The 111,048-nt window shown below is 70.6% G+C and carries 109 protein-coding genes and 1 pseudogene (2 of these 110 only partly in view); 48 read left to right on the top strand and 62 right to left on the bottom strand.

Annotated features, from left to right (window positions below; all coding sequences use genetic code 11):
• From KIK09_RS29260 to KIK09_RS29240, 5 genes are all read right to left on the bottom strand, one after another.
• Window positions 1-157, bottom strand: partial view of an ABC transporter ATP-binding protein gene (locus tag KIK09_RS29260; RefSeq protein WP_214322610.1) — the start only. The gene continues 803 nt to the left of window position 1, outside the view; only the first 157 of its 960 coding nucleotides appear in the window; it begins with the start codon at window positions 155-157; its stop codon lies beyond the left edge, outside the window.
• Window positions 154-1,137 carry an ABC transporter permease gene (locus tag KIK09_RS29255; protein ID WP_308164348.1) on the bottom strand — a complete coding sequence of 328 codons (984 nt, stop codon included), beginning with the start codon at window positions 1,135-1,137 and terminating at the stop codon, window positions 154-156. The genes KIK09_RS29260 and KIK09_RS29255 overlap by 4 nt, the downstream gene beginning before the upstream one ends.
• Window positions 1,134-2,060 carry an ABC transporter permease gene (locus tag KIK09_RS29250; protein WP_308164347.1) on the bottom strand — a complete coding sequence of 309 codons (927 nt, stop codon included), beginning with the start codon at window positions 2,058-2,060 and terminating at the stop codon, window positions 1,134-1,136. The genes KIK09_RS29255 and KIK09_RS29250 overlap by 4 nt, the downstream gene beginning before the upstream one ends.
• The gene (locus KIK09_RS29245; protein ID WP_308164346.1) at window positions 2,057-3,688 is read right to left on the bottom strand and encodes an ABC transporter substrate-binding protein; all 1,632 of its coding nucleotides are present in this window, start codon (window positions 3,686-3,688) and stop codon (window positions 2,057-2,059) included. The genes KIK09_RS29250 and KIK09_RS29245 overlap by 4 nt, the downstream gene beginning before the upstream one ends.
• Before the next feature lie 64 nt (window positions 3,689-3,752).
• Window positions 3,753-5,354 carry an alpha/beta hydrolase gene (locus tag KIK09_RS29240; protein ID WP_214322608.1) on the bottom strand — a complete coding sequence of 534 codons (1,602 nt, stop codon included), beginning with the start codon at window positions 5,352-5,354 and terminating at the stop codon, window positions 3,753-3,755.
• 236 nt (window positions 5,355-5,590) lie between these two features.
• On the opposite strand from KIK09_RS29240, the gene KIK09_RS29235 reads away from it, so the two are divergent.
• Window positions 5,591-8,050: a collagenase gene (locus KIK09_RS29235; protein ID WP_214322607.1), complete on the top strand. Its 2,460-nt coding sequence runs from the start codon at window positions 5,591-5,593 to the stop codon at window positions 8,048-8,050.
• Here KIK09_RS29235 and KIK09_RS29230 read toward each other — a convergent pair.
• A complete protein-coding gene (locus tag KIK09_RS29230) occupies window positions 8,044-8,982 on the bottom strand; it encodes a MerR family transcriptional regulator (RefSeq protein WP_214322606.1) in 939 nt (312 codons plus the stop codon). The two genes, KIK09_RS29235 and KIK09_RS29230, sit on opposite strands and share 7 nt — an antisense overlap.
• Before the next feature lie 45 nt (window positions 8,983-9,027).
• On the opposite strand from KIK09_RS29230, the gene rplK reads away from it, so the two are divergent.
• Window positions 9,028-9,453, top strand: coding sequence for a 50S ribosomal protein L11 (rplK, locus tag KIK09_RS29225; protein WP_214322605.1), 426 nt, complete (start codon window positions 9,028-9,030; stop codon window positions 9,451-9,453).
• 69 nt (window positions 9,454-9,522) lie between these two features.
• Here rplK and KIK09_RS29220 read toward each other — a convergent pair whose 3' ends face one another.
• A complete protein-coding gene (locus tag KIK09_RS29220) occupies window positions 9,523-10,092 on the bottom strand; it encodes a TetR/AcrR family transcriptional regulator (RefSeq protein WP_214322604.1) in 570 nt (189 codons plus the stop codon).
• Window positions 10,093-10,151: 59 nt separating this feature from the next.
• Between KIK09_RS29220 and KIK09_RS29215 the strand changes: the two genes are divergently transcribed.
• Window positions 10,152-11,297 carry an FAD-dependent monooxygenase gene (locus tag KIK09_RS29215; protein ID WP_214322603.1) on the top strand — a complete coding sequence of 382 codons (1,146 nt, stop codon included), beginning with the start codon at window positions 10,152-10,154 and terminating at the stop codon, window positions 11,295-11,297.
• A 51-nt stretch (window positions 11,298-11,348) separates the two neighbouring features.
• Here the strand turns inward: KIK09_RS29215 and KIK09_RS29210 are convergent, their stop codons facing one another.
• Window positions 11,349-12,320 carry a GlxA family transcriptional regulator gene (locus KIK09_RS29210; RefSeq protein WP_214322602.1) on the bottom strand — a complete coding sequence of 324 codons (972 nt, stop codon included), beginning with the start codon at window positions 12,318-12,320 and terminating at the stop codon, window positions 11,349-11,351.
• A 94-nt stretch (window positions 12,321-12,414) separates the two neighbouring features.
• Between KIK09_RS29210 and KIK09_RS29205 the strand changes: the two genes are divergently transcribed.
• Window positions 12,415-13,350 (top strand): NADP-dependent oxidoreductase, encoded by a 936-nt coding sequence (locus KIK09_RS29205; RefSeq protein ID WP_214322601.1) that lies wholly within the window; start codon window positions 12,415-12,417, stop codon window positions 13,348-13,350.
• 58 nt (window positions 13,351-13,408) lie between these two features.
• Window positions 13,409-14,071, top strand: a complete 663-nt coding sequence (locus KIK09_RS29200) for a DUF6461 domain-containing protein (protein ID WP_214322600.1) — start codon at window positions 13,409-13,411, stop codon at window positions 14,069-14,071.
• 120 nt (window positions 14,072-14,191) lie between these two features.
• On the opposite strand, the gene KIK09_RS60655 is transcribed toward KIK09_RS29200, so the two are convergent.
• The gene (locus KIK09_RS60655) at window positions 14,192-14,299 is read right to left on the bottom strand and encodes a CPCC family cysteine-rich protein (RefSeq protein WP_372455686.1); all 108 of its coding nucleotides are present in this window, start codon (window positions 14,297-14,299) and stop codon (window positions 14,192-14,194) included.
• A gap of 21 nt (window positions 14,300-14,320) precedes the next feature.
• Window positions 14,321-15,298 (bottom strand): ArsR/SmtB family transcription factor, encoded by a 978-nt coding sequence (locus KIK09_RS29190; RefSeq protein WP_214322598.1) that lies wholly within the window; start codon window positions 15,296-15,298, stop codon window positions 14,321-14,323.
• 70 nt (window positions 15,299-15,368) lie between these two features.
• Here KIK09_RS29190 and KIK09_RS29185 point away from each other — a divergent pair, with 70 nt between their 5' ends.
• Both KIK09_RS29185 and KIK09_RS29180 read left to right on the top strand, forming a co-directional pair.
• On the top strand, window positions 15,369-16,595 hold the full coding sequence (locus tag KIK09_RS29185) for an MFS transporter (protein WP_214322597.1): 1,227 nt from the start codon (window positions 15,369-15,371) through the stop codon (window positions 16,593-16,595).
• A gap of 23 nt (window positions 16,596-16,618) precedes the next feature.
• Window positions 16,619-17,278, top strand: a complete 660-nt coding sequence (locus KIK09_RS29180; RefSeq protein ID WP_214322596.1) for a maleylpyruvate isomerase family mycothiol-dependent enzyme — start codon at window positions 16,619-16,621, stop codon at window positions 17,276-17,278.
• A gap of 44 nt (window positions 17,279-17,322) precedes the next feature.
• Here the strand turns inward: KIK09_RS29180 and KIK09_RS29175 are convergent, their stop codons facing one another.
• Window positions 17,323-17,829: a MarR family winged helix-turn-helix transcriptional regulator gene (locus KIK09_RS29175; RefSeq protein WP_214322595.1), complete on the bottom strand. Its 507-nt coding sequence runs from the start codon at window positions 17,827-17,829 to the stop codon at window positions 17,323-17,325.
• A 183-nt stretch (window positions 17,830-18,012) separates the two neighbouring features.
• On the opposite strand from KIK09_RS29175, the gene KIK09_RS29170 reads away from it, so the two are divergent.
• Together KIK09_RS29170 and KIK09_RS29165 are read left to right on the top strand one after the other, a co-directional pair.
• On the top strand, window positions 18,013-18,915 hold the full coding sequence (locus tag KIK09_RS29170) for an EamA family transporter (protein WP_214322594.1): 903 nt from the start codon (window positions 18,013-18,015) through the stop codon (window positions 18,913-18,915).
• Entirely contained in the window at window positions 18,912-20,129 is a 1,218-nt protein-coding gene (locus KIK09_RS29165; protein ID WP_214322593.1) for an MFS transporter, read from the top strand. The genes KIK09_RS29170 and KIK09_RS29165 overlap by 4 nt, the downstream gene beginning before the upstream one ends.
• On the opposite strand, the gene KIK09_RS29160 is transcribed toward KIK09_RS29165, so the two are convergent.
• Window positions 20,120-20,455: a hypothetical protein gene (locus KIK09_RS29160; protein ID WP_214322592.1), complete on the bottom strand. Its 336-nt coding sequence runs from the start codon at window positions 20,453-20,455 to the stop codon at window positions 20,120-20,122. The two genes, KIK09_RS29165 and KIK09_RS29160, sit on opposite strands and share 10 nt — an antisense overlap.
• Before the next feature lie 327 nt (window positions 20,456-20,782).
• Here KIK09_RS29160 and KIK09_RS29155 point away from each other — a divergent pair, with 327 nt between their 5' ends.
• Together KIK09_RS29155 and sigJ are read left to right on the top strand one after the other, a co-directional pair.
• On the top strand, window positions 20,783-21,418 hold the full coding sequence (locus KIK09_RS29155; protein WP_214322591.1) for a DUF1345 domain-containing protein: 636 nt from the start codon (window positions 20,783-20,785) through the stop codon (window positions 21,416-21,418).
• A gap of 75 nt (window positions 21,419-21,493) precedes the next feature.
• Window positions 21,494-22,408: an RNA polymerase sigma factor SigJ gene (sigJ, locus tag KIK09_RS29150; protein ID WP_214322590.1), complete on the top strand. Its 915-nt coding sequence runs from the start codon at window positions 21,494-21,496 to the stop codon at window positions 22,406-22,408.
• An 8-nt stretch (window positions 22,409-22,416) separates the two neighbouring features.
• On the opposite strand, the gene KIK09_RS29145 is transcribed toward sigJ, so the two are convergent.
• The 4 genes from KIK09_RS29145 to KIK09_RS29130 form a co-directional block, all read right to left on the bottom strand.
• Window positions 22,417-24,735, bottom strand: a complete 2,319-nt coding sequence (locus KIK09_RS29145) for an FdhF/YdeP family oxidoreductase (RefSeq protein WP_214322589.1) — start codon at window positions 24,733-24,735, stop codon at window positions 22,417-22,419.
• Window positions 24,736-24,944: 209 nt separating this feature from the next.
• Window positions 24,945-25,751: a family 1 encapsulin nanocompartment shell protein gene (locus KIK09_RS29140; protein WP_214322588.1), complete on the bottom strand. Its 807-nt coding sequence runs from the start codon at window positions 25,749-25,751 to the stop codon at window positions 24,945-24,947.
• On the bottom strand, window positions 25,748-26,737 hold the full coding sequence (locus KIK09_RS29135; protein WP_214322587.1) for a Dyp-type peroxidase: 990 nt from the start codon (window positions 26,735-26,737) through the stop codon (window positions 25,748-25,750). Before KIK09_RS29135 ends, KIK09_RS29140 begins: the two co-directional genes overlap by 4 nt.
• Window positions 26,738-26,835: 98 nt before the next feature.
• Window positions 26,836-28,158, bottom strand: a complete 1,323-nt coding sequence (locus KIK09_RS29130; RefSeq protein ID WP_214322586.1) for an NAD(P)/FAD-dependent oxidoreductase — start codon at window positions 28,156-28,158, stop codon at window positions 26,836-26,838.
• A 128-nt stretch (window positions 28,159-28,286) separates the two neighbouring features.
• On the opposite strand from KIK09_RS29130, the gene KIK09_RS29125 reads away from it, so the two are divergent.
• Both KIK09_RS29125 and KIK09_RS29120 read left to right on the top strand, forming a co-directional pair.
• On the top strand, window positions 28,287-28,514 hold the full coding sequence (locus KIK09_RS29125) for a hypothetical protein (RefSeq protein ID WP_214322585.1): 228 nt from the start codon (window positions 28,287-28,289) through the stop codon (window positions 28,512-28,514).
• Window positions 28,515-28,536: 22 nt separating this feature from the next.
• The gene (locus KIK09_RS29120) at window positions 28,537-29,061 is read left to right on the top strand and encodes a hypothetical protein (protein ID WP_214322584.1); all 525 of its coding nucleotides are present in this window, start codon (window positions 28,537-28,539) and stop codon (window positions 29,059-29,061) included.
• 6 nt (window positions 29,062-29,067) lie between these two features.
• On the opposite strand, the gene KIK09_RS29115 is transcribed toward KIK09_RS29120, so the two are convergent.
• The 7 genes from KIK09_RS29115 to KIK09_RS29085 all read right to left on the bottom strand — a co-directional run bounded on the left by KIK09_RS29115 (window position 29,068) and on the right by KIK09_RS29085 (window position 34,470).
• On the bottom strand, window positions 29,068-29,643 hold the full coding sequence (locus KIK09_RS29115) for a dihydrofolate reductase family protein (RefSeq protein ID WP_214322583.1): 576 nt from the start codon (window positions 29,641-29,643) through the stop codon (window positions 29,068-29,070).
• An 80-nt stretch (window positions 29,644-29,723) separates the two neighbouring features.
• Window positions 29,724-30,977 carry an RNA polymerase sigma factor gene (locus KIK09_RS29110; RefSeq protein ID WP_214322582.1) on the bottom strand — a complete coding sequence of 418 codons (1,254 nt, stop codon included), beginning with the start codon at window positions 30,975-30,977 and terminating at the stop codon, window positions 29,724-29,726.
• A complete protein-coding gene (locus tag KIK09_RS29105) occupies window positions 30,974-31,306 on the bottom strand; it encodes a YciI family protein (RefSeq protein WP_250573957.1) in 333 nt (110 codons plus the stop codon). Before KIK09_RS29105 ends, KIK09_RS29110 begins: the two co-directional genes overlap by 4 nt.
• Before the next feature lie 49 nt (window positions 31,307-31,355).
• On the bottom strand, window positions 31,356-31,796 hold the full coding sequence (gene lepB / locus KIK09_RS29100) for a signal peptidase I (protein WP_214322580.1): 441 nt from the start codon (window positions 31,794-31,796) through the stop codon (window positions 31,356-31,358).
• Window positions 31,793-33,619 (bottom strand): ABC transporter ATP-binding protein, encoded by a 1,827-nt coding sequence (locus tag KIK09_RS29095; protein ID WP_308164345.1) that lies wholly within the window; start codon window positions 33,617-33,619, stop codon window positions 31,793-31,795. Before KIK09_RS29095 ends, lepB begins: the two co-directional genes overlap by 4 nt.
• Window positions 33,594-34,163 (bottom strand): TlpA family protein disulfide reductase, encoded by a 570-nt coding sequence (locus KIK09_RS29090; protein ID WP_214322579.1) that lies wholly within the window; start codon window positions 34,161-34,163, stop codon window positions 33,594-33,596. Before KIK09_RS29090 ends, KIK09_RS29095 begins: the two co-directional genes overlap by 26 nt.
• Window positions 34,164-34,272: 109 nt before the next feature.
• The gene (locus tag KIK09_RS29085; RefSeq protein ID WP_214322578.1) at window positions 34,273-34,470 is read right to left on the bottom strand and encodes a hypothetical protein; all 198 of its coding nucleotides are present in this window, start codon (window positions 34,468-34,470) and stop codon (window positions 34,273-34,275) included.
• 124 nt (window positions 34,471-34,594) lie between these two features.
• On the opposite strand from KIK09_RS29085, the gene KIK09_RS29080 reads away from it, so the two are divergent.
• Window positions 34,595-37,150, top strand: a complete 2,556-nt coding sequence (locus KIK09_RS29080) for an ATP-binding protein (RefSeq protein ID WP_214322577.1) — start codon at window positions 34,595-34,597, stop codon at window positions 37,148-37,150.
• A 224-nt stretch (window positions 37,151-37,374) separates the two neighbouring features.
• Here KIK09_RS29080 and KIK09_RS29075 read toward each other — a convergent pair whose 3' ends face one another.
• Window positions 37,375-38,424, bottom strand: coding sequence for a TIGR03118 family protein (locus KIK09_RS29075; RefSeq protein ID WP_214322576.1), 1,050 nt, complete (start codon window positions 38,422-38,424; stop codon window positions 37,375-37,377).
• Window positions 38,425-38,795: 371 nt separating this feature from the next.
• Here KIK09_RS29075 and KIK09_RS29070 point away from each other — a divergent pair, with 371 nt between their 5' ends.
• From KIK09_RS29070 to KIK09_RS29060, 3 genes are all read left to right on the top strand, one after another.
• Window positions 38,796-39,452, top strand: a complete 657-nt coding sequence (locus tag KIK09_RS29070) for a DUF2182 domain-containing protein (RefSeq protein WP_214322575.1) — start codon at window positions 38,796-38,798, stop codon at window positions 39,450-39,452.
• A gap of 90 nt (window positions 39,453-39,542) precedes the next feature.
• The gene (locus tag KIK09_RS29065; RefSeq protein ID WP_214322574.1) at window positions 39,543-39,860 is read left to right on the top strand and encodes a hypothetical protein; all 318 of its coding nucleotides are present in this window, start codon (window positions 39,543-39,545) and stop codon (window positions 39,858-39,860) included.
• A 42-nt stretch (window positions 39,861-39,902) separates the two neighbouring features.
• Window positions 39,903-41,285: an AAA family ATPase gene (locus KIK09_RS29060; protein ID WP_214322573.1), complete on the top strand. Its 1,383-nt coding sequence runs from the start codon at window positions 39,903-39,905 to the stop codon at window positions 41,283-41,285.
• Here KIK09_RS29060 and KIK09_RS29055 read toward each other — a convergent pair.
• The 4 genes from KIK09_RS29055 to KIK09_RS29040 form a co-directional block, all read right to left on the bottom strand.
• Window positions 41,278-42,483 carry an amidohydrolase family protein gene (locus tag KIK09_RS29055; RefSeq protein WP_214322572.1) on the bottom strand — a complete coding sequence of 402 codons (1,206 nt, stop codon included), beginning with the start codon at window positions 42,481-42,483 and terminating at the stop codon, window positions 41,278-41,280. The two genes, KIK09_RS29060 and KIK09_RS29055, sit on opposite strands and share 8 nt — an antisense overlap.
• A gap of 10 nt (window positions 42,484-42,493) precedes the next feature.
• Entirely contained in the window at window positions 42,494-43,336 is an 843-nt protein-coding gene (locus KIK09_RS29050) for a hypothetical protein (protein WP_214322571.1), read from the bottom strand.
• Window positions 43,333-43,899, bottom strand: a complete 567-nt coding sequence (locus tag KIK09_RS29045; RefSeq protein WP_214322570.1) for an RNA polymerase sigma factor — start codon at window positions 43,897-43,899, stop codon at window positions 43,333-43,335. The genes KIK09_RS29050 and KIK09_RS29045 overlap by 4 nt, the downstream gene beginning before the upstream one ends.
• Window positions 43,900-43,982: 83 nt before the next feature.
• Window positions 43,983-45,083, bottom strand: coding sequence for an ROK family protein (locus KIK09_RS29040; protein WP_214322569.1), 1,101 nt, complete (start codon window positions 45,081-45,083; stop codon window positions 43,983-43,985).
• A gap of 79 nt (window positions 45,084-45,162) precedes the next feature.
• Between KIK09_RS29040 and KIK09_RS29035 the strand changes: the two genes are divergently transcribed.
• From KIK09_RS29035 to KIK09_RS28995, 9 genes are all read left to right on the top strand, one after another.
• On the top strand, window positions 45,163-46,422 hold the full coding sequence (locus KIK09_RS29035; RefSeq protein WP_214322568.1) for an ABC transporter substrate-binding protein: 1,260 nt from the start codon (window positions 45,163-45,165) through the stop codon (window positions 46,420-46,422).
• Window positions 46,419-47,273, top strand: coding sequence for a carbohydrate ABC transporter permease (locus tag KIK09_RS29030; RefSeq protein WP_214322567.1), 855 nt, complete (start codon window positions 46,419-46,421; stop codon window positions 47,271-47,273). Before KIK09_RS29035 ends, KIK09_RS29030 begins: the two co-directional genes overlap by 4 nt.
• On the top strand, window positions 47,270-48,076 hold the full coding sequence (locus KIK09_RS29025) for a carbohydrate ABC transporter permease (RefSeq protein ID WP_214322566.1): 807 nt from the start codon (window positions 47,270-47,272) through the stop codon (window positions 48,074-48,076). The genes KIK09_RS29030 and KIK09_RS29025 overlap by 4 nt, the downstream gene beginning before the upstream one ends.
• Window positions 48,073-49,353, top strand: a complete 1,281-nt coding sequence (locus tag KIK09_RS29020) for a Gfo/Idh/MocA family protein (RefSeq protein ID WP_214322565.1) — start codon at window positions 48,073-48,075, stop codon at window positions 49,351-49,353. Before KIK09_RS29025 ends, KIK09_RS29020 begins: the two co-directional genes overlap by 4 nt.
• A 42-nt stretch (window positions 49,354-49,395) precedes the next feature.
• Window positions 49,396-50,364 (top strand): CapA family protein, encoded by a 969-nt coding sequence (locus KIK09_RS29015; RefSeq protein ID WP_214322564.1) that lies wholly within the window; start codon window positions 49,396-49,398, stop codon window positions 50,362-50,364.
• A 233-nt stretch (window positions 50,365-50,597) separates the two neighbouring features.
• Window positions 50,598-54,968 carry a caspase, EACC1-associated type gene (locus KIK09_RS29010; RefSeq protein WP_214322563.1) on the top strand — a complete coding sequence of 1,457 codons (4,371 nt, stop codon included), beginning with the start codon at window positions 50,598-50,600 and terminating at the stop codon, window positions 54,966-54,968.
• A gap of 17 nt (window positions 54,969-54,985) precedes the next feature.
• The gene (locus tag KIK09_RS29005; protein ID WP_214322562.1) at window positions 54,986-55,363 is read left to right on the top strand and encodes an effector-associated constant component EACC1; all 378 of its coding nucleotides are present in this window, start codon (window positions 54,986-54,988) and stop codon (window positions 55,361-55,363) included.
• 217 nt (window positions 55,364-55,580) lie between these two features.
• Window positions 55,581-55,913, top strand: a complete 333-nt coding sequence (locus KIK09_RS29000) for an STAS domain-containing protein (RefSeq protein WP_214322561.1) — start codon at window positions 55,581-55,583, stop codon at window positions 55,911-55,913.
• A gap of 14 nt (window positions 55,914-55,927) precedes the next feature.
• Window positions 55,928-56,467, top strand: coding sequence for a flavodoxin family protein (locus KIK09_RS28995; RefSeq protein WP_214322560.1), 540 nt, complete (start codon window positions 55,928-55,930; stop codon window positions 56,465-56,467).
• Window positions 56,468-56,475: 8 nt separating this feature from the next.
• On the opposite strand, the gene KIK09_RS28990 is transcribed toward KIK09_RS28995, so the two are convergent.
• From KIK09_RS28990 to KIK09_RS28970, 5 genes are all read right to left on the bottom strand, one after another.
• Window positions 56,476-57,117: a helix-turn-helix domain-containing protein gene (locus KIK09_RS28990; protein ID WP_214322559.1), complete on the bottom strand. Its 642-nt coding sequence runs from the start codon at window positions 57,115-57,117 to the stop codon at window positions 56,476-56,478.
• A gap of 113 nt (window positions 57,118-57,230) precedes the next feature.
• Window positions 57,231-57,377, bottom strand: coding sequence for a hypothetical protein (locus tag KIK09_RS28985; protein WP_214322558.1), 147 nt, complete (start codon window positions 57,375-57,377; stop codon window positions 57,231-57,233).
• Window positions 57,374-57,556, bottom strand: a complete 183-nt coding sequence (locus tag KIK09_RS28980; protein ID WP_214322557.1) for a hypothetical protein — start codon at window positions 57,554-57,556, stop codon at window positions 57,374-57,376. The genes KIK09_RS28985 and KIK09_RS28980 overlap by 4 nt, the downstream gene beginning before the upstream one ends.
• A gap of 113 nt (window positions 57,557-57,669) precedes the next feature.
• Window positions 57,670-58,434 (bottom strand): SDR family NAD(P)-dependent oxidoreductase, encoded by a 765-nt coding sequence (locus KIK09_RS28975; RefSeq protein WP_214322556.1) that lies wholly within the window; start codon window positions 58,432-58,434, stop codon window positions 57,670-57,672.
• Window positions 58,435-58,765: 331 nt separating this feature from the next.
• Window positions 58,766-59,524 (bottom strand): alpha/beta fold hydrolase, encoded by a 759-nt coding sequence (locus KIK09_RS28970; RefSeq protein WP_214322555.1) that lies wholly within the window; start codon window positions 59,522-59,524, stop codon window positions 58,766-58,768.
• Window positions 59,525-59,601: 77 nt separating this feature from the next.
• Here KIK09_RS28970 and KIK09_RS28965 point away from each other — a divergent pair, with 77 nt between their 5' ends.
• Window positions 59,602-60,051, top strand: a complete 450-nt coding sequence (locus tag KIK09_RS28965) for a MarR family winged helix-turn-helix transcriptional regulator (protein ID WP_250573955.1) — start codon at window positions 59,602-59,604, stop codon at window positions 60,049-60,051.
• 81 nt (window positions 60,052-60,132) lie between these two features.
• Complete coding sequence (locus KIK09_RS28960) at window positions 60,133-63,477, top strand: NACHT N-terminal Helical domain 1-containing protein (protein ID WP_214322553.1); 3,345 nt, start codon at window positions 60,133-60,135, stop codon at window positions 63,475-63,477.
• Between the two features lie 55 nt (window positions 63,478-63,532).
• On the opposite strand, the gene KIK09_RS28955 is transcribed toward KIK09_RS28960, so the two are convergent.
• From KIK09_RS28955 to KIK09_RS28935, 5 genes are all read right to left on the bottom strand, one after another.
• Window positions 63,533-64,105 carry a hypothetical protein gene (locus KIK09_RS28955; protein WP_214322552.1) on the bottom strand — a complete coding sequence of 191 codons (573 nt, stop codon included), beginning with the start codon at window positions 64,103-64,105 and terminating at the stop codon, window positions 63,533-63,535.
• Window positions 64,106-64,208: 103 nt separating this feature from the next.
• Window positions 64,209-65,891 carry a S8 family serine peptidase gene (locus tag KIK09_RS60155; protein WP_214322551.1) on the bottom strand — a complete coding sequence of 561 codons (1,683 nt, stop codon included), beginning with the start codon at window positions 65,889-65,891 and terminating at the stop codon, window positions 64,209-64,211.
• A 141-nt stretch (window positions 65,892-66,032) separates the two neighbouring features.
• A complete protein-coding gene (locus KIK09_RS28945; protein ID WP_214322550.1) occupies window positions 66,033-66,302 on the bottom strand; it encodes a hypothetical protein in 270 nt (89 codons plus the stop codon).
• Entirely contained in the window at window positions 66,299-66,568 is a 270-nt protein-coding gene (locus KIK09_RS28940) for a hypothetical protein (protein WP_214322549.1), read from the bottom strand. Before KIK09_RS28940 ends, KIK09_RS28945 begins: the two co-directional genes overlap by 4 nt.
• A 42-nt stretch (window positions 66,569-66,610) precedes the next feature.
• Window positions 66,611-67,846, bottom strand: a complete 1,236-nt coding sequence (locus tag KIK09_RS28935; RefSeq protein WP_214322548.1) for a hypothetical protein — start codon at window positions 67,844-67,846, stop codon at window positions 66,611-66,613.
• Between the two features lie 300 nt (window positions 67,847-68,146).
• Here KIK09_RS28935 and KIK09_RS28930 point away from each other — a divergent pair, with 300 nt between their 5' ends.
• Entirely contained in the window at window positions 68,147-68,941 is a 795-nt protein-coding gene (locus KIK09_RS28930) for an SAM-dependent methyltransferase (RefSeq protein WP_214322547.1), read from the top strand.
• A gap of 7 nt (window positions 68,942-68,948) precedes the next feature.
• Here the strand turns inward: KIK09_RS28930 and KIK09_RS28925 are convergent, their stop codons facing one another.
• From KIK09_RS28925 to KIK09_RS28895, 7 genes are read right to left on the bottom strand one after another with little or no spacing between them, the layout of a single operon-like run.
• Window positions 68,949-70,559, bottom strand: coding sequence for an amidohydrolase (locus tag KIK09_RS28925; RefSeq protein WP_214322546.1), 1,611 nt, complete (start codon window positions 70,557-70,559; stop codon window positions 68,949-68,951).
• A complete protein-coding gene (locus KIK09_RS28920) occupies window positions 70,556-71,974 on the bottom strand; it encodes an amidase (RefSeq protein ID WP_214322545.1) in 1,419 nt (472 codons plus the stop codon). The genes KIK09_RS28925 and KIK09_RS28920 overlap by 4 nt, the downstream gene beginning before the upstream one ends.
• Complete coding sequence (locus tag KIK09_RS28915) at window positions 71,971-72,786, bottom strand: ABC transporter ATP-binding protein (RefSeq protein WP_214322544.1); 816 nt, start codon at window positions 72,784-72,786, stop codon at window positions 71,971-71,973. Before KIK09_RS28915 ends, KIK09_RS28920 begins: the two co-directional genes overlap by 4 nt.
• Window positions 72,779-73,747 (bottom strand): ABC transporter ATP-binding protein, encoded by a 969-nt coding sequence (locus KIK09_RS28910; RefSeq protein WP_214322543.1) that lies wholly within the window; start codon window positions 73,745-73,747, stop codon window positions 72,779-72,781. Before KIK09_RS28910 ends, KIK09_RS28915 begins: the two co-directional genes overlap by 8 nt.
• The gene (locus KIK09_RS28905) at window positions 73,747-74,598 is read right to left on the bottom strand and encodes an ABC transporter permease (RefSeq protein ID WP_214322542.1); all 852 of its coding nucleotides are present in this window, start codon (window positions 74,596-74,598) and stop codon (window positions 73,747-73,749) included. Before KIK09_RS28905 ends, KIK09_RS28910 begins: the two co-directional genes overlap by 1 nt.
• Complete coding sequence (locus KIK09_RS28900) at window positions 74,595-75,545, bottom strand: ABC transporter permease (RefSeq protein WP_214322541.1); 951 nt, start codon at window positions 75,543-75,545, stop codon at window positions 74,595-74,597. The genes KIK09_RS28905 and KIK09_RS28900 overlap by 4 nt, the downstream gene beginning before the upstream one ends.
• Entirely contained in the window at window positions 75,542-77,170 is a 1,629-nt protein-coding gene (locus tag KIK09_RS28895; RefSeq protein ID WP_214322540.1) for an ABC transporter substrate-binding protein, read from the bottom strand. The genes KIK09_RS28900 and KIK09_RS28895 overlap by 4 nt, the downstream gene beginning before the upstream one ends.
• A gap of 160 nt (window positions 77,171-77,330) precedes the next feature.
• Here KIK09_RS28895 and KIK09_RS28890 point away from each other — a divergent pair, with 160 nt between their 5' ends.
• Entirely contained in the window at window positions 77,331-78,362 is a 1,032-nt protein-coding gene (locus KIK09_RS28890) for a LacI family DNA-binding transcriptional regulator (RefSeq protein WP_214322539.1), read from the top strand.
• A gap of 71 nt (window positions 78,363-78,433) precedes the next feature.
• Window positions 78,434-78,589 carry a hypothetical protein gene (locus tag KIK09_RS28885; RefSeq protein WP_214322538.1) on the top strand — a complete coding sequence of 52 codons (156 nt, stop codon included), beginning with the start codon at window positions 78,434-78,436 and terminating at the stop codon, window positions 78,587-78,589.
• Between the two features lie 43 nt (window positions 78,590-78,632).
• Here the strand turns inward: KIK09_RS28885 and KIK09_RS28880 are convergent, their stop codons facing one another.
• From KIK09_RS28880 to KIK09_RS28845, 8 genes are all read right to left on the bottom strand, one after another.
• Window positions 78,633-80,564, bottom strand: a complete 1,932-nt coding sequence (locus KIK09_RS28880; RefSeq protein ID WP_214322537.1) for a carbohydrate-binding protein — start codon at window positions 80,562-80,564, stop codon at window positions 78,633-78,635.
• A 69-nt stretch (window positions 80,565-80,633) separates the two neighbouring features.
• Window positions 80,634-81,617, bottom strand: a complete 984-nt coding sequence (locus tag KIK09_RS28875) for a LacI family DNA-binding transcriptional regulator (RefSeq protein WP_308164343.1) — start codon at window positions 81,615-81,617, stop codon at window positions 80,634-80,636.
• Complete coding sequence (locus tag KIK09_RS28870) at window positions 81,614-83,278, bottom strand: glycoside hydrolase family 36 protein (protein ID WP_214322536.1); 1,665 nt, start codon at window positions 83,276-83,278, stop codon at window positions 81,614-81,616. Before KIK09_RS28870 ends, KIK09_RS28875 begins: the two co-directional genes overlap by 4 nt.
• Window positions 83,279-83,280: 2 nt before the next feature.
• On the bottom strand, window positions 83,281-84,093 hold the full coding sequence (locus tag KIK09_RS28865; RefSeq protein ID WP_308164342.1) for a carbohydrate ABC transporter permease: 813 nt from the start codon (window positions 84,091-84,093) through the stop codon (window positions 83,281-83,283).
• Window positions 84,090-85,016, bottom strand: a complete 927-nt coding sequence (locus KIK09_RS28860) for a carbohydrate ABC transporter permease (RefSeq protein WP_250573954.1) — start codon at window positions 85,014-85,016, stop codon at window positions 84,090-84,092. Before KIK09_RS28860 ends, KIK09_RS28865 begins: the two co-directional genes overlap by 4 nt.
• The gene (locus KIK09_RS28855; RefSeq protein ID WP_214322535.1) at window positions 85,013-86,359 is read right to left on the bottom strand and encodes an ABC transporter substrate-binding protein; all 1,347 of its coding nucleotides are present in this window, start codon (window positions 86,357-86,359) and stop codon (window positions 85,013-85,015) included. The genes KIK09_RS28860 and KIK09_RS28855 overlap by 4 nt, the downstream gene beginning before the upstream one ends.
• Before the next feature lie 245 nt (window positions 86,360-86,604).
• The gene (locus KIK09_RS28850) at window positions 86,605-87,855 is read right to left on the bottom strand and encodes an ABC transporter substrate-binding protein (RefSeq protein WP_214322534.1); all 1,251 of its coding nucleotides are present in this window, start codon (window positions 87,853-87,855) and stop codon (window positions 86,605-86,607) included.
• A gap of 45 nt (window positions 87,856-87,900) precedes the next feature.
• Window positions 87,901-88,755, bottom strand: coding sequence for a helix-turn-helix transcriptional regulator (locus KIK09_RS28845; RefSeq protein ID WP_214322533.1), 855 nt, complete (start codon window positions 88,753-88,755; stop codon window positions 87,901-87,903).
• Window positions 88,756-88,851: 96 nt separating this feature from the next.
• Here KIK09_RS28845 and KIK09_RS28840 point away from each other — a divergent pair, with 96 nt between their 5' ends.
• The 4 genes from KIK09_RS28840 to KIK09_RS28825 are packed head-to-tail and all read left to right on the top strand — an operon-like array spanning window position 88,852 to window position 90,576.
• Window positions 88,852-89,604, top strand: coding sequence for a phytanoyl-CoA dioxygenase family protein (locus KIK09_RS28840; protein ID WP_308164341.1), 753 nt, complete (start codon window positions 88,852-88,854; stop codon window positions 89,602-89,604).
• A gap of 21 nt (window positions 89,605-89,625) precedes the next feature.
• A complete protein-coding gene (locus tag KIK09_RS28835) occupies window positions 89,626-89,766 on the top strand; it encodes a hypothetical protein (protein ID WP_214322531.1) in 141 nt (46 codons plus the stop codon).
• A complete protein-coding gene (locus tag KIK09_RS28830; RefSeq protein WP_214322530.1) occupies window positions 89,766-90,107 on the top strand; it encodes a hypothetical protein in 342 nt (113 codons plus the stop codon). Before KIK09_RS28835 ends, KIK09_RS28830 begins: the two co-directional genes overlap by 1 nt.
• Window positions 90,108-90,123: 16 nt before the next feature.
• Complete coding sequence (locus KIK09_RS28825) at window positions 90,124-90,576, top strand: MarR family winged helix-turn-helix transcriptional regulator (RefSeq protein ID WP_214322529.1); 453 nt, start codon at window positions 90,124-90,126, stop codon at window positions 90,574-90,576.
• Between the two features lie 9 nt (window positions 90,577-90,585).
• Here KIK09_RS28825 and KIK09_RS28820 read toward each other — a convergent pair whose 3' ends face one another.
• Window positions 90,586-91,749: an MFS transporter gene (locus tag KIK09_RS28820; RefSeq protein WP_214322528.1), complete on the bottom strand. Its 1,164-nt coding sequence runs from the start codon at window positions 91,747-91,749 to the stop codon at window positions 90,586-90,588.
• 115 nt (window positions 91,750-91,864) lie between these two features.
• Between KIK09_RS28820 and KIK09_RS28815 the strand changes: the two genes are divergently transcribed.
• Complete coding sequence (locus tag KIK09_RS28815) at window positions 91,865-92,470, top strand: DUF4291 domain-containing protein (RefSeq protein ID WP_214322527.1); 606 nt, start codon at window positions 91,865-91,867, stop codon at window positions 92,468-92,470.
• 7 nt (window positions 92,471-92,477) lie between these two features.
• Here KIK09_RS28815 and KIK09_RS28810 read toward each other — a convergent pair whose 3' ends face one another.
• Complete coding sequence (locus KIK09_RS28810) at window positions 92,478-93,404, bottom strand: LysR family transcriptional regulator (protein ID WP_214322526.1); 927 nt, start codon at window positions 93,402-93,404, stop codon at window positions 92,478-92,480.
• Between the two features lie 230 nt (window positions 93,405-93,634).
• Between KIK09_RS28810 and KIK09_RS28805 the strand changes: the two genes are divergently transcribed.
• From KIK09_RS28805 to KIK09_RS28785, 5 genes are read left to right on the top strand one after another with little or no spacing between them, the layout of a single operon-like run.
• Entirely contained in the window at window positions 93,635-94,522 is an 888-nt protein-coding gene (locus tag KIK09_RS28805; protein WP_214322525.1) for an ABC transporter substrate-binding protein, read from the top strand.
• 2 nt (window positions 94,523-94,524) lie between these two features.
• The gene (locus KIK09_RS28800; RefSeq protein WP_214322524.1) at window positions 94,525-95,370 is read left to right on the top strand and encodes an amino acid ABC transporter permease; all 846 of its coding nucleotides are present in this window, start codon (window positions 94,525-94,527) and stop codon (window positions 95,368-95,370) included.
• Window positions 95,367-96,131, top strand: a complete 765-nt coding sequence (locus KIK09_RS28795) for an amino acid ABC transporter ATP-binding protein (RefSeq protein ID WP_214322523.1) — start codon at window positions 95,367-95,369, stop codon at window positions 96,129-96,131. Before KIK09_RS28800 ends, KIK09_RS28795 begins: the two co-directional genes overlap by 4 nt.
• Window positions 96,132-96,154: 23 nt before the next feature.
• The gene (locus tag KIK09_RS28790) at window positions 96,155-97,288 is read left to right on the top strand and encodes an NAD(P)/FAD-dependent oxidoreductase (RefSeq protein ID WP_214322522.1); all 1,134 of its coding nucleotides are present in this window, start codon (window positions 96,155-96,157) and stop codon (window positions 97,286-97,288) included.
• A gap of 47 nt (window positions 97,289-97,335) precedes the next feature.
• Window positions 97,336-97,746, top strand: coding sequence for a hypothetical protein (locus KIK09_RS28785; protein WP_214322521.1), 411 nt, complete (start codon window positions 97,336-97,338; stop codon window positions 97,744-97,746).
• Here the strand turns inward: KIK09_RS28785 and KIK09_RS28780 are convergent.
• Both KIK09_RS28780 and KIK09_RS28775 read right to left on the bottom strand, forming a co-directional pair.
• On the bottom strand, window positions 97,700-98,935 hold the full coding sequence (locus KIK09_RS28780; RefSeq protein WP_214322520.1) for a serine hydrolase domain-containing protein: 1,236 nt from the start codon (window positions 98,933-98,935) through the stop codon (window positions 97,700-97,702). The two genes, KIK09_RS28785 and KIK09_RS28780, sit on opposite strands and share 47 nt — an antisense overlap.
• Window positions 98,936-98,943: 8 nt before the next feature.
• The gene (locus KIK09_RS28775; protein ID WP_214322519.1) at window positions 98,944-101,124 is read right to left on the bottom strand and encodes a S9 family peptidase; all 2,181 of its coding nucleotides are present in this window, start codon (window positions 101,122-101,124) and stop codon (window positions 98,944-98,946) included.
• 80 nt (window positions 101,125-101,204) lie between these two features.
• Here KIK09_RS28775 and KIK09_RS28770 point away from each other — a divergent pair, with 80 nt between their 5' ends.
• Window positions 101,205-101,831 carry a TetR/AcrR family transcriptional regulator gene (locus KIK09_RS28770; protein WP_214322518.1) on the top strand — a complete coding sequence of 209 codons (627 nt, stop codon included), beginning with the start codon at window positions 101,205-101,207 and terminating at the stop codon, window positions 101,829-101,831.
• Here the strand turns inward: KIK09_RS28770 and KIK09_RS28765 are convergent.
• Window positions 101,828-102,904, bottom strand: coding sequence for a serine hydrolase domain-containing protein (locus KIK09_RS28765; protein ID WP_214322517.1), 1,077 nt, complete (start codon window positions 102,902-102,904; stop codon window positions 101,828-101,830). The two genes, KIK09_RS28770 and KIK09_RS28765, sit on opposite strands and share 4 nt — an antisense overlap.
• Window positions 102,901-104,358, bottom strand: coding sequence for an alpha/beta hydrolase (locus KIK09_RS28760; RefSeq protein ID WP_214322516.1), 1,458 nt, complete (start codon window positions 104,356-104,358; stop codon window positions 102,901-102,903). Before KIK09_RS28760 ends, KIK09_RS28765 begins: the two co-directional genes overlap by 4 nt.
• A 94-nt stretch (window positions 104,359-104,452) precedes the next feature.
• On the opposite strand from KIK09_RS28760, the gene KIK09_RS28755 reads away from it, so the two are divergent.
• Together KIK09_RS28755 and KIK09_RS28750 are read left to right on the top strand one after the other, a co-directional pair.
• A complete protein-coding gene (locus KIK09_RS28755; protein WP_214322515.1) occupies window positions 104,453-105,088 on the top strand; it encodes a response regulator in 636 nt (211 codons plus the stop codon).
• Window positions 105,081-106,169, top strand: coding sequence for a sensor histidine kinase (locus tag KIK09_RS28750; RefSeq protein WP_214322514.1), 1,089 nt, complete (start codon window positions 105,081-105,083; stop codon window positions 106,167-106,169). The genes KIK09_RS28755 and KIK09_RS28750 overlap by 8 nt, the downstream gene beginning before the upstream one ends.
• A gap of 474 nt (window positions 106,170-106,643) precedes the next feature.
• Here the strand turns inward: KIK09_RS28750 and KIK09_RS58035 are convergent.
• Together KIK09_RS58035 and KIK09_RS28740 are read right to left on the bottom strand one after the other, a co-directional pair.
• Window positions 106,644-106,916 (bottom strand): annotated as a pseudogene (locus KIK09_RS58035) (DUF4118 domain-containing protein); the annotation flags it as partial.
• Window positions 106,917-106,972: 56 nt separating this feature from the next.
• Entirely contained in the window at window positions 106,973-107,512 is a 540-nt protein-coding gene (locus KIK09_RS28740; RefSeq protein ID WP_214322513.1) for a CGNR zinc finger domain-containing protein, read from the bottom strand.
• 79 nt (window positions 107,513-107,591) lie between these two features.
• Between KIK09_RS28740 and KIK09_RS28735 the strand changes: the two genes are divergently transcribed.
• From KIK09_RS28735 to KIK09_RS28720, 4 genes are all read left to right on the top strand, one after another.
• Complete coding sequence (locus KIK09_RS28735; protein ID WP_214322512.1) at window positions 107,592-108,575, top strand: quinone oxidoreductase family protein; 984 nt, start codon at window positions 107,592-107,594, stop codon at window positions 108,573-108,575.
• Between the two features lie 18 nt (window positions 108,576-108,593).
• Window positions 108,594-108,980, top strand: coding sequence for a tautomerase family protein (locus KIK09_RS28730; protein ID WP_214322511.1), 387 nt, complete (start codon window positions 108,594-108,596; stop codon window positions 108,978-108,980).
• An 85-nt stretch (window positions 108,981-109,065) separates the two neighbouring features.
• Window positions 109,066-109,401 (top strand): YciI family protein, encoded by a 336-nt coding sequence (locus KIK09_RS28725; protein WP_214322510.1) that lies wholly within the window; start codon window positions 109,066-109,068, stop codon window positions 109,399-109,401.
• On the top strand, window positions 109,398-110,627 hold the full coding sequence (locus KIK09_RS28720) for an RNA polymerase sigma factor (RefSeq protein WP_214322509.1): 1,230 nt from the start codon (window positions 109,398-109,400) through the stop codon (window positions 110,625-110,627). The genes KIK09_RS28725 and KIK09_RS28720 overlap by 4 nt, the downstream gene beginning before the upstream one ends.
• Here KIK09_RS28720 and KIK09_RS28715 read toward each other — a convergent pair.
• On the bottom strand, window positions 110,596-111,048 hold the end of the coding sequence (locus tag KIK09_RS28715) for an AF_0692 family protein (protein WP_214322508.1). It continues 513 nt past the right edge of the window; 453 of the gene's 966 nt are visible here — the last part of the coding sequence; its start codon lies beyond the right edge, outside the window — the gene reads right to left on this strand; the stop codon is at window positions 110,596-110,598. The two genes, KIK09_RS28720 and KIK09_RS28715, sit on opposite strands and share 32 nt — an antisense overlap.

The raw sequence follows: 111,048 nt of genomic DNA, 5'->3' as shown, positions 1-111,048 counted from the left end.
GCAGGCCCATGATCGCCAGCGAGGAGACGGACTTGCCCGATCCCGACTCCCCCACGATGCCCAGCGTGCGTCCCCGGTCGACGCCGAAGGAGACGCCGTCCACGACGCGGACGGAGCCGAACGAGACCGCCAGGTCCTTGACCCGCAGCAGACTCATGAGTACCTCACCCGCGGATCGATGACGCCGTACAGCAGGTCGACGACGAGGTTGGCCAGAGTGACGAAGAAGGCGGCGAGCAGGGTCACGCCCAGCACCACGGGCTGGTCGGACTTGGCGATCGCGTCGAAGGTGAGCTTGCCCAGCCCGGGCAGCCCGAACATGGTCTCGGTGATCATGGCTCCGGCGAGCAGGCCGCCCAGGTCGATGCCGAAGATGGTCAGGATCGGCGTCATGGTCGAGCGCAGGCCGTGCTTGACCACCACGGTGCGCTCAGGCAAGCCCTTGGCTCGCGCCGTCCTGATGTACGGCTCCGCCATCGTCTCGATCATCGAGGCGCGGGTGAGCCGGACGTACATGGCCGCGTACAGGGCGGCCAGCGCGATCCACGGCAGGATCAGGCTGCTGACCCAGGCACCGGGATCGTCCAGCACGGGCTGGTAGTCGGGGAAGGGCAGCAGCTCGCTCCTGAGGATCACGAAGTAGATCAGCAGGGCGGCTATGAGGTAGACCGGCACCGACGTCGCCGTCAGCGCGGACAGGACGATGCCCCGGTCCAGCAGCGAGCCCTTGCGCAGGGCCGCGACGAGACCCAGGGTCACGCCCACGACCAGCCAGAGCACGGCGGCGCCGACGGCCAGGGAGGCGCTGGGCCCGAGCCGGTCGATCAGCAGGTCCCACACCGGGCGCGCGTATTGCCAGGAGTAGCCGAAGCAGGGCGCGGGGCATTCCAGGCCGGTCGTCCCCAGGGTACGGCCGGCGAAGATCCCACCCAGGTAGGACAGGAACTGGGTGAGCATGGACTGGTCGAGGCCCATCGCGTGCCGGACGTCGGCCAGCCGCTGGCTGGTGCAGGTCTTGCCGCAGGCGTCCAGCGCCGGGTCGTCGGGCAGCAGGTAGAAGACGGCGAAGGTGATGGCGCAGATGGCGAGCAGGATCAGTGCCATGGCGCCCAGGCGGCGCAGCGTGTAGGCGATCACCCGCGCACCGCCTTGGGGTCGGAGGCGTCGCGCAGACCGTCCCCGAGCAGGGTGAAGGCCAGCACGGTGAGTCCCAGGAAGAGGCAGGGCACGGCCAGGTAGACGGGGTCGGTCATGAACCAGCCCCGGGCGTTGTTGATCATCTGACCCCAGGAGGGGGTGGGCGGCCGGACGCCGACGCCGAGGAAGCTGAGCGCCGCCTCCGCGCCGACGTAGGCCGGAATCGCCTGCGTGGCGTAGACGAGGATCGGCGCGGTGAGCCCGGGCAGGATCTCCTTGAACAGGATGTGGCCGGTCATGCCGCCACCGACCCGCGCGGCCTCGACGTACTCGCGATGCTTGAGCGTCAGCACCTGCCCGCGGGCGATCCGCGCCACCACGGTCCAGCCGAACACGGCCAGCACCGTGACGAGCAGGACGATCCGGTTGACGTCCCTGACCACCGAGAGCACGGCGATCATGAAGATCAGGCTGGGGAAGGACATGAGCAGGTCGATGGCGCGGCTGATCGCCGCGTCGACCCAGCCGCCGAGGAAGCCGGCGAGCAGGCCGAGCACCACGCCGGTGACCACGGTGATCGCCGTGGCCAGCAGCGCGATCAGCAGGGAGATCTGCCCGCCGTACAGGATCCTGCTGAGCACGTCGCGGCCGGTCACCGGCTCGGCGCCAAGCAGGTGCCGGGCGCCGATGCCTCCCCAGGAACCCCTGGGGAGGCCGCCCAGGTTGGGGTCGATGGCCGCCTTGTCGAAGGTTTCCGGGGCCCAGCCTGTCCACGCGGTGATGGCCGGGGCCAGCGCCACGAGCAGGATCAGCGTCAGCACGATGACCAGCCCGCCGACCGCGGGCCGGTCCCCGCGCAGCCTGGCGAGTGCGAGGCGGCCCGGTGAGCGCGGGGCGGCCCTTTCCGCCACCGCCGTGGTCACGACGGCTTCACGCCGAGGACGGCGTAGTCCAGCTGAGCGGCCCAGACCGGGTGGTTGACCGCGCCGACGACGTTCTTGCCGATGAGGTAGGCGCGCTTGCCCCACTGCAGCGGAGCCTGCGGCAGCTCCCGCATGACCTGGGCGTCCAGCGCCTGCCAGGCCTTGTTGGAGGCGGACGGGTCGGTGATCGCGTAGGTCTCGTCGATCTTCTTGTCGATCGCCGGGTCCTTGAAGTAGGCGACGTTGCCGCTGTTGCCGGTCGGTTTGATGCCGCGGCTGTCGAACATCGGCGGCAGGAAGCTGGAACCGTTGGGATAGTCGGGACACCAGCCGTAGGTGGCCAGCTCGTCGGCCTTGCCCTGGTCGCCGATGGTGTCGTAGTAGACGGAATTGTCGACCGTGTTGATCTCGACGTCGACGCCGATCTTCTTCAGGCTCTCCTGGATCGACACCTCGAGGGGATTGCTCGAGCCGCTGGAGGCGGTCATCTTCACCTTGAGCGGCGTGCTCACTCCGGCCTCGGCCAGCAGTGCCTTGGCCTTGACCACATCCCCGGTGGGAGGCGCCTGGTACACGTCCTGCTTGACGCCGCCGGTCATCGTCGGCGGCAGGTAGGAGGTGGCGATCTCGGACATGTTCGGGCCGCCGGCGGCCGTCTGCACGGACTCCTTGTCGATCGCGTAGTAGATCGCCTGCCGTACCTTCGGGTTGTCGAAGGGCTTCTTGGTGGTGTTGAAGACGAGCGTGTCGGTGCACCCGGTCACCATGCCGACCAGGCGGTTCTTGGCCTGGGGGTTGGGCAGGATCTTCGACAGGCTCTGCGGGCCTGCCGAACCCCACGGCACGCTGGTGGCGTCCTCCCCCGCGCTCGCGATGAGACGGTCGGTGATGGTGTCCTTGTCCTGGCCCTGCTTGACGTCGATCCGGTCGGGGAGCGCGAGCCGTACCGGATCGGTCTGCTTGGCCCAGTGCTCGTTGCGGACCAGCACGAGTTCCTTGCCGCGCTCGTATTTCTCGATCTTGTACGGTCCCGAGGAGAACGGGCGGTTGTCGTAGCCGACCTTGGTGTCCTTCGACTCCGGCACGGGAGAGAAGGTGGGCAGCGTCACGGTGTAGGGGAACTCGCCCGCCGGTCGCTTCAGCCTGAAGATGATCGTCCTGTCGTCCGGGGTCTCGACGGACTCCAGGTGCTTGCCCTCGTAGGGGCCTTTGTAGTCGGTGCCGCCGACGAGCAGCTTCTGCGCGTAGTCGGGGCCGCCGTTGATGTCGGCGGCCATCGAGCGCTCCACGTTGTGCTTGATGTCGGCGGCCTTGATGGGAGTGCCGTCCTCGTAGGTGAGTCCGTCCTTGAGGGTGAACTTCCAGGTCTTCCCGCCGTCCTCGGAGACGCCGAGGTCGGTGGCCAGGTCGGGGACGATCTCCGAGCTGCCCGCCTTGTAGGTGGTCAGCGTGCGGTAGAGCAGCCGGGTGCCGAACATCATGTCCGGCATGGTCCAGTTCCGTGCTGGATCCAGGTGGGCGAAATCGCTGATGGCCAGCACGGTGAGGGTTCCGCCCTTGGCGTCCGGCGACTTCTTCGTCGCCGCTCCCTGACCGCCGCCGCAGCCGACAGCTGACAAAAGAACCACAACTGCGAGTAACCCGCGCTTCTTCGACATGCGTTACTCCGGGGGTGAGAGAAGTGGTGTCGTCTTAGTGGAGCCGTGGCGTGCCCGGCGTGACATCCCGGTCGGTCCCGCTGACCTGCGCCTTCAGCGCCGGGGTCGGCTCGATGTAGACCGGCGTGGGATCGGGCTCGGGCGCGCAGGTCTTGGCGATGAAGCCGTTGCCCGACGGCAGCGTCCCGTCCCGCAGATAGGCGACGAAGGTGTCGTCCAGGCAGGGGTTGTCGTGGAAGAGGATCTCGTGGAAGCTACCGCCGTTCTGGACGACGAGCTTGGAGCCGGGCAGCGCCTTGTGCATCGCCACGCCACCCTCGTACGGCGTGGCCGGATCCTCCGTGGCCTGGAACAGCAACACGGGCGGCAGCCCTCGACCGGTGATCTTCAACCGGCCCGGGCCCCCGTTGTAGGGCCAGAACATGCAGGCGGCGTTGTACCACATGTTGTTGTAGGTGTAGAAAGGCGCGACCGCGTTGACCTTGGCCTGGTCGGCTTTCCAGAATTCCCAGTCGCGCGGCCAGGCGTTCTCGGTGCACTGCACCGCGTTGTAGTTGGGGAAGGCGCCGTCGTCCGCTCCCGGTGCGGCGTAGCGGTTGTAGGCGATGTTCAGCGGACGCGGGTCGTCCTTGGTCAGGTAGGCCGACAGGACCGTCGCCATCCGCGGCCAGCGCAGGAAGTTGTAGCCGCCCGAATAGAAGATGTCCTCGAACTCCGACGGGCCGATCATCCCGGGCGCGGGCGTCGCGGGCACGGGCTTGGCGCGCAGGGAGTCCTCGACGGCGTAGTACTTCTTGATGACGGTGTCCGCGTCGGTGCCCAGGTGGTAGACGCTGTCGGCCTTGGCCGCCCACTCGGCGAAGGCGCGGAAGCGCCGCTCGTGCTCCTTGTCCTGCAGGATGTTGTGGTCGTACCACGAGATCGTGGGTCCGACGATGCTGTCGAGCACCATGCGCCGCACGCGCGAGGGGAACAGCTGGCCGTAGGTGGAGCCGAGCGAGGTGCCCCACGATCCGCCGTAGAAGCTGATCTTCTGGGCGCCGAGCGCCCGGCGGATGCTGTCCATGTCGCGGGCGTTGTCCACGGTGGTCATGTGCGGCAGGATCCAGCTCCAGCCGGCCGCGCAGTCGGCGGAGTACTTGGCGGCCCTCTGCAGCCAGGCCTGCTCGGTGCCGTGACCGACCTGGTAGTCGGGCCGCTCGGCGTCGAAGTAGTGTGGGTCGCACACCACGTGCGGATCGCTGCCGTTGGTGCCGCGCGGGTCGAACCCGATCCAGTCGTAGGCGGCGGCGACGTCGGCGGGAACCTTGCTCGCGACGTAGGCGGGCATCCAGAGCCCGCTGTTGCCCGGGCCGCCGGGGTTCAGCAGGATCGGCCCCTGGCGCTGGGCCTCGGGCGCCGTGGCCGGGAGGCGGTTCACCTTGATCTTGATCGTGCGGCCGTGCGGGTGTTCGTAGTCCAGCGGGACCTCCAGCATCGCGCACTGCAGCGCGGGGGTGTCCTGATCGCCGCATGACGCCCACTCCAACCGGCCCTGGCCGGTGTCCTGGAGTTCGGGTGCCGCGGTCGCCGGCGCGGCGCCGGTCAGCGCGACCGCGGCCACCACCGCGGTCAGTAAGGCTAACGGCACTTTCATGGTGCCCCTCCTCGGTCCCGGGGATATGAAGCCAGGGGGATCGTGTGACATGTGCCATAGCACATGCCACAGATTGGCGGCTGTCGTTATCGAACCGTGACGATCGGAGGTTTTCTCACTCGGGAGTGGACACCGAGAAAATGAGCCTTGTCATTCAAGGTCGCATGTGCAATTTTACATATCACATCGAGCATCCCGGCCGGCCGCTCTCCTCACCCCCCCAAGGAGAAGACGGAATGTCCTCTCGACGATTAGTGGTCCTTTTGCTGACCGCCATCGCCCTCGTATTAGCGGGAGTCAGCACTCCCGCACTGGCCTCTCCTCCCGCCCAGCCCAAGCCGGACGGCCGCCAGGTTTCCGGCGCGACCAAGGTCGCCGACCCTCACGTGCTCGACGCGGTCAACCAGCGGCAACACGCCGCGGAGCGCGAACCGCTCATCTCCCCCGCCGAGAACGCGCCGAAGGCGCTGCTGAAGGCCCAAGCCGCCGCGTGTTCGGTCTCCGACTTCACGGGCAACACCGGGAACGCCCTGGTGGCCGCCATCAAGGCCGCGTCCGTGAGCTGCATCAACTCCCTGTTCAGCGTCACGGGTTCCGACCAGTACAACGCCTTCCGCGAGGCGCAGATGATCACCGTGGCCAACGCGCTCCGCTCCGACGCCGCCTCCTACAACGGCACCAACGCGACGAGCACGGAGCAGCTGGTGCTCTACCTGCGCGCCGGGTACTACATCCAGTTCTACAACCCGGACACGGTCCCCGCCTATTCGAGCGCGCTGACCTCAGCCGTCGAAGGCGCGCTGGACACGTTCTACGCCAACAGCCACGCCTACGACGTCACCGACGCCAACGGCGAGGTCCTCGGCGAAGCGGTCATCCTGATCGACAGCGCTTCCGAGAACGCCCGCTACCTGTCGGTGGTGAAGCGGCTGCTCGACTCCTACACCAACGCCTACAACTCGCTCTGGTACATGCGTAACGCGGTGAACGACACCTTCACCGTCCTGTTCCGCGGCGAGTGGGCGCCCGGGTACCCGGCCGCCGTCCAGGCCGACCCGTCCATCGTGGACTCCGTCTACAACTTCGCCTCCCGCCACCTGGACCTGCTCGGCGGCGACTCGGCGTTCCTGGACGTCAACGCGGGCGGCGAGCTGACCCGCTTCGTCCAGTACGCCGGGCTGCAGGCCAAGGTGCGCCCGCTGGCCAAGTGGCTGCTCGACAACAGCGGCATCACCGGCACCCGGGCGGCCCTGTGGGTGCGGGTCGCGGTCGTCGCCAACGACAAGGACTCCAGCAACTGCTCCTACTACGGCACCTGTGACCTGGCCAACAGGGTGAAGGCCGCGGTCCTGACCCAGAACTACACCTGTTCGCAGGGCGTGCTGCACATCGTGGCCCAGCAGATGACCACCCAGGAGTTCCAGGACGCCTGCGCCAGCATGCTCAACGAGAACTCCTACTTCCACAACCTCGTCCAGGACGGCAGCCGGCCCGTCGCCGACGACTACAACACCAACATGGAGGTCGTCGCCTTCGCCTCCAGCGCCGACTACCAGAACTACGCCGGAGTGATCTACGGGATCGACACCAACAACGGCGGGATGTATCTGGAGGGCGACCCGTCCAAGCAGGGCAACCAGCCGCGCTTCATCGCCTACCAGAGCTCCGGCGACAACGGCTTCGCGGCCCGCATCTGGAACCTCAACCACGAGTACTCGCACTACCTCGACGGCCGCTACAACACCTACGGCGACTTCACCGCCGAGACTGTCAAGCCGAACATCTGGTGGATCGAGGGCTCGGCCGAGTACGTGTCCTACTCCTACCGCAACCTCGCCTACACCGCCGCGTTGAACGAGGCGCCCAAGCACACCTACACGCTCAGCACCCTGTTCGACACCACGTACGCCAACACCGACGTGAACCGTACCTACCACTGGGGCTACCTGGCCGTCCGGTACATGTTCGAGAAGCACCGCTCCGACCTGACCAGGCTGCTGGGCTACTACCGGACGGGTGACTACACCGGCGCCTACAACTTCACCAAGTCTCTCAACTACAACGGCGACTTCACCGCCTGGCTGGACACGCTCTCAGGAGGCACGGGCAACAAGCCGCCCACCGCCTCGTTCACGGTGAACACCAGCGGGCTCACCGCCACCTTCGCCGACACCTCGACCGACCCCGACGGCAGCATCGCCGCCCGCTCCTGGACCTTCGGCGACGGCGCGTCGTCCACCTCGGCCAACCCCGCGCACACCTACACGGCGGCGGGCACCTACACCGTCACGCTGAAGGTCACCGACAACGCAGGCGCCACCGCGACCACGTCCAAGACCGTCACGGTCAGCTCGTCCAGCCTGCCGACCTGCCCCGGGTCGGACACGCGTGTCATGGACAAGAACTGCCAGCGCGCCAACGTCTCGGCGACCAACGTGAACTACGCCTACTTCTACATCTGGATCCCCTCGGGGACCACGTCGCTGACCATCACGGTTTCCGGCGGCAGCGGCAACGCCGATCTCTACTTCAACCCGAATGCCTGGGCCACGACCGGCGCCTACACCGCCCGGTCCACCAACTCCGGCAACAGCGAGACCCTCACCGTCACGAACCTGCGTGCCAACAACTACAACTACATCAGCCTTTACGCCGTCACCGACTTCTCCGGCGTGACCATCTCCACCCGTTACTGACGCTCGGCCGTACGGCCTCCCGCGCCACCGGCGCCGGAGGCCGTACGTGGTGCCGGGTGACGCAACGTGGCCTCGATCCAGCCATAGGCGATCGTGGGCTCCGACGGCCAGGGCGTGTCCTGGATGATCGACACCAGCTCCCACAACCTGGCCGATCGCGGGTCGTGCTCGTCGAACCCACGCAGCATCTCCTCGCGGCTCTGTCCCATGGCCGCCAGGATCCGATCGAGGATCGGCCCGGATTCCGGCGAGCCGGGCTCGATGCCCGCCCGCGAGGCGGTCAGCGCCTCCCGCATGATCTCGACATTGATCTTGTGCCAGGCGTCGTGATCCTTTTTCTCCTCCCAGAAGTCGGTGCTCTGCCGGCGCACGCTGTCGCGGAACTCCTCGTCGGCGAGCAGTTCGGCCAGCTCCAGCCAGGCGTCGAGCTGTGCGGCGGTCGGCTCCTCGGGCAGTTCGGGGAGCATGCAATCGCGCATGTGGGTCAGCCACTCGTGCCGAGCCTCGATGTCGCCGCCGACCTCGTCGACGAACTCGTCGAGCAGGTTCTCCATCTCGGCCGCGCCGACCCGGCTGAGGGCGTGGAGTCTGTGCAGATCCTCCTCGGCGGGATCGCCGTCCCTGGCGAGCGTCGCCCTGAGCACCGCCCTGGTCCGCTGAAGCGATCTGAGCTGCGTCTCGACCGCCTTGAGGTGAAGATCGAGGACGTTGCGCAGCCGGCGGTCGCCGAGAGAGCGGATCGTGGCCAGGTCGACCCCGATCTCCCTCAGCGTGCGGATCAGCTCAAGCCGCGCCCGGTCCTCGTCGCCGTAGAGCCGGTAGCCGGAGGCAGTGCGCTCGCGCTCGGGCAGCACGCCCGCGTCCGAGTAGAAGCGGATCGTCTTCACCGGCAGGCCGGTCAGCTTCGCCAGGCGGCCGATCGTGTAGCTCATAATTGCCTTGAGTCTCCAGTAACGGGAGACTTTAGCGTACCCGGCATGGCGAAGAACAAGATAGCCAGGGTCGTGACCCTGCACATTCAGGCCGGTGAGGCGGGCCCGGCGAACGTCGGCAAGGATCTCGGTCCGCTCGGGATCAACCTCATGGAGTTCTGCCGGCAGTACAACGCGCAGACCCAGGACCACCGCGGGTTCGTGATCCCCGCGGTCATCACCGTCTACGACGACAGGTCGTTCGAGGTCGTCACCAAGCAGCCGACCACCGCCTCGCTGATCCGCCGCATCGCCGGGCTCGACGGCGGCAGCCCTCGTCCAGGCCACCAGAGCGGCGGCTGGATCACCCGTGCCCAGCTCCGCGAGGTCGCCCAGGCCAAGCTCCCCGACCTCAACACTGCCAACCTGGACCAGGCCGAGAAGATCATCGAAGGTACGGCCCGCTCCATGGGCCTCACCGTCCGCGACTAGCGAACCGGCCGCCCGTGGGCCGCGATTATCCAGTAGTCGCCAGGGGTACGGCTCGCGCCGCCGTACCCGTCATCGGTGGGCGTCGGCGCAGCCGTACACGATGACCTGGACCACGCTCAGGACGACATCCCTGTTGACGCTCCCCGGCGGCGCGCTGACCAGGGTGAACAGCGCACCCCCGTAGAGCGCGATCAGGGCGGGGATCTTCTCGCGCGGGATGGTGAGGCCGAGTTCGTCGTGGTGTCCCGCGGTGACCAGCAACGCCGTGTCCTGCAGGCCCGCCAGCGCTGAGGCGAGCACCGGCCGGCGCGCGGCCTCCAGTTGCAGTTCGAAGATCGCCAGGTAGCGGTCGCGGTGGATGGTCGCCGCGGTGAGCAGCGATTCCGTCAGCAGGTCAACCAGCGTCGCGGGCTGCCTGATGGCCTGGCCGGTGTCGGCGTGATGCAGCTCCGCGATGCGCTCCGCGGCGGCGACCAGCAGGGCCTCCCGGCTGCGGAAGTAGTTCGAGGCCGTTCCCGGCGGGAGGTCCGCCGCCTTCTCCACCGCGCGGTGGGTCAGCCCGTGCACGCCCGACGACGCCAGCAGTTCGATGGCGGCGTCGGCCAGGGCCTGGCGACGGGCTGGGTTAGTGGGCGGCATGCGGTCATGATACCAATAGCCGTACTAGTACGATCGTAGTGAATCAGCCAGGAGGTCTCATGAGGATCGTGGTGGTCGGCGCCGGGCTCGGAGGAGTGGCGGCCGCGGTGGGGCTGCATCGCCTGGGGCATGAGGTGACGCTCTTCGAAAGGGGCGCCGAACTACGGGAAGCGGGCACCGGGATCGTGGTCATGCCCAACGGGCTGCGAGCGCTGGACACGCTGGGGCTGGCCGAGGACATCCGCGGACATGTCACGCATGCGACCGGCGGCGGACTGCGGGACTGGCGGGGACGGCCGCTGCTGGTCACCGACCTGACCCAGGCGCAGCAGGTGATCGGGACACCCGTCATGATCGACCGAGCGGAGCTGCACCGAGCGCTGCGCGCCCCCCTGCCCGCCGACGTGGTGCGGACCACGACCCTGGTCGAGCGCCTGGAGCCCGACGCCACCGGGGTGACCGTGATCAGCGAAGGAGGCCCCGTCGCGAGGGCGGACGCCGTGATCGCGGCCGACGGCATCGGCAGCAAGCTGCGCGCGCAGCTCTTCCCCGGCCACCCCGGGCTGCGCCGAACCGGCCGGATGGACCTGCGCGGCATGCTGCCCCGTCCTGCCGACCTGGCCACGGATCTGCTCGCCAGCCAGTTGGTCGATCGCCGCAGCGGGGCGATGTTCGGCCTGTTCCCCGTCGGCGACAGCCGCCTGTACTGGTTCACCGACTCCGTCCTGGACGGCACACCGCCCGACGCGGCCGAGGCGCGCGAGCAGATGCTGTCCCTGATGGCCGACTGGCATCCCCTCGTCACCGCGCTGATCGAGGCCACCCCGCCCGCCGACATCTATGTCGACCCGATCACCCGCCTGGCCGAACCGCTGCCCTCGTTCGTGGCCGGCAGGATCGCGCTTCTCGGCGACGCGGCGCACGCCATGCCGCCCGACCTCGGCCAGGGCGCCAGCCAGGCCTTCGAGGACGCGGCCGCGGTGACCCGGCACCTGATCGACGCCGAGCCGGCGGACGTCGCCGAGCGGCTCCTGCGCTACGACGCCGAACGCCGCCCCAGCGCCAACCGCATGATGCGCGCGGCGTCGCGGCAGTCGCGGCTGACCTCCCAGACCGGCGTCGCCGCGTGGCTCCGCGACACGATGCTGCGGGCCGTACCGTCCCGGCTGGCGACGCGGCAACTCGCCGCCCTCTGGAAGGCCTAGCCACGCCCGCCCGATCCGTACGGCCGGCCCCCTGGCCCGCCGGCTTGATCCCTACGGCCGGTCCGCGGGAGCGCCGGCCGTACGGAATGTGCGCCGGTAGGCGAGAGGCGACACGCCGATCGCGGTGTGCAGGTGCTGGCGCAGTGAGGCCGCCGTGCCGAACCCGGCACGGCGGGCGATCTGGTCGACGGGCAGGTCGCTGGCCTCCAGCAGGTTCCTGGCGAGCTCCACCCGCTGGCGGATCAGCCAGTCGCCGGGGCTCATCCCGACTTCCTGCCGGAAGCGGCGGGTGAAGGTCCGCAGGCTCATCCGGGCGTGTCCGGCCAGCTCGGTCAGCGGCAGCGGGCGCTCGAGCCGCTGCAGCGCCCAGGCCCGGGTGGCCGCGGTCGTGGCCGTCGACGGACCCGGCACCGGGCGTTCGACGTACTGCGCCTGCCCGCCGTCGCGCCAGGGTGGCACGATGCAGTGGCGGGCCGCGCGGTTGGCGACCGCGCTGCCGTGGTCGCGGCGGACGATGTGCAGGCACAGATCGACGCCGGCCGCCACGCCGGCGGAAGTGAGCACGTCGCCGTCGTCCACGAACAGGACGTCGGCGTCCCAGTTCACCTTGGGGAACAGCCGCTGGCAGCGCTCGGCCTCCTGCCAGTGCGTGGTCGCGGGGCGGCCGTCGAGCAGGCCGGCCGCGGCGAGCAGGACAGCCGCCGTGCAGATCGACACGACGCGTACGCCCGGCGGCAGCGCGGCCAGGGCGTCCGCGGGCAGTTCGAACACCTCCTGGTCCGCGGGGCTCCACCTGAACGGCGGGATGACCAGCGTGTCGGCGGTCTCGAGCGCCTCGGCGCCGTGTTCCACCGCGATGGCGAAGTCGGCGGAGGTGGTGACCGGGTCGCCGTCGAGCGAACACGTGATCACCTCGTAGAGCTGCTCTTCCGCGGGGCCCCTGGCGGCGCCGAAGATCCGCCCGGGGATGCCCAGCTCGAACGGATAGACGTTCTGCAGAGCGAGCACGACAACACGGTGCATGGCCTGATCCTTGCACATGATGACCATCAGGCCACTTTCGCCGCCCCGGCGGTGCCAGGACGCTGATCGCACACCGCGAGAAAGGAAGCCGTTGATGCGCGCGATCAGCCAAGACGTTCTGGGTGGTCCGGAGGTCCTCACGCTCGTCGAGCTCGACCGGCCGACGCTGGGACCCACAGACGTCCTGGTCAGGGTCCACGCCGCCGGCGTCAACCCGACCGACTGGAAGCACCGCGCCACGGGTCTGTATCTCGGCGCGCCGCCGTTCGTCCTGGGCTGGGACGTGTCCGGCGTCGTCGAGGCCGTCGGGGCGGGCGTGACGCTCCACAAGCCGGGCGACGAGGTCTTCGGCATGCTCGACTACCCGCGGGGCGCCGGCGCCTACGCCGAATACGTGGCCGCCCCGTCACGGAACTTCGCCCGCAAACCCGAGGGAATCGACCACGTGCGGGCGGCGGCGCTGCCGGTGGCCGCGCTCACCGCCTGGCAGGCGCTGGTGGAGACGGCCGACGTCCAGCCCGGCCAGCGGGTGCTCATCCACGCCGCGGCCGGCGGGGTCGGCCATCTGGCCGTGCAGCTCGCCAAGGCCCGCGGCGCGCAGGCGATCGGCACCGCGAGCACCCCGAAAGGTGATTTCGTACGCGCCCTGGGCGCCGATGAGGTCATCGACTACACCCGGACCGATTTCACCGAGGCGGTACGGGACGTCGACGTCGTGCTGGACGCCGTCGGCGGTGACTACGGCCCACGCTCGCTGCGGGTCCTGCGCCCGGGCGGCATTCTCGTCGCCATCGTCTTCTCGCACACCGGCAACATGCGGACCCTGGCGAAAGAGCACGGCGCCCGGCTGGAATACCTGACCGTCGAAGCCGATCACGCCGGCATGACGGCGATCGCGAAACTGGCCGACCAGGGCCTCCTGCTTCCGCGGATCGACGGCGCACTCCCGCTCGCCCAGGCCGCCGAGGCCCACCGCCGCGCCGAACCCGGCCACACAACCGGCAAACTCATCCTCACCATCCCCGAATGACCCCCACCTCTTCACGGCCGGAGACTGATTGTCGGTACGGCCTGCCACCATGACCCGCATGACCACCGATCCCTTGGCCCCGTTCCAGTGGCTCAACCTGCCCGAGGGAGAGGGCGGCGGCGGCCCGCTGGGAGTGATCTTCAGCGTGGCCTTCTTCCGCGGACTCGACGCGGCGGGGGTGGTGCGCCGCTTCAGCCGCGGCCAGGACTCCGGCCAGGAGTCGGACTTCGGCGGACTCGACGAGAAGGCCTACGAGTTCATCAGCAGGACGGACGGCGGGGACGGCGGCGGCTACGTGGGCGTCTTTCAGGCCGGCGAGTGGTGCGTGGCCATCGAGCCCTACGGCTGGCTGGTCACGCTCCACGAGGTGGTGACCAAGCTGTCACGAGGCTGCGAGGTGCTGGCGATCACCCGGCACGACTACGCCTCCGAGCACAGCTTCGAGTACGCGATCGACGGCACGCGCGTCACCGGCTACCGCTTGGGGCACCCGTACGAGCGTTACGGCTCCGACCCCGACCGGCTCAACGGCTTCATGCGGGAACTGGGCATGGGGCTGGACGAGCCAGAGGACGACCTCGCGTGGGCCGCCGCGTGGGAGGACAACTACGACACCGCCGTGCCAAGGGCCTTCGCCCTGGCGGCGAAGGTCACCGGGGTGCCGTTCACACCGGCCATGCTCCGCCGCCCGATGCTCGTGGCGCCCATCGTGGAAAGATGAACGTCACAGCCGTCCAGCGGACTCGGCGGGCCGGGCAATCAGGTGGCGGGGCGCCAGAACGCGGGGTCGCGGTAGCGCCACCAGTACAGGACCGTGCGATCGTCGGGCCACGTGGCGAGCTCAACAGCCTGTGGCTCGCACCGGGCAGATCTGATACGAGCCGGGCGGCTCCTGCATCGTCAGGCGGCCACAGCACACGCAGGGGTACTTCAGGGTCACGCTGGTCATCCTGCCGGGAGTCGAGGTGGATCAGTCACGGCCCGCCAGCGTCTCGCCCAGGGGGGTGCGCTCGTACAGTACGGAGAATCCCTGGCGGCGTGAGTGCAGCAGTCCGGCCTCGCGCAGGATGGACAGGTGTGCCGAGACGGACGAGGGTGCGAGGCCGTGCCGGTGCGCGAGCGTCGTCGTCGAGGCCGGTTCGTGGAGTCCGCTCAGGATCGCCGCCCGGTTCGCACCCAGGAGCCGGACGAGCGCCCGGTCGGTTTCCACGGTGCTCCACAGCCCGGCCATGCCGCGTGCGGGGTAGATCACCGTGGGCTGCCAGGGCGGGGCGAAGCCGCTCACCACGTCAGGCCACACGAAGACGCTCGGCATCAGCAGCAGGCCTCGGCCCCCGAGATCGCGCGCGGGCCCGACGGAGCTCCGGAGCAGCAAGGAACCCTCCGACCACCCCACTGTGGCGTGCAGGTCGCTGAAGAGGTCTGCCAACCCGCCTCCGGCCAGTTTCCTCGACCGGTAGGCGATGTCGGCCTCGAGCAGGGAGCTCAGCCTGGGCCAGTCAGGAGCGATCAGCGCATTCCAGACCTGCTCGGTGAGAGTGGCGAGCCGCTGAACGGCTCGCGCGGGGTCGTCGAGCAGCCGGCGGCCGAGCGGGGATTCCGTGGCGCCCGGCGTGCAGGCCAGAGAGCGGGCCATCTCCTCGCGCGCCAGTGCCGGATCGGTGGCGCGCAACCGCGCGAGTTCCTCCTCGAAACCGAGCGGTGGGCCGTCGGGTGGCGGCCCCAGGAAGTCCGGGACGTAGACGCCGGGCTCCGGCATGAACAACCACAGCTCGGACAGGTCCAGCCCGGCCACGGCCGCTCGCATCCGCCGCAGCCACGGCTGGTGGTAGCCGTGCCGTACAGTGCGCCGGAGCATGCGGACCGCCTCGTGGGTCTCGCACAGCGGGGAGAACGCGAAGCGGCACCGCAGCAGGTCGTCGGGGTCGAACCTCAACCGCAACGCCATGATCCCCCCAGTGATTCGCCTGCACCCGAAAGATTAGAAGGCCGGTCCCCCACCCGTGCAGCCTGTGGTCATGTCATCGGGATACCGGGCCGTGTTCGCCGTGCGCGAGTTCCGCGCCGTCTTCGCCGCGCACGCGATGTCGACGCTCGGGGTGATCGTCTCCGAGATCGCGCTGTCGGTCCTGATCTACCGGCTCACCGGCTCACCGCTGCTCAGCGCGCTGACCTTCGCCTTCGGCCTGCTGCCCTACGTCCTGGGCGGCACGCTGCTGTCCTCAGTGGCCGACCGGTTCCCTGCCCGCCGGGTGCTGGTCGTGTGCGATCTGCTGTGCGCGGCCTGCGCGGCCGCGATGACCCTCCCCGGTACGCCCGTGGCGCTCCTGCTCGCCCTGCGCGTGGTGACCGCCGCGGTGGCGCCCGTCTTCCAGGGCACCCGGGCGTCGACGCTCGGCGACGTCCTCGGCGAGGGGGATCTGTTCGTCCTGGGCCGCTCGGTCATCCGGATCGTCGGCCAGAGCGGGCAGCTCGTGGGCTTCGCCTCGGGTGGGTTGCTCCTGAGCCTCGTGTCTCCGCGCGCCGTGCTCGTGCTGACGGTGGCGACGTTCCTCGGGTCCGCGCTGCTGCTCCGCTTCTTCACCCGCCGCCGCCCGGCCAGGACCGCGACGGGCGGCAGGCTGGTTCGCGACTCCCTGTCCGGGATGCGGCTGCTCATGGCCGACAGGCGGATCCGGTCGTTGCTGCTGCTCGGCTGGGTGCCGCCGATGTTCGTGGTCGTGCCTGAGGCGCTCATGACCCCGTACGCCGATCTGCTCGCGCTCTCCCCCGGCGAGCTGGGCCTGCTCATGTGCGGGATGCCGATCGGGGCGATCCTGAGCGAGACCCTGGCGGGCTCGCTGCTCGGCCCGCGCGGGAGAGCGCGGCTGACGATGCCGGTGGCCGTCCTGGCCATGCTGCCTCCTGTCGGGTACGTCTTCGAGCCGGCGTTCGGCTGGGCGCTGCTCTGCCAGATCCTGACCGGGTGCGGAATCGCCTACACGCTCGGTCTCGACCTGCGGTTCGTCGCCGCGGTGCCCGGCGAACTACGTGGCAGGGCCATGACGCTGATGACCGCCGGCCTCATGACGGCCCAGGGTCTGGGCATGGCCCTGGCGGGCACGCTCGCCGAGTTCGTCCCCGTTGACCAGGTCATCGCCGGTGGAGGCGCCCTTGGGATCGCGTGCGTGTCCGCGGTGCTGTGGTACGCGCGTGCGACCGCCGGCGCCCAGCCGAGAGGGCGGCGGACCGGCGTAGTTGAATGATCGCGACCGAACAGGGGGCTGGGATGAACCGCGATGAGCTCTGGCAGGCGATCGATCACGAGCGAGCCGGCCTCGCGGACCTGCTCGACGACCTTTCCGAGCAGGAATGGGAGGTCGCGTCCCTGTGCTCGGGCTGGCGGGTGCGTGACGTCGCCGCTCACCTGAGCCTCGCCCACATGGGTGCCGCCCAGGCGGCACGCGAGCTGCTCAGGGCCCGCGGAAACATCGACCGCATGCTTCACGACACCGCCGTACGGCAGGCCGACCTGCCCACGCACCGGATCAGCGCCCTGTTACGTGGCTTGATCGGCTCCCGCAGGAAGGCTCCTGGCGGCCAGCCGCTCCTGGACATCCTCGTCCACGGGCAGGACATCGCCATCCCCCTCGGACGAGACCGGCAGATGCCGGTGCGGGCAGCGTCCTTCTCCGCGACGCGGATCTGGACCATGAGATGGCCCTTCACCATGGGCTGGTCCTTCCACGCGCGCAAAGAGCTGAGCGGACTCCGGCTCGCGGCCACCGACTGCTCCTGGGCCGCGGGAGACGGAGAGCGAGTCGAAGGGCCCATCGCGGCCATCCTGCTGTTGCTCAACGGGCGAGATGCCGCCCTGGCGCGCCTGTCTGGCCCCGGCATGGCCGGACTGCGTGCTCGTCTGACCGCGCGTAAGCCCAATATTCCGTAGACGTAATACCGGGATGACCCGCAACCCGACTCGCCAACCTGTAGCTAGTCTTCAGGCAGCGTCTGGCCCAGCTTGCGCAGCAGGTCGGTGAGGGTGCTTCGCTCCGCCGCGGTCAGGCCGGAAAGCAGCCTGGCCTCGTGGTGCACGTGCTCCCCGATGGCGTCGTCGATGACCTGCAGGCCCCGGTCGGTCAGCTTGATCAGCCGGCCGCGCGCGTCGTCGGCGGCGGCTCGCCGGGCGACCAGCCCGGCCCGCTCCAGCCGGTCGACCCGCTTGGTGACCGCCCCGGAGGTGACCATGGTCGCCCCCCACAGCTCTCCGGCGGTCAGCTCGTACGGCTCGCCGGCGCGGCGCAGCGTGGCCAGCACGTCGAACTCGCCCCGGCCCAGGTCATAGCGTTCGAAGACGCGCAGCAGCCGCTCGTGGAGAACCAGGTGCAGCCGGCTGATCCGCCCGATCACGTGCATCGGGCTGGGGTCGAGGTCCGGCCGCTCACGGCGCCACTGCTCGACGATCCGATCCACCCCGTCAGGGCCGGTGGGCGTTGCCATGCCTTGACTATAGCTTCCCTGGAAAGTAATTTACCTTCCGCGGAAGATAAATCAGCCGCGTACGGTCCGCGCCGGCCGTACGGGCAAGCATCCGCCGATCCGTCCGGAGTCGCGGATGGCGATCTCCCCTGTCGAGGAATGGTGGAACGTGAATCTATGGCTTGACGTCGGCGAATGCGCCACATGACGAGCGGCAGGCAACTCCTCACCGCTGGGGTGACGGCGCTGGCGCCGGCGATCTGGGGAAGCACGTATCTGGTGACGACCGAATGGTTGCCACCGGACCGCCCGCTGCTGGCCGCCACCGTGCGGACGCTTCCCGCGGGCCTGATCCTGCTGACCTTCGCCCGCACGCTGCCGACCGGGATCTGGCTGTGGCGGGCCCTGGTGCTAGGAACGCTCAACATCGGCGCGTTCAACTTCCTGCTGTTCGTCGCCGCCTACCGCCTGCCGGGTGGGGTGGCCGCGATGATCATGGCGGTGCAGCCGATGCTCGTCCTGGTCCTGGCGGCGCTGCTCATCGGGGACAGGATCCGGTACGCGCACGTGGCGGCCTGCGTCCTCGGCGCGGCCGGTGTCGTCCTGCTCGTGTTCAAGGGCACAGCGGCACTGGATTTCGTCGGTGTGGCGGCGGCGCTGGCCGGAGCAGCCGGCATGGCGGCCGGCATCACGCTGACCAAACTGTGGGGACGGCCGGACGGAGTGGGGCTGCTTCCCTTCACCGGCTGGCAGCTCGCAGCGGGCGGACTCGTGTTGTCACCCTTCACGCTGCTCATCGAAGGGCTGCCGAGCACCGTCAGCGGAACCAACATCATCGGGTTCGGCTATCTGATGTCCCTGGGTGCTGTCGTCAGCTATGCGATCTGGTTCCGCGGGATAGAGAGGTTGCCGGCGCTCGCGGTTTCCTTCCTCGCCCTGGGCAGCCCGATCGTCGCGACTCTGCTCGGATATCTGTTTCTGCGTCAGGCGCTGTCGATCCCGCAGCTGGCCGGAACCCTCGTGATCATCGGTGCCGTGCTGCTCGCGCAGTTCCAACCGGCAGCCCCCACGTTGGCATCGGACTCAACAACCGGAAAGAAGAAATGACGACAAGCAATGAACACCCGCTCTCGACCTTCAGATCGTGGCTGGGTGTCTCGGTCATCACAGCCAGTCTGTTCGTCTTCGTCACCACTGAACTGATGCCCGTCGGCCTGCTCACCCCGGTGAGCACCAGCCTGCGCATATCCGTGGGAGCCGCCGGGTTGATGGTCACTCTGTACGGCATCTCGGCCGGGCTTGGCGTGCCGTTCATCGTGGCCTGGACCAGGCGCGTCAACCGACGCGTGCTGCTGTCCGCGCTCCTGGCGATACTGGCCCTGGGAAACCTGATCACCGCCATCTCGCCGAACTTCCCCTTGGTCCTGACGACGCGGCTGGTCATGGGATTCGCCAACGGGGTGTTCTGGGCGATAGGCGTGAGCATGGCGATGCGCCTCGTCCCTGGACGCCACGCGAGCAGGGCGGCCGCGGTGACGTTGTCCGGCATCTCGATCGCCACGGTGGCGGGCATGCCGTTGGGGACATTCCTGGAGAGCGTCACCAGCTGGCGGAGCACGTTTCTCATCTGGAGCGGCCTCAGCGCTCTGGTGCTCCTGGCGGTCGCCACGATCGTTCCATCGCTGCCGTCGGAGAACGCGGTCTCCGTCCGGGAGGTCTTCGGACTTCCGGTCAAGAACGTGCCGCTACGCCTGGTGATGTTCACCGTCATCCTGTACGTGCTCGGCCATTTCGCGGCGTACACGTTCATCCGCCCGTTCGCGGAGAGCAACTCCTCCGCCACGCCCGCCTTCATCACGGTGTTGCTGGTGATCTACGGCATCGGCGGCGCGGGCGGGAACTTCGTCGCCGGATACACGGTGACCAAGAACCTGCGGGCCAGCTTCGCCGTCGCCTGCGCGGGACTCGTGGCGTCCTTGCTGTTGCTGCTCACGATCGGTCACACGCAGGCCGGCCTGATCAGCTCGGTGGCCCTCTGGGGAGTCTCCTTCGGCGCCGTGAACCTGTGCCAGATCAACATGACGCTCGCCGCCGCGCCCGACACCTTCGAAGCCGCCATGTCACTCAACACCCTGGGATACAACACCTCTATCGCGCTCGGAGCGCTCCTCGGTGGACTGTTCGCCGACAACCTGGGTGTCAGAAGCGCCTTCTGGATCGCTGTGGCACTGACAGCGGCTTCGCTGCTCGTCACGCTCGGCACCCGCAGAAGGACCTCCCGCCCCGCACCTGACGACGCGATGGCCACGGCTCAGCCGTAGCCCTTCGCGCCGCCCTTGATGCGGGAGGACAGTTCCTCATCGGAGGACAGGGTGATGGCCGCGAGTTCCGGCACTCCGCCTTTGAGGGCCTTGCGGATGCGGTGCCAGCCGTCGATGATCATGGGGCCGTCACCGGAGGGCACCGGTACCGCGATCAGCGGCTCATCGAGGTCCACGTTCGGTACGTGGTCCAGGTCGACGTCGATCAGATGGGCCATGCCCGCCCATGCGGCCACCTCGACGCGCGTGTTCGGGACGCGCCCGACGGCCAGCTTCTTGGCCGTGCTGATGTCCCACTGCCAGCCCATGAACTGGAACCGCTCCACATGCGAGCCGTCGGTCTCGGAGTTCTGCCGGCCTTGTGGGCGCAGTGCTGCTCCGCGCGGGTCGCGGGCCCGAGGTGCTCGGCTCGCGGGACGAAAGCTTTCGCGACGAAGGCTCTTTCGGCGTCGCGTTGACGTACGCCCCGTGGCTGCTCGACGACCTCGCCCCGCGAGATGGGAGGAGCCGGGGGAAGTTTCAGGGGAAGGATGGTGACGGGGAGCGCTCACTAAGGTCCTGTCCCTTCTTTACGTCTATTTCGGTATGTGATGCCGCCCAATGACGACTGTCAACGGCCGTGCGGAAGCAACTATTCCCAGCTCGGAGGCCCTATGAATACCTGGATGCCGCTGTCCGCGGTCACCAGGCTCGCCGGGACGGCGGTGGCCGGTGCCGGGATCGGCGTGGTCGTCGCCGTGCTGACCAACGTGCCGCTGGGGATTCTCGCGGGTATCGCCACGGCGGAGACGATCTTCGTCGTGGCAGGCTGGATCGTGCTGTGGCCGATGAACGCGGCCGCCACCCACCGCAACGCCCGCCGTGAGGACTTCCGGCCCGTCGCCGAGGAGCTCGTGGTCGTCGTGGCGGCCCTCTGCGGGCTGGTCGCCATCGTGGTGCTGCTCCTGCTCGCCAGCGACATCACCCGCCATGCCGCGGCCGCGACCGCGGTCGGCGGCGTGTTCATGGCCTGGGCGGCACTCCACCTGATGTACGCCACCCGCTACGCGTACCTGTACTACGGGCCGTCGGCGGGCGGGATCGACTTCAACTCCGACCACCCGCCGGCCTACCGTGACTTCCTCTACTTCAGTTACAACCTCGGCATGACCTATCAGGTCTCCGACACCGACGTCTCGAGCACGGCGATCCGCGCGATCGTGCTACGGCACGCCCTGCTGTCCTATGTCTTCGGCACCAGCATCCTGGCCACCACGATCAACCTCGTCGCCGGGATCGTCACCAGCTGACGTAAGGTGTCGACCTCACATTCCGACGGGCCGTGTCGTCGTACCGGTGAAGCCAGCCGCGACAAAGGGGACACCATGACCAACGAAACCGGACCAGGAGATCCGAGCCTGAGCGCGATCATGAGCGAGCGGCGCCAGCTGATCAATCTCGCCTACCGGCTCCTCGGGTCGCTGGCCGACGCCGAGGATGTCGTCCAGGAGACGTACGCCCGCTGGTACGCCATGAGCCGGGAGCAGCAGGAGGCCATCGACTCCCCCGGCGCCTGGCTGACGACGGTGGCCAGCCGTATCTGCCTGGACCTGCTCGGCTCGGCGCGCGCCCGGCGCGAGCGCTACGTGGGTGAATGGATCCCCGAGCCGCTGCCCGAGCCCACGGAGTGGATCAGCGGTCGGCCGGGCGGCGACCCGGCCGACCGGGTCACCCTCGACGAGTCGGTCAACATGGCCTTCCTCGTCGTGCTGGACGCGATGACCCCGGCAGAGCGCGTCGCGTTCATCCTGCACGACGTGTTCCGCTACTCCTTCGCCGAAGTGGCCGAGATCGTCGGCCGGACCCCGGCGGCCTGCCGCCAACTGGCCTCCTCGGCCCGCCGTCGCATCCGCGCCGCGCAGCCCGCCGCCACCCCGGCGAACCAGCGCGCCGACATCGTCAGGGAATTCAAGCAGGCCTGGGAGGCCAAGGACATCGGCGCCCTCATCGGCCTGCTCGCCCCCGACGCCACGGCGATCGGTGACGGCGGCGGCCTGGTCAGCGCCGCGCTCGCCCCGGTCGAAGGCGCCGAGCAGATCGCGCGCTACCTGCTCGAGGTCGCCGGCATGGCGCCCGACCTGACGATCCTGGAGCGTACGGTCAACGGCCAGCCCGGTCTGGTGGGCCTGCAGGACGGCGTCACCGTGCTGGTGATGGCCCTCGACATCGCCGACGACCAGATCAAGCACCTCTGGGCGGTACGCAACCCCGACAAGCTCCGCCCCTGGACGGCGGACTGACCGGCGCGTCAGGTCTGCGGCGTGGTGCCGGACGGTCGGACCGTGACGTCGACGTTCTTCATCAGCGGCTGGTCGCTCTGGGTGCTGTAGTCGCCGATGGCGCAGAGCACGTTCATCTCCGGCATGTAGCCAGCGGCGCATCCGCGCGGGATGCCGTAAGGAACGACCTTGTAGCCGTACACGCTGCGGGTGGTCCCGTCCCTGGCGACGCTGGTGATGTCGACCTCGTCGAACAGATTCAGACCGCGTTCGCGCATGTCGTCGGCGTTCATGAAGATCAGGGTGCGCAGATGCTTGATGCCGCGGTAGCGGTCGTTGTCGGAGTAGATGGTGGTGTTCCACTGGTCGTGGGAACGCATCGTGCCCAGCTTGAGCATGCCGTCGTGCGGGACCATGTCGGGCAGTTCCGCCGTGGAGAACTCCGCGCGCCTCGAGGGGGTGAGGAACACCAGCTCGCGGGCCGGCTGGCGGATGCGGAACCCCAGCGGGAGGCGCACCCTGCGGTTGAAGTCCTCGAACCCTTCCAGCGCCTTGGCCATGGTGTCGCGGACGCGGTCGTAGTCCTCGACGTACCACTCCCAGGGGGTGGCGCTGTCCGGCAGGGCGGCGCGGGCCATGCCCGCGATGATCGCCGGTTCGGACAGAAGGTGCGGCGAGGCAGGTTCTTTCATGCCCACGGACAGGTGCACCATGCTCATGGAGTCCTCGACCGACGTCGACTGGACGCCGGTCCGCTGCACGTCCTTTTCCGTGCGCCCCAGGCAAGGCAGGATGAGCGCCCGGCGGCCGTGCACGAGGTGGCTGCGGTTGAGTTTGGTGCTGACCTGCACGGTCAGGTCGCACTGGCGCAGAGCCTCGGCGGTGTAGGGCGTGTCCGGCGCGGCCGCCGCGAAGTTCCCGCCCATGCCGACGAAGACCTTGACCTCACCGCGATGCATCGCCCCGATGACCCGTACGGTGTCCAGACCGTGCTCGTGGGGCGGATCGATGCCGCAGGCGTCGGCCAGCCGGGCCAGGAACTCCGGGGACGGGCGATGGTCGATGCCGCACGTACGGTTTCCCTGCACGTTGCTGTGGCCGCGCACCGGCGAGGGGCCGGCGCCCTCCCGGCCCAGATTGCCGCGGAGCAGCAGCAGGTTGACGATTTCCCGCACCGTGTCCACGCCGTGCTCGTGCTGGGTGATTCCCAGGCACCAGCTGAAGATGCTCCGGTCGGCCTCACCGTAGATGCGTGCGGCCTCCTGGATCTTCTCGCGGCGGATGCCGCTCTGCCGTTCGATCTCCTCCCAGGACGTGGACTCGCACAGGCTCTGGTACTCCGCGAATCCCTTGGTGTGACGATCGATGAACTCCCTGTCGAGCGCCTTGGGATTGGATTCCGCCTCGATGAGGATGGCTTTCGCCATTCCGCGGAGCAGCGCCATGTCGCCGCCGATCCGCGGCTGCAGGTCCAGCGAGTGGGTGGAGGTGGCCCGGAACAGGGCCATGTCCACGAAGTCGTGCGGGATGATCGCGCGTCGCGCCCCGGCTTCGACGATCGGGTTGATGTGCACGATCTTCGTGCCGCGTTTGCGGGCCTCGACCAGCGCGGTCAGCATTCTGGGGGCGTTGGAGGCGGCGTTGACCCCGATGATGAACAGCGCGTCGGTGACCTCCCAGTCCTTGAGGTCGACCGTGCCTTTGCCCGTCCCCAGGGATGCCTCCAGAGCACGGCCGCTGGCTTCGTGACACATGTTGGAACAGTCAGGAAGATTGTTGGTCCCCAGCTCGCGCGCCATCAGCTGGTAAAGAAAGGTTGCCTCGTTGCCTAGGCGCCCGGAGGTGTAGAACGCGGCCCGGTTGGGATCGTCGAGCTCACGCAGCTTCTGACCGACCATCGCGAACGCGTCCTGCCATGAAATCGGCAGGTACTTGTCCGAGGCCGCGTCGTACGCCATCGGGTGAGTCAGCCGGCCCTGGTCCTCCAGGTCCGCGTCGCTCCAGGTGGAAAGCTCGGTGACCGTGTGGGCGGCGAAGAACTCGGGCCCCACCCGCTTGTGGGTCATCTCCCAGGTGACGTGCTTGACCCCGTTCTCGCAGATGTCCAGGCGAAGCCCCTTGATGTCGTCGGGCCAGGCACAGCCGGGACAGTCGAAGCCCTCCCCTTCGTGGTTCATCTTCTGGATGGCGCGGGGGCCCTCCACGAATTCACGCTCCCGCAGCAGGACATGCGAAACGCTCTTGGCCGCTCCCCAGCCTGCCGCGGGGTGGTGATACGGGTGGAACTCCGGCGGCGGGTGCGCTCCGGCATCGCCGGCGGACTGTCCCGAGGCGTCCTGGTCAGTCATGGCTCGCACTCCTTGTACCCGGGGCGTCCCGCCCAACGTGGGATGTCACCGAGGAGTTCTTCGAGGCCGCAGGGACCTAAGGGCAACCTGACCCCCGGCGGAGCCGCCCTGCCACGGAGCGGTCAGACCGAATCCGGTCAACCGTCTCACAGTGGTATTAATGGCCCACCGGTCGAGGCTTGAAACGCCTGGACCCGCAAGGGCGACCCTCAGGCCTGGAGCGCGACGACGGCCTCGTCGGTGTAGGTCAGGAAGGTCAGGGTCTGATGGAAGTACAGGTCGATGCTGGCGGCGTCGTGCCTGGTGTAGCCGATGGCCAGGTCCTGGCCGAGGCGTAGTTCGAAGTCGCCGCCCCGGGTGGACAGGACGAAGGCGCCCTTGAGAGCCGGAGCCCAGACCAGCTCCCCGTCCAGGATCCGGGTCAGGTGGGCGGAGATCGGGTATCCGTGGTCGGAGGTCTCGCTGACCTCGGTGTAGGCGTCGGCGCCGAGCACGAGCGCGTAGGGGCCGTCCACGCCGGCCAGGCGGAGCGAGGTCAGGGCTTTGCTGATCGTGTCGGGGTAGTCACGAGGCTCGGACGGCAGGCTCAGCACCGGGTTGGAGCTGCGGGCGCGCAGCCCGTCAATGCCCGCCGCCGCGTACCCGTCGAAGATCGTCTGGTCCTCGGCGTAGGCCATGGCGCGGGCCGCGTCCTTGACCGGCTGCCAGTCGGAGTCCTTCGAACCGCGCTCGACGTCGTCCACGGCGGCCCTGCTGACGGTGAACGGCACCCGCAGCTCGACGAGCGGCTGCACCTGGCGCAGCTGGGCGACGACACCGGACGCGGGCGGCGGGATGTCCGACAGGTGCCCCGTGCCGACGGCCGCCAGCTCCGGTCCGGCCGCTTCGGGGACGTCGACGACGCGGCGTCCCGCGATGTTGCGGCGGAAGGTACGGCGGGCCTCCTCCTCGATCTGGGCCCAGGCCTCAGTCGTGATCGGGGCGAGTCCGCGGTGCAGGTTGTTGGTGGCGTTCATGGTGTTGAGGCTCCTTTGAGGCTGCCGATGCCCAGCGACCCGTCGGCGCTGACGGTGGCGGTGGACGGGCTGTCGAGGTCGTCGAGGAAGTCGGCGCTCGGCACGAAGAACAGGACACCGGTGACGGCCGTGGAGAAGTCCAGGATGCGGTCGGTGTTGCCCGGCGGGTCGCCGAGGAACATGTTGCGCAGCATCTGCTCGGTCACCGCAGGCGTGCGCGCGTACCCGATGAAGTAGGTGCCGAACTCGCCCTGGCCGATGGTTCCGAACGGCATGTTGTCGCGCACGATCTGCCGCTGGACCCCGTCCTCTTCGATGGTGTTGAGCGCGACGTGCGAGTTCGCCGGCTTGATGGCGTCGGAGAGTTCGACGTTGGCCAGCTTGGTGCGTCCGATGACGCGTTCCTGCTCCTCGGTCGTCAGCGACTCCCACGCCGCCATGTCGTGGAGGTACTTCTGCACGATCACGTAGCTGCCGCCGCGGAAGTGCGGGTCCTCGTCGCCGATGAACACGGCCTCGTCCGCGACCTGGCCCTCGGGGTTCTCGCTGCCGTCGACGAAGCCGAGCAGGTCCCGCTCGTCGAAGAACTTGAAGCCGTGCACCTCGTCCACGATGGTCACGGCGCCCCCGAGCTGGTCCACGATCAGCCGGGCCAGCTCGAAGCAGAGATCCATGCGGCGGGCGCGCAGGTGGAGCAGGAGGTCGCCCGGGGTGGCCGGCGCCCGGTGGCGGGGGCCTTCCAGGGGCCGGAACGGGTGCAGCTCTCGTGGCGGCGGCCGGTCGAACAGGCGCTCCCAGCCCGCGGAGCTGATGCCGACGACACAGGTGAGAAGGTCGTCGGGTGCGCGGAATCCCACCGACCGGTTCAGGCCCGGCAGATCCTGGAGCACCGCCCGGACGGCCTCCTCGCCGCCTGCGGCCACGGTGGCGACCAGGAACATGCCGGCCCTGGCCGGCGGCCTGACTACAGGCTGGGTCGTGACCATGCGGGCTCCCGTCGATCATCGAGAAACTCCAAATCAGAGTAACCGCTGAGGTCAGTGAGACTTCGGCGGGACCCCGCCGCGGGAGGGAAGTGTTCACCTCAGGGCAGCTCGCGCTTGCCCGCGGCGAGCTCGAACTCGGTGCGCGGCCGCTGCAGCTGACCCAGCGCCACGACCTCGCGGCGGAAGAACAGCGCCGCGGTCCAGTCGGCGAGCACGCGCACCTTCCTGTTGAACGTCGGCATCCGGGACACGTGGTAGGTCCTGTGCATGAACCAGGCGAGGATCCCGCGCAGCTTGATCCCGTAGATCTCCGCCACGCCCCGGTAGAGGCCCAGCGAGGCGACGGATCCCGCGTAGGCGTGCACGTAGTCCTTGCGCGGCCGGCCGTGGACCGTCGCCACGAGGTTGCCGGCCAGCCGCTTGGCCTGCCGTACGGCATGCTGCGCGCTCGGCGCGCACACCGCGTCAGGGTCCTGGGCGATCTTCGACAGGTCGGGGACGGCGGCGCAGTCGCCGGCCGCGAACACGCCGTCGACGTCGCGGACGGTGAGGTCGGCGTGGCAGGGCAGCCGGCCCTTGGCGTCCAGCGGCAGGCCGGTCTGCCCCAGCATGGGGTTGGCCTTCACGCCCGCCGTCCACACCAGCGTGTCGGAGTCGAACGCGTCGCCGTCGCTGAGCACGATCCGCCCGCCCATCGCCGACTCGAGCCTGGTCGACAGCCGGACGTCGATCCCCCGCTCCGCCAGCCGTTCCTGGGTGTAGGAGGCCAGGGACGGCGACACCTCGGGCATGATCCGGTCGGCGGCCTCGACCAGCACCCAGCGCATGTCACGCGGCTCGATGCCGTCGACGGTGCGCAGCGCGTACCTGGCCATGTCCTCGAGTTCGGCGATCGCCTCCACGCCCGCGTAGCCGCCGCCGACGAACACGAACGTCAGCGCGCGCCGGCGCAGCCATGCCTCCGGCGTCGACGCGGCCAGGTAAAGCCGGGAGAGCACGTGGTTGCGCAGGAAGATCGCCTCGCCGATCGTCTTGAACCCGATGCCGTGGTCGGCCAGCCCCGGGATCGGCAGCAGCCGCGACACCGAGCCCGTGCACATCACCAGCAGGTCGTAGGGCACCTCGTACGACTCGCCCTCGATCGGCTGCAGCGTCGCCACCCGGCGCGCCTGCTCCACCCGGGTGACCGCGGCGGTCAGCACCCGGCAGCGGCGCAGCACGCGGCGCAGCGAGACCACCACGTGCCGCGGCTCGACCGAGCCTGCCGCCGCCTCGGGCAGGAACGGCTGGTAGGTCATGTTCGACTGCGGGTCGACGACGGTGATCTCGGCCCGGCGCGCCAGCTTCCGCTGGATGCCCAGTGCCGTGTACATGCCGACGTATCCGCCGCCCACGATCAGGATGCGCACCGGTTGATTCATCTTCGACCTCCCCACGTAGAGGTCCACGGGTGAGGCAATTATCCCAGTGCAGGTCAGGGGCGTCGAAGCCGCCCGCACCGATCGGCGGCATGGTTGGGGCGCTCGTGAATGCGGAAACAACTCCTGGCATGGAAACAGCACCCAGCTTCGCCACCGATATCAAGCCGCTCTTCAGGGAGAAGGACCGCCAGGCCATGCTCGGCCATTTCGACCTGTGGGACTACGACGACGTCTGGCACAACGGGCAGAGAATCCTCGACAAGCTGATCGCCGGCGAGATGCCCTGCGACGGCGCGTGGGGCGAGGGAGATGTGGCGACCTTCCAGAACTGGCTGGATTCAGGCATGAACCCCTAAAGGGCCCTATACGATCCAGCGAGTGGACGGGACGCGATGGACCGGCTATCTCTACGAGAGTCATCCGCCGGATCGGCTTCGAGCGTGGGCGCGTGAGCTGGGCTTCTTCCGCTTCTGTCGCGCGTATGGCGGGCATGCCAATGACGGTGACCATCTGCTGGTCAGTCTGCGCGTCGAGACGGAGAACGACCTCCTGCGGACGTTCTCCGTGCTCGACGTGCCTGTGAAGCGGCTCCTGCCCGGCCAACCGCGGCCGGTTCCCGGTGTCGCGTACTCCCGCTTCCCCGTCCCCATGCCGCGCTTCCCCGAGATCGGCCAGCCCGGGTATGTGGAGATCGCCGGGCAGCGGGCCCACCTCTGGTCGCACGGGGAACGCCTGAACGTCAGCGTGGCCGACGCCGTTGATCACTACAGCGTCACCGACGCCGCGGTCGCTTCGGCCAAAGTGATCGAGGCGCTGCTGGCTCCGCTCGCGAGCCAGGTCGTGGACCCGCCGCAGGACGACAGGAACTGCGTGTGCCCCCGCTACTACCCCGACCTCTGGTGAGTGCTTTCAGCCGACCGTGTAGACCAACGCCAGGAGGCCGTTCGGGAGCTGCTGGACCTTCTGCAGGTCGAGTGCGTGCCGGTGTTCGATCGTCCCGAAGAGCGGCTTACCCTCCCCGGCGATCAGCGGATAGACGATGAGCCGTAGTTCGTCCACCAGGCCGGCGTCGATGAGGCTCGCCGTGATGCGGGCGCCGCCCATGAGATAGATGTCCTTTCCTGGTTGCTGCTTCAGGGCGGCGATCTCCTCGGCCTTTGTGAGGAAGCGGGTCTGCGGCCATTCGGCCGAGGTCAGGGTGGTCGACAGCACGTAGTGCGGGGTCTGGGCGGCGAAGCGGGACCATTCGAGCTCACCGGGGGTCGGGGTTCTCCCGGTGAGTGGGTGGGGCGCGTCCTGCTGGTCCTTGATGGTGGTCCAGTACTGCTCGTAGCCGGGGTACATGTTTCCGCCGATCACGACGGCGTCCACCTGCGGTGTCAGGTCGTAGTCCTCCGACCAGGCGGGCACCCAGTCCGCGTAGCCTTCGGGTCCTTCCACCTTCCCGTCGAGGGATGTCTTCATTCCGGCGATCAATTTCCGCATGTCCTTCTCCGTTCTTCGCTAGCCGGTTCGCCCTACTGACGAACGGGTGCTCGCGAATCGACACGTCGAAGGAAGAAAAATCAGTCCTCGGTCGTGGTCTCCGACAGCCGCCGGGTGAGGAAGCGGCGCTCGCTGGTGGTCGTCGCCAGTTCCAGCGCCTGGCGGTAGGCGGCCGCGGCCTCGTCGGTGCGGTGCAGGCGGCGGAGCAGATCGGCGCGGGTGGCGGGCAGCAGGTGGTATCCGGGCAGGGCGCCGGACGCCTCGAGTGATTCGACGAGCTCGAGGCCGGCTTCCGGACCGTGGGCCATCGCGACCGCGACCGCGCGGTTCAGCTCCACCACCGGGGACGGCGTCAGGTCGGCCAGCTTGCCGTACAGCGCGGCGATCTGTTCCCAGTCGGTGTCGGCCGCGGACGCGGCGGAGGCGTGGCAGGCGACGATGGCCGCCTGGATCTGGTACGGGCCAGGCCGCCGGCGCCGCAGGGCGGTCTCCAGCAGCGCGACCCCCTCGGCGATCTCGCCCCTGTCCCAGCGGGTGCGGTCCTGCTCCTCCAGCGGCACCAGGTCGCCCGCGTCGTCCAGGCGGGCGGCCCGCCGCGCGTCGTGCAGCAGCATCAGCGCCAGCAGACCGGTCACCTCGCTCTCGCCGGGCATGAGGGTGGCCAGCAGGCGGGCCAGGCGGACGGCCTCGGCGGTCAGCGCCCGCCGTACCAGATCCGCGCCGCTCGTGGCGGAGTAGCCCTCGTTGAACAGCAGGTAGAGCACGCCCAGGACGGCCGTCGTCCGCTCCGGCAGCAGGTGGGCAGGCGGCACCCGGTACGGGATGCCGGCATTGCGGATCTTGCGTTTGGCCCGCACCAGGCGCTGGGCCATCGCCGGCTCGGGCACCAGGAACGCCCTGGCGATCTCGGGCGTGGTGAGCCCTGCCAGGGTCCGCAGCGTGAGCGCGACCCGGGCCTCGAGCGGCAGCGCCGGGTGACAGCAGGTGAAGATCAGCCGCAGCCGGTCGTCGGGCACCCCGCTGGCATCGGCGTCGGGCGCCTGCTCCCCGGTTTCGCCGCGGGTCATCACCGCCAGGTCCCGCAGCTTCGCGGCGCCGACGGATCGGCGGCGCAGCCGGTCGACGGCGCGGTTGCGCGCCGTCGTGGTGAGCCAGGCCACCGGGCGGTCAGGGACGCCTTCGCGCCGCCAGTTCTCCAGCGCCCGCGCGAAGGCCTCCTGCGCGCACTCCTCGGCCAGGTCCCAGTCGCCGGTCGCCCCGATCAGGGTCGCGACGATCTGTCCCCACCCTTGGTGGAACGCCTCCGCGACCGCCCGTTCGACCTCGCCGCTCATTCGTCCCAGACCGGCCTGATCTCGATCACGCCGTGCGCGGCGAACGGGTGCCTGGAGGCGACCTCGACCGCCTCGTCGAGGTCGGCGCATTCGATCAACGCGAAGCCGCCGACCTGCTCCTTCGTCTCCACGAACGGCCCATCGCTGATCAGCACCTCGCCGCCGCGGGTCCGCACGGTGGTGGCGTCGTCGCTCGAGCGCAGCCGCTCGCCGCCGAGGAGGGCGACCCCGCGCTGTTCCATGTACTCGATCCAGGCCACGTGCTCGGGGAGGCGCGCGATCTCCGACGGGCCGAGCGGGTCGGATTCGTCGTCACAGATGATCAACATGTAGCGCATGGTTCCTCCGCGGGCGGCCGATGCGGGAGTGCGCCGAATCCTACCCGGACGCACCCAGCCGGCGGAGCACCACGCCGACCACCCGGTCGCTCGGCAGCGCGCCGAAATGCCGGGAGTCGCGGCTGAACTCGGGGTTGTCGCCGAGGACGACGAGGTGCCCCGGCGCCACGACGCCCTCCGACCGGCGCACCCAGCCGGGCAGGAACGACGGCTGCTCGTCGCCCGGTACGGCGACCACCCGCTTGACCATCCATCGGGGCCGCTCATCCGCCCGGCACGGCACCGGCTCGGTGAGAACCACCAGGTCGCCACGGCGCAGCCGCTCCCCCGCCACCCGGCGCACCAGCAGCCGATCCCCGTGCCGCAGGGTCGGGATCATGCTGGCCCCGCTGACCGACACCACGACGACCCGCCGGCGAAGCACGGCGACGGCGATCAAAGCGGCGGCCGGCAGCGCGGCGGCGAGGAGGTAGCCGATCATCCGAGCGGCTCCGAGGCGCGATAGCCGGCCGCCTGCAGCGCGAAGAGCCGGGCATACGCGCCGTCGCGCGCCACCAGCTCGTCGTGAGTGCCGTGCTCGACGATCCGCCCGCCCGACAGCACGACGATCACCTCCGCCTCGCGCACCGCCCCCAGCCGGTGCGAGATGAGCACGCTGGTCAGGCCGCGTCGGTGCGCGCGCAGCCGTACGTGGATCTCGTGCTCGGCCTCGGCGTCCAGGGCGGAGCTCGGCTCGTCGAGCACGAGCAGGTCGGGCCGGTCGAGCACCAGGCCGCGGGCGATCGACAACCGCTGCCACTGCCCGCCGGACAGGACCACCCCGGTGCCCGGGTCGGCGCGGTCGGCCTGGGAGAAGAAGATCCGCGTGAGCATCGTCTCGTAGCCGTGGCGGAGACCGGCCAGGACGGCGTGCACACCCGCCTGGCGTGCCGCGCCCTCGATCCGGGAGGGATCGTCCAGGGCGGTCAGGTCGCCGATGGCGATGTTCTCCCTCGCCGTGAGGTCGTAGGGGGTGGCGTCCTGGAAGACGGCGCGGATCCTGCGCCTCAGCTCGGCCGGGTCGAGATCGCGCAGGTCGACCCCGTCCCAGAGGATCGCGCCGCGGGTCGGGTCGTACAGCCGGCACAGCAGCTTGACCAGGGTGGTCTTGCCCGCGCCGTTGAGCCCGACCACGGCGGCCGCGCATCCGGCGGGCAGCACCAGGTTCACGCCGCGCAGGACCCACGGCTGATCGTCGGCATAGCGGAACCAGACGTCGCGCAGCTCGATGCCGCGCCGCAGCGGCGGCGTGGGTAGCGGCTCGACCCTGACCGGCAGGTCGAGATCGGCGTCGACGACGGCCAGGTAGTGGCCGAAGAGCGCCATCGCCTGGTGGGCGGACACCACGTCGCCGACCAGGCCGGCGAGCGCGCTCTGTACCGAGCCGACCGCGGCGACCACGAGCGCCACGTCGCCGACGGTCAGCTCGCCGGCCACCGCGGCGCGGACCGCCCACAGCAGGAGCGCGGCCCCCACGGCCGCGCCGAGCACCGCCAGCCCGGCCTGTACGGCCAGCTGCCGCCGATCCATCCGCCGATGCGCGTCGTGGATCGTCCTCGTCTCCGCGGCCATCCGGCGCCACAGGTAGGGACCGGCGCCGAACAGCCGCAGTTCCTTGGCGGCCTGCGCGTTGGTGAGCAGGCCTGAGTAGAACATCTCGCGCCGTCCTGCCTCGCCGGTCTCGGCCACCATCCTCGCCCTGCGCCGGCTCAGCGCGAGCTCGGCCAGCAGCGCCCGCACGGCGGCGAGCAGTACGGTCACTGCGACCCAGGGGCCGAGCAGCAGGATGGTGCCCGCGAAGCCGATGACCGTGATCAGTCCCTTGACGATGCCGAGCCCGCCGTCCACCACCATCGCCGGACTGCCGACCCCGCTGGACCGGGCGATCTGGAGGCGGTCGAGGAAGGCGGGATCCTCGAACCGGCGCAGCCCCACGAACCGGTCCACGGCCGCGTACAGCCGCGTGGTGGCGAGGAACAGGACGCGGCGGTCGGTCTCGGCCCGCAGGTAGCGGACGGCGTGCGGCATCAGCGCTGCGGCGACTCCCACGGCGGCCAGCGCGCTGACCAGCCCCAGGACGTCGAGCCACCGCACCGAGCCGGCCGCGAGCCGGTCGATCACGAACTTGGTCAGCCACGCGGTCGCGAGCGGGGCGAGCCCGCCGAGGAGGGACAGCCCCGAATACGCGGCGATCTGCCCGGGAGCGGCGCGCCGGGCGAGCCCCAGCGCCCGCCCGGCGCTACGGAGCCAGGACCGCGAGGTCACGGTCGGCGACGGGCAGGAAGACGTAATCCGAGGCGGCGACCGTCCCGTCCTCGACGAGGAGGAAGGCCGGGAAACCCGTCACGCGGAACGCCTGCTGGATCGGCCCCGCGTCAGGCTCGACCACGACGGTGGCCACCGGGCGCAGGCGCTCGGCCGTCGCCTCCGCCTCTTCCTCGGTCCCGACGATCACGGCCAGTACGGCGTCGCGGCCCCCCGGCCTGGCCCCCGCGTACTTGATGAAGGTGGGCAGTTGCTCCTTGCACGGCTGGCAGTGCGGGGAGAAGAAGCCGACCAGCGGGCGGTCACCCAGGGTGCCGAGGGTGACGGGTTCGCCGTCGAGGGTGGCGGCGGCGAACTCGCCCGCCGGCACGCCGACCGGGAGTGCGACGTCGTCGGCGGGGATCGGCCGTGCCGTACCGCTTGCGCGCAGCGCGGCCAGCTCGGTGGTGTGCTCACGCAGCCGGCGCACGACGCCCACCGTGAACAGCAGGTTGAGAGCGGCCAGCAGGCCGATCAGGACGTTGACCGCCACCAGATATGCCATCAGGTCTCCTCCGGGAGGTCGAGATCGGTCGTCGCGCAGGGCCCGGCCGCCGTACAGGCGAGGGACGGTACGGCGGGCAGGCCCTGACCCGCCTGAGCAGTAGGGCCGCTCAGCAGCCGTGGCCGACGCTGTGGCAGTTGCCGTACCACACCGAGCCGTCGTCGAACAGGCAGACATCCCGCTTGTACAGGTACGTTCCACTGCAGTAGCAGAACTGCTCGGCGCAGTAACTGGCCGCTCGCGCGGTCGCCTTGGGCGCGAAGACGTTGACGAGACGGTCGGTCCATCCGGTGATCGTGCGGGTCATGCGCATCCTCCTCCGCGGTCGGCCACCCAGTGCGAGCCGACAGGCTCATGGAAACGCGTGGGACGCGTGGTGAACCATGACGTTCAGCCCGACGTTCTACCGGACGTGCGGTAGCCTGACGATCATGATCATGGGGGGTGCCCCCGAATCAGCGAGCCCGTTCGCGGCGCTGCTTCGCCGCCACCGGCTCCGCCTCCACCTCACCCAGGAAGCCCTCGCCGAGCGTGCCGGGCTCAGCTCCCGGTCGGTCGCCGAGATGGAACGCGGGCGCAGTCCGCGGCCACGCTCGGTCGAGCAGCTCGCGGTGGCGCTGGAGCTGGCCGGGGACGAGCGGGCGGAGTTCGTCGACGCCGGGCACGCGCTCTTCTGGGCCAGCCGCGCCGGCCGTCCCGACCGGCAGAATCCCGATCGCCGGGCTCCCGGCCGTCGGGCTCCTTCTGGAGGTGACAGCCCGCGGCAGCTCCCCGCGGACCTGCCCGACTTCGTCGGCCGCGCCGACGAGCTGGCCCTGTTGAGGGCGGTTCTCGACCCGGCCGCACAGCGGGATGCGCGGCTGGTGGCGCTCTCCGGGCCGCCGGGCGTGGGCAAGACGGCGCTGGCGGTGCACGCAGGCCACCGGTTCGCCTCCTGGTTCCCCGCCGGGCAGCTGTACGTGGGACTGCGGGGCGCGTCCGGAGATCCGGTGGATCCGGCAGAGGTGCTCGCCCAGCTGCTGCGCGTGCTCGGTGTGGACGGGGCGACGTTGCCCGCCGGGGTGGAGGCCAGGGCCGGGCTGTTCCGTACCCGCGTGGCGGGACGGCGGGTGCTGCTGGTCCTCGACGACGCCGAGGGATACCGCCAGGTCGAGGCCTTGCTACCGGGCAAGGAGGTGGCGGTGGTGGTCACCAGCCGGCTACCGCTGACCGGCCTGCCCGGCGTGAGCGCCGTCGATCTCGCGCCGCTGCCCGCCCCCGCGGCCGTCGAGCTGCTCTGCCAGGTGGCGGGCAGGGAACGGGTGCGGGCCGAGCCCGAGGCGGCGGCCGAGCTGGTCACGGCGTGTGGCGGGTTGCCGCTGGCCGTCAGGATCGCCGCGGCGCGGCTGGCCGCACGGCCGTACTGGATGGTCAGCACGCTCAACAAGCTGCTGGCCGACGAGCGCAGGCGGCTCGACGAACTGCGCCACGGCGACCTGGCCGTACGTCCCGGGCTCTACCTCGCCTATCAGGCGCTCACACCGGGCGCGGCACGGGCGTTCGGGCTGCTCGGCGAGCTGAGCGTGCCCTCCTTCCCCGAGTGGTCGGTGGCCGCGCTGCTGGGCGTCGACGCGGCGGCGGGCGGCGCCGTCCTCGAAGAGCTGCTCGACGCGCGCCTGCTGGAATCCCTCGGTCCTGACCGGGCCGGGCAGCCGCGATACCGGTTCCACGACGTGACCAGACTGTACGCGCGGGAGCGGCGCCAGGCCGAGATCGGCCCGGCCGAGTGGACGGCCGCGCTGGCCAGGGCCGCCGCCGGCTGGCTGGCCCGCGCCCGGCACGCTCAGGACCGCCTGCACTGCCTGCGCCTCTACCTCGACGACCGGGACGATGCCGCGCAGACCGCCGCCGCCGGTGACCAGCCCGTGGAGTGGTTCGAGGCGGAGCGGCAGTCGCTCGCGGTCCTCGTGTCGGCCTGCGCCGAGGCGGGCCTGCCCGCGGCCGCGCGCTCGCTGGCCGGCTGCTGCGCCGACTTCTACGAGCTGCGCAGCTACTACGACGACTGGCAGCGGGCCATGCGGGTGGCGGGAGAGGCCTGCCGGCGGGCCGGCGACCGTTACGGCGAGGCGGCGATGCTGCGCGGGCTCGGCACCAGCCTGGCCGAGTTCGGCGATCGGGACGCCACGCTGTCGGTGCTGCGTGCCGCCCGAACGCTGGCGGAAGAGGTCGGCGACGAGGCCGGGGTCGCCCTCGCCGGTCATGAGATCGGCTTCATGCTGGGCCTGCAGGGCACGCTCGACGAGGCCGAAGCCGAGCTGCGCGCTGCCGCCGGGAGACTGGGGCAGGTCGGCCTGCCTCTGGCCAGGGCCATCACCCTCACGAGCCTCGGATTCGTGCTGCGCCAGCGCGGCAGCACGGCCGACGCCGTGGACGCCATCCGCCACGGGCTGTCCATCGCCCGGTCGAGCGGCGAACCGTTCGTCGAGGCCTATACGCTGCGCGGCCTGGCCGGCGCGCTGCTGGCCTGTGACCGGGCCGAGGAGGCGGAGCAGGCCGCCAGGCGGGCCGCCGCGCTCTTCGAGAGCGTCGGCGATCTCGCCGGCGCCGCCCAGGGCCTACGCGCGCTGGGCGAGGCGCTCGCGCACCAGTCGCACCGGGACGCGGAGGCGGTGGAGGCGCTGACCTCCGCGGCGGACCTGTTCCGTGACCGTGGGCACGAGTGGGGGCTGGCCCTCACCGAGCTGAGCCTGGGCGAGATCGAGGCGCGCCGCGGCGACGCCGGGGCCGCCGATCGGCTGCACCGGTCCCTGCGGTACTGGTCCGGCGAGAGGGTTCCGGCGCTGCGGGCGCGTGCGCTGGTGGCTCTCGCGACCGCCGCCGAGCAGGCGGGCGACGTCCCGGCCACGCGGGAGTTCCTGATGCGGGCCTACGAGCTGTACCAGGAGCTGGAGGCACCGGCCGCGGCCGATCTCGCGGTGCGCCTGGGGCTGCCGGCCGCGCCCGGATGAAGGCCCGGGAATGTCCCGCGACGCGCCGCCGTTGTACAGCCCGTGGCCGGTGTGTCCAGTGTCCCCGGGCCTCACCTATTGCCTTCGCGGACTACCGTTCGGCTGGAGCCGCGTTGAGCCTTTCGCCGAGAGGCGACCTGCACACCGGTACGCACACGTGGAAGCGCCCGCCCTCGGCCGAGGGCGGGCGCTTCTCTTTCACGACGAGCGATCGGTCAGGCCGATCATGGGTCTCGGCGGATCAGCCCGAGCAGGCCGTCTTCCTCGTCGTTGATCCCGGCGGCGAACCAGAGCGCGTTCCTGCCACCGTTGTTCGAGTTACCGCGGATCAGCCCCCACAGACCGTCGATCGAGATGGGGTCGCCGTGCGGATCGCGGAGCGGGCCCTGGAAGCGCCCGTTGAACCTGTTGAAGGCGTTGATGCGGCCGTCACCGAAGTTCCCGATGAGCAGGGAGTGCTGGAACTTGCCGAAGTTGCGCGGCGCCAGCGTGACCGCCCACGGCGCGTTCAGCGGACCGCGGCTGTGGAAGCGGTGGATGAAGCCGCCCCTGGAGGTGAAGAAGCTGACGAAGCCCAGGCCGGCGCCCTTCACCTCTTCCCCGGGGTCCTCGGGGTCCTGCTTGGCGTAGGTGACGAACACCTTGTGGCCGATCCGCTGGACGTTGAACGGCGAGAACCCGTCGGGAATGTTCGGGTCGACGAACTTCGGCCTCTTCTGCAGCTTGAAGTTCTTGTTGTACACGTCGACCGTGCCGTGGAAGAAGTCCGCCGCGAGCAGCAGGTTCCGCGTCCTGGTGCGGATCTGGGTCAGTCCCTTGTAGACCGCGTCCTTCTTCGTCGCCGCGACGATGGCGTGGTCCCTGTCGACGTCCGGGTTCCAGCCCTGGATCGTGCCGCTCTCGGTGGCGAAGATGCGATTCGCGGGAGCGGAACGGCCGTCGCTGCGGATCCTGAAGTCCCTGGTCTTGTTGAACACCTGGCCGGTCGGTCCGCCCTCGACCTCGACCTCGAGCGGCACCTTCCTGATGGGACCGGCGTTACCGCCGCCCGTGTAGACGAGGGCCAGGTCCGCGTCAGCGGCAGATACCCACAACTTGTTGCTTAGGGACAAGCCCCAGGGGTTGATCAGGTGCGGATCGGTGATCCGAGCCCTGCCAGGGATGTTGGAGACCAGGTCGATCTCCTCGAACCGGTTTTTCTTGTGATGGTGATGATGCGGCCACGCCGCGGACTCCGCCGGAACAACGGTCGCGGCGCTCATGGTGAGCGCCATCGACCCCAGGATGACGAGCCGGGCTGTTCGCCCGATGGACAGTACAGACGCTACGCGCCCTTGCATTCGTACCTTCATGTGACCTCCACCACATGACCACTTATCGCGGTCAGCCAATCACTTTCCGCTGCCAAAACCAACGAACTCACTGGTCAACACGCCATTCGGAATAAACGCAATTACCGGAAGCCCGGCTGCATCGGGGATGCCGTCCCGCGGCGATTGTCGGACAGGAGCGCCGGGTATGCCGCGCCGAGGGGGGACCGATGGTCGACAGCAGGGAACATGGGCGGTATTTCGCCCCGGCTTGGGCTGCGATCCTGATTTTCGCGGCTCTCGCCTGGATCGTGACGGTTCGGCAGGCGGGGGGCATGGGGGTCGGGCCGGGCACGATGGGTCTGACGTTGCCGATCTTCCTGGTGCTCTGGGTGATCATGATGGCGGCGATGATGCTGCCGTCGGTGGCACCGGTGGCGCTCGGCTGGGCGCGAGCGATCAGAAGGCGGTCGAGCGGGCTCGCGCAGGCCGGGCGGATCGTCCAGTTCCTGCTCGGCTACCTGGTGGTGTGGGCGGCGTTCGGGGCGCTGGTGTTCGGGCTGCTCGCCCTGACGGATCGCTGGCTGGGCGCGGCGCCCGAGGCGGGGCGGTGGATCGGCGCGGGCGCGTTCGCGCTGGCCGGTGCGCAGCAGTTCGGGCCGCTCAAGCGCGTCTGCCTGCGGCACTGCCGTTCGCCGTTCACCCAATTGCTGCACTACAGCGGGTTCGGCGGGCCTGGACGCGACTTCCGGGTGGGGGCGCACCACGGGGGCTACTGCGTGGGCTGCTGCTGGGGGCTGATGATCGTGCTGATCCCGCTTGGCGTCATGAACGTCGCGGCGATGGCGGGCCTGGCCGTGCTGATCTTCCTGGAGAAACTGTGGCGCCACGGCCGTGCGCTTTCCTACGTGGCGGGCGCCGTGTTCCTGGTCCTCGCGGTCCTGGCGCCCTTCCAGCCCTGGCTGCTGCCGGGACTGTCGATGCAGGACTAGGCCTCAGGTGTCGATGAACGACTTTCCCGCCGTCTTCCTGGTCACCGAACGCTCCCCTTCACCTGCCCTGACTAGCGTAAACTCCCGGCCATGACCGAGATCCACGATCTGCGACGCTTGGCTGCAGGGACAGACCGGGAACTTGCGGACACCCGGACGATGCTCGCCGCGCAGACCAGTCTCATGCAGGCCCTGCGCGAGACGCAGAACGAGCTGAGCCAGACGCAGAAGAGCATGATGATCGTGCTCGGGGAGCAAGGCGCGGCACTCGGCACGCTCATCCTGGAGATCATAAAGATCCAAGACCGGCTCAAGACCATCGAGCGCGAGCACAGCCCGAAGCTGGATGCGCACAGCGCGAAGCTCGATGAGATCTTGACGCTGTTGCGTAGGGACGACAGCGGATAAATCGCGCGCGGCGCGGAGGTCGGGTCTGTCAGGGTGAGGCTCATGGATCTCAGTGACGCCACGCAGCTGGCTCGAGCACTCGGCGATCTCATCCGCGACGCCCATCAGACGATCGATCAGGAGCAGACCCCCGAACTGGTGGCCAGGGTCGTCGGACACCTGGGGTGCGAGCTGCGGCACATCGTGAACGTGGTCGAGCGGCTGCCCGGCTGGGAACACGTCAACCTCCAGCGCGGCATCGACTCCTATCTGACCGCGCACGGGCAACAGGGCGACTGGTTCGGGATCGCCGGACACGGGCGCGACCACGAAGACATCGTCAACATGCTGGCCGGCGCAGCCCGCGGCTGGGAGCGGTACGAGCCGGGCGCGGTGGACTACGCGACGGCCGCGATCGGGCCGGACGAGACGACCGAGGTCATCTCACTCGGGCTGATCCTGGCCTGGTCTCCCGACGGCGCGCCGGTGGTGATCGGGCTGCGCGGCGCGCGGGAGCACACCCCGCAGTGCGAGGTCGTCGTGCTGGCCAAGGAGCGGCCGGACGCCACCCGCACCCGCGACGAGATCTCGCGGCGGATGCGCGAGCACGACGTCTACCAGGGACAGGTGCTGTCGTTCGAGTGGAGCGAGCATCGCGGCAACGACCTGGTGACGTTCCTGCCCAGGCCCGAGCTGGACGCCGCCCAGGTGATCCTGCCGGAGGACGTGCTCGGCACGATCGAACGGCACATCGTGGAGATCGGCGAGCATGCCGTACGGCTGCGCCGGCACGGGCAGCATCTCAAGCGCGGCCTGCTGCTGCACGGGCCGCCCGGCACGGGCAAGACGCACACCGTCCGCTACCTGATGGGCCGGATGCGCGGCTGCACGGTGATCGTCATGACCGGCACGGCGATCAGGTACGTCACCCAGGCGGCGGGCCTGGCCAGGCGGCTGCAGCCGGCGATCGTCATCCTGGAGGACGTCGACCTGGTCGCGCGCGACCGCTCCTACGACGAGGAGGGCAACCCGCTGCTGTTCTCGCTGCTCGACGCGATGGACGGGGTGGGCGCGGACGCCGACGTGACGTTCGTGCTCACCACCAACCGCGCCGACGTCCTGGAGCGGGCGCTGGCCGACCGGCCGGGACGGGTCGACCTGGCCGTCGAGATCCCCAAGCCCGACGCCGACGGCAGGGCCGCGCTGCTGCGCCTGTACGCCAGGGACATCCGGCTCGAGGCCGACCTGGAGCCGATCGTGGCCAGGACCGAGGGCGCCACGGCGTCGTTCTTCAAGGAGCTCGTACGGCGCGCCGTCCTGTCCGCGGGACCCGTGCTCACCGGCGAGCACCTGGAGCGGGCCCTGGACGAGATGCTCGACGAGCGGGCGGCGCTGACCAGGGCCCTGCTCGGCTCGGGCGAGCGCGAACCGGTCCCGTTCATGTGAACTCGGTACGGGTGCGGGTGCTCGCGACGACCCTGCCGCCCACGACGACGTGGCGCGGCGGGGCGTGCAGGGTGAGCGCCTGCCTGACCGTCCGGCCCTCAAGGACCACCAGGTCGGCCGGGGCACCGGGGTCGAGGCGGTGGACGGGCCGGCCGAGCACGCGGGCGGCCTCCACCGTCACCAGGTCGTACAGCATGTCGAGGTCGGTGCGGGCCTCCAGCAGGTGCGCCGCAAGGAACGCGACCTCCAGCAGGTTGTGCCGGCCGAAGGGGTAGTAGGCGTCCTCGATGTCGTCCTGCCCGAGCGCCACCGGCACGCCCGCCTCGGCGAGGGTGCGGACGGGCAGGTGGAGCGGCCCGGTGTGCGGGTCGCTGACGAACCCGAGGCCGGCCGCGCGGCACAGCCCGAGCAGCCGGCGCAGGTAGGGCTCGGGGTAGAGCGCCATCGCGCGGGCGTGCTGCGCGCTGCCGCGCACCCCGGTGGCCAGCATCGCCGAGGCGAGCATCTCGGTGGTGCGCAGCCCGGGATCGCCGGCGTCGTCGACCAGCATCGCCACGCGCCTTCCCGTACGGCGGGCCAGCTCGACCATCCGGCGCACGTGCTCGGCGGCGTCAGCGTCGGTGTACTCGATCCACGGGATCCCGCCCACGACGTCGGCGCCGAGCCGTACCGCCTCCTCGATCAGCTCCTCCGTGCCGGGGCGGCGCAGGAGGCCGTCCTGCGGGAAGGCGACGACGCGCACGTCGACCCGGTCGCGGAACTCCTCGCGCAGCGCCAGCAGGGCCTCCACCCCGGTCAGCCCGGCGTCGGGGTCGACGTCGGCGAAGGCCTGGACGGCGCGGACGCCGTGCCGTACGGATTCCAGCAGCGCCCGCCGGGCGCAGTCGAGGACCGCGGCGGCCGTCTGGTCGCGTTTGACGGCCGCGGCGGCCTCGATCGCCGCCATCGCCGCGCCCATGCCGCCCCCGGTGTAGTCCTCGAGCGCGTGCGTTCCCACCAGGTCGAGCGTGTGCACCTTGCACAGGTGCAGGTGCGCGTCGACGAACGGCTCGGTGACCAGGTTGCCCTCGGCGTCGATCACCGTGCCGGCGTCGGCGTCCGCGTCGGGCGCCACGACGCTCAGCACCCCGCGGTCGGCCCCCAGCATCCACCGCCCCGGCCGCCCCCGCAGCCCAGCGTTGCGAATGAGCAGCTCCACACCACCGACCCTACGACGGTGCGGCGAGCTTCTGGGTGACCATGAGGCGGACCTGCCCGGGCTGGGGTTCGTCGGTGTTCCAGATGTGCCAGTCCTCCCCCACCGGGGTGTTCTGCTTGGTGGGGTACATGACGTACTGGTTGCCGATGAGGGGGTGTGGGTCCGGGGCGGGCTCGGTGATCAGGTAGGTGACCTTGACGCCGCGCTTGTTCAGCTCCGGCAGGACCTGGCCGACGGTCTTGCCCGCGTAGCCCGCCGACGGGCCGGGGATCTGCGGGATGTAGTGCGGCGTGTCGTCGGGGACCAGCTCGCAGGGCGCCACCGGGTTCCGCATGAGGATCGTGCTGGTCTCGGTCCCGTCGTAGACGGGGTCGTCCGACAGGGTCCAGACGAAGGTCTGGCCGGGCTTGAACAGCTTGGTGTCGATCCGCATCTGCCAGCCCTGTTCGTCGGCACCGGCGCCGGGGATGTTGGTGGGCGGCTGGTAGAGGCCGCGCGGGATGTCCTCCACGTAGGCGCCGCGCGGTTCCTGGGCGCACTTCTTGCCCGCGGGCACGTAGTCCACGACGGCGGGCACGTTCAGGCTCCTGAGCTGCCTGGTCAGCCCGGCGGCGTCGTGGAAGTCGCGCACGATCACGTACACGATGCCGTCGGAGTCCTTGGTGACGGCGTAGGCGGTGTCCCTGCCGCCCGTCGAGGAGACCGTGACCACGCTCACCCCCGCGACGACCGCCGCCGCGGCGGCCGTGGCCAGGACCAGCCGACGCCGTGGCCGCCTGGCCGCACGGGCGGCGACGTACTCCTTCAGCTCGGCGAGCCTGCGCTCTTCGAAACCGGCCAGTGATCCGTTCATGAGGTTCCTTCCAGGATGGGATGACCGGGCTCGGCCTGGAGCCGGCGGTGGGCGCGGTGCAGCCGGACCCTGGCGGTGCCGACGCGGATGCGCAGGGCGGCCGCGGCGTCGGCGACCGACAGGCCGTCGACGTCGACCAGCTCGGTCACGGCCCGCAGGCTCTCGGGCAGCCCCGCGATGGCCGACAGCAGCGGGCGGGCGGCGCGTTCCGCGTCGATGCGTTCCTCGAGGCGGGCGATGTCGTCGGCGTCCAGCGGGCGCCGCCCCGCGGCCCTGCCGTTCTTGCGCAGTTCCCTGGCCGCCCGGCGCTGCTCGGAGGCCACCGTGTTGCGCGCGATGCCGAACAGCCACGCCTCCTGGCTGCCCCGGTCGGGCCGGTAGGTGTGGGCGGCGTCGATGGCGGCCAGGAAGACCTCGGTGGTGAGGTCGTCCACCGTGTGCGGATCGCTCGTCCGGCGGGCCACGAAGCGGCTCACGCGTTCGGCGTGTCTTCGGTAGAAGGCCTCGAACGCCGCGGGATCCCGCATCGTCTGCCGGAGATCCTCCGATGGATTGTCTGCCATCCACTGTGCCTTCCGCTGTCTCGGTCCTTTCCCCTTCTTGGAAAGCAGGCAGGCCGGAATTACATCCGCGGTACGGCGAGCGTTCAGACGCCGAAGAGGGCGTGCTCCACGTGGTCGAGGGCCAGCCGTACCGCACCCAGCGCGGCCGACTCAGCGCCCAGCTCCGAGGTGACGACGCGCACCGGGAAGAGGCAGAGGTCGGCCAGTTCCTCGCGCAGCGGCGCGGCCAGCAGCTCGCCCGCGCCCGACAGGCCGCCGCCGAGGACGACCAGCTCGGGGTCCATGGTCAGGACGGCGGCGCCGACGCCCTTGGCCAGGTCGCGGGCGAAGGCGCGGACGATGGCTGTGGCCTCGGCGTCGCCCGCCTGGACGGCCTCGAAGACGCGGTCGCTGCCGCCGAAGGCGAGGAAACGGTCGAAGGCCGTGTACCACCCGAAGGCCCGCATCACCCCGATCTCACCGGCGGCGCCGTTGCGTCCCTGGTGGACCTTGCCGCCGATGAGCAGCCCGGCGGCCAGGCTCCGGCCGGCCAGCAGACACAGCACGTCGCCGGCGTCGACCGCGGCGCCCCTCCAGTGCTCGGCCAGCGCGGCCAGGTTGGTGTCGTTGCCGACCAGGACGGGGCCTTCGGCCAGGCCCTTCAGCTCGGTGGGCAGGTCGACGCCCGCCCAGCCGGGCAGCCTGTCGCTGATCAGTATCCGGCCGTCGGCCGGATCGACCACGCCGGTGGTGGCCACGCCGAGCGCGCGGACCTGCCCGCCGTCGACGCCGGCCGCGCGTAGCGTCCTGCGCACGACGGCGCGGGTGGCGGCGATCCTGTCGGCGGTGCCGGTCTCAGGGGTGACGGAGGTGCGCCTGCGGTCCAGGATGCGGCCCTTGAGGTCGGCGGTGATCGCGAGCACCTTGTGCGGGCCGATGTCGACGCCGACCACGTGACCCGCCTCGGCGCGGAAGCGGTAGCGCTTGGCCGGGCGGCCGACCGGACGCGGATCCCCCACCTGCATGTCGACCTCCTGGACGAGGTCGGGCAGCCCCGCGATGACGTCCTCGACGGTGGCGCGGGAGATGGAGGTGATCTTCACCAGCTGCGTGAGCGTCAGCTCGTCCGCCGCGTGCAGGGCGCGGAGCACGGCGGCCGCGTTGAGGCGGCGGAGCAGCGAGGGGTCCTGTCCTGTCAGGGTCACGATCCGATCGTAGGGCATTGCGAATTATTTGAGGAACCTCTAAAAATATGGCGTGCGCCCCCCAGCAGAAGGGATCGTCATGAAGAAGGTCACCGTCCTGGCCGCCGCCGCGTTGGCACTGGCGGCCTGCGCCCCCGCGGGCAGTGACGACCAGCAGCCGACGGCCGGGAAGAAGGAGATCTCCTTCCTGGTCTTCGAGACGCCCAACCTCACCCCGCAGTACTGGGACGAGGCCATCAAGCGCGTCACCGACAAGCACCCGGACATCGTGGTGAAGAAGCTGGTCGCGCCGAGCGCGGGCGAGCGCAACGCCTACGCCAAGCAGCTGCTGGCCTCCGGCCAGCTGCCCGACGTGATGCAGGCCGTCGCGCCCAGCGGGCTCGCCGAGGGCGGCAACCTGTACGCCTGGAGCGAGGAGGAGCTCAAGAACTACGACTACCCGCACTCCAACCCGCTGGGCGGCAAGATCTACCAGCTGCCCTACAACTCCCAGCCGACGCCGCTGGTCTACTACAACAAGAAGCTGTTCGCCGAGGCCGGGATCGCCGCACCGCCGAAGACCTACGCCGAGCTGCTCGACGACGCGGCCAGGCTCAAGGCCAAGGGCGTCAACCCGTTCGTGGTGGGCGGCGGCGGCAAGGACGCCTTCGCCGCCGGCTACCTGTGGATCGCGCTGGTGGGCGCCGACGTCTACGCCAAGGAGCCGGACTTCCTGGTCAAGCGGCGCAAGGGCGAGGTGAGGTTCTCGGATCCGCTGTTCGTCGGAGCCACGCGGAAGTTCGCCGACCTGGTCGCCAAGGGCTACGTCGACAAGGCAGGGCTGAGCCGCGACTACCCCTCGACGGAGAAGGCCTTCCTGGACGGCAAGGGCGCCATGTACCCCATGGGCTCGTGGTTCGCGGCGGTCAAGACACCCTTCGACGTGGGGGTGTTCGCCTGGCCCACCGACGGCGGGGAAGCGGTCGTGCCCTCCTACACCGGCGGCGGCCCGATCGTGAACGCGCACTCCAGGAACCTGGAGGCGGCCAGGACGTTCGCGCTGGAGTTCAACCAGAACGCCGCCAACAACGATGTGCTCGTCAAGAGCGACGCCGCGATCATCGCGATCAAGGGTTACCGGCCCCCGCAGATGGGCCCGGTCTACAACGCCACGCTGGAGGTGCTCAAGTCGGCCAGGGCGGTCAACGCCTTCACCGTCGAGACGGGTGACGACTCGCTGCTGCCCGGCGTGGGCGACAAGGTGTTCGCGCTGGCCCAGGAGATCATCGCGGGCAAGACCGACGGCGCGGCCGCGGCCAGGGCGCTGGATCAGGAATGGGTCAGGGCGGGCGGGCAGTGAACCGGCTCACCTACCTGCTGAGCTTCGTCGCGCCGGGGGTGCTGGTCTACGGCTGCTTCGTGCTGGCGCCGATCCTGCTCAGCTTCGGCTACAGCCTCACCAACGCGAGCCTGGTCAACCCGCGGACGAGCTTCGTGGGGCTGGCCAACTACGCGGATCTGCTCACCGACCCGGCGTTCCTGACCTCGCTCAAGGTGACCACGATCCTGACGCTGATCGTCGTGATCGTGCCCAACGTGGCCGGGGTCGGCGTGGCCGTCCTGCTCGATCGCCGGGGCTGGCTGTACAACGCGCTGCGCAGCGTGTTCTTCGTGCCCGTCGTGCTCAGCTCCGTGGTGGTCAGCGTCGTGTGGATGGCGATGCTGCAGGACGACGGGCTGATCAACCGGCTGTTCGGCATCCGGGTGGGCTGGCTGTCGGACCCGGACCTGGCGCTGTACTCGATCGGGATGATCATCAGCTGGCAGATGCTCGGCTTCTGCTCGGTCGTCTACCTGGCCGGGCTGCAGGGCGTGCCGCGCTCGCTGATCGAGGCCGCCTCGATCGACGGCGCGACCGCGTGGACGCGCTTCCGCAAGGTGACCTGGCCGCTGCTGGCGCCCGCGCTGACCACGAACACGGTGATGCTGCTGATCACCGGCTTCAAGGCCTACGACCACATCCAGGTGCTCACCGCCGGCGGGCCCGGGCTCGGCACCACGGCCACGCTCGCCTTCGACGTCATCCAGATCGGCTTCACCGCCAACCGGACGGGCGAGTCGTCGGCGATGGCGATCCTCATGCTCGTGATCGTCGCGGTGGTCTCCGGCGTGGTGCTGCGCCTGCTCAACCGCCGGGAGGTGAACCTGTGAGGAGGCTGCTGGCGGTCGCCGTGGCTGGCGCGTTCTTCCTGCCGCTCTACCTGGTGGTGGCCAACGTCTTCAAGCACGGGCCGGACATCACCGCCGCGCCCGCCGCGCTGCCGATCCCGCCCACGCTGGACAACCTCGTGCAGGCTTTGACGCGGCCCGACGGGCTGTTCTGGAACGGCCTGATCAACAGCGTGAGCGTGACGCTGCTGTCGATCGTGATCCTCACGGTCGTGTCGGCCATGCTCGGCCACTACATCTGCCGGACACCCTCGCGGGTCGCCCGGGCCATCCTGCTGGTGCTGCTGGCCGGGCTGATGATCCCGCCGCAGGTGATCCTGGTGCCGGTCACCCAGGTGCTCAACCTGACCCACCTGATGGGCACGATCAGCGGCCTGGTCCTGTTCAACGTCGGCTACTACGTCCCGTTCGGGGTGTTCGTCTTCTCCGGCTTCATCCGGGCCATCCCGGTGGAGCTGGAGGAGGCGGCCGCGATGGACGGCTCGGGCAAGTTCGGCACGTTCTGGCGGGTGGTCTTCCCGCTGCTGCGGCCGGCCACGGCCAGCGTGCTGATCTTCCTGGGCGTGTGGATCTGGAACGACTTCCTCAACCCGCTGATCATCCTGGGCCCGGCCGGGGGCACCACCGTCACGGTCGGCGTCTACCGGGCGCTCGGCCAGTACCAGCGGGACTACGGCGGCATGTTCGGCCTGATGGTGCTGTCGGCACTGCCGATCCTGATCTTCTATCTCGCGCTGCAGAAGCACTTCGTCAAGGGACTCACCGGGGGAGCTGTCAAAGGATGATCAACCTGAGGGACCACGTCGGGGAGGTCCTCGACCGGCCGATCACGCTGGCCGTCGTCGGCGCCGGCGCGCGCGGCGCCGCCTACGCCGAGCTCGCCGCCTCCTGGCCCGAGCGGGTGCGGGTGGTGGCGGTCGCCGAGCCGGTCGAGGAGGTCAGGTCGCGCTTCGCCGTACGGCACGGCCTGCCGTACTCCATGGCCTTCGGCGACTGGCGGGACCTGGCGGCGCGGGGACGGATCGCCGACGCCGTGATCGTGGCGACGCTCGACGCCGACCACCTGGCACCCGCCAGGGTGCTGGCCGAGCAGGGCTACGACATCCTGCTGGAGAAGCCCATCGCCCCCACCGAGGCCGACACCGTGGCGATCGGCGAGGTGGCGGCGCGCACCGGCGCGATGATCGCGGTGTGCCACGTGATGCGGTACACGCCCTACACCCGGCGGCTGCGCAGGGAGCTGCCGCGCATCGGTGACATCGTGTCGATCGAGCATCTGGAGCCGGTCGGCTGGTACCACTTCGCGCACTCCTTCGTGCGCGGCAGCTGGCGGCGGACCGACGAGTCCACGTTCGCGCTGCTGGCCAAGTCCTGCCACGACATCGACTGGCTCGGCCACCTGGTAGGCCGGCGGGTCGAGCGGGTGTCGTCCTTCGGCGGGCTGCGGCACTTCCGTGCCGACCAGCGGCCCGAGGGCGCGGGCGAGCGCTGCCTGGAGTGCCGGATCGAGCGGTCCTGCCCGTACTCGGCGGTGCGGTTGTACACGACCGGGCTGCGCGAGGGCGGCACCAAGCGGTACTTCACCCGGGTCGCGACCGGCGGCGTGCTCACCGAGGAGGCCGTGACCAGGGCGCTGGCCGAGGGCCCCTACGGGCGGTGCGTCTATGCCAGCGACAACGACGTCGTCGACCACCAAGTGGTGAACCTGGAGTACGAGGACGGCGTCACCGCCTCCTTCACGATGACCGCCTTCACCCCGCTGGAGAACCGGCACACCAAGATCTTCGGCACGCGGGGACAGCTCACCGGCGACGGGCGGTTCATCCACGTCTATGACTTCCTGTCCGAGCAGACCACGACGATCGACACCTCCGTGGACGGCTCGAGCGCGGCCGAGGGCCACGCGGGCGGCGACGCGGCGCTGATGGAAGCGTTCGTCCTGGCCCTGCACGAGGGACGGCCGGAGCTGGTGCTGTCGGGGATCCAGGAGAGCGTCGACAGCCACCAGGTGGTCTTCGCCGCCGAGCGGGCCCGCCGCACGGCCACCGTCCAGACCCTCTGATAGAGACTGGCGGGATCCTGACCTGCGCGGTTAGCTGAAGTTGTGTCCGTCACGGTAGCCATGGCCGGAGACACCATGCTCGGGCGCGGCGTGGCCGAGCAGATCGACCGCGGGGCGAGCGTCCGGTCGCTGTTCTCCGCCGAGGTGCGGGCCCTGCTCGCCGGGGCCGACTTCGTGCTGCTCAACCTGGAGTGCTGCATCTCCGACCGCGGCAGTCCCTGGGGCGGCCCGGCCAAGGTGTTCCACTTCCGCGCCCCGCCCAGGGCCGCCGACCTGCTGAGCGAGCTCGGCGTCGGCTGCGTCACGCTGGCCAACAACCACGCGCTCGACTTCGGCTACGACGCCCTGGCCGACACCTTCGACCACCTGGCCCGCGCCGGCATCCGCTTCGTGGGCGCGGGCCAGGACGAAGCCGCCGCCCACCGGCCCGCCGAGCTCGACATCGGCGGGCTCCGGCTGGGCGTGGTCGGCTTCGCCGACCATCCCGCCGACTTCGCCGCCAGGGCCGGACGTCCCGGCACCGCCTACGCCGACCTCGACGCAGGCGTGCCCGCGTGGCTTCCCGCCACGATCGGCGAGCTGCGCGAACACGTCGACGTGGTCCTGGTCACGCCGCACTGGGGGCCCAACATGATCACCGAGCCGCTGTCGTCGGTGCGCACCGCGGCGCGGGCCCTGATCGAGGCGGGGGCCGACCTGGTGGCCGGGCATTCCGCCCACGTCTTCCACGGCGTCGCCCCGCCGGTCATGTTCGACCTCGGCGACTTCATCGACGACTACGCCCGCCACCCCCGCCTGCGCAACGACCTGGGCCTGCTGTGGCTGATCACGCTCGACAAGTACGGTCCGGTACGGCTGGCCGGCGTCCCGATCCGGCTCGACTACTGCCGCACCCGGATCGCGTCGGGCGACGACCTGCGGTGGGTCCGTGAGCGGCTCGCCGCCGCGTGTGCCCGCCTCGGCTGCGCCGTACACCAGGACGAGGACGCGCTGACGGTGGAGTGCTCTTAGCGGAACGCTGCCCGAGGCTTTGCCATGAGGTGCTCGAGGTGCGGCGTAGCGTGGCTGACGGACCGTACGGCCGGCACGGCCTCCCCGGGGTGCCGGCCGTACCCGTCGGGTGCGCCTAATTCTGGGCCGTCCGGTGCGCGGGTTTCGCTGGTGTTCTTCCGGCGCTTCACGCGTTCCGTGGTGCGGGCCGTGTTAATGCTTTGGGTAGGTTGCCCCGCTTCGGAAGAACCCGGATGAGCGATGACGAGTTCGCGACCGTGGAGCACAGCCTCCCCGGTCGGCGCAGGTACCTGCCCTGGAGCGGTCCACCGCTGATCCTGGCGACGCCGGGTACCAGGGTCGTCCTGGCAGGCACGGCACGGCACGCCGCGGGATCCCGATTACCCTCCATCCCCGCCGTCTCCACGACGCTGGACGACCTGGCCGCCTGTCTGCTCAGGTCGGCCGGGCTCGCGCCCGAGTCGCTGACCGTCATGGCCGACCCGGGGACCCCCGCAGACCTGAGCGAGGCCCTGGCCACGGCCGCCGGGCAGGCCACGTCGGTGCTCATGTTCCACTACGTCGGCCACGGCGTGATCAGCGCGGACAACGAACTCCATCTCGCCACCCGCGCCACCGTCGACCTCGGCCGCGGGGCGCCCGGCTACCAGGCGCTCCCCTACTCCGTCGTACGGCAGGTGGTCGGCCAGTCCAGGGCCGAGCTCGTCGTCATCGTGCTGGACTGCTGCTTCTCCGGCAGAGCGCGGGGCGGTGGGGCCCGCGCGGTCGACCACATCTTCGACAGCACCGGGGCGGGCGCCTACCTGCTGGCCTCCTCCAGCCCCGACGAGGCGTCCTGGGCGCTGCCCGGAGAGCGGAACACCGCCTTCACCGGCCAGCTCATCAAGCTGCTGACCAGGGGAGATCCCGCGGGTCCCGCGGTCTTCACGCTCGACGCCGCATACCGGCACCTGGCCAGGGCGCTGCCGGAGCTGGGACTGCCCCGCCCGCGGCGGCACGCCACCGACCTCGGCGACCGGCGGGCCTTCGCGCTCAACCGGGCTTATGTCCCGCCCGCGGCGCCGCCTCCGCCGTCGCCCGACCCGCTCTCCGACGAGGAGAGCCCGTATCGGGGCCTGACCGCCTTCGGGCCATCCGACGCGGACCTGTTCTTCGGCCGTGAGGAGCTGACCGCGTCGATCGCGCGCCGGGTGCGGGAGCAGTTCGAGCTGGGCGGGCCGCTCGTGATCACCGGCCCGTCAGGGTCGGGGAAGTCCTCGGTGCTGCGTGCCGGGGCGATCCCGGCGCTGCGCCGCGGGGACGCGCGGGAGGTCCGGTCGATCGTGCTGACCCCTGGGGCCGACCCGCTGGGCGCGCTCGCCCGCAGGCTCGCCGAGCTCGGCGGCCACGACCCCGAGGGCCTGCGGCAGCACCTCGGGGGCGATCCGGGACTGGCCCGCGCGCTGCTTTCGCTGCTGCCCGGGCGCCGGCTCATCGTGGTCGACCAGTTCGAGGAGCTGTTCACGGCCTGCCCTGACGAGGCCGCGCGGCGGCACTTCATCGACGTGCTCGCCGAGATCTGCCGGGGCGCTCCGGCCGCGGCGGTGACGCTCGCCGTACGGGCGGACTTCTTCGGGCACTGCGCCGCCTATCCGGCGCTGCTGCCCGCACTGCAGCGGCCCGAGGTGGTCGGGCCGATGGCGCGGGCGCAGCTGCGCGCGGTCATCGAAAGGCCCGCCGCCCGCGCCGGGCTGGCGCTGGAGAGCGGGCTGACCGACCTGCTGCTCGACGATCTCGGCTCGTACGAGGCCGCGGGACGCGCGGGCAGCGTGCTCCCCCTCCTGTCGTACGCGCTGCTGGCGACCTGGCAGCGCAGGAGCGGCAACGTGCTCACCCTGGCCGGATACCGCGCCTCGGGAGGGATCGCCCGTTCGCTCGCGCAGAGCGCCGAGGAGACGCTGCGTGAGCTGGGGGCCGATGCCGAGCCGGTCGTTCAGCGGCTGCTGCTGCGGCTGGTGCACCTCGACCAGCGGACCGACGACACCAGGCGCCGCGTGCCGCTCGCCGACCTGGTCGGTGCGGGCGGCGCGGAAGGGGACGTGCTGGGAGAGTTCGTGCGGGCGCGCCTGATCACCGTGGACGAGGACAGCGCGGAGCTCACGCACGAGGCGCTCATCCGCGCCTGGCCCCGGCTCAGGAAGTGGATCGAGACCGACAGGGCCGAGCTGCTGGTCAGGCAGCGCCTGTCCGAGGACGCCGACGACTGGCATCGCCACTCCCGCGACCCGGCCTACCTCTACCTGGACAGCCGGCTGGAGGCCGCGCGGGCCGCCACGAGCAGGTCCTCCGATCTCACCGCCGGCGAGCGCGCGTTCCTCGACGCCTCGCAGCGGCGGGTACGGCGGCGCCGCCGTACCGTGGTCTCCGCGGTGGCGACGCTGGCCGTGCTGCTTCTGGTGGCCACCTCGGCGGGGCTGTTCGCGCTCCGGCAGGGCCGTGAGGCCGTCGACCAGCGCGACCGCGCGCTGGCCAGGCAGCTCGTCGACACGGTCACCTCGACGCAGGACCGCACGCTGAGCGGGTTCCTGGCGCTGACCGCCTTCCGGCTCGCGGACCTGCCGGAGACCCGCGGGGCGCTCCTCAGCTCGCGCACCTGGCAGATCGGCACGCGGCTCACCGGTCACAGCGGCTTCGTGAACGACGTGGCCTTCACCCCGGACGGCCGGCGACTGGCCAGCGCGTCCGACGACCGGACGATCCGCCTGTGGGACGTGCCCGACCCCGCGCACGCCCGGCTCCTGCGGGTCGCGGACGGCCACCCTGGCGGTGTCCGCGCCCTGGCGTTCCGTCCCGACGGCCGCGTGCTCGCCTCGGCCGACAGCACGGGCACGGTGCGGCTGTGGTGGGCCGACGGGCTCAGGACCACCGCCTCCTTCCGCGCCGGCGACCAGGGGATCAAGGCGGTCGCCTTCGACCCCGCGGGGCGGCTGCTCGCCCTGGCTTCGCAGGATCACACGGTGCACCTGTGGGACGTGTCGGACCCGGCGCACCCACGGCCCGTATCGGTCCTTCGCGGCCACGCCGACACGGTGAGCGACGTGGCCTTCAGCCCCGACGGCCGGGTGCTGGCCTCCGCCTCCTTCGACGTCTCGGCCCGGCTGTGGGACGTGGCCGACCCTGCCAGGCCGCGCCCGCTGTCCCGGTTCAACGGGCACGTCAAACCGCTGGAGGCCGTGGCCTTCTCCCCTGACGGCCGCACGCTCGCCACCGGCTCCGACGACTCGCACGTCGTGCTGTGGAAGGTCGCCGACCCGGCCCGCCCGGTCAAGACGGCGACGCTGGCCGACGCGGGCGGCACCGTCTTCGACCTGACCTTCGGCGCCGACGGCCGCACCATGTACGGCTCGTCCTACGACGACACGACGTGGATCTGGCGGATACCGGAGAGCGGGCCTCCTGTGCTCGAATCCGGCCTGGCAGGTCACACGAGCTCCGTTCTCGCCGTGGCGGTCCGGCAGGACGGGCTCGTCGCGACCGCCTCGGGCGACATGACGGTCCGGCTGTGGCGGCCCGGCCTGGCAGGGGACACGCCCCGGCTGCCACGGCTGCCCTCCCACCCCGGCTTCGCCCTGGAGGATGTGGCGTTGAGCCCCGACGGGCGCACCCTGGTGGACGCGGCCGACGACGGCACCGCCCGGCTGTGGGACGTGAGCGACAGCTGGCACCCGCGCCCGCTCGGAACGCTGGCCGGGCACCGCAACAACATCATGCGGGCCGTTTTCGACCCCGGCGGCAACCTCGTGGCGACGGCCTCGTGGGACACGACCGTCAAGCTGTGGGCCGTGGCCGACCCGCTCCGTCCGGTGATGCTGGCCACCCTCCGGCCGGGCAGGCAGAACGCCTTCTCGGTCCACTTCACCAAGGACGGCCGGCATCTGGTCACCGCCGCCCAGGATCCCGCGGTCGTCTTCTGGGACATCGGCGACCCCGCGCGGCCACGGCGGGTCGCCACCATATCCGACCTGCCGGAGAAGGTGACCGACATGGCGCTGAGCCCGGACGGATCCATCCTGGCCATGGCGACCACGGACAACCAGGCGTACCTCTACGACGTACGGAACGTCGAACGTCCGAAGCGGCTGGGGACGCTGAGCGGGCACACCGGCGCCGTCAACAGGGTGGCGTTCACGCGGGACGGGCGCGAGGCGGTCACGGCGGGGGACACCACGGCACGCCTGTGGGACGTCTCCGTGCCCGCGCACCCGCGGCAGCTCGGCGTGCTGGCCGGCCACACCGCGCCCGTGATCGGGCTGGCCGTGTCCGCGGACGGCCGGACGGTGGCCACGGCCGGCCAGGACGCGACCCTGCGCCTCTGGGACGTCACCGACCCCGCCCACCCGCGCCCGTCGGCGGTGATGAAGCGCGGACAGGACTCGCCGACCGCGCTCGCCTTCGCCGGGAACGGGATGCTGCTGGCCGGAGTGACCAGCGGCCAGGTGCAGACCTGGAACGCCGACGTGAGCCGGGCGATCCGCTACGTCTGCGGCGCCGGCGGAGCGATCATGAGCGAGAAGGAGTGGCGCCAGTACGTCCCCGACCTCCCCTACGACCCGCCATGCCGATGAACGACAAGGAAGGGCCCATGGACGGCACCATCGCGATCCTGCGCGCGAACACCCCTGACCAGCTGCGCGAGCTGTACACCTGGCTCAGCGCGGAACCGGAGCTGCGCGGCCTGCTCAGGCTGGCCGAGGCTTCTCCCCCGCCGGGGGCGCTCGGCGGCGCGGTCGAGTCGGTCCAGGTCCTGCTCGGCGCCCCGGTGGCGGTGGTCGTCGGCGGTGTCGTGGCGTGGCTGCGGTACCGGACGAGCGACGTGCGTATCAAGGTCAGGGCGACGGAATCGGCCACGGAGGTCGAGCTGAACGCCCACCGGCTCTCCTCGCTCGACTCCGCGGGCATCAAGGCGCTGACCGAGCAGATCACCCTCACCCTGGCCCAGGAGCGGCAGAACCGCGAATGAACGGGCCTTTCCAGGGCTAGAGACGCCGGCCGTACCCATCAGAGCCACCCCGCGCCGCGGGAGACGCGGATGGCCCCTGCGCCGCCGTGAATAATTCCAGGGCTCGATATGGCAAAGGCATGCGGGACCTTTAGTGACTCTGCTTGGGACTTTGGTCCCTATTTGCGGTGGTAGCGTGCCAGGAAGCATGGCTTTCTGACGTCCAACGGAGAGCCACATGACCACTTCTCATGACCACCCAGGGTTGCGCGCGAGAGTGTCGTCGCGGCCGGGTGGCGTGCTGTCGATCAGTGGCGAGCTGGACCTGGCAACCGCGCAGGCGCTGCGCGACATCGTCCACGACGCGCTCGCCCGGCACAAGACCACGCTCGTGCTCGACCTGTCCGGGGTGCGCTTCTGCGACGTGATCGGGCTCGGCGTGCTGCGCGCGTGCGCGGCCGACGCCGAGTCGAGCGGCGGTCGCCTCGAGTTGATCGGCATCCCTGAGCAGCTGCGGCGTGTGATGGAGATCAGCGAGGCGGCATCACGGTCTCCGTCCCCGGGAGCGTGAGGGAGGCTCGGATCATGTACGCGCTGGTGATCTACGAGTCGATGTTCGGTAATACCCGGCGCGTGGCGGAGGCGGTGGCGAAGGGGCTGTCCTCCCACCTGCGTGCCGAGACCGTCGAGGTGAGCAGAGCTCCCGACTCCGTCGGCGGCGAGGTCGGCCTGCTCGTGATCGGCGGACCGACGCATGCCTTCTCCATGACCAAGCCGACCACCCGGGCCTCGGCCGCGCGGCACGCGACCAAGCCGCTGGTCTCGCCCGGCATCGGCATCCGCGAGTGGCTCGACCGGGCCCGACTGGGCCACGTCCAGGCGACCGCCTTCGACACCCGGGTACGGCACATGCCCGGGTCGGCCGCGCGCGCCGCGGTCACGCGGCTGCACCGGCTGGGCGCCACGATCGCCGGGTCCACGCAGAGCTTCTACGTCATCGACGCGACAGGGCCGCTCATGGACGGCGAGCTGGAACGGGCCCGGGACTGGGGCGAGCAGCTCGGCGCCGCCTACGGGAGGCCGGTTCGACGCGGCGGGCTCGAACGGTGCGACGGGCCCTGCTGAAAGCAGGGTCAGCGGGCGTGGATGCGACGGCCGGTGATCTGGTGCGGGACGATCCTGACGTACAGGTTCCGCTCGCCGCCGGCCCAGGGGGTGACGTCGACGTCGGGCGCCTGCGTCAGGTGATGGGCGGGACCCTGGACCAGGACGCTCCACCCCTCCCTGCAGGCCTCGTCGATGCAGTCGACCTCGAAGGCGATCTTGATGTCCACGCCTTCCACCCCGGTGCGCAGATCATCGTCCATCGGGCCGCCGTCCGCGGTCCTGAAGACGATCGCCCCCTCGTGCACGCGGTAGTTGACCGGCATCACGGTGGGCCCGCGCGGCCCTTCGAAGGCCACGCGCCCGATGCCGCCCTTCTCGATGAGCCGCAGGCACTCCTGCGTGTCCAGCCGCTCGAACACCGGATCGGCCATCGCCTGCCCGTGCCCTGGCGGCCGGTCGGTACGCCCGCCGAGCAGTTCGTCGACCGTGGTCTGCAGCGCTGACGCGAGCTTGAACAGCGCTCCCCCGCTGGGCGAGCCTGGCTGCTCCTCCAGATACTGCAGATATCCGGGCGACATGCCGGCGAGCTCGGCTACCTGCTCCCGGCTGAGTCCGAGTCGTTCGCGGTGGTGCACGATGCGACGCCCCAGATCGCTACCCACAGTCATGATGCTACTCCTCCCTGCCTCACCCCCGACGCTACGAACGCGCCCCCTCAGCCACCACGGCCGTAGGGCCCGCATCCACGGGACCTACGGCCTGAACCGGACGTCACCTCCGGTCACGACGACGGTGACCGTACGAGGGTCGGCGTGCCGAGCAGGACGCGGTGGTCGGAGCAGGCCTTGCCGCCGCGGCTGAGCGGGGACGGCTGGGCGTCGCCGGTCGAGGCCGAAGGGACGTGGTCGGCCTCGTGGGTGAAGATCATGTCGATCTCGCAGGGCCGCCCGTGGTGTCGGCTTCGACCGTGCCCTCGCCGTACCCGGGGCAGTGCGCGGGATCGTTGTCGTCAGCCTCCCGGTAGTGGCCGTTGCTGGGCGTGTCGACCTGGGAGGAGGAGAAGCCGTCCATGCGGCCGAAGTCGTTGAGGTCTCCGGCCAGGATCACCTGGTACCCGGCGGCGTGGTAGGCGCCGAGGTGGGACCGGCCGGGGCGGCCGCGGCGACGAGCCCGTCGGTGGTGGGACCGTGGTGCGTCGTGCTGCCCGCCCGGCGGAAGATCTACGCGATGGGTCCGAGCCACGTCCCGCCGGAGACGTCCACCGTCTGGCCCGTCACGAAGCGGCCCTGCGGGCCTGCCAGGAAGCCGACGACGTCGGCGACGTCCTCCGGCTCGCCGAGCCGCCCGAGCGCGGTGATGGCCTCGATGCCGGCGACCACCTCGGGGATGTGGCTGTAGCCGGCGGTCATGTCGGTCCTGATCGCGCCGGGCGCGATCGTGTTCACGGTGATGCCGCGCCTGCCGAGCTCGTTGGCCAGCGTCGGGGCCATGGCCTCCAGCGCCGCCTTGGTGATCGTGTAGCCGATCTGCATGGTGACCGCGAAGCGGCTGGCCGCCGAGCCCATGTTGATGATCCGGCCACCGTCGTTCAGCAGCGGCAGCGCGCGCTGGATCACGAAGAACGGCGTGCTCACGTTGACCGCGAGCAGCCGCTCGAACTCCTCGGGGGTGACCTGGGAGATGGGGTTGGTCGAGGCGATGCCCGCGTTGTTGACCAGGATGTCCAGCCCGCGTCCCGCCAGCCCGGCGGTCAGCCCGCCGAACAGCTCGTCCAGCGCGCCGGGCTCGCCGAAGCGGGCTTGCACGGCGAACGCCTGGCCGCCTGCCTCCTCGATGCGTGCCACGCTCTCCTTGGCCGCCGCTTCGTTGCCGCCGTAGTGTACGGCGACCAGCGCGCCCTCCGCGGCCAGCCGCAGCGCGACCGCCCGCCCGATCCCCCGCGACCCGCCCGTCACCAGCGCCGTCCTGCCGGTCAGCGTGCCCATTGTCGTACTCCCTCACTCGGTGGCCGGCCCTCGGTGGATCCGGCGATGGGTCAACAGTGCCGAGGACCGCTCACCGCACACTCACCGCCGCCTCACCGCCACACCCGAGCCGGTGAGCCATCACCCCGGGCGGTGAGGCGGCCCCCGGGCGCTGAGGCGGCGCCCCGGTGGTGTGGCCACGCCCCGGTGGTGTGGCCACGCCCCGGTGGTGTGGCCGCGCCCCGGTGGTGTGGCGGCGTAACGGCGGCCGGCCCCGCATCGCCGGAGGAGCGTCTCCCTGGACAGGGCCCGGCCGAAGTGCGGCGACTGGCGGTGGGGCGGCTTGCAGTACCTAGGTCAGAACGTCGGCGAGGCAGGCGGCGAAGGCGCGGGGGCGGAAGACCGAGCCGTTGTGCCCGCCGGGGAAGGTGGCGTAGGCCACGCCGAGGGCGTCCGCGAGGCGGATCGCGCACTCGCGGGCGAAGATCGTGCCCGACGTCTCACCGACCGCGGGCACGATGCGGGCCGCCTTGAGCGCGTCCACGTCCAGGATGTGCCGTCTGACGGCGGGCGCGTCGTACGTCAGGAAGAACTCGAGGTTGGGCACCCGCTCGGGCCCAGGCGGCGTGAGCGCGACGTCGGGCTCGCGATCGGACGGGTCGACACCCGCCAGCACGGCGAACTCGCGCAGCGCGGCCAACGCTCCCGAGGCGGCGAACGTGGCCTCCACCGAGCTCTGCGCCGCGGCGGCGCGCTCCCGCTCGGGCTCGGTCAGGAGCTGCGTGGCCGGCGGTTCGTGCGCGACGAGCGTGCGGACCTGCTCGGGATGGCGGCCGGCGAACTCCAGGGCGATCAGCGCGCCGATGCTGCTGCCGCAGACGTACGCGGGCTCGCTCGTGAGCGCGGCCAGCAGGTGGTGCACGTCGTCGGCGTGGGTGGTGATGTCCGGCGCGCCCGCCTCCGGGGAGATCCGGCTGGCAGAAAGGCCGCGGCGGTCATAGGTGAGCACCGTGTAGCGGTCGGCCAGGTGCCCCGCGAGCGTGGAGCTGACGCCGGCGTCGCCGTCACCGCCCGCGATCAGCAGCAGGAGCGGGCCCGTGCCCCTCAGCACGTAGTGCAGGGACGCTCCGGGAACCTCAATTACATCTGATTTCTGATGCATCATAATTTAGATATATCATGCCTGGCATGAACGGGCTCGAGCTTTTCCTCCTCGGACACCGGCTGATCGAGATCGGCCAGGAGGCCATCCCTCGCTCCGGCTTCCACGCCCTTCCCGCCGGGGCACGAGCGGTGCTGGTGGACGCGTTCCGTCACCCGGGCAGCTCCATCGGGGAGATCACCGAGCGGACCGGGTTGCCGCAGAGCCTCGTGTCGTCCGCGGTGGCCAGGTTCAGGGACGAGGGCGTGATGACGACGGAGCCCGACCCGGCCGATCGGCGACGGACTCTGGTGTCTCCCGCGCCGGGCATGCCCGAGCAGGGGAAACGGCATGCCGCGACGGCGACCGTGGACGCGGCGCTGGCCCGGGCGCTGGGGGTCGAGGAGTCCCGGGTCGCGGTGCTGGTGGAGACGTTGGAGGAGCTGGCCGAGGCACTCGGAGCACGCGCGGGGGATGAACACCGGCCACGGTCCTGAGGCAGGCCGTACGAGGAACGCCCGGCATTTCCCGGCTTTTGCCGCGATCATGGAAGTGATCCCGAGGCCCGAGGAGCGAGCATGCCCGCACTGGAAGGTGCCGCCGCGGCGGCGGCCAAGGCCGTCGCGCAGCGTGCCGCGCAGGAATGGCTGGCGTTCCGCTCCGCCCGTCAGGAGCGCAACTCGGACCTGAGCGCGCTGATCAGGAGCGAGCTCCCCGACCGCCTGGTCAGGCGCAGTTTCCAGCGCCAGGTGGAGGCGATCGCCGACGGGGTGGACCGCCGGCTGCTCGCGCTCGTCGAGCAGGAGTACGGCGGGCTGTCCAGCAACGACAGGGCCGCCGCGCTGCTCGAGGCCGTCGCAACGCTGCAGCGGGCCGACTTCTCCGACCGGGCGGTCTTCGACGCCGCGGCCGACCCGATCCTGCTGGCCAGGCGGATCCGAGGGCAGGTCGCCGACCCGCGCCCGCAGCTCGGCGAGGCGGGCGGGCAGCTCTACGACGTGCTGCTCGAGGAGTGCGTCGAGTGCGTGGTGCGCATCCTGCAGCAGCTGCCGCAGTACCTGCCCAGGGCCGCCACCGAGCTGCTCGGCAGGACGTCCCGGCTCGGCGAGCAGCTCGACGAGCTGGGCAGGCAGGTCTCGACGATCATGGCCAGGCTGCCCGCGCGGACGCTCGACGCCCCGGCGGGCGTGCAGGACGACGCCGAGTTCGAGCGCCGCTACCTCGAGCACGTGAGCAGGACGCTGGACGAGGTCGAGCTGTTCGGCGTCCGGGTGGAGAACTTCCGGCCGCGGGTCACGCTGAGCATCGCCTACATCAGCCTGTCTGTCTCGGCGGACAGCCGCGGGCCCGAGCGGGAATGGCCGCGGTTCGGCGACCTGACGGACGCGCCCGCCCACCACGGCGCGACCACGTTACCCGCCGAGAGCGCGCTCGGGCGGGCGCCGCGAACGCTGCTCAGAGGCGACGCGGGGTCCGGCAAGAGCACGCTGCTGCGCTGGCTGGCGGTCACCGCGGCGCGCGGCGGCTTCCAGGGCGAGCTGGCCGGGTGGAACGGCTGCGTGCCGTTCGTCGTCAAGCTCCGCAGCCACCCTTCCGGGGTCCTGCCGGGTCCCGAGGACTTCCTGGCCGACGTCGCGGGCCCGCTGGCCGGGCGGATGCCCGCGGGGTGGGCGCACCGCGTCCTGGAGTCCGGGCGGGCGCTCCTGCTGGTCGACGGGGTGGACGAGCTGGCCGTACGGCACCGCCCGGCCGTCAGGCAGTGGCTGCGCGGTCTGATGTCCGCCTACCCGGAGATCAGGACCGTGGTGACCTCCCGCCCGGCCGCCGCGGACGCGCGGTGGCTGGAGGTGGAGGGTTTCGCCTCGGTCGTGCTGGAGCCGCTGACGCCGTTCGACCTGCGCGAGCTGGTACGCCAGTGGCACGTGGCGATGCGCGGCTCCAGGAGCCTGCCGTGCGCGCCGGTGAAGCTGGACGAGTACGAGGGCGCGCTGCTCGCCCGGCTCGAGGGCGGCAGGCACCTGCAGCTGCTGGCCTCGTCCCCGCTGCTGGCCACGATGCTCTGCGCGCTCAATCTGGACCGGGGCAAGCAGCTCCCGCGCAACCGGATGGGGCTGTACGCGGCGGCGCTCGAGCTGCTGCTCGAGCGGCGCGACGTCGAGCGCGGCATCTCCGCGGAGGTCGTGCTCGAACCCGAGCAGAAGATCCGCATCCTGCAGGACCTGGCCTGGCAGCTGACGGTGTGGGGCCGCTCGGAGCTGTCCAAGGTGACCGCGCTGCGCCGCGTCGCCGACAAGATCGCGACCATGCCCCGGGTGGAGGCGACGGCCGAGGCCGTCCTCGACCACCTGCTCCAGCGCAGCGGCGTGATCAGGGAACCCGTCATGGGGCGGATCGACTTCGTCCACCGCACGGTGCAGGAGTACCTCGCCGCCAAGCAGGCGGCCGACGACGCCGACGTGGAACCCCTCATCGAGCGGGCGCACCTGGACCAGTGGCGCGAGACCGTCGTGATGGCCGCCGGGCACGCCAACGCCCCGGTGCGCCGCGAGCTGCTCGCCGGGCTGCTCGATCGGGCCCATCAGGGCGACCGGCACTCCCGGCGGCTGCGCCTGCTGGTGGCGGGGTGCCTGGAGACCGTGCAGGAGCTGCCCTCCGACCTCAGGGAGCGCATCGACGCCTGCCTGGCCGAGGTGATCCCGCCCCGCAACGACGCCGAGGCCAGGTCGCTGGCCCTGGCCGGGACGGAGGCGCTGCGCCGCCTGCCCGTCGACCTGCGAGGCCTGACGACGGCCAGGGCGGCCGCGACCGTCCGCACGTGCTGGCTGGTGAACGGGCCTGAGGCGCTGGCGAAGCTGGCCGGGTACGCCGGTGACGGCCGCAGGGAAGTCAGGAGCGAACTGTTCACCGGCTGGCCGTACTTCGACCCTGACACCTACGCAGCCGAGGTCCTCGCCGAGGTCGAACCACCTCTCGGAAGCGTGGACATCGAAAGTCGCCGGATGTTCGACGGCGTCGGACGGCTCAGGAAGGTCAACGAGCTGGACGTCAGGTGCTCCGTCGACGATCTGGGCTTCCTCAGGAAGGTCGCGCCCCTGTCCTCTCTGGCGGTGCGGGAGCTGGACGGCGCCACGCTGGAGGACCTGACGTGCCATCCGGCGCTGACGTGGCTGTGGATCCACTTCAGGCCGCAGCGGCAGGTGGATCTCGAGGCACTCTCCCGGTTGCCCGAACTGTCGGAGCTCAAGCTGCGCGGGGTCGACTTCACCGACCTGCGGTTCCTGGACACGGTCGCGGCCATGAAATCGCTGGTGCTGGACGACCTGAGCCGGGTGCGCGACTTCACCCCCGTCGCCCGCCACACGGGATTGCGAAGCCTTTCGCTCTACAAGGCAGACCTGCGGGATCTTACGTTCATCGCCGGCCTTCCCGCCCTGGACTATGTCCTGCTGAACGCCTCCACGGTCGACGGAGACCTGGAGGCGGTCGTGTCGGCCACGCCTCGGCTGGAGCATCTCTCACTCTTCAACAGCGACTGGGTGAGCGACCTGGGTCCGCTTCGTGATCGCCGCCTGTACAGGCTGCAGGTGGGTGAGTGCGCGAACGTGCGGGACCTGACTCCCATCGCCGACCAGCAGAACCTGTCCATCCTGTTGCTGCGGGCCACGGGTGTCACCGATCTCGGCCCGATCGCGGGTCTGTACAACCTCCGCTATGTGAACGTCCACGGCAGCCGCGGGATCAGCGACCTCAGCCCGCTGGCGTCCCTTCCGGCCCTGGAGAGCGTCTCCCTCGGCGGCACCGCGCCCACGCTCGACCTGTCCCCTCTGGCGGGGAAGCAGAACCTCACCGTGTACGTGGACAGCACCCAGGAGTTGCGCAACACCCGGCTGCTCCACCGGAGCGTCAAGATCGTCCGCTCCTAGCGGCCGTGCCGTACCAGAAGACGGCGCGGGCCCCCCGCCCGCGCCCTCTGCACCGTCAGTTGCGGGTGAACTGGAGTGTGGAGACGGTGGTCCAGCCGTTGCGCTTGCGCTTGTCGACCATCTTGAGCGTCGTGTCGTCGCAGGTGAAGGTGGCGTGCTGGACCAGGGGGCCGTCGTAGATGCCCTGGGCCAGGTTGGCGCGCACCGACCAGGACGGGCCCTTGATGTCCGAGTAGATGGTCCTCCCCCTGGCGTTCCCGGTGGCGCCCGTGCGGGAAGTCGCCAGCACGCCCTGGCGGTCGCCCGTGATGGTGGCGCGCACCTTGAGCACGCCCGTGAACTGGTTCCAGCCCGACGTGGCGTCGCTGCTGTCCTTGAAGGCGACCTTCTGCGAGCCGGTGAAGTCATAGGTCGCGGCGGTCGTGGTCAGCGTGAGCCTGGCGCCCGCGCCGCCCTTGGACACGTCGACGGCCGTGGGGCTGTTCACGGTCTTGCCCTTGGCGACGATCTTCATGGCGGTCAGCTTCCACGACCCGAGGTAGCACGCGGGCGTGGCCTGCGCCGGTACGGCAAGCCCCCCGGAGACCAGCACGGCGGTCAGGCTCAGCCCTAAAGCATTTCGGAACATCAAAAATCCCCTCATGTCGCAGGTTCCGCTGGAACATATCGGACCCCTGGCCACAAGGGGATCAAGGGGGGTGCCCGGCGCGATCACCGGACACCCCGCCTGGCTACCACCAGCCGAAAGGCCCCGGCACGCGCGGATCCTGCGGCAGCGGGACGACCTGCGGCGCCCACGCCTGCGTCGGCACCCCGACAGGTGGCAACAGCCCGGCCAGCTGCATCTCGCCGGTGAGCTGGTCCAGCATCGCGCTGATGTCGCCGATGTTCGGCACCACGCCGGTCACCGTCTTGGCCAGCGCCCGGAAGGCGTCCGGCAGCCCCGCTCCCGTGCGGTTCGGGTCGCCGAGGTCCAGCGGCGTACAGCTGGACTTGATGATCTGGAAGAGCCGGTCGACCCGCCGGGAGTCCCGCTCCCTGAACCCGTCCTGGAAGTCGTCGTGGTGCGCGAGGACGAGCGCTGCCAGTCCTGTGATGTGCGGCGCCGCCATGGACGTGCCGTCCCAGGCGGCGTAGTCGTTCGGCGGGATCGACGACAGCACGGCCACACCCGGCGCGCAGACGTCGACCTCGGGCCCGTGGCAGGTGAACTGGGCCGAGAAGTAGCCCTCAGGGGTGCTCGGCTCGAGGGCCTGGGCCGCGTGCGAGCTGTCCTCAGGGAACGTGCCGGACTTGCCGATCGCCGCGACCGTCAGCACGATCGGCATGTTGCCGGGGAAGTTGACCGGCCCGGCGTCGTTGCCGGCGGCGACCACGGCGGCCACGCCCGCGTTCCTGGCCTCCTCGATCTTGGCGGCGACCAGGGCGGAGCTCTCCGGGGTGCCGAGGCTGAGGTTGAGGACGTCGATCTCCTGGTGGATGCAGTAGTCGATCGCCTCGATCAGGTCGCTCAGCCTGCCGCCGGGGAAGATCTTGCAGGCGTGCACCTCCGCCTCGACCGCGAAGCCGACCACACCCCTGCCGTTGTCCGAGCCGGTGATCACGCCCGCGCAGTGCGAACCGTGGTGGACGGTGTCCACCCGCCAGCCCATGGGCTTGTTGTCGACCAGGTCGACGCCCTTGGTGACCTGCCCCTCAAGGTCGTTGTGCTGCCCGCCCACACCCGAGTCGATGATGGCGACCTTGACCCCGGCGCCGCGGAACGTGGGCGGCAGCCTGTGCAGCTGCATGGCCTCCTGTCCCCAGCCGAAGGTCTGCTGCTCGGGGAAGTCGGGGATGGTGTCCGACAGCTTCTTCAGCACGACCAGGTTGTCGCGGTCGGTCGACAGCGCCGGGCGGCTCGTCAGCATGCTCCAGTGGCCGCTCTCCGGCTTGAACTCCACGACGGCGATCGAATCCGGGGTCTCCCCCGTCAGCGTGACCGAGGCCCGGCCGTCCTGCCCGGTGATCGTCTGGGCGGGCCAGAGCGATCCGGTGATCTGGATGGTGGCGCCCGGGATCGGATTCCCCTCGGAGTCCGTGACAAGGAAGGAGAAGGTGGAGTTGAGCCCGAGCGGCAGGACCATCTTGGTCCTCGGGACCATGCCGACCGCCGTGTAGGTGAGCAGGTGGTCACGCTCCAGATGCACCTGAGGCAGCTGGCGCGTCAGCGAGTCGGCGTGCTCGCGCGTCATCTCGGCCACCGTCACGTCGGGAAACGCCACCGTGTCCGCGGACAGCAGCCCCACCTTGTCCGCCATCTTCAGCTGCCGGTGCACCTTGACCTGCGGATCGCGGTCGAGCAGCTCGTGCAGCTTGCCGGAGTCGAGGGCAGGCGCGCCCACCCCCATGGCCCCGAGGATCGGCTGCGGCACCGCCGCCACCATGTAACGCCGCGGGCGGCTCTCGACCGGTGCCGGCGCCGCCCCCTTCCCGCGGCCGGACGATCTGGGCGGCCTGGGATTGCTGCTTTCGCTCATTGCCTCTTGACTCTCTTTGAAGATCACACTGATGCGCTAGTAGAGCTGGACGGGGGAATCCGGCTCGATCGTCACCTGGGGGCCGAATTTCGCCTTGAGCTCGTCGGCGTGTGCCGGCGTCATCTCCACCGTGAGCAGGCTCGGTCTCTCCGCCGAGCCCAGCTTGCGCTGAACCGTCACCTCGGGGTCGCGGTCGAGCTCGCTCGCCACCGTCGCCAGCACGGACGGGTCCGTGCTGCCGACGATGAACGGCGCGCGCCCGGGTCGGCCGTTGGCCGACCCGGGCTCGTTTGATGGCTCGCTCACGGCGACGGGCGGTTCTGCTGGCCGAGGCGGCCGATCTGGGCGATCACCGTCTGGATCTGTGCCAGGCACGCCTCGAACTGCCCGCTCCTGTACAGGCGCACGGCCTGCACGGTCATCGGCACGGCCTCAGCCAGCTGCGGCGACTGCGGGACCACCGTCCGCAGCCAGCCGTGCAGCTGCTGCAGCGCCATCGCACACTGCACCTGCAGCTGGCTCGTCTGCCCCGCGCCCACGCCGGGCGCGATGCCCACTCCTCCTGCGGTCATGCCCCAGCGCTCCTGTCCGTCCATCGCAACCATCCGCCCCTCTCAGGAACCGGCGCCCACGGGCACCGGCTGCTGCTGCGGGACGCCCTGCTGACCTGCCATCTGCGGCATCGCCTGGTCGATCATCTGGTTCAGGATCGTGCGTACGGCGGGCAGGCCGTACTGCACGCCCAGGCGGGCGATCTGGGTCCAGAAGGTCGTCGGGTTCGACGTCGCCGCCTGCTGGGCCTGCTGGGCCTGGAACGGCGAGAGGATGCCGCCGAGGGCACCGCCGATGAACCCGCCGATCGACTCGCCCATGTCGCCGCCGATCCAGCCGCCCAGCTCCCGCCCGGCGAAGCTGCCGCCGATGCCGCCGACGACGCCCATCGGCGCGACGCCCTGCTGCTGGCCGTACTGGCCTTGCATGCCCTGCTGCTGGCCGTACTGACCCTGCTGGCCGTACTGACCCTGCTGGCCGTACTGACCCTGCATGCGCTGCTGCTGAGCCTGCTGGGCCGCGAGCTGCTGCATGTACTGCTGCCGCATGTGCGGCGGGATCTGGGTCGGCGTCTGCGCCTGGAACGGCCACAGGCTCTCGGCGATGTCACCGACCACGCCGCCCAGCTGGGAACCGATCTGCGAACCCTGCTGCCCGCCGATCCAGTCACCCAGCTGGCCACCCGCCCAGCCACCGACCGAGCTGCCCACACCCATGGGCGAGACACCCTGCTGCTGGCCGTACTGACCCTGCATGCCCTGCTGCTGCCTCTGGGCGGCGAGCTGCTGCATGTACTGCTGCCGCATGTGCGGCGGGATCTGCGTCGGCGTCTGCGCCTGGAACGGCCACAGGCTCTCGGCGATGTCACCGACCACGCCGCCGAGCTGGGAACCGATCTGCGAACCCTGCTGGCCACCGAGCCAGTTGCCCAGCTGACCGCCCGCCCAGCCACCGACCGAGCTGCCCACACCCATGGGCGAGACACCCTGCTGCTGGCCGTACTGGCCTTGCATGCCCTGCTGCTGAGCCTGCTGGGCCGCGAGCTGCTGCATGTACTGCTGCCGCATGTGCGGCGGGATCTGGGTCGGCGTCTGCGCCTGGAACGGCCACAGGCTTTCGGCGATGTCGCCGACCACGCCACCGATCTGAGAACCGATCTGCGCACCCTGCTGCCCACCGAGCCAGTCGCCCAGCTGGCCGCCAGCCCAGCCACCGGCCGTGCTGCCCAGCCCCATCGGCGTGACGCCCTGCTGCTGGCCGGGCATCGGCCTGGGCATGTTCGGCTGCATGTATGTCATGGTCTTTCCCCCGAGACTGACAGCCAGCTCCGCTGCTGGCTCATCACGGCTGACTACATACCGCCGTTGTCTGATTACTAAATGCGACGCAAGCAACAGTCTCGCCAAGACGAGGAGCGAACATTTTGCTCCTCGACCGGCAACCGGTCCGACCGCCCTCACCTGCGGGCTTTGCCAAGGTCATAGGGGTCCGCGCACGAGCTCCCATGGCTCTCCTGTGGGCAGCTTCCACAGGGTTTCGGCAGGCAAATGATCACGCTATAGTGCGGGCATTCATCGTTCGGCAGGGAGGCGATCGCCGTGACCGAGCACGAGCCGCCCCAGCTCGACACCAGCACGCCGCATTCGGCCCGGGTGTGGAACTACTGGATCGGCGGCAAGGACAACTACCCGGTCGACCGCGAGGTCGGCGACCAGGTCATGGCCGCCTATCCCGACATCGTGGAGATCGCCCGCCAGTCGCGCCACTTCCTGGCCCGCGCCGTGCGGTTCCTGACCGGTCAGGCCGGTATCGACCAGTTCCTCGACCTGGGCACGGGGCTGCCCACCGTGGACAACACGCACGAGGTGGCCCAGCGGGCCATCCCGACCGCGCGGATCGTCTACGTCGACAACGACCCGCTGGTCCTGGTGCACGCCCGCGCCCTGCTCACCTCGACGCCCGAGGGCGTGACCGACTACATCGACGCCGACGTCCACGACGTGGAGCGGATCCTGCGAGACGCCGCGGCCACCCTGGACCTCTCCCGGCCGGTCGCGGTGATGATGCTCGGCATCCTGGGCAACGTCGCCGACTACCGGGAGGCCCGCGACATCGTGCGGCGCCTGATGGCGGCGGTGCCGTCCGGGTCGTACCTGGTGGTCAACGACGGCACCAAGGACGCCAAGGCCGAGGAGGCCCAGGCCGCGGCCGACATGCGCGCCGAGGCCGGCGACCCGTACCGGCTCAGCACGCCGGCCGAGATCGAGGCCTACTTCGAGGGGCTCGAGCTGGTCGAGCCCGGTGTGGTGCGCACCGCGGAGTGGCGGCCCGAGCTCCACCAGCTGCGGGCCGCCCTGCTCGACGTGCACTGCGGCGTGGCCAGGAAGCCCTGACCCGCCGTCAGTGGACCCGCTGCCCCTCGACGTAGGTGGCCAGCACGGTGGTCTCCCCGAGCTCTTCCGCCGGGATGGCCAGCGGGTCGCGGTCGGCGATCACGAGGTCTGCCAGCTTGCCCTGCTCGATGGTCCCGGTCCGGGTGTCGAGGTGGTTCACCCAGGCCGTGCCGATCGTGTAGGCGGCCAGCGCCTCCCGCACGTGGAGGCGCTGCTCGGGGAGGAACGCCGGGCCGCTCCCCTCCGGCAGCCTGCGGTTGACCGCGACGTGGATGCCGAGGAACGGGTCCGGGCTGCTGACCGGCCAGTCGCTGCCCGCCACCAGGCGCGCCCCCGCCCGCTGCAGGGCGCCGAAGGGATATTGCCAGCCCGCGCGCTCGGTGCCGAGGAACGGGATGGTCAGCTCGTCCATCTGCGGCTCGTGGGCGGCCCACAGGGCCTGGATGTTGGCGGCGATCCCGAGCGTGGCGAACCTGGGCACGTCGTCGGGGTGGACGACCTGCAGGTGGGCGATGTGGTGACGGTTGTCGTTCTGCCCGTTCACCTTGCGCGCCGCTTCGAAGGCGTCCAGCGCCTCCCTGGCCGCCCGGTCGCCGACGGCGTGCACGTGGACCTGGACGCCGACGGCGTCCAGGCGGGTCACGTAGGCGCGCAGCTCCTCCGGCCCGACGAAGCTGATGCCCTGGTTGGCCGTCTGGCAGCCGCAGCCGTCCAGGTAGGGGGAGGTCATCGCGGCGGTGAAGTTCTCCGCGACGCCGTCCTGCATGATCTTCACGCTGCCGGCGCGGAACCGGCCGGTCGTCTCGCGCCTGCCGAGGAGTTCGGGGATCTGCTCCTCGCCGCGTTCCCTGTCCCACCACAGCGCGCCGATCACGCGCGCGGTCAGCAGGCCCGACTCGGCTGCGCTGCGGTAGGCCTGCTGGACCTCCGGGCTCACCATCGCGTCCTGCCAGGCCGTCACCCCGGCCGCGTGCATGCGCCGCTGGCCGGCCTCCAGAGCGCGCAGCATCATCTCGGGCGTCGGCTCGGGCATGTGGCGGCCCACCAGGTGGGCGGCGCCCTCGTGGAGCGTTCCCTGCGGGGTCCCGTCCGCTTCGCGTTCGATGCGGCCGTCGGCCGGGTCGGGGGTGTGCGCGTCGACGCCGCACAGCTCCAGTGCCCTGGTGTTGACCCAGGCGCCGTGGCCGTCCCTGTTGATCAGGTGTACGGGCCGGTCGGGGACGATCTCGTCCAGTTGGTGGCGGCTCGGCGTGCCGCCGGGGAACCAGTCCATCGACCAGCCGCCGCCGGAGATCCACTCGGCGTCGGGGTTGGCCTCGGCGTAGCGGCGGATGGCGGCCAGGGCCTCCACCTGGTCGCCGGCGTCGTGCAGGTCGCACCGGATCATGGTGAGCCCGGCCAGCACCGGATGCGCGTGCGCGTCCTGGAACCCGGGCAGCAGGGCGTGCCCGGCCAGGTCGACGACCTCGGTGTCCGGGCCGATCAGGTCGCGGACGTCCTGCTCGTCGCCGACGGCTACGATGCGCCCGCCGCGGACGGCGGCCGCCGAGGCGGTGGTCCCGGCCGGATCCAGCGTCTGGACGGGGCCGTTGCAGAAGACCAGGTCGGCGGCGATCATGACAGCTCTCCCAGGGGACGGACGGACCAGGGGCGGACGCGCTCGACGGCGGAGCCGATGCGGAAGACCTTCGCGTCGTCGTAGGTGCGGCCGACGATCTGCACGCCGGTCGGGACGCCCGCGGACGACAGTCCGGAGGGCACGTTGAGCACGGGGCAGCGGCTGGCGATGTTGAAGACCGGCGTCAGCGCGTACTCCAGGTACTGATCCAGCTCGACGCCGTTGATCGACAGCTTGCGCTCGACGAAGTCCTCGCCCGCGGGCAGGGCCGCGGTGCCGCTGGTGGGGCAGATCAGCGCGTCGAAGCGGTCGAGCAGGCCGCCGATCACCTCGTAGATCTGCGCCTCCAGCTCGAGCCCGGCCAGCAGCCCGTCGCGCTCGAACACCGCGTGCGAGTCCTTGGCGAAGGCCAGCGCGTACGGCGTGAGCAGATCGCCGTGCTCGGCCGCCACCCGCGCCACCATGGGACCGAAGATGCCGCCGAAGTGGATCAAGGCGGCCCGCATGACGGTCGTCCTGCTCAGGCCCGGCTCCACCTCCTCCACGATCGCCCCCGCGGAGGCGAGCGCGTCGGCGACCGCCCGGGTGTTGGCGGCCACGTCGGGTTCGATCTCCCAGTCGCCGAGGTTGGGCGCGTAGGCGATGCGCAGCCCGCGCACGTCTCCCAACTGCTCGGGAATCCGTACGGCAGGCCGCAGCGAGACCACGTCCCGCGGATCGGGCCCGACGATCACGTTCTCGAGCAGCGCGCAGTCGGCGACGGTGCGCGCCATCGGCCCGTCGTGGCAGTAGTGGTCGAGGTTGTAGGGAGGCATGGCAGGCACCCGCCCGTACGGCGGCTTGTAACCGACGGTGCCGGTGGCCGAGGCGGGCAGGCGGATCGACCCGCCGATGTCGGACCCGGTGGCGAGCGTCGCCGAACCGGAGGCCAGGGCCGCTCCCGACCCGCCGGAGGAGCCGCCGGGAGAGTAGGCCAGGTTCCACGGGTTGCGCGTCAGCCCCCACAGGCGCGAGTGCGTGAACGCGGCACAGCAGAACTCGGGCGTGGTGGTGCGCGCGTGGATGATGCCGCCGGCGGCGACGATGCGTTCCAGGATCGGATGGGTGGTGTCGGCCACGTCGTCGGCGAGGGCCAGCGAGCCGTCCGAGGCGCGGCGGCCCGCGATGGGCTGCTCGTCCTTGGCGGCCACGGGCAGCCCTTCCAGCGGGCGCTGCGTGCCGTGCAGGTAGGCGTGCTCGGCCTGGGCGGCCTGCTCGAGCGCCTCGTCGAACAGGCGCTCGCTCAGGGCGTTGACCTGAGGTTCGACAGCCTCGGCCCGTTCGACGACGGCGGTCATCAGCTCGACGGGCGAGAGCTTTCTGGCCTTGAACAGTTCCAGGGCCTCGGTGGCGGACAGGTAGGCGAGGTCACTCACACGGTCTCCTGAAGGGCGCGCCTGTCGGCGGCGATCTGGGCGGGATCCCAGCCGGGCCGCGGCACGGAGTGCAGCAGCAGGCGGGTGTAGGGGTGTTCGGGCTGGGACAGCACCCGGCCCGTCGGGCCTGATTCGACGACGCGCCCCTGGAAAAGCACGACGACGTCGTCGGCGACGTGCCGGACCAGGGCGAGGTCGTGGCTGATGAACACGTAGGCGATGTCGAGGTCGCGCCGGATCTCGGTCAGCAGGTCGAGGATCTGCGCCTGGATCGACACGTCGAGCGCGGAGGTGGCCTCGTCCAGGATCAGCACCTTCGGCTCGGTGGCCAGCGCGCGGGCTATCGCGACCCGCTGGCGCTGCCCTCCCGACAGCTTCCTGGGCCGCGCGGCGGCCTCACGTGCGCCGAGCCCCACCCGTTCGAGCAGCTCGTCGCGCCGCCTGGCGCGCTCTGGCCCGCTCTGGGCGAAGTGCAGCCGCAGCGACTCCTCGATGCAGCCGGCGACGGTGACGCGGGGATCGAGCGACAGGTAGGGGTCCTGGAACACCATCTGGATCTCCCTGGCCCTGGCCAGCCGGGCCGCGCGTCCCCTGGGGGCCTGCGAGCGGTCGCGGCCCAGGACGCGGATGTGCCCGGCGTCCGGCCGTTCCAGGCCGACGAGCATCCGCGCGGTGGTCGTCTTGCCCGATCCTGACTCGCCCACCACGGCCAGCGACCCGCCGGGCGGCAGGACGAAGGAGACGTCGTCGACGGCCACGTGGTCGCCGAAGGTCTTGCGCAGCCGATCGATCTCCAGCACGTTCTCACTCATGCACGGCCTCCTGTGCGCGCCAGCACGCCACTTGCGCTCGGTCGACGGGCTCCAGCGGGGGCGTGCCGTCCGCGCACCGCTCGATGGCGCGGGGGCAGCGCGCGGCGAAGGCGCAGCCTGCCGGCGCCTCGGCCAGTGACAGCGGGCGTCCGGCGATCCCGTGCGGGGGCTGGTCGGACTCCAGCCGGGGTGTGGCGGCCAGCAGCCCGGAGGTGTAGGGGTGCCTCGGCCGCGCGAACAGCTCACCGGTGTCCTGCGCCTCGACGATCCGGCCCGCGTACATGACGTAGATGCGGTCGCAGATCGCCGCGGCCAGCTCCAGGTCGTGCGTGACGAACAGCATCCCCATCCCCCGCGCGGCCCGCAGCCGTGCCAGGATGGAGATCACCTCGGCCTGCGTGGTGACGTCGAGCGCCGTCGTCGGCTCGTCGGCCAGCAGCAGGTCAGGCTCGCAGGCCAGCGCTCCGGCGATCATCACCCGCTGGAGCATGCCGCCGGAGAACTCGTGCGGATACCGGCGGACGGCGGCCCGCGGGTCGCGGATGCCGACCGCCTCGAGCAGCTCCACGGCCCGCTCCAGAGCCTGCTTGTACGGCAGGCCGCCCGCCCGCAGCCCTTCGGTGACGAAGTCGCCGATCCTGCGCACCGGGTTGATGGAGGCCCGCGGATCCTGGAAGATCATCGCGACCCGCTTGCGGCGCAGCGCGCGGAGCCGGGCGCCCGGCAGGGACAGCACGTCGTCCCCGTCGAGCAGCACCCGGCCGGTGGCGGCCGCCTGCCCGGGGAGCAGGCCGAGAACGCTCCTGCAGGTGACGGACTTCCCCGAGCCCGACTCGCCGACGAGCCCGACGGACTCGCCCGGGGCGACCCGCAGCGACACGGCGTCGAGGATGGGCCTGGCGGCCTGGTCCTGCGGCAGCCGTACGGACAGGTCCTCGATCTCCAGCAGAGTGGTTGCCATCAGCGCTCCCTCACGGCGACCTTGTCGGCGATGCCCTCGCCGACGACGCTGAAGGCGACCACCGTGATCACCACGGCGGCGCCGGGGGCGAGCGCGGGAAGCATGGCGCCCTGGAGCATGGCGGAAGCCCCTTCGTTGATCATCGTGCCCCAGTCGGGGGTGGGCGGCTGGGTGCCGAACCCGAGGAAGGACAGGGCGGCCAGGTCCATGAGCGCGTACCCGAAGTTGATCGCCGACTGCGCCAGGATGAGCGGGAGGACGTTGGGCACCAGGTGCTTGACGCAGATCACCCAGCCGGACCAGCCCTGCACGCGGTAGGCCTGGACGTAGGGCCTGGACATCTCCCTGATGGTCACGCTGCGGGCCAGCCGGCCGACGTAGGGGGCGTAGGCCAGGCTCATCGCGACCACGGGGGCGACGAGGCCGGGCCCGAACACCGCGACCAGGATGATCGCCAGCAGCAGCGCGGGGAAGGCGAAGACGAGGTCCATGGCGCGTGACAGGACCGAGTCGGTGATCCCGCCGATCCAGCCGGCCGCGACCCCGAGCAGGGTGCCCACCAGCGTCGACAGGGTGACCACGAGCAGCGGGCCGAGCAGTCCTGCGCGGGCGCCGTAGATCAGCCGGGACAGGATGTCCCTGCCTGACTGGTCGGCTCCCAGGGGGTGGTCGGCGCTCGGTCCGCTCAGCGCGGACGCGAAGTCGATCGCGAGGGGGTCGTGCGGGGCGATCACCGGCGCCAGCAGCGCGGCGAACACCAGCACGATCAGCAGGGCGACGGCGGCCACGAGCAGCTTGTCGGCCTTGAGCAGGAAGCGGCGATGGAGGCCGGCGGTGGTGCTCACGGTCATGAGGCGGTCCTCCCGACGTGGGACAGGCGCGGGTCGATGAACGGCTGCACCAGGTCGACCAGCAGGTTGGACAAGGTGAAGGCCACCACGATGAGGACCGTGGTCGCCTGCACGACGGGGAAGTCCTTGACGGTGACCGAGCTGACCAGCAGCTGCCCGACCCCGGACAGGCCGAAGGCCGTCTCGACGATCGAGGTGGCGACCAGCAGGCCGGCCACCACCGTGCCGGTGACGGTGCTGATCGGGCCGAGCGAGTTGCGCAGCACGTGCCGCTGGATCACCGCCCGCTCCGCCACGCCGCGCGAACGGGCGACCTCCACGTGGTCCCTGCCCAGCTCCTCCAGCATCGAGGCGCGCGTCACCCTGGCGAGCAACCCGGCGAAGGTCAGCGCGAGCGCCGCGGCGGGCAGCGTCAGATGCCAGACCCGGTCGCCGAGCCCCTCCCCGTTGCCGAAGGCGGGGAACCAGCCGAGCTGGACGGAGAACAGCGAGATCAGCCCGATGGCGGCCACGAACGACGGGGTGGCCGTGGCGACGCCGGTGCCGATGAGGACGATCCGGTCCACCGGTCCAGGCCGCAGCGCGGCCAGCGCGCCGAGGATCAGGCCCGCGACCACGATGAGCAGCCCCGCGTACCCGACGAGGAAGAGCGTCGTGGGCATCCTGGCCAGGATCAGCCCGAGCACGTCCTGGCGGAACTGCACCGAGCGGCCGAAGTCCCCGGTGAGGGCGCCGCCGACCCATTTGAAGTACTGGACCAGGAACGGGTCGTCCAGGTGGTACTGGGCCCTGATCGCTGCCAGCGCCGCAGGCGAGGCCGAGCGGCCCTGCGTGAGGAAGGACGCGGGATCGCCTGGGGCCAGGTAGACGGAGGCGAACACGGCGAACGACGCGGCGGCCAGCGTGGCGACCAGTCCGGCCGCCCGCCGTACCAGGAAGCGGATCATCCCGCCGACCCCAGTGGTGCGGCCCAGGGATAGACCAGCTGGGCGATGCTGGTGGGGGCGCCGGTGAGCCGCTTGTTGAGGAACATGTTGTGCGGCGTCTCGTACAGCGGGATCCACACCATGTCGCGCACCGCGATCTCCTGCAGCTTGGCGACGGTGGCGGCGCGGGCTGCCGGGTCGGCCTGGGCGTTGGCCTCGTCGACGAGCTTGTCGTACTCGGGGTTGGAGTAGCCGCCGTAGTTGGAGAAGTTGCCGGTGCGCAGGATGCCGTAGAACTCCAGCGGGTCGGGGGTGGAGTCGTACCAGATGGTCATGACCAGGTCGATGCCGGCCCGGGCCTTGGGGTCGGAGAACAGCGCGGTGTAGGCGTCGGGCGCGACGGCCTTCTGCTCGACCTGCAGGCCGATCGACTGGCCCGCGGCCTGGACCGCGTTGGCGATGATGCCGATGTCGGGGGCGAGCGTGCTGGTGGCGATCACGATCTTCTTGCCGGTCCCGCCGGCCTCCTGGACCAGCTTCTTGGCGCCTTCCAGGTCGTAGGGCAGGTCGGGCAGGTTGGCGTAGTAGCCCTTGGCGGCCTCGGGGGCGATGCCCCAGGCGCCCAGGGCCGCCGGCGCCTTGGCGGGCGTGGCGATGCCGGCGACGCTGGCCTTGAGGATCGACTTGCGGTCCAGCGCCATCGCCAGGGCCTTGCGCAGCCGCGGGTCGCCGAGGGTGCCCTTGAGGTTGACCGGGATCAGGCTGGTGGCCGCGGTGTTGGGGCCGAAGTAGAGCTTGCCGCTCTGCGCGGCCGCCAGGCGGGCGAAGCCGCTGGTCGGCACCAGGTAGCTGCCGTCGGCCTCGCCGGACAGCAGCGCGTTGACGCGGGCCGCGGGGTCGGAGATGAAGACGTTCTTGACCGTGCCCGCCTGGGCCTTGAGCTTCGGGTCCCAGTACTGGTCGAACCGCTTCAGCGTGATGGCCTGGCCCTTCGACCAGCTTTCCATGGAGTACGGTCCCGTGCAGTTGACGCCGGCGTCCGGGGTGCCGTACCTGGTGCCCTCGGCGGCCAGGGTCTTGGCGCTCTCGATGGTGCCCGCCGAGGTGCCCATCTCCTCGTTGAAGAGGTGGTCGGGCTTCTTCAGGTGGACGGTCACCTCCATCGGCCCGGTCTTCTCCACCGAGGCGACGTTCTCGTAGGCGGAGACCCAGTAGGAGCCGACCTTGGGATCCAGGTGGCGGCGCATGCTCGCCACGACGTCGTCGGCCGTCAGCGTGGTGCCGTCGTGGAAGCGAACCCCGTCGCGGATCGTGTAGACCCAGCGTTTCGGATCGGGGGAATCCGCCTTGCTCGCCAGGCCCGGCTCCATCCGCATGTCGGGCGTGACGCGCATGAGCTGCTCGCACACGTTGGCCAGGACCGTGTTGGGCGGGTAGTCGAAGGCGTAGGCGTAGTCGAGCGACTGGGGTTCGGCGTACAGGGCCCAGGTCACCGTGTCGACCGGCCCCTTGGCCGCGGGCGTGTCCTTGGTGAGCGTGAAGGCGGGTCCCTGGGCGCCGGTGGCGCGCGGAGATGCTCCCCCTCCGCACGCTGCGACCGTGAGCGCGGTCATCGTCGCGGCGGCGGCGAGACGGGCGATGCGCATCGGACACCTCTTTCCAATGAGGGAGGGCCGCGACCGTTGGCGCGGCGAGGTGCCATGAGTATTGGTGAAGGAACGTTCCTGCACAAGGAAGTGAAGGAACGATTCTGCAACGGTCAGGGTAGGGTGGCGAGATGTTTGACATGGTGGCAGGATCGCGCCCATGAACCAGCCAGACCGTAGCGCCGAGGGACGGGTCCGCCTCGTCGACGTCGCGCGCGCGGCAGGGGTGTCCAAGACCACCGTGTCCGACGCGCTGAACGGATCGGGGCGCCTGCCGGAGGCGACGCGCGACCACGTCCGCGAGGTGGCGCGCAGGCTGGGATACCGGCCCAACGCCACCGCCCGGCTGCTGCGCGCGGGGCGCACCCGGCTGCTCGGCCTGGCGGCGCGGGAGTACGTCGAGACGCCGTGGGCCTACGCGGACCTCGCCTACTTCGCCCAACTCTCGTCGGCCGCGTCGCGGGCGGCCATGACCCACGGCTACGGCGTGGTCCTGCTGCCGACCACGGGGCCCAACGACTCCTGGCTCGACCTGCCACTTGACGGCGTGTTCGTGGTCGATCCGATCGAGGACGACAAGGTGGTCGCCGACTTCCTGGCGGCGGGGGTGCCCGTCGTCTCGGACAGGAGAGCGCTGGCCGGCACCGGGTCGCCGTGGATCGACTTCGACTACGGACGCGCCATCCGCGAGGTGCTCGACCACCTGGCCGCCGTGGGCGCCCGGCGCGTCGGCGCCATCGCGGCCGCGGGGACCGCCAGCTACCACCAGGATTCGGTCGCCACCTACCGGCAGTGGTGCCAGGAGCGCGGGCAGGAACCGCTCATCACCTGCTTGAACAGCCCCGGGCTTGCCAAGGTGCTCCAAGCCGTGGAGACCGTGCTCGGCGACCCCGATCCGCCGGACGCGCTCTTCGTGCTGGTGGAGGTCAGCCCGCCGCTGCTGCTCGACATGATCAGGAAGCAGGGCCGGTCAGTGCCCGACGACCTCCTGCTCGTGTGCGCCACGGAGGAGCCCACGGCCCCCTTCACCGAGCCCCCGGTGTCCACGCTCAGCTTCCTGCCCGCGGAGACCGCGGAGGCGGCGGTGGACATGCTCGTCGACCTCATCGAGGGCAGGCCGGCACGATCCGACGGCCGGTTGTTCCGGGCCGTCTTCCACGTCCGCGCCTCGGCGCTTCCGGAGCATGATTAGACGTCGCAGGTCAGGGCAGTGGGAGTGGGCCGCGCGACCGCGTGGCGACAAGCTGGACCCAAGGGGGAGTCATGATCATCCTTGGTCTGATCCTGCTGCTGTTGGGATGGCTCACCGGGCTGTCGATCCTGTACACCATCGGAGTCGTCATCCTGATCGTCGGACTCGTGTTCCTCGTGATGGGCTCGGTCGGGCGTCCGGCCTTCGGGCGGCGGTACTGGTTCTGAGATCATCACGGCCCCCGGAGACCTCCGGGGGCCGCGGGGCGGGCTAGCCGAGGATCCTGGCCGTCGCGGTCTGGTGGCCGCGGACCGGCACGACCGCGACCGTGTAGCGGACACCGTCGATGTCGCGGGACATGCCGGGCATGCGGTGTCCGTTGACCTCGAGCCACCGGTGCTCGCCCAGGAACCGGGCCTCCCAGAAGAGCAGGCCGTCCGCGCCGTTGGTGAAGGTGGTGGCGCTCTGCCCGTCATGCCGTACGGTGACCGTGCCGCCGCCCACCGGGACGTCCGCCACCTGCAGCCAGCCGATGTCGGCGGGCAGGCGCGACTGGGTGGCGACCGTCCGGCGGGGCGCGTCGGGCTGGATGCCCATCAGGCCCTCGACCGTCTGGCTGACCAGCGTGAACGGCACCTCTGGGTAGTCACCGTTGAGTCCCTGGCGGTTGCTGACGTGCTTGACCTCACGCTGGTCGTAGACGTACCGCATCCACTTCCACGCCGTGTCGGCGCGGTTGTGGCGGAAGAACGTGTCGGGCAGGTAGGTGATCGCCTCGATGTTGCTCGGCTTGCCGGGGCCTGAGGCCTGGGTGTCGATGAAGTCGAGGTAGGCGTCGTTGCGCGGGCCGGCGTCGATGATGCCCTTCATCGGCATGAACCAGCTGTTCTCCTTGCCGAAGCCGGTCAGCGGGGTGCCATCGACGGTGTAGGCGCGCACGAAGTCGGTGGTTCCCGGCTTCACACTCCATTCCTGGTTGAAGTACCGCTTGAGGTCGCGGGCCTTGTCGGCGATGTCGCGCGACAGCCGTACCTCGTGCTTGTCCAGCGCCATGTCGGCGAGCGCGCGGTAGGCCTGGTACTGGGCGCTGATCCCGTCGCCCGCCTCGGCCAGCGGCTCCCCGCTGACCTCGTTGTAGCTGGCCACGCCCTGGAAGATGCCCCTGCCCGTGCCCTCGGCGACCCCGTTGGGCTTGGCCCCGTCGTGCAGGCTGATGAAGTCGCCGGTCTCGTGCGTGTAGTAGTCCCAGAAGGCCGGGTCGTCGACATAGGTACGGTCGCCCGTCCAGCGGAAGGCCTCGTCGGACTTCTCCACCAGCTCGAAGGTGGCGGGGACCTCGCGGACGAAGTTCGTGGGCGACTTGTAGTCGATGGTGTGCCAGGTCCTGGCGTCGAAGTTGATCGCCCAGACCGGGTAGTACTTGTGCTCCTGGGTCGCCGAGGCGGCGAAGGAGCGGAGCATGTTCCTGTTCTCCTCGTCGAAGCCCAGCAGGTGGGCGCCGGCGAGCTGGTGGGCGAAGTCGCGCGAGTAGTACGCGGTGCGGTGGGCGTATCCGGCCCAGTAGGTGGGGGTGTAGGGGGCCTCGCCGGGGTTGACCGGCGGGTTGGCGCCGATGTTGATCGGGCCGACGGCGCCGTCCTGGTGCACCCAGCTCCCCGCCTTGGCCTTGGCCCAGTCGAACAGCTCGACCACCTTGGCGTTGGAGGAGGTGACGACCGGGTTGGCGCGCGCTCCCGGCGAGATCATCACGTCGTCGGCGTTGACCCAGCCGGAGCCCGACCCGAAGGCGATCTCGAGGGTGTCGCCCTCGGTGAGGCTGAGGTTGGAGACGGTGTAGCGGCTGTAGATGTCGCGGGCGGGCAGCGTCACCGTGCCCACGTCGGCGCCGTTGCGCCGGAGGCCGAACGTGCCACCCGCGCCGCCGGTGGCGATCCACGCCGAGATCGAGTAGCTCCCTGTCGTGGGGACCGTGATCGTCTGGCTGACGCTCTTGCCAGGTCCCGCGTCGAGGTAGATGAGCTTGGCGCCGCCGTGCGGGTAGTTGGTGGCCACGCCCGTGCCTGGCGTGAACGTCCAGCCTTCCGTGCCCTTCTCGAAGCCCGGATTGACGACGACGAGCGGGCCGCCAGTGGCGGCGTGCGCGGGGGTGAGGGCCGCAGCGGCAAGGAGGGAGGAGCCGAGCAGGGCAGCTAACACTTTCATGCGAAATCTCCCGATGATCGGATGAATTGCCGGCGAAGCCGCGGGCGGGGCAGCGGCTTCGGCGAGTGTCTAGCGGGGCGGGGCGGTGGAGGCGCGGACCACGAGCTCGGGGCTGAACAGCAGCTCGCCCTTGGGCACGTCCTGGTTGCCGACCAGGGCGACGATGCTGCGCGCGACCGCCTTGGCCAGGCGGTCGACGGGCTGACGGACGGTGGTCAGCGGCGGGTCGACGAACTCCATGATCATCGATCCGTCGTGGCCGACGATCGAGACGTCCTCGGGCACTGACAGGCCCTGGCGGCGCACCGCCCTGATCGCCCCGAGCGCCATGTAGTCGCTGGCCGCCACGACCGCGGTCGCGCCCTGGGCGAGCAGCTCGGCGGTCGCCGTCTGGCCGCCCTCGATGGTGTAGTACTGCCGCACGACCAGCGCGTCCGCCACGCCGCGCCGCCGCAGCGCCGTACGGAAGCCCTCGGCCCTGCGGTCGGCGACCTTGTTGCCCGAGGGCCCCGAGGCCAGCCCGATGCGGCGGTGGCCCAGCGCCCACAGATGGTCGACGGCCAGCTCGGCCGCCATGTGGTCGTCGGTCGACAGCACCGGCGCGTCGTGCCCCTCGAAGCCGCCGTTGACCCCGACGAACGGGATCCGCCGGGCCGCCAGCACGTTGTAGGTCTCGGGGTCGGCGCTCTCCAGCGTGTTGCTGGCCGACAGGAACACCACCCCGGCGACGCCGTGGTCGGCCAGCGCGGTGACGAACTCGCGCTCCTGTATCCCGCCGGGCAGCGCGGGGCAGAGCACGCCTTTCAGTCCGTGCGGCGCGAGCGCGCCCTCGATCAGCTCCGCGACGTCGGCGAAGAACGGGTTCGACAGCTGGGGCGTGATCACCGCGACGAGGTGGCCCCTGGTGGAGCGCTCGTAGCCGAGCTCGGCCATGGCGCGCTCGACGGCCTCGCGGGTCTTGGCCGACACGCCGGTGCGCCGGTTGATGACCCGGCTGACGGTCGCCTCGCTCACCTCGGCCCTCGCGGCCACCTCGGTGATGCCGATCTTCACGGGTTACCCTCCAGAACAGCCATCCCGGAAGCCGGTACGTTCAGGATGCCCAAGCCGGCCGGGATCTGCGCGGCCGACGGCTCGATCCTAGAGCCCTCGGCGTCGTGGACCCGCCTCACGGCGAACCCCTCCCCCGCGACCTCCACGACGAGCCTGTCCGAGGCCGTGCCGTTGACGACGGTGATCTTCCTGAAACGCCCGTCGAGGGGAACCACACGGTCCGCGGTCACCGTGATCACACACTCGTCGCCGCGCTCGGCCCGCACGACCGGGTACAGCTCGTCGGGCCGCCCCGGCTCGATCTCGCCGTCCAGCAGCAGCGGCCGCAGCTCGCGCCAGCGCTCCAGCCAGAACGCCACCATCCGCCGGTGCGCCGGCGGCAGCTCGCCGATCCTGGCGGAGATCTGGGGTACGGCGTGCAGCGTGCCGATCAGCTGGCGCGCGGCGCTCCGCGTGGACCCGGCGGGGTCCCACATGAGCATGTCCCCGTGCACGGCGCCGCCGGCGGCGCGCAGCGCGATGTCGATGGTCCGCACCCGGTTGGCGACGGCGTCCGCCGGGCAGTCGTCGGCGCGCAGCATGTTCCCCAGTGGCGTGCCCGGTGCCACGTACGGCTGGCGGAACTCGATCAGCGCCTCCGGCCCGAGTTCGGCGGCCAGCTCGCTGAGCAGGTCGTGCATCGCGGCGCCCACGCCGTCACCGTAGACCGTGGCCCGATCGAGGAAGTCCAGCTTCAGCCCGTCAAGCCCGTGGTCGCGCACCAGCCGGACACACAGCTCCACCACGTGCCTGCGCACCTCGGGCAGCCGCGGGTCCAGCACCCGGGCGCCCGGCACACCGCTGTGCAGCGGAGCCAGCGGCGACAGCGCCTCGAAGCACTCGGCCTGCGGCCCGAGCAGCAGCGGCGCCACCCAGATCAGGTACTTCAGCCCGATCTCTTGCACCCGGGCCACATGCCCCGCCAGGTCCGGAAATTTCGTCAGATCGGGCCGCCAGTCCCCCACACCGGCGTATCCGCGGCCGGTGCCCAGCTCCTGCCACCCGTCGTCCAGGATGAGCGCCCCGCAACCCAGCTCGGCGGCCAGCCTCGCCTCCGCCTCGACGGGCTCGGCGGCCACGTCCTGCGAGAAGCCGTACCAGGTCGAGTAGACGGGCACGCGTGCCCCCTCGGGCACGGGCCGCTCCTGCGGCGCCCGCCGCAGGCCGCGCATCGCCGCGGCGACGCTCGGCGCCTGCGGCGCGAAGGCGATCCGGTACGGCGAGCGTCCGGCCGGGACGTGCAGGTGGACCACGAAGGTCTTGCTCTCCTCCGAGACCCCGTAGCGCATCACGACCTCCGGCACCGGATCCAGCGCCGCGAAGGCCAGCATCGAGGCGCCCGAGCTGTCGTACAGGCAGCCGGCCGCCGCGCCGCGCACCAGCGAGACGTGCGCCAGCCCGGCCCAGTCGGCCACGATCGTGCGGTTCCACCACGCGTCCGGGTGCCAGAACCCGACGGCGTCGCCCAGCGGCACCGACAGCCGGATCTCGGCGGCCTCCGCACAGTGGATCTCCAGCCCGCCGTCGCGCAACTCCCAGGTGGCCGACTCCGGCAGTACGGCCAGCCGTACTGAATCCAGCAGCCACTCGGTAGGCGCGGGCACGAGCCCGGCGGTCGTCACGCTCACTCTTTCACAGCTCCCGCGAGAAGTCCTGACACGAAGTGTCGTTGAAGAAGGAGGAACAGGATGGCCATGGGGATGGCGGCGACGGCGGTCCCCGCGAGTATCTGGCCGTAGTCGGTCTCGTTGGCGCCCTGGAGCGCGGCGATGGCCAGCGGGATCGTGTAGGCCTCGCGCGTGCGCAGCGCGATGAGCGGCCAGACGAAGTCGTTCCACTGGTAGAGGAACAGATAGATGCCCAGGGCCGCCAGCGCGGGCCGCATCGGCGGCAGCACCACGCGCACGAACAGCCGCAGCTCGCCGCAGCCGTCGACGCGTCCGGCCGACAGCAGCTCGTCGGGCAGCGCCGACATCGACTGCCGCATCAGGAAGATGCCGAACGGCAGGGCCAGGTTGGGCAGGATGATCGCCTGGTAGGTGTTGAGCCAGTCCAGCGACAGCATCATCTTGAACAGCGGCACCAGCGTGACCTGGCCGGGGATGACCAGGCCGAGCATGAGCAGGCCGAACAGCGCCTCCTTGCCGCGGAAGGCGTGCTTGGCGAAGCCGTACCCGGCCATCGTGCACACCAGCCCGGCCAGCAGGGTGTAGATCGTGGCGATCAGCGCGGAGTTGAGCACGACCCGGCTGAAGCCGATGGTCGACTCCAGCTTGGCCAGGTTGTCCAGCAGGTGCGCGCCGGGCAGCAGCGGGGGCGGGCTGCCGAAGACCTCCTCCGTGCTGCGGGTGCTGCCGACGATCAGCCAGTAGAACGGCACCAGCACGACCGTCACCGTGACCAGCAGGAACGAGGTGAGCATGATCCTTCGCGTCACGCCTTCTCCCTCAGGAAGCGGAACTGGACGACGCCGAGGATCCCGATGATCACGGCGAGGGCGTAGGCGATCGCGGAGGCGTAGCCGAAGTCGAAGAACTTGAAGCCGTTGTTGTAGAGGTACAGGCCGACGGTGACCGTGCTGTTGTCGGGGCCGCCGTTGGTCATGACGAACGGCTCGTCGAAGAGCTGCAGCGTGCCGATCGTGGACATGACGAGCGTCAGCAGGATGACCGGCCGCAGGCCGGGGATCGTGACGTGCCTGAAGCGGTTCCACGCGCCGGCGCCGTCCACGGCGGCGGCGTCGTAGTGGTCCTGCGGCAGTGCCTGCAGCCTGGACAGGTAGATCACGGCGTTGTAGCCGGTGTAGTGCCAGGTCAGCGCCAGGCCGATGGCGATCCTGGCCCACAGCGTGTCGGTCAGCCACGGGACGGGGTCGGCGCCGAGGAGCCCGAGGAACCAGTTGACCAGGCCCGACTGGGGGTTGAGCAGGACCGCGAACAGCATGCCGTACGCCACCAGCCCGGTGATCATCGGCAGGAAGAAGCCCAGGCGGATGAGGCCCTTGAAGCGCAGGACCGCCGAGTTGAGCGCCACGGCCAGGCCGATCGCCAGGGCCAGCATGACCGGCACCTGGACGACCAGGATGATCGCGGTGTTGCCCAGCGCCTTCCAGAACAGCGGGTCGGTGAGCAGGCGCCGGTAGTTGGCGGTGCCCGTGAAGGTCTGCAGCGCGCCGTCGGTCCTGAACAGGCTGAGCCAGAACGACCACGCGATCGGGTACAGCTTGAAGATCGCGAACAGGACGAGCGCGGGCAGCACCCACAGGTACGGCGCGGCCTTCATCCCGTTCAGCCCGCGGCGCCCGTGCCGCCCCGCCCGCAGTGCCGCGGGCTCGGCCGCGGTCACCGTGGCCGTGGTCATCGCTCGACCTTCCTGCCCGTCTGCTGGGCGAGCAGGTCGGCCGCCTCCTTGAGCGCCGCGGCCGGGTCGGCGCCCTTGAGCAGGACCTTGCTCTGGGCGTCGTCGACGGCCTTGAGCGCGCGCGGGTAGTCGGCGGTGTAGTTGGTGACGTAGGAGGGCTGCTTGAGGGCGTTGAGGAAGATCTCGCCCTTCTTCTGCCCGCTGAAGAACGCCGACGACTCGTGGAAGACCGGGTCGTCGTAGGCGGACATGAGGGCGGGCGCGATGCCCTTCCCCTTGTAGATCCTGACCTGGCTCTCCGGCCGGGTGAGCACGAACTCGGCGAAGGCGTAGGCGGCCTCCCGGTACTTGCTGGTCCCCGCCACGGCCAGGTGGGTGGAGTTGACCGTCGCCGACACCTTGCCGCCCTGCGTGACGGCGGGTGGCAGCCGTACCTTCCACTTGCCCTTCTCGGCGGGGACGGTCTCCTCGATGATGCCGCCGAACCAGGTGGGCATCGCCTGGACCGCGACCGAACCCTTCTTGATCGAGCTGATCATCGTGTTCCAGCCGCCGCCCATGTCGGCGACCAGGCCGGCGTCGTTGAGCTTCTTGATGATCGTGAGGGCGGCGAGCGCCTGCGGCGTGTCGAGCGTGATGTTGCCCTGCATGTCGAAGTAGAAGCTGTCCTGCAGCTGCATCAGCGTCTGGAAGAGGTTGGCGGAGTCGGCCTGGGTGGCGGCCTTGTTGATGCCGACCAGCTGGACGCCGGTCTTCTGCTTGAGCTCGATCCCCGCCGCGATCACCTCGTCCCAGGTCTGCAGCGCCTCGCCGTCGATCCCTGCCTTGTCGAACAGGTCGGCGCGGTAGTAGAAGCCGGCCGAGTTGGCCTCCCAGGGCAGCGCGTAGACCTTGCCGTCGCGGCTGACGGTCTCCCACATACCCAGGGCGAACTCGCCCTTGTGCCGGTCGGCGCCGAGCGGCACCAGGTCGGCCAGCCCGCCGGGGAACTTCTCGATGTAGGCGGGCAGGTAGTCGACGCCGATGTGCAGGACATCGCCTAAGCCCTGGCCGCCCGCGGCCATGCCTGCGGTGATCTTGTCCCAGATCGCCGGGTTGCCGATGTCCTGGATGTCGACCTTGATCCCCGGGTACTGCTTCTGGAAGTCGGGGACCAGCTCCTTCATCATCGCCGCCGGCCCCTGCCAGCTCCAGACGGTGATGCTCCCCTTGGCCGCCGTCCCGGTCGGCCCCACCGTGGCGGGCGCCGTGCCTCCTCCCCCGCCGCCGCATGCGGTGAGCGCGGCGCCTCCGGCGGCCAGGGCGCTGAGCTGGAGGAAACGGCGGCGGTCGAGGTTGGCCATGGTCGGTCTCCTGGGGGTTCAGAGATGTTGGCCTGACGCGCCGAGACGCTAATCGCGATTCCACCCACTTGCAAGCCTGCAACGAAAACTTTCAGGCAGTCATTGACAGCCTGCCGACAGCAGGATGAAATAGCGGCAATCCAACAAAACTACACATCGGTTGGGAGACTTCATGTGCGGATGCGTTGGGATGGACACAACAATGCCCGGGAACGCACCGCGCTCCCGGGCATCGACTCACTCGGCTACTGGGTGTGGGTGCTCCAGTAGTCGTCGGCGGCCTTCTGGATCGTGTCCAGGACCTGCTGGAGGCTGTCCGGCTCGCCGACGAACTTGCCGAAGCCGTCGAGGGCGGCCGTCAGCACCGGCGGGGGCGTGGCCTCGAAGTAGCGGTTGACCAGGCGGTACTTACCGCTGCCCGCGTCCTTGGTGACCTGGCCGAGCGCCTCGTCCTTGATCTCGACCTTGGGGTTGGCGCTCACGTCTCCACGGCTGGTGGCCCAGGCCTCCTGCGCCTTGTCGGTGGTCCACCACCTGAGGTACTTCGCGCTGGCGTCGGGGTCGGGGGCCTTGGCCAGCGAGCACAGCGGGCCGCTCTCGAAGATGATCGAGGTCTTCGGCAGCGCCGGGTTGAGGTTCGGGATGACGAAGAAGCCGTAGTCCGTCCCTGCCTTGAGGTCACGCTGCGTCATGCTGGTGTTGAACCAGGTGCCGAAGGAGACCATCGCGGCCTTGCCCGTCTTGAGCAGGTCCGCCGGGTCGGTCTTGTCGCCAGGGTTGACGAAGTAGCCGGCGTCGATGAGCTGCTTCCACTTCTGCATGACCGCGACCACGCCGGGGTCGGTGTACTTGGCCTTGCCGGTGGAGAGCCTGTCGTACAGATCCGGGTCGCTGCCCGCCAGCAACTGCTCGAACCAGACGAAGGAGAACAGCACGCTGGTGTGGTAGAAGGGCGTGACCTTGTTCTTCTTCAGGGTGTCGGCGATCTTGACCAGGTCGTCCCACGTGGTCGGGGGTTGCAGGCCGTACTTGTCGAAGACCTTCTTGTTGTAGAACATCCCCCAGTAGGCGACGTTCAGCGGCACGCAGTACTGCTTGCCGTCCACGGTGTAGTACGGCTGGAGATCCTGCGAGAGGTCGCCCGCCTTGACGGCCTCCTGCCAGATGGCGGAGGTGTCGGCCACCTGCTTCTGCTTGACGATCTCCTCGAGCTGGCCGCCCGTGGTCCAGGTGAACAGGTCGGGTTTGACGTTCGTGCGGAACGAGGCCTTGATGAAGGCCTGGTAGGTCGGCTCGTCGGTGTAGCCGACCGGTTTCATGCCCAGGCCGATCTGCTGCTTGGACAGGGTGCCCATCTGCTCGAAGTACTTGCTCCAGGCGCCCTTGTCGTTGTAGAGCTTCAGCTCCGTCTTGGCGGCTTGCTTCGGGGCGGTGCCGGCGGAGGAGCATCCCGCGAGGGCTAGGCAGGTGACGATGGCGGCGAGTGACCGGATCACGCGCGGCCTCCTGTTCGGTTGGGGGCCCGATGGTGAGTGATCTAATCACTTGATGTCTCGGGTGTCCATAGCCGCGGGGACCACGGCTCGCCGCGCGGTTTCCCGGTAGTCGCGGGGCGTCATGCCGTACTTGTCCTTGAAGAGGCGGGCGAAGTACGACTGGCCGGAGAAGCCGCAGCACTGGGCGATCTGCCCGATGCCCTCGGTCGTGGTGGTCAGCAGCAGGGCGGCGTGCTCGAGCCGGCGCTCGACGACGAAGGCGATGGGGCTGCAGCCGTAGTGCCTGCGCATCGAGCGGGCCAGGTGCCCGGGGCTGACCGCGGCCAGCGCCAGCAGGCGGGGCAGCCCCTCGCGCAGGTTCTCCTCGCGGCTCATCGCGACGCGCGCCGACACCAGCCAGCCGGGCCGCCGGTCGAGCGCGCTGCCGTCGGCCCCCTCGAGCAGCGGTACGACCGCCGACCACAGCCTGACCAGGTCGAGCATCCGCGGCACGCCGGCGCCGAGCGCGCGGGCGAACTCCGCGCCGACCTGCCCGCCAGGGTCGGCGCGCGCGGAGAGCGGCAGCTCGCGGCGGTCCCACTCGGGCAGCCCGACCAGGTCGGCGAAGACCCGCCAGCGCTCGCTCGGAAAGGCGATGTTGATGAAGCGCATCCCCCCGGCCGTGGCCGAGAACTCGTGCCGGTCGTGCGGCCTGACCAGCACCACGTCGCCCGCGATCAGCGGCTGCTCGGTCTCGCCGACCCGCTGCGCGCCCGCCCCCGTCGTGACGAAGACCAGTTCGTGGAAGTCGGCGTGGCTGTGCGGCTCGGGCCGGTCGCGACGGCCGCCGCTCACCGGCACCAGGGCCGCGTGGTACGGCAGGCCGGCCGCGAACTCCACCCACCGCAGCACGGTCGACATGTCAGGAAATTAATACTTATGGAGAGGCGAGTTCTAGTAACGCCCTGCGGAAAGGCCGAAGAATCCGAATCGACGCCGATCCGCAGAGGAGCACATGTGATCGCCGACTACGACCGCGACGGCTACACGATCTTCCGCAACGTCATCGACCAGGACCTCATCGCCGAGGCCGGCGCCCACGTCGAGTGGCTGCAGGCCAAGTACCCCGACCGCCTCGGCGAGGACCTGGCCACCGAGCTCGTCGCCGACGACCCCTTCTGGGTGCGGCTGGTCAGCGACGAACGCCTGCTGGACCTGGCCGAGCTGTTCGTCGGCCCGGACATCGCGCTGTTCGCCTCGCACTACATCAGCAAGCCGCCATTCTCCGGCAAGCCGGTCCTGTGGCACCAGGACGGCGCGTTCTGGCCGCTCGACCCGATGCGCGTGGTCACGCTCTGGCTGGCGGTCGACGAGGCCACCCCGGAGAACGGCTGCCTGCGGGTGATCCCCGGCTCGCACCGGCAGGACCTGCACGAGCTGCGGCAGCGTGACGACATCGACAACGTGCTCGGCTCGGAGAGCGCGGTCACGGTCGACGAGTCGCAGGCCGTGGACCTGGTGCTGGCGCCGGGCGACGTCGAGGTCCACCATCCCAACATTCTGCACAGCTCCAACGCCAACACCTCGCCCAGGCGCCGGTGCGGGCTGACCATCCGCTACATCCCGACCTCGACCCGGATCACCAGCGAGCAGCAGCCGTTCGTCTCGGCGCTGCTGCTGCGCGGGGATCCGGGGGTGAACCTCTACCAGCCGTTCCCGGCCTATCGGGAAGGTGAGCACATGCCTTTCAAGGGATTGACTGTCAAATGATTTGATAATTAAATGGGTTGAGTGAATCCCAAGGTCTTCTACAACGTCGGCTATCGCGTGGCCCGGATGCCCTGGGAGATCGGGCCCCGGACCGAGCTGGTCTCGCTCGTGACCTCAGGGCGGCTGCGCTTCGCCGCCTACCTGATGAGGCGGGAGGCGTGATGACGCTGGTCGCGATCGTGCTGTCCTGGCTCGGGCTGGTGGTGCACAACTTCGCCGACCTGCCCGGCCAGACCCTGCTCAGCCCCGAGACCGCCATCCCGACCGCCGGCTACGTGGTGGCGGTGCTGCTGTGGTGGCGCTTCAGGCGGGTCATGTCCTGGGTGCTGCTCGGCTGGGGCTGGCTGCAGCTGGTCGGCGGCGGGATCATCAGCGTGCTGCCGCTGCCGTTCCTGCCGTTCGACCCGGAGCAGACGCTCTACCACTACGCCTTCCATGTCCTGTACGGCGCGCTGCAGGTGCCGTTGCTGATCATGCTGACCCGGTATCTGCGCGGCCGGTGATAGCCTGGCCGAAATCATGGACAACCTCGCGCGGTCGCTCACCAACGAACTGCTCGACCTGAGCAGCGCCATCGACCTCATCGGCAGTGCCGCGGCCGCGCGGCTGGGCATCAACCAGACCGACCTGATCTGCCTCAACCTCCTGGTGCGCAACGGGCCGATGAGCCCCGGGCAGCTCGCCTCCGCGCTCGGCCTGACGAACGCGGCGATCAGCGCCATGGCCACCCGGCTCGAGGTGGGCGGCTACGCCCGCAGGGAGATCGATCCGAAGGACAGGCGGCGGGTGCTCATGCACGCCTCCCCCGCCGGGGCGAGCCAGGCCTTCGGCCTGTTCGACGACTTCTACGAGGCGACCACCGAGCTGTACGCCTCCTCGAGCGAGGAGGAGCTCCACGCCCTGGTGGAGCTCCTCGCCCGCTTCCGTCAGGTCATCACCGACCACGCCGCCAGGATCCGCTCCGGCGAGTGAGGCCCTGAGTCACGAACGCCTGCTGTCAACGGCAACGATCAGTACGGTGACCAACGCCAGGCAGGCGCCGATCCACGTGACCGAGGTGATCCCGGCGCCGGCGTCGAGGGCGATCCCGGCCAGCCCCGGCACGAGGCTGATGCCGAGCTGGAAGGCGGAGACCGTGGTGGCCCCGGCCAGCGTCGGGGCGTCCTTCGCGATGGTGAAGACCCGCCCGTAGATGGCCGGGTTCAGGATGAATCCGGCGACCCCCAGCAGCAGGACGCCGGGGACGACGGCCCACGCGTTCCGCGCGAGGACCCCGAGCAGCGCCGAGCAGAGCGCGATCCCGGCCGCTCCGATCAGGAGCGCGCGTGCCGGCCACCTGTCGGCGATCCTGCCCCCGATCGAGAGCCCGGCGAACGCGCCCACCCCGAACAGCGTGAGGATCGCGGGCACCCACACGCCGGGAATCCCGGTGACGCCGGTCAGGAACGCCGCGAGGTAGTTGAACACGATCATGTAGGCGGCCGTGCTCAGGATCGTGACCGCGTAGACGACCCACAGGCGCGGCCGCCTCATCGTCCTCAACTCGCTCCGCACGCTGAGCTCGCCGCTCGCGCCGGTCGCCGGGAGCGCGGTCGCGATCAGGATCGCCCCGAGGAGGGTCAGGGCGACCACGCCCCAGAATCCGCCCCGCCATCCCGTGAAATAGCTGAACAACGCCCCAGCCGGGCCACCGGCGATCATGGCCAGACTCAGCCCGCTGACCACCACTCCCGAAGCGCGCGCGGTCCTGTCGGGCGTGACGAGCCCGATCGCGGTGACCGCCGCCACCGCCCAGTACCCCGCGTACGCAAGCCCGCACACGAACCGGGTCACCAGCAACACCGCATAGCTGTCGGTCACCAACCCGAGCGCCACGCAGGCGGCGAACACCACCTGGGTGCCGACGAGCGTGGCGCGCCGCGGCCAGCGCAGGGTCATCACGGCCAGCGGCGGCCCGCCGACCACGACCCCCGCGGCGAACGCCGAGATCAGCGCCCCCGCGGAGGACAGCGAGATCTCCAGGTCGTCCGCCATCGCCGGCAGCACCCCCGCGAGCAGGAACTCCGCACTCCCCATCGCGAACAGGCTGAACGCGATGAGGTACACCCCCCATGGCAATCTGGTGCCTCTGGTCGCCTCGATCATGGCGATCACCTCCGGCGCGCCATGCTGGGCCTCCCTCCTTCGATGCGGCAACTTCCATTGCTGTTTCCGGGATATCCACTCGCCCGGGCATGCCGGAAGAGATCACCATGACCGGATGAACACCCCGTACCGCCAGATCCGAGCCAGGCAGACCGCCGAGACGATCACGGTCTACCAGGCGTACGGCCCGGCGATCGGCGGCCCGGCCGGCGCGACGGGCCGCTTCCCCGCGGCCTTCAAGCGGGACCGCATGACCTGGATCAAGCCGTCCTTCATCTGGATGATGTACCGGTGCGGCTGGGCGACCAAGCCCGGCCAGGAGCACGTCCTGGCCATCGAGATCCGCAGGTCCGGCTTCCTCTGGGCGCTACGCCACAGCGCCCTCAGCCACTTCGACTCGTCGGTGCACGCGACCCGCGAGTCCTGGGAGCGCACCCGCCACCAGCCCGTACGCCTCCAGTGGGATCCGGAACGAGACCTCCACCTGAACCGCCTCCCGCACAGATCCCTCCAGATCGGCCTGTCAGCCGAAGCCGTCCACCTCTACCTCACCACCTGGATCACCCAAATCACCGACATCACCCCCCAAGTCCACAAGATCCGCGACCTGATGGCCTCCGGGCAAGACTCTCGATCCCTCCTTCCCCGCGAAACTCCCCTGGAGCTCCCCGAGGACGTCGCCCTTTCCATCGGCTGTGCCACCCGGCCTCACGCGGGGTGAGTCGGGTTCATACCGCGATGGGGAAGTCCGTGGTCCGGCGTAGGGATTCCGCGGCGCTGCTGAGCATGTTCGTCGCGTGGCCGAGCAGGGGGTTCGGGTCGGCGGCACGGCACACGGTGAAGACCCTGCGGACATGGGAGGGATCGCCGAGCCGGAACACGCACACATCGTGCGACTCGATCATCGCAAGCTCCGGCACGATCGCCACTCCCAGCCCTTTGCGCACGAGCTCGAAGGGCAGGTTGTAGTCGTTGGTGCGGAACAGCACGTCGGGGTCGAAGCCGCTGGCCGCGCAGATGTGCGACAGGTTGAGCGAGGCGTCCATCCCCTCGGTGTAGGAGATCCATCGTTCGTCGGACAGTTCGCCGAACTGGATGCGTTTCCTGGCAGCCAGCCGATGACCGGTCGGCACGAGCACGTAGAGCGGCTCCTCCATGATCAATGTCATGGTCAGGTCCTTGGCCCAGTGGTGCGGCACCATGCCGTACTCGAAGACCACGGCCAGATCGAGCCGCCCCTCGTTCACGGCGGGGATCGTCCGGTGCGGATCTCCTTCCTCGTAGCGAATGTCCACGTTGGGACGGTCGCGGAGAAACTCGGCCAGTACGGCGGGCACCAGCCGGAATCCGGCGGACCAGAAGCTGCCGAGCCGCAACCTGCCCCGTTGCGCGGTGGCGAAGGAGCGCATCTCCTCCTCGGCCGCCTCCAGATCGGCCAGCAGCCGGGCGGCCTTGCGCGCCAGCTCGGCCCCGGCCGCCGTGGGCCGGATGCTGCGCGGCAGGCGCTCGAACAACTGGACGCCCAGGGTCCGTTCCAGCGAGGAGATCTGCTGCGAGATGGCCGAGGGGGTGAATCCGAGGCGCTTGGCCGCGGTCCTGAGCGAGCCGGTGGCGACCACCTCGCGGATGGCCCGCAACTGGATCGGAGTAAGCATCGATCCAACTTAACAGTTCGACTGTTTGCATCACCAGATCGCGACTGTCATTGCAGGGACGACATCGATCGTGATGGCCTCCAACTGGTAATGATCAAGAGTGAGGATAAGGACGACTGAACAGTATGTGCGCGAACGCGCGTGCTCGCTCACCTTGCCGTATCAGAACGGACCCCCATTATTGGTGCTTAAGGAACCAGCACTAAACCCGAGAGGGGGTGTCCTGCACCATGCGGTTCACCCAAGCAGCCGCCGCATTCGGCCTGGCGGGACTCCTGTCCGTGACAGCCTGCTCAGCGGGAGGCACGTCCCAGGCGGCCGCCCCGGCACAGCAGAAGAGCCAGGAGCTGTACGGCCTGCTGCCCGACAAGATCAAGAAGAGCGGCACGCTGAACATCGCGGCGGGTCACAACTATCCGCCTCTGGTCTTTCTCGACACGGACAACAAGACGGTCATCGGGCTCGAGCCCGAGCTGATGAAGGCCATCGGCCAGGTGCTCGGCGTCGAGGTGACGTTCAACCAGGCCAGCTTCGACAGCCTCATCGCCGGCGTTCAGGCACGCCGTTACGATCTGGCCATCCAGGCGATGCTCGACAAGCCGGAACGCCGCGAGAAGGTCACCTTCGTCGACTACTTCAAGACCAGCAGCTCCCTCCTGGTCCAGGACAAGGACGCTCAGACGGTCCGGTCGCTGGAGGATCTCTGCGGCAAGACCACAGCCGTCGAGCAAGGCACCGCCCAGGCCGACGACGCCGAGCAGCAGAACAAGAAGTGCGCGGCCGCGGGCAAGCCGGCGGTCCAGGTGCTGGTCTTCCCCGACACGGTCGGCTGTCTGCAGGCCGTCTCCACCGGCCGGGCCAACGCCTTCATCGGCGGTACGCCCACCATCACCTACCAGGCCGCCCAGTCCGGCGGGCGGATGAAGCAGGTGGGCCAGCCCTACCGCTTCCTGCCGTACGGAATCCTGGTCAACAAGGAAGATCAGACTCTGGCTGAGGCCATCCAGAAGGCTCTGCAGAAACTGATGGACAACGGCTCCTACGCCAAGATCCTTTCCAAGTGGCAGATGTCGTCAGGCTCGCTCGACAAGGCCGCGATCAACGGCGGCGAGTCTTGACCGTGACACAGGAGACCACGCGCCCGGCCTCGCAGGCGCAGATCCAGGCGGTTCCGCTCCGTCATCCCGGGCGATGGGTGGGCGCGGGTGTCCTCGGCTTCCTGGCGATCTTCCTGCTTCAGGGGTGGCTGGCCAATCCGCGCATGCAGTGGGAGGTGGTCGGCGAGTACGTCTTCTCCCCCGCCGTCCTGCGCGGGCTGGCCACCACGCTGGCGCTCACAGTGCTCGCGATGATCGTCGGTATCGCCGGCGGTGGCGTACTGGCGATCTTGCGTATGTCCCCCAACCCCCTGCTGGCAGGGCTGAGCGCGTTCTACATCTGGATCTTCCGTGGCACGCCGTTGCTGGTGCAGCTGCTGTTCTGGTACTTCCTGTCAGCGGTGGTGCCGAAGATCGGGCTCGGTGTGCCCTGGGGGCCGACGTTCGTGGAGTTCGACACCAACCAGATCATCACCCAGCTGACCGCGGCGGTGCTCGGCCTCGGGCTGCACGAGGCGGCCTACATGGCCGAGATCGTGCGCGCGGGGATCACCTCGGTCGACCCAGGCCAGACGGAGGCGGCCCAGGCCCTGGGCCTGAGCCGGTTCCAGACCCTGCGCAAGGTCGTCCTCCCGCAGGCCATGCGCGTCATCATCCCGCCGACGGGCAACCAGGTGGTCTCCATGCTCAAGACCACGTCACTGGTGTTCGCCATCGCCGTACCGGAGCTCCTGACCTCGATCCAGGGCATCTACTCCAGGAACTTCCAGCAGGTCCCGCTGCTCACCGTGGCGTGCTTGTGGTACCTCGTGGCCACGACCGTTCTGAACGCCGGGCAGCACTACATCGAGCGCAGGTTCAGCAGATGAAGACTGTCATCCGCGCGGAAGGCGTGCACAAGCGTTACGGGACGCTCGACGTGCTCAAAGGCATCGACCTGGAGGTCACGCAGGGAGAGGTGTTGGCCCTGGTAGGGCCGTCGGGGTCCGGCAAGTCCACCTTTCTGCGCTGCATCAACCACCTGGAACGCATCGACGCCGGCCGCGTGTATTTCCGTGACCGCCTGATCGGCTACGAAGAGCGTGACGGAAAGATCCACGAACTGCCGGACACGGCGATCGCGGCGCAGCGGGGCGAGATCGGGATGGTCTTCCAGCGCTTCAACCTCTTCCCGCACATGAACGCGCTCGAGAACATCATGATGGCGCCGGTCCTGGTCAAGAAGGAGCCGAGGGCCGAGGTGCGCGAGCGCGCCCACGACCTGCTGGCCAGGGTCGGACTGGCCGACAAGGCGGACAGTCGTCCGGATCAGCTGTCCGGCGGCCAGCAGCAGCGCGTCGCCATCGCCCGCGCGCTGGCGATGCGGCCCGACCTCATGCTCTTCGACGAGCCGACCTCCGCCCTCGACCCCGAGCTCGTCGGCGAGGTGCTGGACGTCATGCGCGACCTGGTGCGGGCGGACGGCATGACGATGATCATCGTCACCCACGAGATGGGGTTCGCCCGCGAGGTGTGCGACACCCTCGTGTTCATGGACGGCGGGGTCGTCGTGGAATCCGGGCCACCCGCCGCCGTGCTCGGCGACCCCCGGCACGAACGCACCCGGGCGTTCCTCAGCAAGGTTCTCTGATCCCCCGAAGGAAAGATCTCCACGTGTCCCGCGTCATCGTTCTCGGCGCCGGAGTCCTCGGTGCCTCCGTCGCCTACCACCTGGCCACCGCAGGCGCTCAGGTCGTCGTCATCGAAGCCGGCGGCCCCGCCGCAGGAACCTCCAGCGCGACCTTCGCCATGGATGTCACCCACCTGAAGACCCCGCGCACCTACTACGAGCTGAACCGCGACAGCGCCGCCCTGCACGCCAGGCTGGCCGAGGATCTCGGTGGCCCGTCCTGGCGGCATCCCATGCCCGCGATCCAGTGGGGCGACAGTGACGAAAGCCAGCAGGGGCTCAGGGAACGGGCCCTGCGCCTCAAGTCATGGGGGCATCCCTGCCGCATCGCCGACCCGTCCGAGCTCCGCGAGCTCGCCCCCGCCGTCGATCCCGCCGCCTGCACGGCCCGCGACATCGTGATCCACGACCAGAGCGCCTGGTACGACGCGCCGCTCTTCGTCCAGCGCCTGCTCGACCGCGCGGCCACGCTCGGCGCCGACATCAGGTACGGCTTGCGCGCGCAAGCCCTGATCCGCCGCGGCGAAACGGTCACCGGCGTGGAGACCGGCACCAGGCGCTGGGAGGCCGACTGGGTGGTCAACTGCACGGGGCCGGACGCCGACCGCATCGCCGTGCTCGCCGGGACCGACCTTCCCATGACCCGGATCCCCGGACTGGTGGGGGAGAGCACACCCATCCCCGGTCTTCGGCTCGGCGCCATTCTGGCCACGCCCGAGGTGGACCTGCGTCCCGCCCCAGGAGACCGGATCTGCTCCATCTCCTGGCCCGTCGACGCGCTGCTGCCCGGCCAGAGCGACGATGCCCTGGCAGACCGGCTGCACGCCGGCGGCCAGCGCGTCCTTCCCGCGCTGCGCACAGCCCGGCTGGCGGGCGCGCGCCTCGGAGTCCGGCCCGTGCCCGCGGACGGCCTGCCGCTGGTGGGCCCGCACCCCGACGCCCCCGGCCTGTACCACCTTGTCACCCACAGCGGGGTCAACCTCGCGCCCGAACTCGGCCGCCTCGCGGCCCAGGAGATCATCGAGGGCAGCGCCGAAGAGCTCACCTCGTACCGCGTGACCCGGACGATGGCGACGTCGGTACGGGACGAGAGCCTGACGCTCATGACCACCCGCTAGCCGTTAATAGGTCGACGGGCCGGTGAGGCCGATGGAACCATCGTCGAATGGACGAGATCGAGGCGAACGTCAGGCTCGCCATCGACAAGCTCGGCCCGCTCAGCGACGTGGACTTCGGCGTCAACCAGGAGTCCGTCGAGTGGGTCGAGGGCTTCATCGAGCGCCGGCGCACCCGGCCCGGCTTCGACCCGGAGCAGATCGACGGCCTGGTCGGGGTGCTCGGCTCGTTCCTCGGCGCCTGCGTCGCCGCCGCCACGGGCGGCTCGTGGCAGTGGTCGGAGGACGACGGCTGGGGCGTGCACCTGCCCAACGGCAGCGTCGCCTTCCCGTTCGCGAAGGTGCGCAAGCAGTTCCGCGACGGGCTCGAGGGCGGCGAGTCGATCGCCTCCTTCTACCGGATCGCGGTCGAGTTCATCGCGACGGGGAAGCTGCACGACGAGCAGCGAAAGCACCGTTGAGCAGGCGTACGGCGCGGCCGTCAGGACCGATGACGAAGGCCAGGTCCCACATGTGGTTGCCGGTGAAGGCGTCGTCGGCGGGCAGGAAACGGTGCTCGCCCAGCGGGAGCAGATCCGTCTCCACCGACGGCAGCCGGACGTGCAGCCGCCCGTCCGCGCCGGTCACCTCGTAGCGCGAGTCGTGGGACTCGTAGGTGCCGACGTACAGCTCGGGTGAGAAGGGCGTGGCGGGATCAGGGGTCGGCAGCGGCGGCTTGGCGATGCCCAGCTCGGAGCGCATCACCTCCCTGATCACCGCGTCGGCGAAGGGGTAGCCGCGGTCGGCCACGTTGACCACGGTCGCCACGGCCAGGTCGTGCTCGGGAACCCACAGCAGCGTCGAGGACCCGCTGGGCGTGGTGCCGCTGTGGCCGTAGACGCGCACGCCGTCCCAGATCTTCAGGTAGGGGCCCAGGCACCAGTGGTCGGCGAAGCAGCGTGCGGGCACGTCGACCTGCGGCGTCAGCATCTGCTCGACCGCGGCGGGCGGCAGCACTCCCCCGCCGCCGCGCAGGAACAGGCGGCCGAAGGCGACCAGGTCGGTGGCGCTGGCGCAGAGCGTGGATCCGGCCGGGCCGAGGCCGCGGGAGAAGAAGAACGGCCGCACCGGCTCGCCGCCCGCGTGCCCGACCGCCACCCGGTGGTAGAGCAGGTCGTCGGCCACGCTGGCGGTGTGGGTGAGCCCGGCGGGGACGAGCAGCAGGTCGCGCAGGGCCTCGTCCCAGCTGCGGCCGGTGCGCTGCTCGACCAGCAGGCCGGAGACGACGGTCGAGGCGTTGGTGTAGCCGAACCCGGCGCCCGGCTCGTGGATGGGCGGGATGTCCGCGAGCAGGTCGACGTAGTCGGCCACGGTCGCCACGTCCACGTAGGGCCCGTTGTCCAGGCCGCTCGTCATCGACATGAGGTGCCTCGGGGTGATCGCGCCCAGCACCGGCGCGTCGAGGTCGATCCCGAGCAGCATGACCAGCGCGGCCGTGTGGACCTTGGTCGTGGAGCCGATCTGGAACAGCGTGTCGTCGGTCACCGGGGTGCCGAGCTCGGCGTTGGCCAGCCCGGTCGCGTAGGAGCGCACGGTGTCGCCCCTGGCGACGGCGACCTGGGCGCCGACGACGCCGAGCGACGCGGCGAGCTGCTGGATCATCCGGTCCATGGGGTCTCCTAACCGAACAGCGACGAAGGGTCGAAGGGGACCGGCGCGAGCCGGTACCCGGACGGCGGCGTGACGCCGAGCAGGTGGCGGACGAGGTAGTCCCAGCGCCGTCTGGTCACGTAGTGCTCGAAGCCGATGAAGGCGTGCTCGGCCCCCGGCACGATCAGCAGGTCGAAGTCCCTGTCGGCGGCGATGAGCCGCTCGACGAGCCGCATCGTCAGGTGCGGCGTGACGTTGTCGTCCAGCTCGCCGTGGACGAGCAGCAGCCTGCCGCGCAGCCGGTCGGCGAACTCGGGGTTGGCGGCGCGGGTGTAGGCCTCGGCGTCGTAGGGGCCCTGGTAGCTCTCGCCCCACAGCGCGTGGTAGAGCCGCTGGTCGTGGTTGCCGCATTCGGCGACGCCGACCTTGAAGACGTCGGGGTGGTCGAGCATGGCCCTGACCGTGGCGAAGCCGCCGCCCGAGCGGCCGAAGATCCCGACGCGTTCCAGGTCGAGCCAGGGTCTGGTGGCGGCGAGCTGCCGCAGGGCCGCCACGTGGTCGTCCAGGTGGCCGGCGGTTTCCAGCGCGCCGTAGGAGGCGTCGTGGAAGTCCTTGCTCCTGCCCGGGGTGCCGCGCCCGTCCAGGGCGAGTACGGCGAAGCCGAGCGCGGCCACGGCCTCGGCGTCGTAACCGTACGTGCCGGGGTCGAAGGTGGGCTGGACCCGGTTCATCTGGGGTCCCGGGTAGGGGTGGTCGACGACCGGGTAGGAGCCGGCGGGGTCGAAGCCGTGCGGGAGGTACAGCAGGCCGTACAGGTCTGTCTCGCCGTCGGCGGCCTTGACCCGCACGCGCTCGGGCGGCCGCCAGCCCGTCTCGAGCAGCCCGTCGATGTCGGCGCGTTCCAGCTCCACCAGCACCTCGCCGTCCCAGCCGCGTACGGTCACCACCGGCGGGACGCCCGCGGCCGAGGCGGAGTCGACGAAGCAGGAGCCGTCGTCGGCGACGCTCACCGCGTGGTCCAGGTCGTCGTCGGTGATGCGGGTGAAGCCGGTGCCGTCCAGCCCCACCCGGCACACCTGCCGCAGGTAGGGGTCGTGGGGCACCAGCCCGGCGGCCGTGAAGTAGACGCCCGACGCGTCGGCGTGCAGCAGGTCGGTCACGGACCACTCCCCCGCGGTCAGCCGGACGAGCCGCTCGCCGTACAGGTAGAGGTGGCCCCAGCCGTCTCGCTGCGAGTACCACAGCACGCCCTCGGGGATCACCTTCACGATCGGGCGGTGCGCGAACTGCTGGGTGGCCTCGACCCTGGTGCGTCCGCTCTCCACGACCAGCGTGCGCACCTCGCCGGTGCCGGGGTCGAGGCGGCGCAGGCGCAGCGTACGCAGGTCGCGCGAGTGCTCCAGGTAGTGGACGGCCTCGTCCCACCACAGCCTGCCGAGCGAGATCGGCGACAGGTACGGGATCAGGATCGGGTCGGCCTTGGCCCGCACCGCGGTGCGCGTCGCCACGTCGAAGACGACCAGTTCGCCGCGCGGCAGCACCTCGTCGCCGGGCAGCGGGTAGCGGTAGGTGTGCAGCACCGGCCGGCCGCCTCCGGGGGGCGCGCTCTCGACCAGGTGCATGGGCAGCACGCCGCGCTGGTCGAGCCGGTGCGTGACCAGCCTGCGCGAGTCGGGCGACCACAGCACCACGGGCGGCAGGTACGGCAGGCCGAGCCGGCGGGCCAGCGTCCGCATCGCGGCGGAGTCGGGGTTGACGCCATAGGCGCGCTCTTGCGTGCCGTCGGTGGTGAGCGAATGTTCGAGCCCTGTTTCCAGCTCGCGCAGCCACAGGTCGTGCCCCTTGCGGAAGGCGGCGTAGCGGCCGTCGGGCGAGACCACGTCGAGCGGGCCGCGCGCGGGCAGCTCGGTGAGGGCGTAGGTGCCGAGCTCGCAGCGCCACCGCTTGCCGTCGGCGTCGAGGTCCACCGCGCCGTCGGCCAGCGCGATCGACGTGGGCAGGCCGCCGAGGACGGCCGCCAGCCGCTCGTGGTCGAATGCCGGGGCCCTGGTGCGCGCGGCCGGGTCGACGAGGTGGAAGCGCCCCTCGGAGCGGTACCAGAACCGGCCCTGGTCCCAGACCGGCCTGACCTTCCCGCCACGGACGAGCCTGTCCCTGTTGTGGCCGAGCAGCAGTTCAGCGGTGCGGTATCTGTCGCTCATGTCGGTCATGCCATGAAACGTACATGTACAGTACGAGATACGCTTGGTAGGCGACCACGAAGATGCACGCCAGGATTGGGGAACCGGACATGCCAAGAGCGCCGCGGGGAAGCCTCAGTCACCGGCTGATCGTGGAGCGGGCGATCCGGCTGATGGACGACGAGGGGCTCGAGGCGGTGACCGTCCGGCGGCTGGCCCAGGATCTCGGGGTGCGGCCGATGGCGCTCTACACCTACTTCCGCGGCAAGGACGAGATCCTCGCCGCGCTCTACGACCACCTGCTCGCCGGCCTGGAGCTGCCCGACTCGCCCGACGCCGGGCTCGACGGCGTCAGGCGGGTCATGACCGGGTACTTCCGGCTGCTGACCGAGCACCGGGCGTTGATCAAGGCGGGCTCGGGCGGCGAGGCCGACCTGCGGCTGAGCGAGGTGATCTACATGCTGCTGCTGGGCACGGGGATGGACCGCAGGACCGCGGTGGGCGTGGCGGCCAGCCTGGTCAGGTTCACCGTCGGCAGCGCGGCCCTGTATCAGGAGCGCAGCGCCTGGGACGCGGACGCCGACCACTGGAGCAAGGTCCGCTCGTCCCTGCGCGACCTGCCCGCCGACCGCTACCCGATCATGCGCTCCTTCGGCGACGACCTCCCGGAGTTCACCCAGCAGCAGGCCTTCGAGTTCGGCGTCGACCTCATCCTCCGCGCCGCCCAGCTCCCCTAGCGCTCTCCGGGGGCGCAGAGGGCGTGATCGACGAGGGCGCGGGCGGCGCGGTCCTGGGCCTGCTGGGCCTTGCTGAAATGCAAGGTGAAGGCGGCCGTGGCGGCGGCGCGGGAGCCGTCGGGGGTGACGCCGCTCTCGGAGACCGTGCCGAAGCTCGTCCCGCCGTGGAACCAGATGCCGTCGGGGCAGCCGGGCACCGGGCGCCAGGCGATGCCGAGGCCGTACCTGACGCCGGGGACGTCGATCCAGTCCTTGGCCTCGACCGTCTGCTTCATCTGGGCCAGCTGGGCCGGTCGCAGCAGGCGGCCGCCCATGAGCGCGCGCAGGAACACCGCCAGGTCGTGCGGCGTGCTGACGATGCCGCCGTCGGCGCCGTTGACGGCGAACAGCGAGGTGTCGACCGGGTCCCCGGCTCCGGGGAAGTAGGTGTAGGCCCTGGCCGTGGGTTCAGGGACGTAGGCGGAGGTGCCGGGCGTGAAGGTGTGCCGCAGCCCGAGCGGCTCCAGGATGCGCCGGTGGATCTCCTGCGCCCAGGGATGTCCCGTCACCTTCTCGATGATCATCCCGGCGAGGACGTAGTTGGTGTTGGAGTAGCTCCAGCCGGGCCGGGCCGGCTTCCGCACGGCCCGTTCCACCAGCCGGCGCGGCGGGTAGGAGGTGAAGCGGTTCTTCAGGTAGCCCTTGGGGGTGAGGTCCTGGGCGATGGGCAGGTCCTCGAGGTAGTCGTGCAGGCCGCTGGTCTGCCGCAGCAGGTCCTCGACGGTGATGCGCCGGTCGGGGACCAGGTCGGGCAGCCACTTGCCGACCGGTTCGGTCAGCGCGAGCCTGCCCTCGCCGACGAGTTGCAGGGCAACGGTGGCGGTGAAGGTCTTGGTGTCGCTGCCGACGCGGTAGTAGGCGTTCCACGGGACCGGGCGGCCGGAGCCCAGCTCGGCGACCCCGCTCCTGGCGGTCCGCGCGCCTTGCGGGGTCTGGACCTCGGCCAGGACGCCGGTCGCCTTGATCGCGCCCACGTCTTGCTGCAGCGGGCCCGCCGTACTCATCACGAGCGCCATGACCAGGGCGGCGATCACTTGTCCTCCTTGCCGCAGTCGACGTCCTTGGCGGGGAGCGGCCCGCCTGCCAGGTAGGAGTTGACGAGCCTTTCCGCGCACAGGCTCGGCTCGTAGCCCTCGGCGCGGCGGGTGTAGACGCCGTGGGCGCGCAGGTCGGCGGTGACCAGGCGGGAGCCCGCCAGCTTGCGGTGCAGGGCCAGGGCGCCGTCGTAGACGGTGTTGACGTCGCGGCGGGCCTGCACCATGAGAACGGGTACCCGGTTGCCGATCCGGGTCCCTGACTCGCGCGGCCGCAGCGGCCAGTAGGCGCACGGGGTGATGGCGTTGGCCAGCGCCCCGAAGACGGGCTGGGTGGCGCGGCTGCGCTGGATATCGTGCCAGTAGCGTTCCTGGCCGCGGGGCCAGCCGCCGGCCGGCCAGCCACCGTCGTCGCACAGCACGGCCAGCTGGCCGGCCATCCACCGGTCGGCCACCGGCCCCTTCATGGACAGCAGCTGGAGCATCCGGGCCAGCGCGGGATCGGGCGTGACCTTCTTGCCGTCCGCGGCGTCGACCAGGTCGCGGACCGTCCTGGCCAGGGCGTCGTTCTCGTCCTGCTGCTGGATCAGCTGCGACAGCACCAGGGGCAGCCGGTGCTCGTCGACCGTGGCGTCGCCGACGCGGATGGGTTCGCGCGCGGCGCGCTCGAGCAGCCGGGTGACCGTTGCGCGCACCTGGGCGCCGGTGCCGCCCAGCCCGTAGCCGTGCTTGGCCGTCCAGGCGGCCCACTCGTCCAGGCCCGCCTCGCTGCGGGGGCCGGTGCGCTGGAACAGCTCGTACTGGGTCGCGTCAGGGTCGGTCGAGCTGTCCAGGACGAAGCGGTCGACCCGGTCGGGGAAGAGCTGGGTGTAGACCGCGCCCAGGTCAGCGCCGTAGGACACGCCGTAGTAGGACAGCTTCGGCTCGCCGAGCGCCTCGCGGATGGAGTCCATGTCGCGGGCGACGTTCCTGGTGGTGGCGTGGGGCAGCACATCCGCGCGAGCTCCGCAGCGCTTGGCGATGTCGCGCACCTGCCGTGCCGCCTGCTCGAACCCGGCGCGCTCGAAGCCGGGCGAGCCCTGCCACACCTGGCCGCTCCCCGTACCGCAGGTGATGGGCGTGCTGTCGCCGATGAAGCGCGGGTCGAAGCCGATCAGGTCGTACTGGGCCGCGACCTGCTTCATGGCCGGGCTCAGGCTCGCCGCGAACGCCAGCCCCGGTCCGCCGGGCCCGCCGGGATTGGCCAGCAGCACGCCCCTGCGGTGCTTGGCGTCGCTCGCCCGGACGCGCGAGATCGCGATCTGGATGGTACGGCCGGCTGGGTCGCCGTAGTCGAGCGGCACGGTCACCTTGGCGCATTCGGCCGCCAGATCCTGAGGGCACGGACCCCAGGTGAGCGTTTCGTGAGAGGCGGGCGGCGTCAGGCTCAACGCGGCCGCAAGAGTGAGGTTCATCAACACGCCACCAGAATCCGTGGCGGCCGCCGGCCCCCACATCTGCCATTCGGCCGATATCGGACCTGGTAGCGGCCGTGGCAAACTGCGACCCGTGACGATACGGCTGCTCATCGCGGACGACCAGGAGATGGTCCGCCGCGGCATGCGCCGGATCCTCGAGCACCAGCCCGACCTCAGCGTGGTCGGCGAGGCGCCCGACGGCGTGGCCGCGCTCGACGCGGTCCGTGCGCTCGAGCCCGACGTGGCATTGGTCGACATCCGGATGCCCCGCATGGACGGGCTCGAGGTCACGCGGCGGCTGTCGGGGAGCACCACCAAGGTCGTCGTGGTGACGACCTTCGACCTCGACGAGTACGTCTATCCGGCGCTGCGCCACGGCGCCTCGGGCTTCCTGCTCAAGAGCGCGGGCCCCGCGCTGCTGGTCGAGGCGGTCAGGGCGGCCGTGGCGGGCGACAGCCTGATCAGCCCGTCCATCACGGTGCGCCTGCTGCGGCACCTGGCGGCGCCCTCCCCGGCGACCCACCGGACGCCGCTGACCATGCGCGAGATCGAGATCGCCGGGCAGGTGGCGGCCGGCCGTACCAACGCCGACATCGCCGCCGAGCTGTTCATCTCACCCGGCACGGTCAAGACGCACATCGCCAGCATCCAGCGCAAACTCGGCGTCCGTAACCGGGTGGGCATCGCCATCAAGGCGTGGGAGATGGGCTACGCGGCCGATGCGTGAGCGGTGGCTGTGGTACGGCGCCGCCGTGGTGGCGGTGCTGGTCCCGACGCTGGTGATGCAGCCTGGCGCGCTGCCGATCGGCTGCTCGGCCGCCGCGGCGGTGGCCGCGGCGATCCGGCCGCCCAGGCGGGTGTGGATCGTGGTCGCGCTGTCGGCCCTCTCGCTGGTTGCCGGCCTGCTGCACCGGGGGCCGCTCGGGCTCGCGTCGGTGCTGGGGGTCGTGGAGGTGGGCGGCCTGCTGGTGCTCACCGCCAGGCTGGCCCGCTGCAGGCCGGTCCTCGAGGTCGTGGTCGCCGGGCTCGCCATCGAGGCGGCCATGGCCGGGTTCGCCCTGCGTTCCACGTTGCGCCTGCCCGTGCCGACCTGGACGGAGTCGCTCACGGGGGTGGCCGTCGCCTCCGCCTGCCTCGGCGGCGCGCTCGGCGTCGGCCTCTACCTGCGCTCGCTGGACCTACGGCGCGCCCGCGCGGTCGTCGAGGCGCGGCGCGCACAGCGCCTGGAGGTGGCCCGCGACCTGCACGACTTCGTGGCGCACGAGGTGACGGGCATCGTGCTCGAGGCCCAGGCGGCCCAGCTCGGCGAGCTCGACCCGGCCGCCTACCGCCGCATCGAGGAGGCCGGGCTGCGGGCGCTGGCGTCGATGGACCACACCGTGCGCGTGCTGCGCCTGCCGGACGACGACCCGCCGCCCACCCGGGTGTACGGCCTGGCCGACCTGCCCGGGCTGGTCGGCCGCTTCGGCGCCACCGGGACCGCGCACGCGGCCCTGCACCTGGATCCCGGGCTCGAGCTGCCGCGGGAGCTCGAGGCCATGGTCCACCACACGGTCCTGGAGGCGCTGACGAACGTCCGCCGTCACGCCGGTACGGCGAGCCAGGTGACCGTGTCCGTCACCCGCGTCCCAGGCCCCGCCGTGGAGGTGTCGATCACCGACACGGGCGCCGCCTGCGGCCCCCGGTCCCGCCGCGGCGGCGGCACCGGATTGGACGGCCTCCGCGAACGGGCCGGAACCCTCGGCGGCGTGGTCACGGCGGGCCCGCACGGGCCTGGCTGGCGGGTCGTCTGCCGCCTGCCGTACTGAAGGCGCCCGTAAGCGGGAGGCGATGTCGAGGGCGGCGCCGGCCTGGTCGGCCAGGGTGACCGCGACCAGGCGTGCCTGCAGGAGCGGGACGTTGCCGGGGGTCGGGTCGAGCATGAACCGCCCGTAGTAGTGGCCGTTCCCGACGACGCGCAGCTCGACCTCCGTCTCCGGCAGGCCGAGCCGGTCGGCGTCCCAGTGCCTGCGGCCCCAGGCCACGCTGCCGTCCTGGTCGAGGCGCGGCGGGTGACCGAGCAGGCTGCCGTACTCGAAACGGCAGCCGCGCAGGCCGAGCACCTCGGTGAGCTGGCCCCTGACGTGCTCGACCACCGTGTCGGCGCCGTAGGAGGACTGGGCCAGTTCGGCGGTGTCGTGGATGCGCCGCATGTAGTCGGCGTCGGTGATGGTGATCACCCGCAGCCTGCGGGCGTAGGCGGCCAGTTGCGAGACCGCGAGACCCACCACGAGCAGCAGGACCGCCGTCTGGAGGTCCGCCGCCTTGGAGATGGCCAGTTCCTGGTAGGGCTGGGTGAAGAAGAAGTCGAACCACAGCGCGGCCGACACCGCGGCCACCGCGCCCGCCACGCGCCTGCCCAGGGCGGCCACCGCGACCACGACCGCGACCATGATCAACGCCACGCTGGTGTTCGGCACCCCGTCGCGGAACGGCAGCAGCACCAGCGACACGACGAGCGGCGCCACCAGCGCGAGCAGCAGCACGATGAGATCTGTGCCCAGGTAATGGCGCATCGCGACCTACCCCCTCAGGCCATCATGCCAGGTCACCGAGGCGTGCCCCGCCGGGGTCAGCCGGATCGGCGGGCGCGGTAGCCGGCGACCTTGGCCTGGTTGCCGCAGCGCTCCATGGAGCACCAGCGGCGGCGCCGGGCCTGGGAGTCGTCGAGGAACAGCAGCGAGCAGTCCGGGTTCTCGCACTTCTTGACCCGCTTCATGAGCGGCCCGCCGGCCAGCAGGATGGCGTCGCGCGCCACGGCCGACAGCGCGGCCCGCACGCCTTCGTCCGCCCGCCAGCGCACGTCCCCCTCGCCGAGCTGGGGCGTCAGGTCCGGTGGCCGGGCGGCCGCGTTGACCGCCGCCACATCGCCCGGGTCCGGCCGCTGCCCTCGCATGGCGGCGGTCAGGACGCGGTACAGCGCCTCACGCAGGGTGCGGGCCTCCGTCAGGTCCGCCGCGGAGATCTCGTACGGCTCGGCCGGTCCGTAGGCCTGGCCGATCCACCGCCGCAACGCCTCAGGATCGGGCAGCCGTTCGACCGGAACGGCGTGCCGCCTGCCCAGCGTGGCGACGAAGTTCAGGCTCGGCCGCCCGCCGATGAAGGGGAACATGCCTCCGATCATACCCGCTTGACACCGATTCAACAGGTGTCGCAGGATGTAACCCCTTCAACAAGTGACAGGAGTCGACATGCGCGTGGTGCGGATCGAGAAGTTCGGCGGGCCCGAGGTCCTGGTGCCGGGAGAAGCCCCCGATCCGGTGGCGGGCCCAGGCCAGGTACTGGTACGGCTGGCCGCGGCCAGCGTGAACCGCGCCGACGTGCTCATCCGGTCGGGCGCCTACCACCGGGCCAGGCGGCCGCCCCTGATCCCCGGCATGGACGGGGCGGGGACCGTGGTGTCGGTGGGCGAAGGCGTGACGGACGTCCTCCCCGGCCAGCGGGTGATGGGCCTGGGCCGCGAGCTGTACGCCGAACTCGCCGCGATCCCCGCCGGCCACCTGGCGGTGCTGCCTGACGAGGTCGACCTGACGGTGGCCGCCGCGGTCCCGTCGGTCTGGATCACCGCCTGGTACTGCCTGCACCGCCTGGCCGGGATCGCCAAGGGTGAGACCGTGGTGGTCCACGCCGCCGCCAGCGGGGTCGGGACCGCGGCCGTGCAGGTCGCGGCCGAGGCGGGCGCCCGGGTCATCGCCGTGGCCGGGACCCGGGAGAAGGCCGCCTGGGCCGCCTCGTTCGGCGCCGTTCCCGCGACCGGCGAGGAGGAGGTCGCCGCGCTGACGGACGGCCGAGGCGCCGACGTCGTGATCGACGCGGTCGGCGGGCCCGTGTTCGCCCAGAGCCTGCGCCAGGTCGCCTACGGCGGGCGCGTCGTGGCCCTGGCCAACGTCGCGCTCGAGCCGAGCCTGATCGACACGCGCGACTTCTATCCCAAGAACGCCACGATCCGCGGCTTCCAGCTCACCAACCTGATGAACCACGGCTACGTACCCCGCGAGGACCTCCAGGAGATCGCGGCCCGGATCGCCTCGGGCGCCTACCGGGTGCCGATCGAGGCCCGATTCCCCCTGGAGCAGGCCGCCGAGGCGCACCGACGCCTGGAGCAGCGCACCACCAGGGGCAAGCTCGTCCTCACCATGGATTCTGTACCTACTAGTATGTACGGTGGAGTCTGATCTGAAAGGACGTAACCCATGCCCTTCGTTCGCATCGACGCCCTCCGCGCAGACGACAAGCGCCTGGAGGCCCTCGGCCGGGCCGTGCACGACGCCCTGGTGGAGGCCATCGGCATCCCGCCGGACGACCTGTTCCAGGTACTCAACGGCCACGACGGCCCCCAGCGCCTGTTCCGCTACGACGACGGCTACCTCGGCATCCACCGGGACGACGACCTCGTCTTCATCGCCATCACCATGCGCTCAGGCCGCACCCCGGCCCAGAAGCAGTCCCTCTACCGCACAATCGCCGACCTGGCCCAGCAGTACGCCGGCACCGACCCCCGCAACATCTTCGTCACCATCACCGAGAACGAACCCCTCGACTGGTCCTTCGGCAACGGCATCGCCCAGTACGCACCGTAGGAGCCTGAGGAATTTCAGGAGGGCTGTCCGGATCGGTGGGGGGCGTTCGTCAGGATGGTGACAGCGCAGAGCGAGGAGGACAGCGATGAAGTACATGATGTTCGTCTGCACGGATGGCGAGCCTGACACCGATACCGCGCCCGAGCCGGACATCGATGTGTGGGTCGCCGAGAACGATGCCGCCGGGCGGCGGTTGCAGGGGAGCGTGCTGGCGCCGAAGTCGGCGGCCACGACCGTGCGGGTGCGCAATGGGCAGTTGCTGGTCGCGGACGGGCCGTTCACGGAGACCAAGGAGGTGATCGTGGGCTTCGATCTGCTCGAGTGCGCGGATCTTGACGAGGCGATCGAGGTCGCGCGGACTCACCCGATGGCACGCGGCGGGCGGCTCGAGATCCGACCGCTGGCCGACTTCGAGCAGTGACCGATCCCGCGCAGGCGGCCGCCACCGCGGCCGCCGACGCCTATCCCCGGATCGTGGCCACGCTCATCCGCGTCACGGGCGACTGGGGCCTGGCCGAGGACTGCGCGCAGGAGGCGCTGGCCACGGCCCTCGAGCGGTGGCCACGTGACGGGGTGCCCGCCAACCCGGGCGGGTGGCTGATGACGGTGGCCCGGAACCGGGCCCTGGACGTGCTGCGCCGTACCTCGGTCGAGCAGCGCAAGCTCCGCGAACTGGCGGTGCTGGCCGTGACCGCGGCTACCGAGGAGCCCGAGCCGGAGGAGGAGGTCGTGGACGACCGGTTGCGGTTGATCTTCACCTGCTGCCATCCGGCGCTGGCGATGGAGGCGCGGGTGGCGCTGACCCTCAGGACGATCTGCGCCGTGCCGACCGCGGACATCGCGCGCGCGTTCCTGGTCAGCGAGTCGGCCATGACGCGGCGGCTGACCAGGGCCAAGACCAAGATCGCCGACGCGCGGATCCCGTACCGGGTGCCCGGCGGGGCGGCGCTGGGCGAGCGGCTGCCGGGGGTGCTGGCGGTGCTCTACCTGCTGTTCACCCACGGCTACAACGCCGACGGTGAACCGGCCTTCGCCGAGGAGGCGATCCGGCTGGCCCGGCTGCTGGCGCGGCTCATGCCCGCGCAGCCCGAGGCTGCGGCGCTGCTCGCGCTCTTCCTGCTGCAGCACTCCAGGCGCGAGGCCCGCCGCGACGCCGCCGGCGACCTGGTGCCGCTCGCCGGCCAGGACCGCTCCCGCTGGGACCACACCGCGATCGCCGAGGCCGTGACCATCCTCGCCGCCCTGGACGACGGGCAGGAGTACGGCGGGCCGTACGAGCTGCAGGCGCGCATCGCCGCCTGCCACGCCACCGCCGAGACGGCGGACGACACGGACTGGGCCAGGATCGCCGGCTGCTACGACCGGCTCGCCGAGCTGCAGCCGAGCCCGGTGATCGAGCTGAACCGGGCCGTGGCCCACGGTTACGCCCACGGGCCTGCCGCCGGGCTGGAACTGCTCGAACAGGCCAGGAGGGGCGGCGCCCTCGACAACTACCCGCTGGCCCTGGCCGCCGAGGCGGACCTCACGGCCCGCGCGGGCGACAGCGAGCGCGCCGCCACCCTCTTCCTCCAGGCGGCCGAGCGGACGCACGGCGAGTCGGAACGCCGGGCCCTCGTCACCCGGGCAGCGGAACTGCTCGCGCCCTGACGCGGCTGCCCAGGAGCACCAGCAGGACGACCATCACCACGCCGAGCGCGGCGAGCCCGAGCCGGTCGGCCGGGGTGTCGGCGTTGGCGATCAGGCCGAAGGCGGTGTGCGCGACCAGCGCCCCACCGGCCAGGGCGAGGAGCTCCAGGTCGCCGAGCCGCCGGCGGCGCAGCAGCCAGACGGCGCCCACGCCAAGCACCGCGGCCGCCGCCATTGGCGCCCACACCCACGCGCCGCGGGTGAACGCGGGGTGGGCCGCCCCGCCGAAGGGGAACAGCAGCGCCAGGTAGGCGAACGCCGCCACACCGCCGAACACCGCGGCGCCCCAGGCGGGGACCGGCCACGAGCCGCCCGGCTGCGCAGCTCCCACCAGACCCGCCACCACCAGTACCGCGACGGCCACCACACAACCCACCACGAC

Source organism: Nonomuraea sediminis (genome assembly GCF_018531495.1).
GTDB lineage: Bacteria > Actinomycetota > Actinomycetes > Streptosporangiales > Streptosporangiaceae > Nonomuraea > Nonomuraea sediminis.
This window is presented reverse-complemented; position numbering and strand designations above follow the sequence as displayed.

Excerpts from the sequence above, each read along its gene's own strand:
- KIK09_RS29240 (WP_214322608.1), bottom strand. The coding sequence starts at position 5,354 with ATGAAAGTGCCGTTAGCCTTACTGACCGCGGTGGTGGCCGCGGTCGCG.
- KIK09_RS29235 (WP_214322607.1), top strand. The coding sequence starts at position 5,591 with ATGTCCTCTCGACGATTAGTGGTCCTTTTGCTGACCGCCATCGCCCTC.
- KIK09_RS29230 (WP_214322606.1), bottom strand. The coding sequence starts at position 8,982 with ATGAGCTACACGATCGGCCGCCTGGCGAAGCTGACCGGCCTGCCGGTG.
- rplK (WP_214322605.1), top strand. The coding sequence starts at position 9,028 with ATGGCGAAGAACAAGATAGCCAGGGTCGTGACCCTGCACATTCAGGCC.
- KIK09_RS29220 (WP_214322604.1), bottom strand. The coding sequence starts at position 10,092 with ATGCCGCCCACTAACCCAGCCCGTCGCCAGGCCCTGGCCGACGCCGCC.
- KIK09_RS29215 (WP_214322603.1), top strand. The coding sequence starts at position 10,152 with ATGAGGATCGTGGTGGTCGGCGCCGGGCTCGGAGGAGTGGCGGCCGCG.
- KIK09_RS29210 (WP_214322602.1), bottom strand. The coding sequence starts at position 12,320 with ATGCACCGTGTTGTCGTGCTCGCTCTGCAGAACGTCTATCCGTTCGAG.
- KIK09_RS29205 (WP_214322601.1), top strand. The coding sequence starts at position 12,415 with ATGCGCGCGATCAGCCAAGACGTTCTGGGTGGTCCGGAGGTCCTCACG.
- KIK09_RS29200 (WP_214322600.1), top strand. The coding sequence starts at position 13,409 with ATGACCACCGATCCCTTGGCCCCGTTCCAGTGGCTCAACCTGCCCGAG.
- KIK09_RS60655 (WP_372455686.1), bottom strand. The coding sequence starts at position 14,299 with ATGACCAGCGTGACCCTGAAGTACCCCTGCGTGTGCTGTGGCCGCCTG.
- KIK09_RS29190 (WP_214322598.1), bottom strand. The coding sequence starts at position 15,298 with ATGGCGTTGCGGTTGAGGTTCGACCCCGACGACCTGCTGCGGTGCCGC.
- KIK09_RS29185 (WP_214322597.1), top strand. The coding sequence starts at position 15,369 with ATGTCATCGGGATACCGGGCCGTGTTCGCCGTGCGCGAGTTCCGCGCC.
- KIK09_RS29180 (WP_214322596.1), top strand. The coding sequence starts at position 16,619 with ATGAACCGCGATGAGCTCTGGCAGGCGATCGATCACGAGCGAGCCGGC.
- KIK09_RS29175 (WP_214322595.1), bottom strand. The coding sequence starts at position 17,829 with ATGGCAACGCCCACCGGCCCTGACGGGGTGGATCGGATCGTCGAGCAG.
- KIK09_RS29170 (WP_214322594.1), top strand. The coding sequence starts at position 18,013 with ATGACGAGCGGCAGGCAACTCCTCACCGCTGGGGTGACGGCGCTGGCG.
- KIK09_RS29165 (WP_214322593.1), top strand. The coding sequence starts at position 18,912 with ATGACGACAAGCAATGAACACCCGCTCTCGACCTTCAGATCGTGGCTG.
- KIK09_RS29155 (WP_214322591.1), top strand. The coding sequence starts at position 20,783 with ATGAATACCTGGATGCCGCTGTCCGCGGTCACCAGGCTCGCCGGGACG.
- sigJ (WP_214322590.1), top strand. The coding sequence starts at position 21,494 with ATGACCAACGAAACCGGACCAGGAGATCCGAGCCTGAGCGCGATCATG.
- KIK09_RS29145 (WP_214322589.1), bottom strand. The coding sequence starts at position 24,735 with ATGACTGACCAGGACGCCTCGGGACAGTCCGCCGGCGATGCCGGAGCG.
- KIK09_RS29140 (WP_214322588.1), bottom strand. The coding sequence starts at position 25,751 with ATGAACGCCACCAACAACCTGCACCGCGGACTCGCCCCGATCACGACT.
- KIK09_RS29135 (WP_214322587.1), bottom strand. The coding sequence starts at position 26,737 with ATGGTCACGACCCAGCCTGTAGTCAGGCCGCCGGCCAGGGCCGGCATG.
- KIK09_RS29130 (WP_214322586.1), bottom strand. The coding sequence starts at position 28,158 with ATGAATCAACCGGTGCGCATCCTGATCGTGGGCGGCGGATACGTCGGC.
- KIK09_RS29125 (WP_214322585.1), top strand. The coding sequence starts at position 28,287 with ATGGAAACAGCACCCAGCTTCGCCACCGATATCAAGCCGCTCTTCAGG.
- KIK09_RS29115 (WP_214322583.1), bottom strand. The coding sequence starts at position 29,643 with ATGCGGAAATTGATCGCCGGAATGAAGACATCCCTCGACGGGAAGGTG.
- KIK09_RS29110 (WP_214322582.1), bottom strand. The coding sequence starts at position 30,977 with ATGAGCGGCGAGGTCGAACGGGCGGTCGCGGAGGCGTTCCACCAAGGG.
- KIK09_RS29105 (WP_250573957.1), bottom strand. The coding sequence starts at position 31,306 with ATGTTGATCATCTGTGACGACGAATCCGACCCGCTCGGCCCGTCGGAG.
- lepB (WP_214322580.1), bottom strand. The coding sequence starts at position 31,796 with ATGATCGGCTACCTCCTCGCCGCCGCGCTGCCGGCCGCCGCTTTGATC.
- KIK09_RS29090 (WP_214322579.1), bottom strand. The coding sequence starts at position 34,163 with ATGGCATATCTGGTGGCGGTCAACGTCCTGATCGGCCTGCTGGCCGCT.
- KIK09_RS29085 (WP_214322578.1), bottom strand. The coding sequence starts at position 34,470 with ATGACCCGCACGATCACCGGATGGACCGACCGTCTCGTCAACGTCTTC.
- KIK09_RS29080 (WP_214322577.1), top strand. The coding sequence starts at position 34,595 with ATGATCATGGGGGGTGCCCCCGAATCAGCGAGCCCGTTCGCGGCGCTG.
- KIK09_RS29075 (WP_214322576.1), bottom strand. The coding sequence starts at position 38,424 with ATGGCGCTCACCATGAGCGCCGCGACCGTTGTTCCGGCGGAGTCCGCG.
- KIK09_RS29070 (WP_214322575.1), top strand. The coding sequence starts at position 38,796 with ATGGGGGTCGGGCCGGGCACGATGGGTCTGACGTTGCCGATCTTCCTG.
- KIK09_RS29065 (WP_214322574.1), top strand. The coding sequence starts at position 39,543 with ATGACCGAGATCCACGATCTGCGACGCTTGGCTGCAGGGACAGACCGG.
- KIK09_RS29060 (WP_214322573.1), top strand. The coding sequence starts at position 39,903 with ATGGATCTCAGTGACGCCACGCAGCTGGCTCGAGCACTCGGCGATCTC.
- KIK09_RS29050 (WP_214322571.1), bottom strand. The coding sequence starts at position 43,336 with ATGAACGGATCACTGGCCGGTTTCGAAGAGCGCAGGCTCGCCGAGCTG.
- KIK09_RS29045 (WP_214322570.1), bottom strand. The coding sequence starts at position 43,899 with ATGGCAGACAATCCATCGGAGGATCTCCGGCAGACGATGCGGGATCCC.
- KIK09_RS29035 (WP_214322568.1), top strand. The coding sequence starts at position 45,163 with ATGAAGAAGGTCACCGTCCTGGCCGCCGCCGCGTTGGCACTGGCGGCC.
- KIK09_RS29020 (WP_214322565.1), top strand. The coding sequence starts at position 48,073 with ATGATCAACCTGAGGGACCACGTCGGGGAGGTCCTCGACCGGCCGATC.
- KIK09_RS29010 (WP_214322563.1), top strand. The coding sequence starts at position 50,598 with ATGAGCGATGACGAGTTCGCGACCGTGGAGCACAGCCTCCCCGGTCGG.
- KIK09_RS29005 (WP_214322562.1), top strand. The coding sequence starts at position 54,986 with ATGGACGGCACCATCGCGATCCTGCGCGCGAACACCCCTGACCAGCTG.
- KIK09_RS29000 (WP_214322561.1), top strand. The coding sequence starts at position 55,581 with ATGACCACTTCTCATGACCACCCAGGGTTGCGCGCGAGAGTGTCGTCG.
- KIK09_RS28995 (WP_214322560.1), top strand. The coding sequence starts at position 55,928 with ATGTACGCGCTGGTGATCTACGAGTCGATGTTCGGTAATACCCGGCGC.
- KIK09_RS28990 (WP_214322559.1), bottom strand. The coding sequence starts at position 57,117 with ATGACTGTGGGTAGCGATCTGGGGCGTCGCATCGTGCACCACCGCGAA.
- KIK09_RS28985 (WP_214322558.1), bottom strand. The coding sequence starts at position 57,377 with ATGATCTTCACCCACGAGGCCGACCACGTCCCTTCGGCCTCGACCGGC.
- KIK09_RS28975 (WP_214322556.1), bottom strand. The coding sequence starts at position 58,434 with ATGGGCACGCTGACCGGCAGGACGGCGCTGGTGACGGGCGGGTCGCGG.
- KIK09_RS28965 (WP_250573955.1), top strand. The coding sequence starts at position 59,602 with ATGAACGGGCTCGAGCTTTTCCTCCTCGGACACCGGCTGATCGAGATC.
- KIK09_RS28960 (WP_214322553.1), top strand. The coding sequence starts at position 60,133 with ATGCCCGCACTGGAAGGTGCCGCCGCGGCGGCGGCCAAGGCCGTCGCG.
- KIK09_RS28955 (WP_214322552.1), bottom strand. The coding sequence starts at position 64,105 with ATGTTCCGAAATGCTTTAGGGCTGAGCCTGACCGCCGTGCTGGTCTCC.
- KIK09_RS28940 (WP_214322549.1), bottom strand. The coding sequence starts at position 66,568 with ATGACCGCAGGAGGAGTGGGCATCGCGCCCGGCGTGGGCGCGGGGCAG.
- KIK09_RS28935 (WP_214322548.1), bottom strand. The coding sequence starts at position 67,846 with ATGACATACATGCAGCCGAACATGCCCAGGCCGATGCCCGGCCAGCAG.
- KIK09_RS28925 (WP_214322546.1), bottom strand. The coding sequence starts at position 70,559 with ATGATCGCCGCCGACCTGGTCTTCTGCAACGGCCCCGTCCAGACGCTG.
- KIK09_RS28915 (WP_214322544.1), bottom strand. The coding sequence starts at position 72,786 with ATGAGTGAGAACGTGCTGGAGATCGATCGGCTGCGCAAGACCTTCGGC.
- KIK09_RS28910 (WP_214322543.1), bottom strand. The coding sequence starts at position 73,747 with ATGGCAACCACTCTGCTGGAGATCGAGGACCTGTCCGTACGGCTGCCG.
- KIK09_RS28905 (WP_214322542.1), bottom strand. The coding sequence starts at position 74,598 with ATGACCGTGAGCACCACCGCCGGCCTCCATCGCCGCTTCCTGCTCAAG.
- KIK09_RS28900 (WP_214322541.1), bottom strand. The coding sequence starts at position 75,545 with ATGATCCGCTTCCTGGTACGGCGGGCGGCCGGACTGGTCGCCACGCTG.
- KIK09_RS28895 (WP_214322540.1), bottom strand. The coding sequence starts at position 77,170 with ATGCGCATCGCCCGTCTCGCCGCCGCCGCGACGATGACCGCGCTCACG.
- KIK09_RS28890 (WP_214322539.1), top strand. The coding sequence starts at position 77,331 with ATGAACCAGCCAGACCGTAGCGCCGAGGGACGGGTCCGCCTCGTCGAC.
- KIK09_RS28885 (WP_214322538.1), top strand. The coding sequence starts at position 78,434 with ATGATCATCCTTGGTCTGATCCTGCTGCTGTTGGGATGGCTCACCGGG.
- KIK09_RS28880 (WP_214322537.1), bottom strand. The coding sequence starts at position 80,564 with ATGAAAGTGTTAGCTGCCCTGCTCGGCTCCTCCCTCCTTGCCGCTGCG.
- KIK09_RS28860 (WP_250573954.1), bottom strand. The coding sequence starts at position 85,016 with ATGACCACGGCCACGGTGACCGCGGCCGAGCCCGCGGCACTGCGGGCG.
- KIK09_RS28855 (WP_214322535.1), bottom strand. The coding sequence starts at position 86,359 with ATGGCCAACCTCGACCGCCGCCGTTTCCTCCAGCTCAGCGCCCTGGCC.
- KIK09_RS28845 (WP_214322533.1), bottom strand. The coding sequence starts at position 88,755 with ATGTCGACCGTGCTGCGGTGGGTGGAGTTCGCGGCCGGCCTGCCGTAC.
- KIK09_RS28830 (WP_214322530.1), top strand. The coding sequence starts at position 89,766 with ATGACGCTGGTCGCGATCGTGCTGTCCTGGCTCGGGCTGGTGGTGCAC.
- KIK09_RS28825 (WP_214322529.1), top strand. The coding sequence starts at position 90,124 with ATGGACAACCTCGCGCGGTCGCTCACCAACGAACTGCTCGACCTGAGC.
- KIK09_RS28820 (WP_214322528.1), bottom strand. The coding sequence starts at position 91,749 with ATGATCGAGGCGACCAGAGGCACCAGATTGCCATGGGGGGTGTACCTC.
- KIK09_RS28815 (WP_214322527.1), top strand. The coding sequence starts at position 91,865 with ATGAACACCCCGTACCGCCAGATCCGAGCCAGGCAGACCGCCGAGACG.
- KIK09_RS28810 (WP_214322526.1), bottom strand. The coding sequence starts at position 93,404 with ATGCTTACTCCGATCCAGTTGCGGGCCATCCGCGAGGTGGTCGCCACC.
- KIK09_RS28805 (WP_214322525.1), top strand. The coding sequence starts at position 93,635 with ATGCGGTTCACCCAAGCAGCCGCCGCATTCGGCCTGGCGGGACTCCTG.
- KIK09_RS28795 (WP_214322523.1), top strand. The coding sequence starts at position 95,367 with ATGAAGACTGTCATCCGCGCGGAAGGCGTGCACAAGCGTTACGGGACG.
- KIK09_RS28785 (WP_214322521.1), top strand. The coding sequence starts at position 97,336 with ATGGACGAGATCGAGGCGAACGTCAGGCTCGCCATCGACAAGCTCGGC.
- KIK09_RS28780 (WP_214322520.1), bottom strand. The coding sequence starts at position 98,935 with ATGGACCGGATGATCCAGCAGCTCGCCGCGTCGCTCGGCGTCGTCGGC.
- KIK09_RS28775 (WP_214322519.1), bottom strand. The coding sequence starts at position 101,124 with ATGACCGACATGAGCGACAGATACCGCACCGCTGAACTGCTGCTCGGC.
- KIK09_RS28770 (WP_214322518.1), top strand. The coding sequence starts at position 101,205 with ATGCCAAGAGCGCCGCGGGGAAGCCTCAGTCACCGGCTGATCGTGGAG.
- KIK09_RS28760 (WP_214322516.1), bottom strand. The coding sequence starts at position 104,358 with ATGAACCTCACTCTTGCGGCCGCGTTGAGCCTGACGCCGCCCGCCTCT.
- KIK09_RS28750 (WP_214322514.1), top strand. The coding sequence starts at position 105,081 with ATGCGTGAGCGGTGGCTGTGGTACGGCGCCGCCGTGGTGGCGGTGCTG.
- KIK09_RS28740 (WP_214322513.1), bottom strand. The coding sequence starts at position 107,512 with ATGTTCCCCTTCATCGGCGGGCGGCCGAGCCTGAACTTCGTCGCCACG.
- KIK09_RS28735 (WP_214322512.1), top strand. The coding sequence starts at position 107,592 with ATGCGCGTGGTGCGGATCGAGAAGTTCGGCGGGCCCGAGGTCCTGGTG.
- KIK09_RS28730 (WP_214322511.1), top strand. The coding sequence starts at position 108,594 with ATGCCCTTCGTTCGCATCGACGCCCTCCGCGCAGACGACAAGCGCCTG.
- KIK09_RS28725 (WP_214322510.1), top strand. The coding sequence starts at position 109,066 with ATGAAGTACATGATGTTCGTCTGCACGGATGGCGAGCCTGACACCGAT.